Here is a 115,343-nt window from a genome sequence, read left to right as displayed (position 1 = left end):
CCCGTTGCCAGATATTTATTCACGTATCCGATTGATTTTCCGGCTTGTTTCAGATATTCGCTCTGATTTTTCGGATCATCAATAAAGACAATACGATTCTCACTGGTTGCAAAATTAAACTTCGCGTAATAATTAAATTTTCCAATACGGTCATTCCAAGTAACATCCAACTCAAGACCGTGATTTTTAGTCTTACCCAAGTTTACTTGCGGGAAAGCAATACCACTATCGGCCCATGACGGAATCGTGTTACGCGTCATCAGAATGTTATTACGCTTTTCATCGAACAAGTCCACAGTAAAGTTCAGTTTACCCCACAAACCTATTTCGATACCGATATTCTGTTTAACAGACTCTTCCCAAGTAGCATCAGGGTCGGCCAGCTTTCCTTCTTTGTACAGAGGTCCCCAGTTACTGGTCTGATATTTACCAAACTCTGCATTGGCAGATAATTGCTCAAACTTCTGAATATAATTGAAACGTGTGGCACCTTTATCATTACCAACTACCCCATACGAATAACGTACTTTCAAATTAGTCAGTACTCCTTTGGTCAGTTTCTTTACCCAAGGCTCTTCACTGATACGCCAACCGATAGAAGCGGACGGGAAGAAACCAAAACGACGTCCTGGAGCAAACTTCTCCGAACCGGTATAGGCACCGTTAAACTCGGCAAGATAACGCTCTTTGAAGTTGTAAGTGACACGACCTACCCAATCTTCTTCGTAAGCCGGGAAGTTCATCACATTCTGATTTGTCGATTCGTTCATCTTACGGTTAAACACAAACAAGGCACTTACATCGTGATCGCCAAACTGGCGGTTGTAATTCAATGCTAATTCGTAATAAAGTTTACGCCCGTAAGCCTTGAAGCCGTCATAAACACCACCAACAGGCAAATCTCCGGGAGCGTTCTCATCCGGATAGCGTTTCTCGGTATAATTATAAGTAATTGTTCCGTCAGCATTATAAATAGGATTGGCGTAATCATACACACGATTCATACGAATATGCGTACGTTGGGCAACCAAATCGTCTTTACCTAAAATCTTACCCGGCATGATCTGGGTGGTCCATGATGAAGAAGTAGTGTAAGACAACGATGCTTTCAATGATAACCCCTTTGTAATGAAGTCCAGCTTTTGATTCAGGATTACATCGTAAAAACCTTGATGCTGTTTAATATTACGACTACCTCCTTCATTCATCAGACAGGCTATATTCTGATCGGAGCTTAACCCGTCTCCCCATATTCCATTACTATATTTAATCGGAAATTCATTACTTGGAGCCGTGAAAAACGTTTTAAAAAAGCGTTCATCCGGAGAATCGACATTCTCATAATAAGACGGTTGGTTCTGATAACCCATCTTACCGGCCACATTGAACGACAGTTTAGTGGTACTTGTTATATTGAAATCGAAATTACTACGCCAGTTATAGCGACGGTAGGAGAAGGAAGGATCGAAATCCTCTTGTTTGGTAGTATTAAAAATATCTCCGTCATGCAAATAACCCAAGGATACGAAATAACTCATTTTCTTCGTACCACCGCGTACATTAAGATTATAAGCCTGTTCATAACCTACATTCTTTACCAGTTCTTTCCACCAGTCCACTTCGGGAAAGACATCGTTATACGGACCGTAATTTCCGGTAGCATACGCATTTTCCCATGCGGTAATGGTAGATTCGGGAACCATTGCTCCCCAGTTACCATCATTAGCCTGTGCCCTGTTATACTGTTTCATAGAGGTCACATAGTCAGACCATTCAGGAGCGGCAGAAGGTTGTTTAAAACCGAAGTTAGCAGTGAATGAGATTTCCGGTTTCTGTTCGAGTCCGCGTTTGGTTGTCAGCAAGATAACGCCGTTCGCACCTTTCACACCGTAAACCGCAGTTGCCGAAGCGTCTTTCAGTACGGAAATAGATTCAATTTCGTTCACATCGACATCGTTGAAGTCACGTTCGATACCGTCCACCAATACTAACGGAGCAGCTTCTCCCCAAGTGGACTTACCACGAATCAACAAAGAAGCTTTATCGGCTCCCGGCTTTGAAGTGGAATTGATAGCAACCACACCCGGCATCTGACCTTGCAAGGCTTCGGAAACGGAGTTCACGCTACCTATCTTTAATAAATCATCTCCTTTTGCAGTAGCAATGGAACCGACACTGGACACCTTTTTCTGTACACCGTATCCAACCACTACCACTTCTTCCAGGGTCTCCGTATCTTCTCCTAAAGAGATTACGCCTAAAGTCGTTTTATTCTTTAAATCCAGTTCCAGAGTTTTATAACCCACATAAGAAATGACAAGTATGTCTCCTTTTGATGCCTTCACAGTAAAATTACCGTCAAAATCAGTAATCGTACCGCTTCCCGTACCTTTCACGCGAACACTGACGCCAATCATCGGTTCACCGGATACTGCATCCTTCACTTGTCCCTTCCAATAGTCTTGTTGTGCCTGCACGTCCAGCGCACAAAACAAAAAGCAACAAAGACATAAGAAAGAAAAATAAAGTCTGTCTCTTTTCATAAACATTATTTTTAACTGTTAACAAATTCTTTATCTCAAGACACAAATTAAGCGGGAAAATCTTCAAATGAAAGGGAAGAATCTCCTTAAAACCCGTACAAATGTGCAAAATAGATTTCTCTACTACATTTCTGAACAAATCATTTCCACATTGGCTTTATGACGTGCTCTTTGTCTACGGTGATATTGTATATGCCATCGTTTCCTTTCTTCAGGATGAGCGGAACAATACGTGTTTTACGAGGAGACACGGTGGAATCCGAACGATGAACGTGGTAAACATAGTAATATTTTCCATCCAGCCCTTTAAATACATCTCCATGTCCTGATCCGTTTTCTCCTACGAGGCTGCGATGAATGATCGGACTGTTCGGGTGCTTCTTCCACGGACCGAAAGGGGAAGAAGCAGTAGCATAGCCTACCGAATAGTCGATATTCATAAAATGATTGGCAGAATAGAAAAGATAATATACCCCGTCCCACTTCATAACAGTCGGCCCTTCCATCACCGGTGCAGACTTATAGTTCGGAGTCTTTTCCCAAGGCTCCGTACAGTCCATACATTGTTTCAATGTTTCCGGTTTGATACTTCCTTTCTTTATGTCAAACTCGGCTACCCAAAGGTAATTACCTTTATTAAAGCGGACATGATATAGGTAGTACTTCCCATCATCATCCTTAAATAGGAAAGAGTCTATATTCTTAGCGGAAGCGTCTATCGGCTTGACTTCCTTCTGCCGGAAAGGACCGAACACCGATTTTGAGGAAGCAATTACTGTTTGCTCATTAGCGGTATAAGTGAAATAATAAGTTCTTTTATCCTTAAAGTATTGAGGTGCCCAGAAGCCTTTTTCACCATACGTTTGATCTCCTTTCCGCAGAATCAGTTGTAGAGAAGTGTCATCAGGCACCGTCCAATGCTCCAGATCGGTCGATTCGAGGATAGCAAAGCCCTGTGGTTCCTGATTGCGTGTGCCGGTGAGGTAATACTTGCCGTTCTCCACATAAATTGTAGGATCGGCATAAGTAATCTCCTTCTCATTAACCGAATCAGCTCGTACCCCAGTGACAGACAAACCAATGATTCCTAATGCGAGAATAAGTCTTTTTGTCATTTTATGTTTTTTCATACCTATTTTATTCTATATCTGATCTTTATCTCATCTACAAAATTTCAATCTAACATCCAAACCAAACCGGGTTTCTCCCCTGCGAGATTCCATATTGCTTCATCCCAAGAAAGAGCCTTGGCAGCATCTATCGGGGTACTCATCGTAGAAAGACCATTGTAACGGTCGGCACCAAATGTTTGTGCTCCGTAATCGGGTATTTCTTCGTCTACGATAGCGGGCGTATTGGCAGAGAAACGACATTCCATATTTGGATTCGCATAGCAATTATTAGCCTCATTCTTGTTAAAGCGTCCGCAAATTCTTCCCGACTTAGGTGCACCGTTAGAGAATAATTTCTGGTTCCAAGCCACACAATGTGTTACGGTGATTCCTGTCGCCTTGTTAGCAAATCCCATAATACCGCCTACCTGATTTTGAGCGGAAATCTCGCAATCGGAATAACAATAAGAGATCACAGCTGTCGGACTAGGATCTACAAATCCGGCAATACCACCCGCAGGATTCGCCACTTTCATCGGGAAAGCTTGTGCAAGACCTGAAGAATAACACTGCGTAACGATAGAATATAACATACGCCCAACAATGCCTCCTACACATGATTCAGTCACAATATCCCCAGTGGAAGAGCATTGAGAGATCGTTGCTCCGCCTCTCGTTTCCCCACAAATACCGCCGGCGCACCATACGGCAGTAATATCCGTTGCCGATGTACACTGATGAATTTTACTATCTGCACCATGAAGTCTTGCACAGATACCACCAGCCTGACCGTTATCCCAGGCAGCCGCTCCCGTTCCCGAAGTTAAAGAAATCGTACCGGATACCCGAACATTCTCCACGATACCCGGAGAAGTAGCAGCTCCCACCTGTCCGGCAAGGATGCCTGCCATCTTTGTATTGGCTGTAATCTGCGCATTTTCAAAGTTTATATTAGAACACTTACCAACCAACAATCCAAAGAATCCCTGATTAACAGAAGAGGAAGTATTTACTTTCAGATTACGAATCGTATGTCCGCCTCCATCCAATACAAGTTGTTTGGAAACCGAGGTCTCTATCGGTTGCCAGTCTACACCTTGCAAATCAATATCATTCTCTATCTTGGCATAGATCGTCTTACCATCTTTGAGTTTCTCTCCGAGAGTTATCAGGTCGTTCGTTGTCGTCAAGGTATAAGGGTTGTCGATTTCTCCCTGTTTCTGTTGCAGGAAGAAAGTCATTGTACTTTTCTCTTGATTGACTGCAAGATCGTCGGAAACCAGTTTCAAACCGAGAACGTATTTCTTTGATCCGTCAAGCGTACCTAAATCATGGAAGCGCAAATTTACCATACGCAGGACATCGTCCCCCTTAAAATTAAAATTACTTCCATCCAGATCATAATATTCCACAGGTAAGAGGTGATATTCTTCACCAAACTCTTTGGCATCGACAACAGCCAATTCCGCCTTTGCTTCTTTTTCGCAATGGCTTTTCTCCACCATAATGTTATATTGGTATTCCGGCTCATCCAGATATAAATCATATTTGCCTGTCTGATAAAGCGACAAGGTAATATTGGAATAGGTAACTTCAGCCTTTTCCGGCTGTGTCAGATCCATGACTTCACCACATGATATCAACGAAAACGCCATTAATGACGCTACAACAGGAATGTATCTTTTCATAATATCTTTCTTTTAATTATTAAAAAACAGGGATTACCATACCGACGTTATCTCCTGACAACCAAACTTTATCTCCATCTATACGAACTACCTCCATCTCCATCCCTTCTTTGAGGAAAGAAACTCCTTGGAATGAGAATTCAGTCTTTATCTTTTGACCGACAGCCGTAGGCTTCCCGTCAAACTTCACATGAATGTATTTGCTTTGATCCGAATTTTGCAGGCGATAAGTCAACCGTTTAGGATTAATTGCAGCCTGAAGTTGTTCCTGCTCTGTAAAAGTACAAATTCCATCCAAACTATAAAACCCAACTTCGGTATATCCTGTTATATTTTTCTTATCAACCCCGTTTTCGGCATATTCCGTCTCCGCACAAGAGGTGAAAGCCAACAAACATGCCAACACTACATATATTACTTTCATAAGCGAATAAATTTAAGATAATTACTTTCTAATAGTTGTCGACAACATTTCTACCGATCCATCCTTATAAGTCACTTCGGCGGTAAGTATTTGTCCGTTCAGGTTCTTATTCACTATATTGATTTCCTGTCCATCCAGCTTTACTTTATAAGATGAGACATCATCCGGCAAATTTAATAGTTGTACCAACATATATCCATCCACTTGTTGATATTTCAACAAAGGAAACTCTCCTGTTACAGACTTGGTCTTAACATCATCCTTCCACAACACGGCATCATCCGATTTCAGCAATGCTACATGATAAGTCGTTCCGGGAACAAGATTTTCAACCAATGTATAGTCATTCTCCGAATCAAGCGATCGACGCACCACCTCTGTTCCCTCTTCATCTGTTACTGACAATATACCTGTTTTATCGGCTCCATTACCCCAACTTATGAACAATTCCCGTTGTCCTCCGACAAGGCTGGAAACTGCCAATCCATCCCGGGCAGCAATAAAATCAGGATATAACAATGGATTGGGATTGTAGAATCCGTCTGCATCCAGTCCTAAATAACGGGAAAAATAAATTCCTCCAAGTTCCCACATTTCAGTCTTCGCATCGTAAACAGCTCTCGCTCCACCGGGAACCACACTAAAACGTCCGGTAATGGCATACGTATCATATTTCTTGAATACTTCATAAAAAGTCTTATACCAATTCTTCGGATACCAGGAATAACTCTCAAAAAGGCTCTTGAACTCGGTTGCACTCACCGGTGTACCGGCGTTAGCTTTTTCGGCTATCAGATTAAGATATTCGTAAATTTTCATCCCGGCCGTATAACCATGCTTGGTTCCCCATTCTCCCAGCGCATCCGCCACATGAGGATTTAAAGCACGCACCATAGAGAATTCCGTGCAAATCAGCTTTTTTGTTACGCCGTACTTATCACGGATAATCCGAAAATCATCTTCCGCCTGGTTGATTTTCAATGCGTGAACGTGCAAGTCGAGCCCTACAACATTAGGATTGTTATTAACCACAGAGACTACTGCAGGTACCGTTTCGCTCTTCGGCAACTCGGAAACACGGTTCAATGCTCCGGCATAAATATCAAATGTCCAGCCATTAGCCTGTTTCCAAGTAGTCAGCCGATTGGCAAACTCATTCAGAAATGCCCGATAATCTTCACCATCCGCATGACAGAGATCGGTATCCAACGCATTCTCCCATTCCGGCTCGTTACCCATGACAAGTATTTCAATATTCTTCGCCATATCATAGGTTTTCAGTAATATTTCCGTTGCCTGAAATATGTACTCCATCTCCTTAGTTCCTACTTTGGGAACCGTATCGGTATATAATTCAAAAGGTATTTTCAGACTCAAGATGAATTTCACACGGTCGCCCAACGCTTTCTTGGCCTGAATAAATTTCAATGTAGGAATATGTGTCCTGATGGCATTTTCTTTCACACCAACAATCTTCCCGTTTTCATTCTGAAGAAACAGATTGGGGATATTGACAAATCCTCTCACCCAACTCACTTTCGACTGTTTCAACATCTCTATTTCCGTAATCGGGTAATCTATATTTTCATTATAGTTCGCCCCCAAATCCTGCGCCTTTGTTCCCATCGAACATAAGAACAGCAATACAAACATTAAAAAAGCTTTCATTTTCATATACATACTTCAAGGTTAATTGTCCGACATCGAACAGAACAAAGGTAGAGAAATAAATCCCGGTAGAATAGAACGATTGTTTTATCAACGGGATTTATGTTCAGAATAAACATTTGACCTTATTTTAATGGTTCTTCTTCTACTTCGCTGCGATAATAACCATCCACTTCAGCAAAGAAATTCTGCTTCAGGGAGTCCAGAAGTTCGGGCTGTTGTGCCGCCATATTCTGGTATTGAGTTCGGTCGGCTTTTACATTGAATAAACCGTATTCACCCAAGTTACCCAATTCATTTCCGGTCAGGTTGCGTTCGGAACCTTTATAAGGAGGCATCATAATCCAGTCGCCCGAACGATAAGCCATACGTCCTTGCGCTTCCAACACTACATCCTTGCGGGCAGTCTGCTCTTTTCCGAAGAAAGCATCCAGATAGTTCCGACTATCCAAACCTTCCGGCAAATCGGCATGTATCATCGACCCCAGAGAAGCAAGAATATCTACCTGGCAAACCAGTGCATCGGACACAACCGGCTGAATCTTTCCTTTCCAATAAACAAACAAAGGAATATGCGTACCACCGTCGAACAAACTATATTTACCTCCGCGCAGACCTCCTGCAGGAAGGTGATCGCCTGCCAGTTCGGGAGCACCGTCTTTGTAACCGTCATTCAGAACCGGCCCGTTATCACTGGAGAAGATAATCAGTGTCTTTTCCAACAATCCTTCTTTCTTCAAGTGGGCAAGCAGTTCGCCGACACACCAGTCTGCCTCAACGATGGCATCGCCACGAGGCCCCATCGTTGTTTTGCCCACAAATCGCTGGTGGGGAGCACGAGGTACGTGAGGTTCGTGCAAGCCATAATACAGGAAGAAAGGAGCATTTTTGTGTTCAGTCACAAAGTTCTTTACCTTATCTACAAAATAGTCGGCCATATCCTCGTCTTTCCAACGGGCTTTCTGACCGCCTTTCATATATCCGATACGGGGAATTCCGTTTACTATAGAGTTATTGTGTCCGTGTGCCCACTGCATTTTCAGCATCTCCGGATGAGAAATGGCAGTCGGTTCGCCTTCAAAATTATGCTCGTAACTCACTTCGATGGGATCGGCCGGATCGAGTCCTACTACATCGCCGTTTTCCACGTAAACCGTCGGGACACGGTCGTTGGTTGCTGCAATCAGGCAAGAGTAGTCGAAACCAATTTCTTTGGCACCCGGTTTGACGGTTTCGTTCCAGTTGACATTGCCGTCTCCCATCCCCAAATGCCACTTTCCGATAGCTCCGGTCACATACCCGCATTGCTGCATCATCTTCGGCAAGGTAAACTGATTTTCATTAATGATAAGAGGAGCATCTCCCGGCAGGATTTTTGCATCCTTATTTTTCCACGGATACATTCCGGTCATCAAAGCGTAACGACTGGGAGTGGAAGTTGCCGAAGTGGCATATCCGTTCATGAAACAAACTCCGCCATGAGCCAGACTGTCGATATTCGGAGTATGAATCGTAGTAGAGCCGTAAGCGCTGACATCACCAAATCCCAGATCATCGGCAAGAATCACAATCACATTCGGCTTTTCTTCTACGTGCTGTGAGGTACAACCTACTAAAGACAACGTAGGAACTAGATAGATTATCTTTTTCATAATATTATGTAGTTAATAACGATGCAAATTTAGCCACCACTTATTTATTTATGTAGAACAAATGTTTAATAATGGGGAGAAATGTCCATCCTGCAACTATTCCAGAGAAATAAGGTATGAAAATGCGTGTGATGAATTAACTCGAAATAATAGCATAGGCCTGTCAATGTTCTACTTTTAATATTCTACAGGAAAATAGCCAGTTAGAAAGTAGCAAACTAGAAAATAAACTGTATAAATAAACGCATGAGCATACAAAAAACAGTCTAATATTGCATAAAGCCAAACAAGATATACATCTTTCTCTATTCGGGAACCGTTCATTGCCTTAAAACCAACGAAGTGTTCCTCGGTGTGCATCGACTTGTTCCTCACCGAGGAAGCTATCGTTCTCCGGTGAAGAAGATAAAAATGGACTATTAAGAAATATTTTCTCCTTAGTTTATCATAATATATTGGAAAGGAGAAAATAATAAAATGATTGGTTATTCAGGTATCTACTCTCCAAATAACAAAAAGAATCAAGAATCTATCACAATTCGATTAGTATATTCTCAAAACAGCGAAAATAGAGAATCACGTAATTACAAATGCATGGCATTTTCCGGCTTTTCTTTACCAAACTGCGATTTATGTCCTTCTCCGATGATTAAATATTCCTTTTTTAAGAATCATCGTTTTTTAAGGGAGGCTATATAGTTTGGAATAGAGGTTGTGCTTAACAATAAAAACTGTAATAGTATACAGGAACAGCCAAATAAGATATTACCGGATTCTGACAAGATTAGGTAATGTCTTATTTTTATAATGAGGAAAATTGTTACCTTTGTATATATCTTATATTCACAATTAAGATTAAACCTAATTTTTCGCTTATGAAAATAGTTAAGGCTACCTACATCGTTATATTCATTACCGGACTATTAGCCGGAGTGTTCTTCTCATCCTCTGTTTCCGCCCAAGATATTTCGGGAACTTGGCACGGAAAACTTTCCATTCCCACCGGTTCGCTGACTATTGTATTCCACATCAGTCAAACGGAACAAGGCGCTTATGTGACCACACTGGACAGTCCCGACCAAGGAGCCAACGGTATCAAGACACAGACCACTTCTTTCAATGATTCAACTTTAATTATCCAGATACCTATGATTCATGCTTCGTACAAAGGAAAGCTGAACAGTGATAACACAATCAACGGAATATTTACGCAAGGGATGCCCCTTCCGTTGAATTTGAAAAAGGGAGAAGCCAGCCGCCCCAAGCGTCCGCAGGAGCCTCAACCGCCTTTCCCTTACAGAAGTGAAGAAGTCACCGTGAGGAATGAACGCGATGGTATTAACCTTGCCGGAACATTGACTCTTCCCGAAAAAGGAACTAAATTTCCGGCAGTGGTAATGGTGACGGGAAGCGGTGCGCAGAACCGGGATGAGGAAATCATGGGACACAAACCTTTCTTTGTCATCGCCGATTATCTGACCCGAAACGGAATTGCTGTGCTTAGATGTGATGACAGGGGTACTGCCGCTTCACAAGGTACTCACGCAACAGCTACCAATGAGGATTTTGCCACAGATACGGAAGCAATGGTGAATTATCTGCGCAGCAGAAAAGAAATAAATGCAAAGAAAATCGGAATTATCGGACATAGTGCAGGCGGAATCATTGCATTCATCGTTGCCAAAAAGGACCCATCCATTGCATTTGTCGTTTCATTGGCAGGAGCCGGCGTGAGAGGCGACAGTCTGATGCTGAAGCAGGTAGAGTTAATCTCTAAATCCCAGGGAATGCCGGATGCCGTCTGGCAAGGGATGAAGCCTTCGATACGGAACAGATATGCCATACTGCAACAAACAGACAAAACTCCCGAAGAGTTGCAGAAAGAACTGTATGCAGACGTTACAAAAACAATGTCTCCCGAACAATCGAAAGACCTAAATACCATCCAGCAACTATCCGCACAAATCAGTTCGATGACTTCTCCGTGGTATCTTCATTTTATGAGATATGACCCGGCCCAGGATTTGAAGAAACTAAAATGTCCGGTTCTGGCTCTGAACGGAGAAAAGGATATTCAAGTGGATGCCGCCATGAATCTTGCTGCCATTCAGGAAAGAATCACCGGAAATGGAAACAAAAATGTAACAGTCAAAGCCTATCCGAACTTAAATCATCTGTTTCAGACTTGCGAAAAAGGAACATTGGCTGAATACGGGCAGTTGGAAGAAACAATCAATCCGGAAGTATTGAAAGATATCATTGAATGGATAAGGAAACAATAAGTCTATTAATGATATTACTTAGCAAGTACACATTTCTCAATATCACATTCTTTTCTTGCTAATTCTTGCAAATTCTTCAAATATTTGCAAGAATTGGAAAGAAAGTAAATGGCTACAATTTACATATACTACATAAATCTCCCGTCATCAGCTTACACCAACATTGTCTAATTTGATTTAAATCAAAATCCATCTCATCGAACTCACCCTGAAAGATTTTGTTTTACCTTTGCAGCCAAAACAAATAAGCGGCAAATAATAGTAAGGTAAAAAGGTAACAGGTATTAAGGTAAAGTTTTGTATGAAGAAGAGTCTTATTGCATTGGCGTTCGGCACACTGGGATTAGGTATTGCCGAATTTGTAATGATGGGAATTTTGCCCGATGTGGCAAAAGATTTAGGTATTAGTATTCCTACCGCAGGGCATTTCATTTCTGCTTATGCATTAGGCGTCTGTGTCGGTGCACCTGTATTGACACTGGCTCGCAAATATCCGCTAAAACATATTCTGTTAGTATTAGTTACCTTAATTATGATAGGTAATATCTGTGCGGCTATGGCTCCCAATTACTGGGTGTTGCTCGCTGCCCGTTTTATCTCCGGCTTGCCTCATGGTGCATACTTCGGAGTAGGCTCTATTGTTGCAGAGAAACTAGCCGACAAGGGTAAAGGTTCGGAAGCCGTCTCCATCATGATTGCAGGAATGACCATTGCCAACCTGTTTGGTGTACCTTTGGGCACTTCCCTAAGTACCATGCTTTCCTGGCGTGCCACTTTCCTGCTGGTCGGTATCTGGGGAATTGTTATCCTATATTACATCTGGCGATGGGTTCCGCATGTAGAAGGCTTAAAAGATACCGGCTTTAAAGGACAATTCCGCTTTCTTAGAACTCCGACTCCGTGGCTGATTCTCGGTGCTACGGCACTAGGTAATGGCGGTGTATTCTGCTGGTATAGCTACATCAATCCGATGCTTACCAATGTGTCCGGCTTCTCCGCAGAAAGCATTACGCCTTTAATGATCCTTGCCGGCTTCGGTATGGTAGTGGGAAACCTGATTAGCGGACGTCTCTCCGACCGCTACACCCCCGGAAAAATAGGGACTGCCGCTCAAGCACTTATCTGTATTATGTTATTGCTCATTTTCTTCCTTTCTCCCTATAAATGGGCAGCAGCCCTGTTGATGTGTCTTTGTACGGCAGGACTGTTCGCAGTATCCAGTCCGGAGCAGATATTAATTATCCGCGTATCAAAGGGAGGAGAAATGCTGGGAGCAGCCTGCGTGCAGGTTGCATTCAATCTCGGAAATGCCATCGGTGCTTATGCAGGCGGACTGGCTGTTAGTGGTGGATACCGTTATCCGGCTCTGGCGGGTGTACCATTTGCTCTAATTGGATTTACTTTATTCTTGATTTTTTATAAGAAATATCAGGCAAAATACTAAATAACTAGTAAAAGCTGCCCTACTTTCTGCTGCAAGATAAAATTCACTTTAAAGTCTTGTAGAATTATATTTTTACTCATACTTTTGTAAGGTCTGTTAAGTCTTGATAAATGGGAATGAGGAAAGATACACTTATCACAATTATTATGGGAGTAATTAGTATATTTACTTCTTGCAATCCGCATCCCAATCTATCAAAGGCTGACCAACTAATAAATTTTTATCCTGATAGTTCCCTGACATATTTGAAAGCTATCCAGCATCCTGAAAATATGTCCCCAAAGGATTATGCAAAATGGTGCCTATTAGTAGCTCAAGCAAAATATAACAATGCTCAAAGTTTAGTTCCGGACTCATTTGTTTTTAAAGCTTTTGATTATTTTTCCAAAGACACATCTGACCCGATACTAACAGCAAGAACATATTTTTATACTGCACTTATCAGTAAAGAAATAAGAAACATAGAAGAAGCTGCTCAATACTTATTAAAAGCAAGAGATTTTGCGGAAAAAGCAAATGACTACAATCTAGCATTCAAAATTTCCCATGACTTGTGCGACATCTACTCTAAACAAGGATTATTTGATTATAAGTTAACAGAGGCATGGAGAGGATATAATTATGCACAGATTTCTAAAGATAGTCTGTCTATTTATTATGCATTGGCAGATCTGGGACATGCTTATTCTACCAAAGAGCAAATCGATAGCGCACTTTATTTTTTCGAAAAGGCATTCCCTATTGCTCAAAAAGTACATCCCAAAGCCACCTCTTCTGCTTTAAACGATATATGTTATGCATATATAAATAAAAAAGATTATATTTCCGCACTAAAAATCTGCAATGAGGCCATTGCATGTGAAAAGGATTCAATTGACCGATATAACAATTACATTATCAAAGGAGTAATCTTTCAAGATATACAACAATATGATTCTGCTATCCATTATTTTACCCTAAGTAGTAAAAACCAATATATATATGCAAAAGCACTCAGTTATAGCTATCTGGGAGAAATTTATGAAAAAAAAGGGAACATTCTTAAAGCGTTAGAATTTATCAAAACCTATGAACTATTAAGAGATTCGATAGAAGATCAAAACCAAAGCGTGGCAATTATTAAAATGCAGAATCTATTTCAAAACGAAAAACTGCAGAAAAATAACAAAGAACTATCTAAAAAGATGGAAGAAATTAGTTCTCTTGTATATAAAATAAGTGCAATTGCAGCTTTCGCGTTACTAATTACAGGATTATGCTACTTCATAACCTACAAAAAGAAGAGTGAACGTATACGAAAACAAGAAAGAGAAATATCTCAAGCCAAAGATAAACTACAACAGCAAGCTATAGAAAATCTTCAAAAAGAAGAAAAACTATCTTCACTACAAGCAGACTTTTTACGCAGATTAGTGGCTATCAACATTCCATCTCTAAATAATAAAGCAAACGATCTCGTTATCAAACTTTCTAATGAGGATTTTGCTAATCTGGAAAAAGATATTAATGCTACTTTTGATCAATTTACAGTAAGACTAAAGAAAGAATATCCACTACTCGACAAAAATGAAATCCAGTTCTGCTGTTTAATAAAAATACAATTAGATTTAAATACCCTTGCCAATATCTACTGCAGAAGTAAAGCTGCAATTAGCAAAAGAAAACTTAGAATCAAACAAGAAAAACTAAACATTACAGATAAAAACATCTCTTTAGATGATTTTATTCAAAGATTCTGAAATATCCCTTCTTACATTAACATCTATTCATAATAAAAGGATTTAATTGCCATTTGTCCAATGGTAATCTATACCTATTTATATTAATACATTAGTTATTAGCGATTTATATAATATCTATTGTCCAATGCTTTTTTTGTATTCATAAATCATATTCCATAACTTTGCAATATCAAACGTAAGCAAAATCAGATTCTATAATAACATCTTGATTAAACTATTAATATATAATATAAAATGTGATATAGCAAAAAAATCAATATTAATTATTTAAAACTAGAATTATGAAGAACCTAATTTGGCTTAGCGCATATCTTATCATAAGCGCAATTTTCAGTTCTTGTTCAAAAGACGACGAAAACACCTCTATTATTCCGGAAGGAGAAAAAACAAATGTAAATGTATCATTAAATATTGCTCCTATCAACGCAATGGGAACCAATATAAATGATAACAGAACTTCTATTGAAAACTTTTGGTTATTAGAATTCGATCAACAAGGTAAAAATGTCGCAGTTATAAAAGAACTACGATTCAGTATCAACTCTCCAGAAACAGTAGAATTAGTAGCAGGGGTTAATATGAAACTGATAGTAATTGCTAATGTAGATAAAAGCATTGTTTTCCAATTAGGAAAACAAACTTATGAAGCACTAAAGAATACTATTTATACATTACCAGTCAATTCATCTAACGCAATTCCGCTAGTAGGAGAGCAAGTAGTTTCTATTACCAAAGAAAATCAAACATTAGATGCTATCACATTAGAACGAATTGCAGCTGAAGTAAAATTCACTATCAATAATACCTCTTCTGACTTCCAGCTAACTTCCATAGCATTAAAGAATATATATAAAATGTATTACTTTAGTAAGGGAACAATATCTCAAAGTAATATTGCAGACTATAGTGAAACCCCATGTACTATCGGTGAAGAAAATTATACCCATTACATAGCGGAGAACCTGATGGGAACAAATTCTAGTATCCCAACAGACAAAGACAAGGTAACAGATAAACTAGCGACTTTCATTGAAATTGTTGGTGAAAGAATGAGTGAAGGCAATAAAGAAATAGCAACTTTCAAAATGTTCATTGGAGAAAATGAAAAAGATTTCAATGTAACAAGAAATAATGCATATAATTACAATATTAATCTTAATCTGGCAGATGCCAGTGATAAACGCATCACTATTGAAAAGATTCCATTAGAAGGCATTGCAGCTGAAGCTAACTGCTATATACTGAATCCAAATTCAGAACATGAGCTACTGGTTCCTGTGAAACGAGTAAATGCATTTTGGGGAACAGAAGAAGGCGGCTTCAAAACAGATCATATGTTGAATGACGGAAACAACCAAGGAAAAGTAACTAAATGGATTGCCCGTATCATAACAAAAGATAGTTCCAAGGAATTACTGAAATTCACCACCCAACAAGGAAGCTCCGCCAATGATTATATAGGAATCAAACCTACAGGAAACGAAGGTAATGTATTAATAGGTATTTACGACGCAACAGCAGGAGAACCTGCTCAAGACGCTAAACCATTATGGAGCTGGCACATTTGGATTACAGATTATAATCCGGGAGGAGATATTAATGGAATAATTCCTGCAATTTCTCAAAACCCTGGAAAAGCAGATGTTACAGGAGGAGCTATCTACCGTTTTGGGGGAATTGATAACAATCAAACGAAAGATGGGTCCACCCAAGCAATGATGGATCGCAACTTAGGTGCACTAAGTGCAACACCAACTGACGGTGCGAAAACGATCGGTATGTATTATCAATGCGGTCGAAAGGATCCGATAATGACTGATTGGAGCCAAATCACTAAGTTAGGAACCAGCTCTTTAGGGGGAGACGTTTACTCCATTCATATCAAAACAGCAAAAGGTCCCGTATCTAAAGAAACAGCTGTGAAAAACCCAGATACCTATTTCTTGGGAGATGCAGACCATTTTACTTATAAAGACTGGTTAATTGAAGGCAGTGGTAGTACAGAATTATGGTACAAAAAGAGTGATGAAAAAACCAAAACACTATACGATCCATGTCCGGCAGGCTGGAGAGTGCCTTATAAAATGAACACTTATGATGAAATAAACGGAGAAGACATTGACAATGGTATATATCTTTGCCCTAATAATAGTTCCATAAAAATATTTTACCCGTTTGGAGGACATTTAAATGCCATTACCGGTCAATATCCGGGAGGAAGTTTGTTTGAATACAAAACTGCACAAAATGGTTGGCTAGGCAGTTATCCGGACAATCCTAATAATGCCTATAGTTATCATATATTCTCTGCAACATTAGTGGACGAATATGACGGACCATTCTTTCCCATCATGCCTAACAATGCAGACGGCAGATACTTAGGTTATAGCGTACGTTGTGTAAAAGAATAAATCACCAAAGAAAACAGGTACATGAATAAACACATTATTCTATTATTTATCATATTGTGCATTGGCCTTACAAGGGCCAGTGCACAACATAGTATTACCGGCAAGGTGCTAGATGCTACTAACCAGGAGCCTATCCCATTTGCCAGTGTTACTATAAAGAACGTCAAGAGCGGAACAACTACGGACAATAATGGTAATTTTACCTTAAAGGTCAATAATAACGATATCCTTATCGTCAGTTTTATGGGATACGAAACTAAAGAGGTTAACATTGGAACACAAAAGAAAGTAACGATATTATTATCAGAATCTTCTGTTTTATTGGATGCGGTAGTAGTCACCGGGTTTCAGAATCTTAAAAAAACAACCTTTACCGGCTCTTCCGTTAAAATCAAAGCTGATGATATTAATTTGCCCGGTGAAACAGACATAAGCCGTATGCTGGAAGGCAAAGCAGCCGGAGTATCTATTCAGAATGTATCGAGTACCTTTGGTAGTGCCCCCAAAATACGTGTACGTGGTGCCACGTCTATCAATGGAGAAAACAAACCTTTGTGGGTAGTAGATGGAATCGTATTAGAAGATGTGGTAAATGTATCTAACGACCAACTAGCAAGCGGTGACCCTACCACCCTGTTAGGCTCCTCCGTAGCAGGTATCAATACTAACGATATCGAAACAATTGACGTATTAAAAGATGCTGCCGCAACAGCATTATATGGAGCCAGAGCTATGAATGGAGTAGTTGTAATTACGACTAAAAGAGGAAAAGAAGGAAAACCACGTATTCATTATAGCGGAAACTACACAGTACGGACCAAACCACGTTATTCTGAATTCAATATTATGAATTCAGCCGATCAAATGTCTGTGTATGCAGAAATGGAACGAAAAGGCTTATTAACTTCGGACATTGTAAATAACCAGTCTTCCGGTATTTATGGAATCATGTATAATAGAATCAACACATGGGATGAATCAAAGCAACAATACCTTTTAGAGAATTCATATGCAGCCCGTCACAACTTTTTAATGGAACACGCAGCAGCTAATACAGACTGGTTTGATCTGCTATTTACCAATTCCATAATGAATGAACATACATTAAGTGTATCAAGTGGTTCACAAAAGTCGAAATCCTACATTTCATTAGGCTTTTTGAACGATCCGGGATGGACTGTTGCCGACAAAGTGAATCGAATCACAATGAACTTCCGAAATGACTACCAGCTAAATGACAAAATCGGATTTAGTTTTCAAACGGTAGGTTCTGTCAGAATGCAGAACGCTCCCGGTTCATTAAGTCGTTCCAGTGACGTTGTAAGCGGTATTTCTTCACGTAATTTTGATATAAATCCGTTCAATTATGCATTAAACACAAGCCGTGCATTACGAGCATACGACTCAAATGGAGAACGGGAATATTATACACTCAACTTTGCCCCATTCAATATTTTAGAAGAACTCGATAATAACTATATTAAATTGAATGTGATAGATTTAAAAGCCCAAGCCGAATTTAACTGGCAAATTTTTAAAGGATTGAAATACAATTTTACCGGAGCTATCCGCTATGTACGTTCAAAGCAAGAGCATGAAATACACGAAAATTCTAATATGGCAAATGCTTATCGTGCAGCTGGCAATTCTACCATTCGAGAAAACAATCCCTACCTCTACAAGGACCCTAGTGATCCGTCAGCCGAACCGATTGTTGTTCTCCCCAAAGGGGGATTCTATAATACTGCCGAAAACTTATTATTAAATTATGATATAAGAAACTCTGTTAGTTTCAGCAAAATATGGAATGAGAAACATGAGTTCAACGCATTATTAGGACAACAAATCAAATATTCCGATAGACAAACGAACAGTAACACCGGCTACGGATTCCAATATGACATGGGAGGCACTGTTAGTATGAACTATCTTATAATGAAACAAATGATCGAGCAAAATTTTGATTATTATTCAAGAGCTTTGACGTACGATCGTTTTGCCGCTTTTTATGCAAATGTTGATTACACCTATGACAGACGATATTCCATTTCCGGAACAGTACGGTATGACGGCTCCAACACAATGGCAAATTCCAGTTCAGCCCGGTGGCTGCCTACCTGGAATATCAGTGGGAAATGGAATATAGGTAATGAAGCGTTTATGAAAGATTTTGTCTGGCTGGATGCATTAGCGCTACGTGCCGGCGTTGGATTAACAGCCAGTATGCCTCCATTATCAAATGCAACACCCATTTTTATAAATTCCAATACTACGCGACCAAGTACGGACATCGAATCAGGCATTGAAATTTACACATTAGGTAATTCTGATTTGACATGGGAAAAGAGTTATCAATCTAATTTTGGTTTTGATGCCACTTTCCTTAAAGGAAGACTCGACTTTTCTTTTGACTATTTTATCCGAAACAGTTTCGACTTGTTAAGTGTAATAAAAGTCTCCGGAATTGGAGGAGAAAGATATAAATGGGCCAACAGTGCCGACTTAAGCGCCTCCGGTTTCGATATAACATTGTCAGGAAAACCTATTGTAACAAAAGATTTCATGTGGTCAAGTTCTTTCACTATGGGATATTCCAAAAATGAAATCAAGAATTCAATGCAACAACCACAAATCAACACGTTGGTAGGAATCACAGGAGGAAATAAAAACGGGTATCCGGTGAACGGGCTTTTCTCTATACCATTTGCCGGTCTGAATCCGGAAAATGGTGCACCGATGTTCTATGATGAGAATGGTACTATCACCAGTGATATCAATTTCCAAAGTACTTCAACAGATTACTTAAAATACGAAGGACCGACAGATCCCAAATATACAGGAGGGTTTAACAATTCCTTTACTTGGAAAGGTATCTCATTAGATATTTTCTTCACTTTCCAAGCCGGAAATGTAATCCGATTGAATCCTGTATTTAACAGCAGTTATAATGACTCTCAAGCAACCCCCAAAGAGTTCTTTAACAGATGGGAATTCAGAGGAGATGAGAAGCATACTAATATCCCTGCAATAGCTGATAAAGATCTGATATCAGATTTGAGCAGTACTTATCCTTATTCAGCATACAATTATTCAGATATACGGGTAGCGAAAGGAGATTTCATCCGTCTTAAATCATTATCTGTAGGATATACCATTCCGCAGAAGCTTTTCAAATCGTGGAAGTTGTTCTCTGATATTCGTTTACGAGTAACCGGCAAAAACTTATGGTTACTATACTCTGATAAAAAATTGAATGGACAAGACCCTGAATTTGTCAATACCGGTGGTGTAGCCCAACCGATACAAAAACAAGTTATTTTTTCATTAGATGTCAGTTTCTAAATCATCCTTATACAATGAAGAGAATTAAAATATACTTATATATTGGAATCATGTCCTTTTGTACCAGTTGCTCTGACTTTCTGGACAAAGTACCCGACGAACGTACTCAAATAGATTCTCCGGATAAAGTATCCGCATTACTAGTAAATGCGTATCCTAAAGTTTCTTATGCGGCTATTGTCAATACCCGTTGTGATTACATAACCGACTTCGGAAGTGTTTACTCTGGTGCGCAACCAGGAGCATTATTCAGCTTTATGGGTGAAAATTTCTTATGGAAAGACGTGATAGAAGATGGAAATGATTCCTTCGAAAACTTCTGGACAGGATGCTATGCAGCTATTGCAGTATCTAACCAGGCGCTTGTTTCTATCGACGAGTTAGGAACACCTTCAAGCACAATCAATCAAAAGGGAGAAGCACTCATGACCAGAGCCTTCTCACATTTTTGTCTTGCTTCACTCTTTGCCCAACAATATGACGAATCGACTGCATCGTTATATCCGGGTATTCCTTATGTAGAGAAACCAGAAACACAGCCAGTAGAACAATATGACCGGGAAACAGTGGCAGACACTTATAGAAAAATCACACAAGATTTTGAGGACAGTTATCCTCTTATGACGGATGGAAGCATTTATACAGCTCCCAAATATCATTTCAATAAGAAATCAGCTGCCGCCTTTGGTACCCGTCTTTATCTATTAATGAAACAATATGATAAGGTACTTGAATATGCCAATCAACTCATTTCCATACCGTCACAATTTGAAACATTGACGGATAGTAAAGGAGAACCTCTTAAAAATCAAGATGGTACACCGCAACAATATATCTCAAAAGATGATCCTGCATTTTCGTTTGTAAGCAACAACTTTCATCCTTTTGCAACAACTTACATGGATGCAAGCGGATATATTGAAATGCGTTCGTATTTCTGCAGTTCTTCCACCAATGCCAATTTATTGATTACAGAAGCATTGTCTTCAATCGCCTGGGGAGAATTACCCTTCTATTCAAGATATGGTTTATCTTCTACTGACATTGGCAAGACAATCAATGCAGATAATGTTATAAATGGCATGTGGGCTATTCCCTATTACGGTACATCCAATTTCTACTTCATACCTAAATTTACCCAATTTACTAAACAAGAATCTTTAGACGCATCCAACTTTTTGCCGTATGCCAATATTCCTGTTTTGAGAATGGAAGAAGTGTTATTAAACCGTGCAGAAGCCTACCTAATGCTTAACCAATATGACAAAGCTATCGCTGATCTAAATTTATATGCCAGCCAACGTTTTGTTATAGCAAGAAGCCCGGCATCAAGCAGATATTATGATTCTAAAGAATTATGTATTACACGCGATAAGATACTCAATTTCTATAAAACCAAACTTAATAATACTGATCACTTCATCAATAAGTACAATCAGACAGACTCTTGGAGTGATTTGAAAAAAGGTATCCTACTTGCAATACTTGATTTCAGAAGTATAGAGTTTTATAATGAAGGACTTAGATGGTATGATATTGTACGCTGGAATATCCCCGTCACCCATACCCAAGCTAACGGCAGCAAGTCCAGCTTAATGCCGGACGACGACCGAAGGGTACTACAAATTCCGGAAATGGCAACTATTTCGGGAATAAAACTTAATCCAAGAAATAACGTAAATAATACATGGGAATAAAATGAAAACAACAAATCACATTGCCAAATGGATACAAGCATATTTCATGCTACTATTCTGCATTAGTACTGTTATTTTCACTGCCTGTAATGAGGACAAACTCAATCTTGACCAAGAGATTTATGGATTGGGTGGAAATGACGAGCAAAAAAATGAACTGGATAAATGGTTATATGAAAACTATACCCAAGCTTACAATATCGAAGTGAAATATAAATGGAACAGTTATGAACTGAACACTACCGCCCAACTAGTCCCCATTATGGAACGCTTCGTAAAACCTTCTATGGATATGATTCAACGAGTGTGGTTTGAGCCTTATAAACAATTGGCAGGAGATAAATTTCTTAGAGAAATGACACCTAAGAAAATCATTTTGGTAGGTAGCCCGGAATATAATGCAGATGGCAGTCAAGTATTAGGACAGGCTGAAGGCGCTCGTAAAATTACACTATTTGATGGTAATAGCTACAATCCGAGTGATGCAGACTGGATACGTTCTATCATGCATACCATTGAACACGAATTCGCTCATATTCTCCATCAAACCAAAATGTATGATTCCAGTTTCAAAGATATATCCGCCGGAGATTATAATCCGACAGGATGGACTTCTGAAACGGAAGTAAGCGCATTACTTGCCGGATTCTATTCCGCATACGCAATGTCGGGAGTTGATGAAGATTTCGTTGAAGTGGCATCATTAATTATGGTGTATGGAAAAGAATGGCGTGACTATCGAATTAATTTGCTCAAAAGTTTAACAACGTCTCCTCCTTCAGAGGGAGAAACAGCAGAAGAAACAGCACAGCGTATAGCCCTTGCCAATCAGGCACAAACGGCTTTAACCAGATTACTGGCTAAAGAAGAAATTGTGATCAATTACTTTAAAAATGTATGGAACGTACAGTTTTATGACGACGCAATGGGAAATAAAGGATTAGTATCTTTAGTACAAGATGCTATTAATCAAATTGTAAATGAAAACACTCCAGAATAAATAATTATGAAAATAGTTTATACATATTATCTTCTAACCTGTGTAGCATTGTGCAGTATATTTTCATCTTGCAATAATGAAACCGACATTTATATGGAAAACCCGGATAAACGGATTCAAACTAAAATGCAGGAATATACTGATATACTCACAGGAGCTCCCGATGGATGGATTGCAGAAATAAATACCCAATTAGGAGGTATTCACACCTTATGGATGCAATTCACTGCAGACAATCGAGTATCTATGATGTTCGATTATGTAGAATATTACCGCGACTTGAAAGCAAGTCCGTTTGAAAGTAGCTATATACTCAAGCCACTACAAGGACCAACTATATCATTTGATACATACTCTTTCTTATCTATCTTTGCAGATCCCAACCAGCTGATGAATGGTGCAGGACAAGCAGGAACCGGATTAGGAGCAGACTACGAATACGAGATTATATCCTACAAAAACGATCAGTTTCTCCTAAAAGGAAGAAAAAACAAAATGGAAGCTACACTGACTAAAGCTACCAATGAGGAAAGAGAGGCCATCAAAAATGGCGCCTTAATGGAAAATCAGGATCAGGCTCCTATCTATCAAAAAAAATACTTCACTTTCAGTTATAAAGGACAAGCGTATGATTTTGTATCTAATGGTAGAAAAACAGGTTTCTTATCCGCTAACAATGGAAATCCGACCCTACAAATAGAAGGTTCTAAAATAGACCTGAACGGAAATATCGTAATGATGAACCCGTTAATCCTTAATGGTTACGAAATTTATCAGTTCAACAAGACATCCACCGGATACACTACACAAGTAGGCAATGATATACTTGAAATTAAAGGAGGTACTACACCAATTGTTCCTCTATTCAATGTACCTCCAGGAGCAATTCATCAGACAATGGTAGTGTACAACGATATACAAAATCAATGGTCATCCGAATATTTTGATAAACATAAAGCTGCTGTTTCGAATTTATTTGCATTCACTCAAACTCAATTCTATATTGTGTATGTTGCCATACACATGTACACAGACGGAAGTATAGTGGAGATTGGTTATAAAATATATCAAAACGGTTCATTAGGAGCCGATACTTACGGATTCTATTATACATTCAACTATCAGAAGAATTCAGATGGTTCTATCACTTTTGGAGATTATACACCGTTCGATACAAGCAATCCTAATCACGAAGAGTTCGACAAATGTCTGTCACCTATTTTAGATGGTTACTTTAAAAAACACAAATTCTTCATTAAAAGCTGGCCGGCTTTGTACAACAATTCCAGCCAATATGTGATGTCCTCGCTAATTCCTGCAGAAGATAAGACACTTGGTGTCATGGTAGGCGTACCTATGACGTTCTAAAGTTTACTTTACATTTATAGGGATGCCTGAAAACGGCATCCCTCACTCATTAAATAGATATAAGAAAGAAGTATTTGTTTTCCAACCAATGTATATAATCTAAAAATGCCTATCTTTGCAGTCAGATTATCGATAACTAAATAAAAACGAAATAGATAAATGGCATTGCAATGTGGTATTGTAGGACTACCGAACGTGGGTAAGTCGACACTTTTCAACTGTTTGTCGAATGCGAAAGCACAGGCGGCAAATTTCCCTTTTTGTACAATTGAACCCAATGTAGGTGTAATCACTGTTCCTGACGAACGTTTGAACGCACTCGCTGAATTGGTGCACCCCCAACGAATTGTTCCTACAACTGTAGAAATCGTAGATATCGCCGGACTGGTGAAAGGCGCAAGCAAAGGTGAAGGACTAGGAAACAAGTTCCTTGCCAATATCCGTGAAACAGACGCAATTATCCACGTACTCCGTTGCTTCGATGACGACAATGTGACACACGTAGACGGAAGCGTAAATCCCATCCGCGACAAAGAAATCATTGACTACGAACTTCAATTGAAAGACCTGGAAACCATCGAAAGCCGTATCCAGAAAGTACAGAAACAAGCACAGACGGGCGGAGACAAAGCTGCAAAGTTAGCTTACGATGTACTCGTTCAATATAAAGACGCACTGGAACAGGGAAAATCTGCACGTACAGTGACTTTTGAAACAAAAGACGAACAAAAGATAGCTCACGAACTGTTCTTATTGACCAGCAAACCGGTAATGTATGTTTGCAATGTTGATGAAGCAAGCGCAGTAAACGGAAATAAATACGTAGATATGGTACGCGAAGCCGTAAAAGACGAGAATGCTCAAATCCTGATTGTCGCAGCCAAAACAGAAGCGGACATCGCCGAACTGGAAACGTACGAAGACCGTCAAATGTTCCTTGCCGAAGTAGGCTTGGAAGAATCGGGCGTAGCACGTCTTATCAAATCTGCTTATAAACTCCTGAATCTCGAAACATATTTCACTGCCGGTGTACAAGAAGTACGTGCCTGGACATACGAAAAAGGATGGAAAGCTCCTCAATGTGCCGGAGTGATCCACACCGATTTTGAAAAAGGCTTTATCCGTGCCGAAGTTATCAAATACGATGATTATATCAAATACGGCTCGGAAGCAGCTGTGAAAGAAGCCGGAAAACTGGGTGTGGAAGGAAAAGAATATGTGGTGCAGGATGGCGACATCATGCATTTCCGTTTCAACGTGTGATTATCGGTTACCACCGACGACTTATTAATTACTAATTCGCTAACAATATGAAATATCTCATTGCAGGAACGGGAGGTGTAGGCGGCAGTATCGCAGGATTCTTGTCGCTGGCAGGCAAAGATGTAACCTGTATTGCCCGTGGAGCTCATTTGCAGTCGATTCAAACGAACGGTTTGAAACTGAAATCGGATTTGAAGGGCGAACATACGCTCCGGATTCCGGCTACTACCGCTGAAGAATTCAATGGAAAAGCAGATGTGATATTTGTATGCGTAAAAGGTTATTCGGTCGATTCTATCGTAGAACTGATAAAAAGAGCAGCACACAAAGACACGGTTGTCATCCCTATTCTGAATGTATATGGCACAGGGCCGCGCATACAGAAGCTAGTTCCGGAAGTCACCGTTCTCGACGGCTGCATCTATATCGTAGGCTTCGTATCCGGCACCGGAGAAATCACCCAAATGGGAAAGATATTCCGGTTGGTATACGGCGCTCATCGCGGCACAGTTGTAAAACCCGGATTACTGGAAGCTATCCAACAAGACTTGCAGGAAGCAGGCATAAAGGTAGACCTCTCACCGGACATCAACCGGGATACGTTTATCAAATGGTCGTTTATCTCCGCAATGGCTGTGACGGGTGCTTACTACGACGTTCCGATGGGAGAAGTGCAGAAACCGGGAAAGATACGGGATACATTTATCGGACTTTCTACGGAAAGCGCTGCCTTAGGAAAGAAACTGGGCGTCGAATTTCCCGAAGACCCAGTCAGCTACAACCTGAAAGTGATTGACAAGCTCGATCCCGAAAGTACCGCTTCTATGCAAAAAGACCTGGCACGCGGACACGACTCGGAAATACAAGGATTGCTCTTCGACATGATTGCAGCAGCCGAAGAACAGGGAATAGATATACCGACCTACCGGATGGTTGCGGAGAAATTCAAAGAATCTAATCATTAACATTAATCCAATATAGAATGAATACCATGCTATTATCCATCAACTGGAACCCGAATCCCGAACTATTCAACCTGTTCGGCATTTCTATCCGTTATTACGGATTACTGTGGGCAGTAGGAATATTCTTTGCTTATGTGGTTGTTCACTACCAGTACCGGGATAAAAAGATAGAGGAAAAGAAGTTTGACCCTCTTTTCTTTTACTGTTTCTTTGGTATTCTAATCGGTGCCCGCCTAGGACACTGCCTGTTCTATGACCCGGGATACTACCTGTCTCATTTTTGGGAAATGATTCTTCCTATCAAGTTCATGCCGGACGGAAACTGGAAATTTACCGGATATGAAGGACTTGCCAGCCACGGCGGTACATTAGGACTGATAATCGCCCTTTGGCTGTATTGCCGCAAGACGAAGCTCCATTATATGGACGTGCTGGATATGATTGCCGTAGCTACTCCAATCACCGCCTGCTTCATCCGCCTTGCCAACCTGATGAACTCCGAAATCATCGGCAAACCGTCTGATGTGCCCTGGGCATTCGTTTTCGAACGTGTAGATATGCTCCCCCGTCATCCGGGACAGCTCTACGAAGCCATTGCTTATCTTATCCTGTTCTTCATCATGATTTACCTGTATAAGAATTACAGCAAGAAACTGCACCGTGGCTTCTTCTTCGGGCTCTGCCTGACTTACATCTTCACCTTCCGCTTTTTCATCGAATTCCTAAAAGAAAATCAGGAAGATTTTGAAAACAGCATGATGTTCAATATGGGACAATGGTTAAGCGTTCCGTTTATCATAATAGGCGTCTATTTCATGTTCTTCTATGACAAGAAGAAAAATAAAATAGCCTAAATCAAAAAAAGAGGGATTAGCGGTTCAAACATCACTAATCCCTCTTTTTTATCAATAAAACAAATGCCATTTCCCTAATGTCAGGACAACAATCGAAAACATATCCTAAGACATTATATACATTTTCAGCTTATTTCCCCCTGACTATCTTCTTTATATCATTCAGTTTATTCAGCGCTTCAATAGGAGTAAGATTATTCACATCAAGATTCAATATCTCATCGCGAATCTGACAGAGAATCGGATCGTCCAACTGGAAGAAGCTTAACTGCATACCTCCACGATTCTCGCTCACTTCTGCCAACGGTTTACCTGCTATGCCCTGTTGGCGATTATCAGATTCAAGCTGTTTCAATATCTCATTTGCACGTTTCACAATGCTTTTCGGCATACCGGCCATCTTTGCCACATGAATACCGAAAGAGTGTTCACTACCGCCACGTTCCAGTTTACGAAGGAAGATTACTTTATTATCAACTTCTTTCACCGATACATTATAATTCTTGATGCGCTTGAAAGATTTCTCCATCTCATTCAATTCATGATAATGCGTAGCAAATAATGTACGTGCTTTTGCTTTCGGATGTTCATGGATATACTCTACAATTGCCCAGGCAATGGAAATACCATCATAAGTAGAAGTACCACGACCCAATTCGTCAAATAATACCAGACTCCGGGAAGAAACATTATTCAGGATATCAGCCGCTTCATTCATCTCTACCATAAATGTAGATTCACCGACTGATATATTATCGCTCGCTCCTACACGGGTAAATATCTTATCAACTAAACCGATATGCGCACTTTCCGCAGGAACAAACGAGCCGATTTGAGCCAATAGCGTAATCAACGCCGTCTGACGCAAGAGTGCCGACTTACCGGCCATGTTCGGACCTGTAATAATAATAATCTGCTGTGTATCGCTGTCCAGCATTACATCATTGGCAATATACTTCTCACCTATCGGAAGTTGTTTTTCTATTACCGGGTGACGTCCCTGACGAATATCCAATACGTCATTATCCTCAATAATCGGACGGATATAACGATTCTCACGAGCCACATTGGCAAATGACAACAGACAGTCCAGACGTGCAATCTGATTCGCATTAATCTGTATCTGTGGAATAAACTCCATCAATGCCTGTACTAAGTCCGTATATAGCTGCGTTTCCAGAATCAGAATCTTATCTTCCGCTCCCAAAATCTTTTCTTCATATTCCTTTAGTTCCTGCGTGATATAACGTTCCGCATTAACCAGCGTCTGTTTACGAATCCACTCTTTAGGAACTTTATCTTTATGGACATTACGGACTTCGATATAATAACCGAATACGTTATTATAAGCCACTTTCAAACTCGGAATACCCGTCTCCTCGCTCTCCCGCTGCTGTATCTTTAGCAGATAATCTTTTCCTGAATAGGAGATTTGCCGCAATTCATCCAAGTCTGCGTTCACACCATCTTGAATCACTCCACCTTTATTTATCAGTAAAGGAGGATCATTTTTAATCTCTTTGGCAATCCGGTCACGAATAGAAATACAAAGATTCAGCTGTTCGCCAATACGATTCAAACTCGCATTATCAGCTTCCATACATGCCTGTTTTATCGGCTCAATAGCTTGTAAAGCTACCTTCAACTGAACGACTTCACGGGGCGACACACGTCCTACAGCCACTTTGGAAATAATACGTTCCAAATCTCCTATTAAATGCAACTGTTCTTCAATCAGTTCCTTAAAATCAGGTTGGCGGAAGAAATATTCCACTACATTCAAGCGTTCATTGATCGGTTTCTCATCCTTTAAGGGAAAAACCATCCAGCGTTTCAACAGACGAGCTCCCATTGGGCTGATCGTTCTGTCGATCACATTGAGCAGGCTACTTCCGCCATCATTCATATTACCAATCAACTCAAGGCTACGCACCGTAAACTTATCCAGACGGACGTATTTATCTTCTTCAATACGCGCCAATGAAGTGATGTGACCAATTTGCGTATGCTGCGTCATTGTCAAATACTGCAAAATAGCACCGGAAGCAATGATGCCATTCTTCAAATGCTCCACTCCGAAACCTTTCAGATTCTTCGTTTCAAAGTGTTTCAGCAGTTTCTCACGGGCAGTCGTTTCTGTAAATACCCAGTCGTCCAGCTCGAATGTGAAGAACTTGTTACCGAAATTACCTTCAAACATCAGGCGTTTGCCACGTTCAAAAAGAATTTCCTTAGGGGCAAAGTTATTCAACAGCTTGTCTATATAATCAAAAGGCCCTTCTGCAGTAAGGAATTCACCGGTAGAAATATCGAGAAAAGCAACTCCACAGGAAGCCTTTCCGAAATGAACGGCAGCCAGGAAGTTATTTTCTTTATAGTTCAGAACATTATCATTGATAGAAACACCGGGAGTAACCAATTCGGTAATGCCACGCTTCACCAGCTTCTTCGTCATTTTCGGGTCTTCCAGCTGGTCACAGATGGCGACACGTTTTCCGGCACGAACCAGTTTCGGAAGGTAGGTATCAAGGGCATGATGAGGAAAACCTGCCATCTCGATAGTTTTTCCTTTCCCATTGGCACGTTTTGTTAGTGTGATCCCTAAAATTTCGGCTGCAACGATGGCATCCGTAGAATATGTTTCATAAAAGTCACCGCAACGAAACAGCATCACTGCATCCGGATGTTTTGCCTTCAAATCCAGAAACTGTTTCATCATCGGGGTGAGGACAATCTCTTCTTCGTTCACGGGTGTCTCCTTTTCTTTTTTGTTGAGTATATAATGAATTATCCTTGCAAAGATAACGGTTTTTCGGCAGAGAATCAACGGTATGCTCCGATTCAATTTTCAAAATAAATGTTGCATACCTTGAAAAAAGGAGAGTTTATTTCTTAATAAGTAGGGGAAAACTATTAAAACGTGTTATAAAACATGCTATTTTTCTTGGATAATTTGCTAATTTCCCAAGAGTCCGTATCTTTGCAATGTGTTTTTCATAGTATTAGATTTAAGGTTAACAAAGGTTGGAGCAAGGCGTTGCTCTTTTTTTTATGCCTATACGCTTCGTCCCTATTTGATATAAACCAGCAGAACTCTCTCTTTTTCAATCATCAGATTCTTTTGGCCAACCTGAAATCCTAGAGATTCGGTTCAGAGCAGCCCCACCTTTAAAAATAGATTCATTCCGGTGCTCTAATGAACTAAACTAAACAGTAGCTTCCAATAGCCAGTAAGAGATAACCTGTTTTAATACTGTATTTAGTTTTTCATAATACTTAATTATTAAATTAAAAAATACAGTATTGATTAATGCATTAAAGATGAACCAAAGATATTTTATGGTGATTAATATTCTCTTAATGGCGAAACTTTACAAAAAAAAATATTTGTAGAAGATAGATTTTAAGGTTACATTAAGTTTTCATTAATCAAATCATCCTATATTTACAGCAAATCTAATTAAAACCATCGAAAAATAAAAAAATCTGTTTATGTACAAGAGAAAATTCATTCCGTTAGTACTGTTAATGATTTTAATCGTCAATGGATGCAGCAACAAGCAAGAGGTAGTGTTAACTCCGGTTGACTATGTAAATCCCTATATGGGGAATATCAGTCATTTGTTAGTTCCTACTTACCCAACTGTCCATCTTCCCAATAGTATGCTCCGCATCTATCCGGAAAGAGCAGATTACACCTCTGATAAAATAAAAGGCTTACCGGTCATTGTCACCTCGCATCGGGGAAAGTCTGCATTCAGCCTGTCTTTCTATCAGGGAGCAGAGAGCGGATTACAACCGGTATATTACTATTGTTATGATAATGAAGTGATAAAACCCTATTCCTATTCTTCCTATTTTGAAGAAGAAGAGGTTTCCACTAAATTCGCTCCTTCCCACCAGGCAGGAATCTATGAACTAAGTTTCCGGAAAAACAATGCTCCATATTTAATACTTAGTACCACCAATGGTGAGCTTAAAACTACGGAGAATACCATTTCCGGTTATCAGAACATAGATCATCAAACCAAAGTATATGTTTATATGGAGACTTCCGCACTGCCGGAAAAAACGATGACTGTCAGCAAAGAAGAAATAAATCACAGCCACACTGCCATAAAAGGCAAGAACGTGGGTATCGCTCTCTTATATTCAACAGATATAAAAACAATCAAAGTTCGCTACGGTATTTCCTTCATTGATGAAAAGCAAGCAAAAGCCAACCTACAGCGGGAAATAAAAGATTATGATGTGGAAAACCAGATGAACATTGCCAAAAACATCTGGAATCAAACATTAAATAAAATCAAAGTGGAAGGAATAGACGAAAATGCAAAAGCAATATTCTATACTTCCCTCTACCGGACTTACGAACGGATGATTTGCCTTTCGGAAGACAACCGCTATTACAGTGCTTTCGACAATAGTATCCACAAAGATTCTGTCCCATTTTATACCGACGATTGGATTTGGGACACGTATAGAGCAGTCCACCCCTTACGTGTTATCATCGAACCACAAATGGAAGCTGACATGATTCAGTCTTTTATCAGAATGGCACAGCAAATGGAACATAACTGGATGCCTACATTTCCTGAAGTTACGGGAGACAGCCGTAGAATGAATTCCAATCACGGTGTAGCCACTGTTATTGATTCATATATAAAAGGAATCCGTAACTTTGATTTATCAGCTGCTTACGAAGCCTGCAAACTTGGTATTACAGAAAAAACGTTAGCCCCGTGGTCAGGCATAAAGGGAGGTGAAATCACAAAATTCTATTGGGAAAACGGATATTTACCGGCATTGGCACCGGGAGAACAAGAAACAGCTGACGAAGTACACCCATTTGAAAAACGCCAACCGGTAGCCGTCACTCTAGGTACGTCTTACGATGAATGGTGTCTGGCACAAATAGCCAAACAACTTGGGTATGAGAAAGACTATAACTACTTTCTACAAGGGAGTAAAAACTATCGGAATATTTTCAATCCTGAAACAAAATTCTTCCATCCCAAAAATGCAAAAGGCGAATTCATAGAACCCTTTGATTATGCCACTGCCGGTGGATTAGGTGCTCGTGAAGCATACGGCGAGAATAACGGTTGGATATACCGATGGGATGTTCCCCATAATATTGCTGATTTAATTGAACTGATGGGAGGGAAAGAAGCATTCAGAAATAATCTTGAAACGATGTATAACACCCCATTGGGCGAAGCCAAATATGTATTTTATGCACAATTACCGGATCATACGGGTAATGTAGGTCAATTTTCAATGGCTAACGAACCCAGTATGCACATTCCTTATCTGTACAACTATATAGGAGAGCCCTGGAGAACTCAAAAAAGAGTAAGGACATTGCTCGATGAATGGTTTAGAAATGACCTGATGGGACTCCCGGGCGACGAAGATGGCGGAGGAATGTCAGCATTTGTAGTCTTCTCTATGCTAGGTTTCTATCCTATTACTCCTGGTTTGCCTATTTATGTCATCGGAACTCCTATGTTCGAAAGAGCAGTTATTGAAACAGGAGCCGGAAAATCATTCGAGGTCATTGCGCACAACTATTCGCCGACAAATAAATATATCCAATCAGCCAAATTAAATGGCAAAGATTGGACCCAATCCTGGTTCGAACATAAAGAACTGATGAATGGCGGCAAACTGGAATTTACAATGGGAAACACTCCCAATAAGAATTGGGCGGCAGACAGTGTCCCCCCTTCTTTTGAAATGAATAAGTAACAGAATATGAATAAAATATTATTTGTCCTTTTATCGCTTTTGACTTCTCTGCAATCATACTCCCAAGAGCAAAATGAAAAAGAAGTTTCATTTCTCTTGTTAGGAGATATACACTATGATTTACTGGAAGATCACGATATGGAATGGTTATCCACCAAACCGGATGATCTGCGCCAAGTTACCAAAGAATATTCAGTATTCACGAAAAATACATGGCCGGAATTCTCCCGGATAATCAGCAGGCAAGTTCAAAAACACCAGCCGTCAATAAAAGCCCTTCTGCAAATGGGGGACTTGTCAGAAGGATTGGCCGGTTCTCCACAAAAAGCAATACAGATGGCTAACAGTGCCTTTAAAGCTGTCAACAAAATGAATCTGAAAGTACCTTTCATTATGACTAAAGGTAATCATGATATCACAGGGCCAGGGGCTAAAGAAGCTTTTGAAAAAGTATACTTACCCAATATGGCAAGATTGGCAGGACATCCATCCTTACAGTCAGCCAATTACACTACTACTCTTGATGATGTATTATTTGTCTGTTATGATCCATGGGATCGGAATCCGGAAGGGCTACAACAATTAGAAAAGTCACTAGCCGGTTCGAAAGCAACTTACAAGTTTGTCATGTTACACGAGCCTGTGATTCCGGTAAACGAAAGATGCTGGCATGTATTCCGACAAGATAATGCCAAGAGGGAACAATTGCTGCAAATCATCGCCAGTCAACAAGCAATCGTACTCTGTGCACATCTGCATCTATACTCCGTTGTCTGTCGGGACACTCCTTGGGGACCTATCGTTCAGATTCTCGTCAACAGTGTCATCAAAGATAAAAATATGCTGATTCCGAAAAAGGTAGTTACAGACTATAGTCCTGAATTTGTAACGGCACACCCACAATGGCAACCTTCTACTCTACAACAGCGTATGGAATGGATTGATAAAGAAACTCCCCATATCCGTTTTTTCAAACAAATGGATTTACCGGGCTACGGCATCCTTTCTATTGACAAAGAAAACAACAAAATGCAATTAGAATATTATGCCGCATTTGGAGAAAAGCCATACGATACAGTCAACATATCCGAATTACTTACTTCTAATTAAAAACATATTAGCCATGAATGTAAAATTTAAAGCTCATTTATTTATTTTCTCCTTATTCTTTTGCTATAATCTATCAGCACAAGAAATCGTCAAAGGAGATTTTAAGAACGAAAATCCACAAAGTTCGTATGTTCCTTCATTTGACATGGATGCTACCGACAAACCGGTGAAGAATGTCATCTTAATGATAGGAGACGGCATGGGACTGGCACATATTTGTTCAGGAATGTATGCCAATCAAGGACAGCTTACTATCACTAATTTAAAAACATGCGGTTTCGTCAGAACGCAATCCGCCAACAAGTTTACAACAGATTCAGCTGCTTCCGGAACCGCTTACTCAACCGGAAAAAAAACTAAAAACGGAGCACTCGGAATGGATGAAAATAACCAAGTTATTCCAAACTTACCGGAGAAGTTATCCGGCTATGGCTACATTTCAGGAATTGTTACCACTGACAATCTCGACGGAGCTACTCCTGCTGCTTTTTTTGCTCACCAACCGGAGCGTGGAATGTCTAAAGAAATTTGGGCGGATCTTCCTAACAGTAAGCTGACATTCTTTTCTGCCGGTAGTTATGAACTATTTGAAAAACAAGCACCAAACGTTCAAAAGGAAATCAAAAAAGAGTTTACCATCATAGAGGAACCGAATGACAAAGCTATCAAGAAATCTAAAAAACTGGGATACTTACCCACAAAGAGCAAAACAGCTTCTGTAAACGAAAACCGGGGAGATTTCCTTCCGTCTACCACCCAAATGGCTATTGACTATCTTTCGAGCAGGAGTACTAACGGTTTCTTCTTAATGGTAGAAGGTGCCCGAATAGATAAAAGTGCGCACAGTAATGATTATTCGGCAGTTGTCCGTGAAGTATTGGACTTTGACAAGGCGGTAGAAGCTGCTATCAGATTTGCAGAAAAAGATGGAAATACATTAGTGATTATTTCAGCTGATCATGAAACCGGAGCATTAGCTTTACGTGACGGAAACATAAAAGAAGGCAAAATGAAAGCAATGTTTGTATCTAAAGGACATACACCAATCATGGTTCCACTGTTTGCATACGGTCCACAATCCAAGCTTTTTGGTGGTGTTCAGGAAAACAGCGATGTTAGTAATAAAATTCTCCAATTACTCGCTAAATAAGATATAAAACAGATCTGTCATTCAAACTGAAATAAGAAAGAATTTCTTCTATATGAAAATAAGAAATTCTTTCTTATTTTTTCTCTGCCTGATAGACTCCAAAAATAATGCAACCTGCTCCCAATAATGTAATCCATGTGATTTGTTCGTGAAGAATGATTACGGATGCCACCATTGTTACCAACGGATTGAGATAGATATAATTGGAGGCTCTAACGGTTCCCAACTGTTTCAATACCACATTCCAGAGGACATAACAAACCAAGGATGCCAGGACGGCCAAAAATAAGAGATTGGATAATACAACCGGTTTTAAAAGTACATCGAAATCAGGTTGTAACGGATGAAGAAGAAAGGCGGGAAGTATAGTCAATACTCCATAAAAGAATATTTTGCGGGTGATAAATACAGTGGGGTACCGCCCTGTCATTTTCTTTATCACCAAACTATAAAATGCCCACGACAGGGCGGCAAGTAAAGTGAGCAGATCCCCTACCGGAGATAATTTAAGTACAAAACTACCGTTAAAGACCACCAGTCCCACCCCGATTAAAGCTAATATGGAACCATAAATCAAACCTTTGGTGGCTTTTTCACTCTTATAAAAGAGAAGGGAAAGAATGGTAGTAAGCAGGGGAGCTGTGCAAATGATGAAAGCGACATTGGATGCTTGCGTAATTCCCAAAGCTGTATTCTCTGTAAAGAAATAGAGTGAACCACCGAAGAAACCTCCTGCCATCAACCAAAGTTCGTCTTTCCAATTACCCGCAAACAGACGTTTGGGAGAAATCACCCAAATACCCAGATAAGCAATGAGAAAACGATAGAAGAATATCTCCTGTGGGGTCAGTCCGTGATTAATCAATACTTTGGTTGATATGAAAGTCAATCCCCAGATAGCAACTACAAGTATCGCAATCAGATGGTAATATCCATGCTTCAATTCCATAATGGTGGTGATGTTTGTTTAATAGAGTGCAAAGATAGCGAGAAGTTATGGAATGTTTGTTTGGAGAAGTAACAAAAAGCCCGTACCTTTGTTTATGTTCAAAGAAAGCTCCTAAAATAAGGTATAAGTTATGGAAAAATATATAGCACCGGACAGAAAACGTATCCCATACGGCATGATGAACTTTGCAGTAATCCGCCGCGACGACTGTTATTATGTGGACAAAACCCGGTTTATACCCATGATAGAAGAAGCGGACAAGTTTTTCTTCTTTATTCGTCCGCGCCGTTTCGGCAAAAGCCTCACTGTAAATATGTTGCAGCACTATTATGATATACTTGCCAAGGATAAGTTCGAAGCGCTGTTTGGCGACCTTTACATCGGAAAGCACCCTACGCGCGACCGGAACAGCTATCTGGTACTATACCTCAACTTCTCCGGAATAGTAGGCGAACTGCACAACTATCGCAAGGGGCTGGACGCGCATTGCCAAACAATGTTCGACTATTTCTGTGACATTTACGCCGACTATCTCCCCAAAGGCATCAAGGAAGAACTCGACAAAAAAGAAGGAGCTGTCGAACAATTTGAATACCTGTTCACAGAATGTAATAAGACCAACCAACGTATTTACCTCTTTATCGACGAATACGACCATTTCACCAATGCTATCCTCTCGGATATAGAAAGCCTGCACCGCTATACGGACGAAACACATGGCGAAGGTTATCTGCGCGCTTTTTTCAATAAAATCAAAGCCGGAACCTATTCCAGCATCGAGCGTTGTTTCATCACCGGCGTAAGCCCCGTGACAATGGACGACCTCACAAGTGGTTTCAATATCGGAACCAACTACTCGCTCACACCGGAATTCAACGAGATGATAGGTTTCACGGAAGAAGAAGTGCGCCAAATGCTCACTTATTATTCCACCACCAGTCCATTCAACCACAGTGTGGACGAATTGATAGAAATAATGAAACCTTGGTATGACAACTACTGCTTTGCGGAAGAATGTTATGGTGAAACCACTATGTACAACTCTAATATGGTACTCTACTTCGTCAAGAATTATATTCAACGAGGCAAAGCCCCCCGGGATATGGTAGAAGACAATATCCGTATCGACTACGAAAAATTACGTATGCTCATCCGGAAGGACAAAGAGTTTGCCCATGATGCCTCCATCATACAGACATTGGTGAGCGAAGGCTACGTCACCGGAGAACTGAAAAAAGGTTTTCCTGCTGTCAATATCACCAACCCCGACAACTTTGTGAGCCTGCTCTACTATTTCGGTATGCTCACCATTAGCGGCACGTATAAAGGAAAGACCAAACTCACCATCCCTAATCAGGTAGTCCGCGAACAAATCTACACTTATCTGCTAAGTACCTATAACGAAGCCGAACTCAATTTCAGTAGTTACGAAAAAAACGAACTTGCCAGTGCTCTTGCCTACGATGGCGACTGGAAAGCCTATTTCGGTTATATTGCCGACTGCCTGAAACGCTACACTTCCCAGCGAGACAAGCAGAAAGGTGAATTTTTTGTCCACGGCTTTACGCTTGCCATGACGGCACAAAACCGTTTCTACCGTCCCATTTCCGAACAGGACACACAGGCAGGTTATGTCGATATTTTCCTCTGTCCGCTACTGGATATCTATTCAGACATGAAGCACAGCTACATTGTGGAACTGAAGTATGCCAAGTATAAAGATCCCGAAAACCGCGTGGAAGAACTGCGACAGGAAGCTATTGACCAAGCCAATCGCTATGCTGACACTGATACGGTGAAGAGAGCAGTCGGCACTACACAGCTTCATAAGATTGTGGTGGTGTACAAAGGAATGGATATGCCGATATGCGAAGAGGTTTAATACAAAAAAGGCACTCGCATTACAAGCGCATTATGCAAAAAACAGATAGGCTAACAATATGAAAAGATCAATAAAACGTTTGCCCAAACGCACGCAAGAAGAGTTGGCGGTGTTGCAAGAGCTGATATTGTCGAATCTTACGAATGTGCGTATGATTATCTTGTATGGAAGTTATGCGCGGGGAAAATATGTCATCTGGGATGAAACATACGACGAACGTGGAGTAACTACTTACTACCAAAGTGATTTGGATATTCTGGTGATATGTGATACGAGAGACGCAAATAAAGCAGAGAGGCATGCGCGCGAGGTGATCGTTCCTAAATATGATACAAGAATGGAAGGAAAGCGGCATCCGGCACCGCCTAATATTATTGTAGAAACTCCAGTGACCATTAATAGAGCTATAAGAAGAAAGCATTATTTCTTTTATGAAATTATAAAAGACGGAATTCTATTGTATGACAATGGTACGTTTCAGATTGGTAAACCTGAGAAGTTGCCGTATCGGGAGATTAAGCAATATGCAGAGGAAGAATATGAAGAATGTTTCTACATGGGAGAATGTTTTCTAGATTCGGGGCATACTGCTTACGAAAAAGGTAATTTTAAATATGGCTCTTTCTTATTACATCAAGCCTGCGAACGTTACTACAAAACGTTTACTCTTGTGTATAGCGGTATTCGCCCTAAATCTCATGAATTGAAAGTACTGGGAGCGATGGTCAGAAGCTGTTCACGAGGATTTGCTAATGTGTTTCCTACCAATACTCCCGAAGAAAATAAAGCGTTTGATAAATTATGCAGGGCATATATCGAAGCGCGATACAACCGGCTGTTCACCGTTAACAAAGAGGAATACGAGTATATGCTGGCACGAACAGAGGTGCTGCGCGAAGTGACTATCCGGGAATGTGCTGCACGCATGACATATTACGACGAGATGATAGAAAAAGAAGAGAAAGACAAGATATAACCATATATTATAAAAATGAAGAATTACCCTCATCACAGCTATCTGTAATGAGGGTAATCACGTTAAAAGAGAGTTTCGATACATCTCCTTACTATCAAATTCTTATATGAAGAACTATTTGGTCACCTTGTAAGTTCCACTTCCATACTCCTTTGACTTCATCTCTCTGGGAAGGGTTACGGTAGCGGTAACACCCTTAGGAATGGTGAATTCCCAAATCCAGGTATCTCCTTCGTATTTCCAGGCGCTCTTGATGAGTCCGGCAGCGGAACGATATTCGGCAGTTACGTGTCCCAATCGCTTGTCTGGAATGGGCTTCATAATGATATGCTTGAAGCCGGGAGTAGCAGGATCGGCTGCAATGCCGGCAACGGTTTCCCAAATCCATTCACATACGCATCCGTAGGCATAATGATTGAAGCTGTTCATGCCGCGCGGTCCCATTCCTTTGTCTATCATATAGCTGTTCCACCGTTCCCAAATGGTGGTGGCTCCATTGTCCACAGAGTATAGCCAGCTGGGGTTCTTACGTTGGAAGAGGAGTTCATAGGCAATGTCTTCCATGCCATTCTCCGTGAGGGTGGCCATGAGGATGGATGTGCCCAGGAATCCGGTCTGCAAGCAAAGATCGTGCTGTGCGAAGTTTTCGCGCAGGCGGTCTATCATCTTCGCTTTGGCTTCGCCTTCCACAAGCTGGTTCTTTAGGGCGAACAAGGCAGGAGTTTGCATAGTGTTGAGGATGGCGGTTTTGAAGGTGCCGTCCTCGTTGAGGAAGTTCTTTTTGATGTATGCCTTTGCCGAATCGGCCATTTGCTGGTACTTGGCGGCATCGCGACCGGTGGCGGCAGCCATATCCCGCATCATGAAAGCATCTATCACCCAGTAGGAAGCGCTCAAATAGTTCCAATAGCTGACGGCATCAGGAAGCGGGCCTTGGGGAGAGAAAGCGAGTCCGCTACAACTTTCCAGTGGTTCGTAGCTCAACCAGTCAGCCCATTGGTAGTTGCCGTTCTCACCGCAGAGGGTCTCGTGGTTATATTTGGTGTCGTTGATGTGGTTCATAAACAGGTCCATGGCGTTCCAGCTCTCCTCAATAATTTGCGTATCACCGAATTGCTTCCATACCGTCCAAGGCACGATGATTCCGGCATCGGCCCAACCCAAACGCATTTTCTCATCACCGTATTGTGCCAAGGGAGCCACTCCGGGGAATCCGCCCAAACTGTTTTGGGTGTCGCGCATGTCACGCATCCACTTGTGGAAGAACTTCATGGTGTTAGCAAAGAACGTACCGGTTTCGGCAAACACTTGTGTGTCTGCTGTCCAGCCCAGGCGCTCGTCGCGCTGCGGACAGTCGGTAGGTATTGAGAGGTAGTTGGATAGCTGCCCCCAATAGGTGTTGGAAATGAGCTTGTTCACAAGGTCGTTACCTGTGGTGATAGTGCCGGTTTCCATTTTCTTTGTGATGGAAGTAACGGGGATGGACTTCAACGACTTGATAGAGACATTTCCGGTGGCAGTTATGGAGACGTAGCGGTAGCCGAAGAAGGTGCAATGAGGGTAGTAGGTCACATAATTATCTCCGGCAGCAAAGGTGTAATCCAGACGAATACCGGTGTGGGGGATGCGCAGGTTTTCGCGATGGCAACTTCCTTCCGGACCGTCCATGCCACGAATCTTAGCACCGTTGCCGTCATTGAGCAACTCTGCGGGAAGGCAGGTCAACACTGTTCCCTCGGCAGCTTTGAATACGAAAGAGGGTACACCGGCACAGTTTTGCCCGAAGTCCACCACTAACGTCTCTCCCGGACTTACGGTCATCTCCGTACCCGATGCGAACTCACGGGCGATAATTACCTTACCGAACTCGTTCTCTTTCGCTCCTTCTATATTCTTCCAAATATATGCTCTGATAGGAGCAAGAGCAAGATCTGTACGCAGATAGACTTCCGCTCCGTCTGAAGGCAGGATGTCGCCGGAGAATTCTGTATTCTCTTCGGGGGTGGAAAGTTTGTCCACACATTCGTAGCCCATCCGTTCGCGTGCATCGTACTCTTCTCCGTCAAAGATGCCGGCATGTTTCACCGGGCCGGCAATTCCGGCTTTCCAGTTTTTAAGGTCAGTACCGTAACGCTTTTTGGTTCCGTCAGAAAAAGTTAGTTCCAGTACACCACGGAAGGCACATTTCTTGCCTATCATGCCGTCATATCCTCCGGGAGTTATGATTTTGTCACCCCACCATCCTGGCGTCACCTGTACGGAAAGCATGTTCTCGGCGTTTGGCTTGGTACGGATGATGTCTGTAATATCATAGGTGAAAGAACGTTTGGTCTTGGCATAGTGTGTGAAGCCCGGTTTCAGAAATTCCCCGCCTACAGGTTTCCCATTCACATACAACTCGTAAACTCCCAGTCCAGCGGTCATCCACTTGGCGGAGACTATTTTCTGTTCATTTTTCACGGTAGACACGAACCAACTGGCACCATCAGCTGCGCGACCGTTGTTATGTCCTTTCACTACAGGGGCGTCTACTGCTGAAATCCATTTGGATTCGTTCCAGGCTGATGCTTCCAATGGGTCAGTACGTTTTCCGACTTCGGTTGCGTTTATCAGTCCGCTATTCAAGAAAAGCGCGAGAATCATTATCGGGATAAGATTCTCAAAACAATGGAAATTCATTTTCATACTTATATGTATTTTTTAGTATTAAAAGATTAACTTGGAAATGCTGTTTTAGTTTTACAGGGCTTTCACAACAAAATTACAGAATTATATGATATGACAGACGATTTCTGCATTTTTTTTGACTCAATGCTGGTTTCTATTCAATCCGGAACTGACTCATAAGTCCGATCTGATTGAACAGACGACAGGAACTTTGTACATTGAATGATCGATTATCAAGCAAAACAATGATATATTGTAAAATAATATAATCAATACAATCATTCAGCCTATTGTACCTATTATTTACCAAATAAGAAAAGAAGATGCCAGTTATTCATTGCAATCATTCTTTCTTCTTTACACAAAAACCTCGAAATCGAATAAACTCTATTCAAGTTTTTAATAAATAACGAAGGGGTTTATTATAAACGGTATCCAAGTTTATTATAAACTCTTTTTTGACACTTTCAATATTTGAAATAGAATTATTGCAACAAAAATGGGCAAGAACCTTCACAGTTTCTTGCCCATTCGTTATCCTCGTTATGCAATTTTGCACATTAACCTATTGAACTTTATGTAATAAAATTTATATATTTCATTGTTATTTCTTTATTTTATTGACCTCAAATATACAAAATAAAAAGAAGAAAGTCAATAGGGAAAGCGTGGTTATCTGAAAATAAACACGTAAATTTGTGCCTCGAATTAGAAATAACAGTATAAATCACTATAAATAAAAACTTTATCACTATGGAGTACAATTTCAGAGAAATTGAAAAGAAGTGGCAGAAAAGGTGGGTAGAAGAGAAAACCTACCAAGTTACGGAAGATGATTCGAAGCAAAAATTTTATGTACTAAACATGTTTCCTTATCCATCAGGAGCCGGCCTACACGTAGGTCATCCGCTGGGATACATTGCTTCGGATATTTACGCCCGTTACAAACGACTGCAAGGCTTCAATGTACTCAACCCGATGGGATATGACGCTTACGGTCTGCCGGCAGAACAATATGCTATCCAAACCGGACAGCATCCTGCCATCACTACCGTCAACAATATCAACCGCTATCGCGAGCAGTTGGACAAAATAGGTTTCTCTTTCGACTGGAACCGTGAAATCCGTACTTGCGACCCGGAATATTATCACTGGACGCAATGGGCCTTCCAAAAAATGTTCAACAGCTATTATTGTAACGATGAACAGCAAGCCCGTCCTATCGAAGAACTGGAAAAAGCCTTCGCCATCTACGGAAACAAAGGACTGAACGCCGCTTGCAGCGAAGAAATCAGTTTCACTGCCGAAGAATGGAACGCCAAAAGCGAAAAAGAAAAGCAGGAAATCCTGATGAACTATCGTATCGCTTATCTGGGTGAAACAATGGTAAACTGGTGTGCCGAATTAGGAACTGTACTGGCTAACGACGAGGTAGTAGACGGAGTCAGCGAACGTGGCGGTTTTCCTGTTATCCAGAAGAAAATGCGCCAATGGTGTTTGCGTGTATCTGCGTATGCACAACGCTTGCTTGATGGATTGGACACGATCGAATGGACAGATTCTCTGAAAGAAACCCAAAGAAACTGGATCGGACGTTCGGAAGGTGCTGAAGTGCAATTCAAAGTAAAAGACAGTGACCTCGAATTCACAATTTTCACCACTCGTGCAGATACCATGTTCGGTGTTACTTTTATGGTATTAGCTCCGGAAAGTGAATTGGTGGCACAATTAACGACTCCTGAACAAAAAGCAGAAGTAGACGCTTACCTCGACCGTACCAAAAAACGTACGGAACGTGAACGCATTGCCGACCGTAGCGTTACCGGTGTATTCAGTGGTTCGTATGCCATCAATCCGTTCACAGGTGAAGCAGTACCCGTATGGATCAGCGATTACGTACTGGCCGGATACGGAACAGGAGCTATTATGGCTGTACCTGCTCATGATAGCCGCGACTATGCATTTGCCAAACATTTCGGATTAGAAATCCGTCCGTTGGTAGAAGGTTGTGATGTTAGCGAAGAAAGTTTCGATGCAAAAGAAGGTATCGTGTGTAACTCTCCGCGTCCGGATGTCACTCCTTACTGTGATCTTTCACTGAACGGACTGACTATCAAAGAAGCGATAGAAACGACCAAGAAATATGTAAAAGACCACAATCTGGGCCGTGTGAAAGTGAACTACCGTCTGCGTGACGCTATCTTCTCCCGCCAGCGTTACTGGGGTGAGCCGTTCCCTGTTTACTACAAAGACGGAATGCCTTATATGATCGACGAAGCCAGCCTGCCGCTTGAACTTCCGGAAGTCGCTAAATTCCTGCCTACCGAAACAGGTGAACCTCCATTAGGACACGCAACTAAATGGGCTTGGGATACAGTAAACAAATGTGTCGTAGAAAATGAGAAGATTGACCATGTAACCGTCTTCCCGCTGGAACTGAACACCATGCCGGGATTCGCCGGTTCTTCGGCTTATTATCTCCGCTACATGGACCCGCATAATCATCAGGCATTAGTTGATCCGAAAATTGACCAGTACTGGAAAAATGTAGACCTATATGTAGGTGGTACCGAACATGCAACAGGGCACTTGATTTATTCTCGTTTTTGGAATAAATTCCTGTATGACATGGGTGTGTCTGTAATGGAAGAACCCTTCCAAAAGTTAGTAAACCAAGGAATGATTCAAGGCCGCAGCAACTTTGTATATCGTATCAAAGACACCAATACTTTCGTTTCACTGAACCTGAAAGATCAGTACGAAGTTACCCCTATTCACGTAGACGTAAATATCGTATCTAATGATATTTTGGATTTGGAAGCATTCAAAGCATGGCGTCCTGAATATAAAACAGCCGAATTTATCCTCGAAGACGGAAAATATGTCTGCGGATGGGCAGTTGAAAAGATGAGTAAATCTATGTTCAATGTAGTCAATCCGGATATGATTGTTGAGAAATACGGTGCAGATACACTTCGTATGTATGAAATGTTCCTCGGCCCGGTAGAACAGTCTAAACCGTGGGATACAAACGGAATCGACGGTGTACACCGTTTTATCCGTAAATTCTGGTCGTTGTTCTACAGCCGTACGGACGAATATCTGGTAACGGACGAACCTGCAACAAAAGAAGAATTGAAGAGCCTTCATAAATTAATCAAGAAGGTGACTGGTGATATTGAACAGTTCTCTTACAATACATCTATCAGCGCATTCATGATTTGTGTAAACGAACTCTTCAACCTGAAATGCAGCAAAAAAGAGATTCTGGAACAGCTCGTTATCACTCTCGCTCCTTTCGCTCCGCATGTCTGCGAAGAGTTGTGGGATGTATTGGGACACGAAACTTCCGTATGCGACGCCCAATGGCCTGCATACAACGAAGAATATCTGAAAGAAGATACTATCAACTATACCATCTCTTTCAACGGAAAGGCACGTTTCAATATGGAATTTGCAGCAGATGAAGCTTCGGACGCTATCCAAGCCGCAGTATTGGCAGACGAACGTTCACAGAAGTGGATTGATGGCAAGACTCCGAAAAAGATCATTGTCGTTCCGAAAAAGATTGTAAACGTTGTAATTTAAAGTATTAAGTATAAAACAATAAGTATTAAGTAATAAGTATTATCCGTAGTCGTTTTCCAAATATATCCGTCAGGTTAATACTTATTACCTAATACTTGAACTTAAAATCCATGCATAAACTGACAAAAGCGGAAATAATGAGAGAAGTGAAAGATTACATCTATATCACTCTCGGATTGATAAGCTATTCTTTGGGATGGGCTGCATTCCTGTTACCTTATCAGATAACTACCGGAGGAACTACCGGTATCGGAGCTATTATCTATTATGCAACAGGATTTCCAATTCAGTGGTCATACTTTATTATCAATGCAGTTCTGATGACGTTTGCCATCCGGATATTGGGTCCGAAATTCAGTATAAAAACGACTTATGCTATTTTTACGCTGACTTTTCTGCTTTGGTTATTCCAGTTAGTGGTGAACAATTACGTAGAAGCACCGGATATGACGCCGGACGGTAAGCCGCTATTGCTCGGTACAGGACAGGATTTTATGGCCTGTATTATTGGTGCAGCCATGTGCGGTGTAGGCCTCGGTATCACTTTCAACTACAATGGAAGTACGGGTGGAACAGATATTATCGCAGCCATCGTCAATAAATACAAAGATGTATCGCTTGGACGAATGATTATGATTTGTGATGTATTCATTATCAGTTCCTGTTACTTTATATTTCATGATTGGCGCCGGGTTATTTTCGGTTTTGTCACCCTATTTATTATTGGTGTTGTGCTCGACTGGATTATCAACAGTGCCCGTCAATCGGTTCAATTTTTCATCTTCTCCAAGAAATATGATGAAATAGCCGACCGTATCATTAAAGACGCCGACCGGGGAGTAACGGTACTCGACGGTACGGGATGGTACAGTAAAACCAATGTGAAAGTGTTGGTAGTACTTGCCAAGAAACGTCAGTCACTCGAAATTTTCCGTTTGGTAAAACGCATTGATCCGAATGCTTTTATCTCTCAAAGTTCCGTTATCGGTGTGTATGGCGAAGGATTCGATAAGCTGAAAGTGAAATAATAACCGGTTGATAAGTAGTGAACAACCCTGTTAAAACAAAAAATAAGATGATGAAACGCAAACTTGTATTTGCTACCAATAATGCTCATAAACTGGAAGAAGTGGCCGCTATCCTGGGAGATCAAGTAGAATTATTAAGTCTCAATGATATCGGTTGCCAAGCGGATATTCCCGAAACTGCTGAAACACTGGAAGGAAATGCGTTATTAAAATCTTCCTATATCTACAAAAACTATCATCTGGATTGTTTTGCCGATGATACGGGATTGGAAGTGGAAGCCTTGAACGGAGCTCCCGGAGTCTATTCCGCCCGCTATGCAGGAGGTGAAGGACACGACGCCCAGGCAAATATGCTCAAACTTCTTCACGAACTGGACGGAAAAGAAAACCGTAAAGCACAATTCCGCACCGCTATTTCGTTGATATTGGACGGAAAGGAATATTTCTTTGAAGGAGTGATAAAAGGCGAAATAATCAAAGAAAAACGTGGTGATTCCGGATTTGGCTACGACCCTATATTTAAGCCTGAAGGTTACGACCAGACTTTTGCCGAATTGGGAAATGATATCAAGAACCAAATCAGCCATCGTGCACTGGCTGTACAGAAACTTTGTGAGTTTCTGCAAAGCTAATTATACATACCCACTTAAAATATAAAACACAATGAAGAAAATTACTTTATTTACTTTACTTACGTTATTGTTATATACTTCATGTGTAACAAAAAAGAAGTTCATGCAGGCGGAAATGGCAGCTACTATAAGCAAAGATAGCTTGCAAGGATTATTGACCGACTGCCGCAATACAAACGCGCAAATGTCGGCACAAATCAAGAATCTTTTGCGTGATACCACCAAAATGGGAAACAGTATCCGTCAGTATCAAAGTATGCTGAACATGAATATGACCGAACAGGAAAAGCTGAATGCCCTGTTGAGCCAGAAGAAAAACGAGCTTAACGAAAGAGAACGTACCATCAATGAGTTGCAGGATATGATTAAAGCGCAAAACGATAAAGTACAGAATCTTTTGAGCAATGTAAAAGATGCCTTACTTGGTTTCAGTACCGACGAGCTGACCGTTCGTGAGAAAGACGGAAAAGTATATGTAGCTATGTCCGATAAACTATTATTCCAATCAGGAAGTGCCCGCCTGGATAAACGCGGAGAAGAAGCTCTCGGTAAACTGGCTGAAGTACTAAACAAGCAGACGGACATTGATGTATTTATTGAAGGTCATACGGATAACAAACCAATCAATACTGTACAATTCAAAGATAACTGGGATTTAAGTGTGATCCGTGCCACTTCCGTAGTTCGTATCCTCATCAAGAATTACAATGTGAATCCTTTGCAGATTCAGCCTAGTGGTCGCGGTGAATATATGCCTGTGGATGATAACGAAACAGCCGAAGGCAGAAGTAAGAACCGCCGTACGGAGATTATCATGGCTCCGAAACTGGATAAGTTGTTCCAGATGCTTCAAAGTTCGGAAGGACAAAACTAAGAATTTCATATTGAAAAAAGGAAGATGCAGATTCAAAACGCTGTATCTTCCCTTTGCTTTCTACTATTCAACGAAATAATTTTATCCTTATCTCGATATCAACTTTATACGTGTAATCAAAATGAAAAAAAATACATATTTTCTTTTCACCAAGATAGTGGCACTCGTAATGATGTTAGGTATTGCAGTGAATTGTGTCGCTTTTTCTACACTTCCGGAATCAGAGCTTGTCTGGAAGAATGTTTCCGGCATCGGAAAGAAAATGTCTGTATATTGCATTTTTACTGACAGTAGGGGGATAGTATGGTTAGGGACAAATAATGGCTTATTCTTCTACGACGGCGTGACGACTCACGCAGTAAGTGAGACGGAAATAGGAAGAAATCCTATATACTCCATTATTGAAAATGACGGCGTATTATTGTTGGGTACGAATAAGGGGCTTATGACGTTTTCCTTTTACAGAAACACACTCGAATATTATACAACTGATTCTCCCAAAGAAATAAGATGTATGCTGTTGATTGATGACATACTTTGGGTTGGTAGCATATACGGAATGTATACTTTCAATCTAAATACAAAAGAAATCAAAAATGTTTCTGAAGGATTGCCGCACAAGTCAGTATATTCAATTCTAAGAGATTGTAGAGGAATATTATATGCAGGGACGTATGACGGTCTCGCAAGATGGGACTCGAGTGATAAAGTATTCAAGGAAGTGAATATTCCGGAATATGAGAAAACCTCAAACAATCTGTTTGTCAACTGTTTGCTCGAAACGTCTGACCACCAATATATTTATGTAGGAACCGAGGGAACATTGTACTGCTACACTCCTATGACAGGGGCTTGGGAGAAAAATGCCCATGTGAATGGAAACAACATCAAGAGCCTCACACAATCAGACAACGGGCACCTTCTCGTTGGAACCGACAATGGCGTATTTGATCTTTCCGGTAATAACGTCAAACAATACTTCCACGACTCGCGACAAGAACAGACGCTTTCAAACAATGAAATATGGTGTATTCATTCCGATAATACAAATAATGTATGGGTAGGACATGAGGTAGGATTTTCCATAGCTTCAAGTTCTAATGCCATACGTATTGTCAAGTTAAGTACTCTCACTCTTTCAGGCGAAGGAAACGACATACATTCAATTTATAGAGACAGGCAAGGAGTTTTGTGGATCAGTGGAACCAATGGCATTATAAAACTTGCTGAAAACGAACCGGCAAAGTGGTATCGACCTTCGAAAAAGCCACATTCCCTATCCCACAATCACATAAGGGCTATAAAGGAGGATTCTGACGGGAATATCTGGTTTGCCACTGATGGAGGACTAAATCGCTACAACGCCGTGGCAGACAATTTTGATGTATTCCACATAGTCGACAAAGAGGGCAAACATTCTTCAAACTGGGTTTATGCCTTAGAGGAAGACGGTGCCAATTATATGATTGGCAGCTATCTGGGAGGACTCCATTATGTGTCAAAATCCAAGTTCGATTCTTCGGGCGGGGTAATTGTCTCCGACAATTCGATTAATGTCAGCTCACCGATTTTTAAGAATCTGAATTTAAAGTTGAATAATGACCTTATAAATAAGGTTATAAAAGATCCTTCCGGCAATATTTGGATATTGTGCTTCAGCGATAACATATTGACGGAAGTTACGCCCGACGGACGTGTAGAAAGATACAATATAGAAGAGATGACTGGTAATTATCCCACTCTTCTTGCTCTGGATGAACAAGGAAGATTATGGTGTGCCTTTAAAGGCGGTGCAGTTGTCTTCAATAAGGACAATTCCCATCATATTATCAAATTCCCAAAAACCGATGGCGATGAAAGCATATTGGCTATTGGAAAAGTTGGAGAGGGCATGTGGATATCGACTGTGACCAATGTATGGAACATCGATGGCAAAACCTTTGAGGTAAATCTCTTGCCGATACCGCAAAAGTCGTATAAATCCATCTTCGCCGATTCTGTAACCCAAAAAGTTTATTTAGGTGGAATTGATGAGATTACCGAAGTTGACCCCCGTATCATAGATGATGGGACTGATAAGGCAAAGATTAAGATGATTCTGACAAGTGTGAATGACGATATTTTTGATTTGTCCCGGCTGAATCCCGAAGAGAAAGGATTGACTATTCCCTACGGTGGAAATTTGACGCTTGTTGTCAGCAATCTCGACTATTCTCCCGATGCATTGCAACGGTATATATATAAGTTAGCCAAATCTCAGACTGATACCATCGGCAGATGGATTATAATGCCTGAAGATTTCAATACCATTTCGTTGTCCGAACTGAAGATGGGCGACTATTTCATACTGCTGAAAACAGTGGGTACGTTGGGGCCTGCATTTTCATTGCCGTTGAACGTACAAGCGCCCTGGCCTCTGTCCTGGTGGGCTTTCTGCCTGTATTTCTTAATGATTCTCGCCATTATAGCGTGTGTCATATTATATATGCGTAAACGCAATGCCCGACTTATTCAGGAAGAGGACAGACGCAAATCCCTTGAGAATGTAGAACGAAAACTGACTTTCCTTTCCAGCATCTCTCATGACCTGAAGACACCGCTTTCAATGATTATGGGGCCGGTAAGCGTGCTCAAAGAAAAAGTGAAGGACAAAGAAATGCTGAAAAGTCTCGAAACTGTCTATGAAAATGCTGTCAAGCTAAACAATATGATACACCGTACGCTTGAAATCAATCACTTGGAAGACGGGGGAGAAAACTTATTGATACTTTCTACATTCAATGCAGTTGATTTCTGCAAAAGCATTTTTGAAACATTCAAGGAGAATCATCCGCAAAAGAAATTCGTATTCCATTCCTCGGTGCCCCAGCTTTTAATAGAAGCTGATGCAGTTAAGTTTGAATCTATCATCACCAATCTTATGTCAAATGCCTGCAAGTATTCTGAAGATGATTCTACCATCTCATGCGGCATAAGCCGTGTTGACCGGAATATTCATATCGTGGTGTCGGATGACGGCATCGGTATAGCCGAAATAGACCAGCCTCTGATATTCCAACGTATGTTCCGTGCACCTTCTACATCCAAGATGCGTGAGGGTACCGGTATCGGTCTGTACCTTATCAAAAAATACATCGAACTGATGAAAGGCAAGATTGAGCTTTACAGTGAAAAAGGTCAAGGCACATCGTTCATTGTTACCTTACCTTTGTCAGAGAAATCCATAATCGAGCATAATACAGATATGGATAATGCTGATTATAAGAAACCCAAAATTCTGATAGTCGAAGATAACCGGCAAATATCAGAGTTCATATATGATTTGTTAAAGAAGGACTATATATGCTTGTCGGCGGAAAATGGACGCGCCGGACTCTCTATCGCGCAATCTTTCATTCCCGATTTGATTATATCGGACGAATTGATGCCTGTAATGAAAGGATTGGAAATGATACAACGCTTAAAACAAAATACCCGTCTGGCGAATATACCTATTATAATGCTTACCGCAAAAACAGATAATAGTACGGAGAATGAAAGCGTCAAACTAGGTATTGACATCTTTATGTCGAAACCTTTTGAACCTTCAGTGTTATTGGGCAGGGTCAAGCATCTGCTGCAATCGCGCGCCAAGTTGCAAGAGGCCATTCGTATCGAGGCCATTACCGAGGTAAAACCCATTGAGGCGGAGTCTGTGTCGGAAAAACAACTGGCCAGGATTTCAAAAGTCATAGAAGATAACATTTCCGACCCGGATCTGAATGTCAATTTTGTCTGTGAGAAGTGTGAGATGCCCAATAAACAGTTGTATCGTATCATTAAAAAATACATGGGGGTCGGGCCTCTGGATTATATCCGCAATGTAAGACTTCAGAAAGCCGCCATGCTATTAAGCCAGAAAAGATTTACCGTGTCCGAAATCTGCTATATGGTGGGATTTAAAACGCCGTCATATTTTGCCAAATGTTTCCAGGAACGGTTTGGTGTGAAACCGAGCCAGTACCAGTCTGATGACAAATCCGTGATATGATTTCAGACATAAATATCAAATATTTCGTTTAATCGGCGTGATGTCTGAACTGTTGCATCAATTGTCCGATTATTGACCCGAATCCTTTTTTTAATCACATACCTTTGTTCCCAGAAGTAGATATCGAATGGATTATCCCCCGTTTGATAGCCTTAAATTATTTTATTAATTAATATCATGTTGATCTATGGTTAATGCTTATGGAGCTTCCGAGGTAAAGACTTGGTTAATGGGAGTATTATTCTCAATACTACTGTTGCCCGCTTCGGTATACGCTCAAACACAAAGGACGGTTACGGGCACCGTCGTCGATGAAATGGGAGAATCTATTATTGGAGCTTCTGTCAAAGTTGCCAATGCTCCTGTTGGAGTAATCACTGATTTTGATGGCAAATTTACGCTAAAGGTTCCTTCCAAGACCAAACAACTTATCATTTCCTATGTAGGATATATTACGCAGACGGTCGACATCACATCTGATGTGATTCATGTGAAAATGCGAACCGACAACCAGCTTCTCGAAGAAGTGGTCGTAGTTGGTTATGGTGTGACCCGCAAGAGTGACTTGACCGGTTCTGTCAGTACAGTAAAGGCTGATGATTTCAATGGAGGTATCGTCAATTCTGCCGAACAGCTCATTAACGGTAAAGTATCAGGTGTCCAAATTATGAGTTCAGGAGGTTCCCCGTCAGCAGGCAACACAATCCGTATTCGTGGCGGAGCATCTCTGAATGCTTCCAACGACCCTCTTATTGTTGTCGACGGTGTGCCTCTTGAAAGCGGCGGAATCACCGGTAGCGGTAACTTTATGAGTATGATTAATCCTGCGGACATTGAAAGCATGACCGTGCTAAAGGATGCTTCGTCGACAGCCATTTACGGTTCGCGCGCATCAAACGGTGTATTGCTTATCACGACAAAGAAGGGTGGAAAAGACCGCTTAAAGGTCAGCTTCGTAACCAACAATTCACTTTCAACAAAGACCAAAGTCAGCGATGTGCTCGATGCCGACCAGTTTAAATCCGTTATCACGACACAAGGTACCAATACTCAAAAATCACTGCTTGGAGATGCTAGGACTAACTGGACTGATGAAATCTTCCACACCGCCTTTGCTACCGATAATAATGTCAGCGTATCCGGCCGGGTCGGAATGTTGCCTTTCCGTGTGTCAGTTGGTTATTTAAACCAGGAAGGTATCCTTCAATCAGACAGAGTGGAACGTTACACGGGTAGCCTTGTCCTTAATCCTTCATTTTTTGACGACCATCTGAAACTCACGCTTAACGCCAAAGGGTCTGTAAGCGAAACCCGTTTTGCCGATTCCGGTGCGATCTATGGCGCGGCTTCATTCAATCCGACCATGCCTGTCCATTCTGCGAACGGGTCATTCGGTGGTTATTTTGAATCTGTCAGCCCGGGCGGTGTTCCCGACGCGACGCTCAATCCTGTAGGCAGACTTGATTACATCAGTCACAAAGCAGAGGTCAAGCGTATGATCGGCAACTTTGACGTCGACTACAAATTCCACTTCCTGCCCGAGCTGAAAGCTCATGTTTCACTCGGTCTTGACTATGCTGAAGGGTGGGGTGTTTATTACTGTCCGGAAGGTGTAGGCCTGAACTATGAAATTGGAGGTACAAACAACAAATATGGCCCTCAGACCAATACGAATAAACTTTTTACCGCTTATCTCAATTACAATAAGAACATCGAGAGCATCAAGAGCAACTTTGATATCACAGCCGGTTACGACTACCAATATTGGAAGTCCAAAACTGCAGAATATGATGAATATAACGTATATGGAGAAGTACAGAAGTCTGTTGCCCCTACAGATCAGCGTCACTTATTAATATCATGGTATGGCCGCTTGAATTACTCATTTGACAGCCGCTACCTGTTGACGGCGACCATGCGTTCCGATGGTACATCAAGATTTTCTCCTGATAACCGCTGGGGTTATTTTCCATCGGTCGGTCTTGGCTGGAGAGTTGACGAGGAAAAGTTCATGAAAGGAATTTCATGGTTAGACAATCTCAAATTGCGTGTAAGCTATGGTGAGACGGGTCAGCAGGATATTAATAACAATTATGGCTACATGCCGGTATACAACATCAGTAATCCCGGAGCATACTATCTTATGGGGGGCGAATATATCCCCATGTATCGTCCTCAAGGCTATATCGGTGACTTGAAATGGGAGACAACCACCTCATGGAATTATGGTTTTGATTTTTCTGTATTGGACAACCGCCTTAGCGGTAGCTTTGATTACTATACCCGCAAGACCAAAGATTTGCTGGCTGAAGTGCCGGTTCCGGCAGGCGCCAATTTTAACTCGCGCATGACTACCAATGTAGGCAATGTTGATAGCAGGGGAGTGGAATTAAACATAAATGCGACTCCTATTGCCACTAAAGACTTCAACTGGGATGTAAGTTTCAACGCTACATGGCAGACCATGAAGGTTAAGAATCTGTCGCTTGCTCCCGGAACAACGACCGTAAATACACTCACAGGACCTACTTTCGACTCTTATTCCATACAAGTGCTTTCCGAGGGTTATGAACCATATATGTTCTATCTCTACCATCAACTTTATGATGATAACGGCAAGCCTATTGAAGGAATGTATGCTGATATCACCGGTGATGGCGTGATTGACAATAATGACCGCTATCGCTGCAAGTCTCCTACTCCGGATTGGATTCTCGGCTTCAGTACCAACCTGACATGGAAAAAGTGGACTTTGGGCTTCGGTTTACGAGCCAATATCGGCAACTATGTTTATAACGGCAATGCTATGAATATGGGTGCCTGGGAGACTGTAAGTTTCAACACATACCAGATCAATAATCTCAACCGCAGTTATCTTGAAACCGGATTCCAGCATCGGCAGCGGTTATCCGATTATTATTTGGAGAATGCCTCGTTCCTTAAGATGGACAACATTTCACTCCGCTACACATTCGGTAAACTCGCTTCCTGGTGCAGTAACCTATACGTAAGCGCAATGATACAGAATGTATTTACCATAACAAAATACAGCGGCGTTGATCCGGAAGTGCCCAATGGATGCGACAATTCGTTCTATCCACGCCCGCGTACCTATTCAGTTTCTGTCGGTATCGACTTTTAATTATTCACAATCATAGATAAATTGATTATACAATGAAAACTTCAAAATATATCACAGGGTTGCTGATGGCAATAATGATGAGTGTTGTGAGTAGCTGCTTCGATGATCTTGACCAATATCCTCATATTGAGCAGACTCCCAAGGATATCTATACCTCAGTCCCCAATTATAGGCAAGTACTTGCCAAACTTTATGGCTCGTATGTCCTTGCAGGTCAGGATAAGGGCGGTGGTAACACCGATATCAGCGGCAGCCGCGGATTCGACTATATGCGTTGCTATTTCAATTTGCAGGAAATCGGGACTGACGAGACGGCTATGCTTTCGTATGCTTCTGACAATCAGACCGGACTTACATTCCTTTCATGGGATTCCAATGACGTATGGGTTTACGACACTTATTACCGGATCTATTATACCATAGCACTTTGTAATGAGTTTATCCGTTATTCGAGTGACGACGCTTTAGCTAAATTTAGCGAGGATGAACAGGTTGAACTCCGGAAAATGAAAGCAGAAGCACGCTTCCTGCGCTCACTCGCTTATTCCCATGCGCTTGACCTTTTTCGGGATATACCCTTTGTGGATGAGAATTCTCCTGTCGGAACTTTCCTTCCACCCAAATACACCGCACAACAGATATTTGACTTTATAGTTCGGGAGCTTGAAGAAGTATCCCGTCAGCTTCCGGATCATCCCGAATATCCACGCGCCGGCGCAGCTGCCGCCTATGGTATTTTGGCACGGGTTTATCTCAATGCAGAAACTTATGGCTGTGGCAATCACTATGATGACTGTGTGAAAGCCTGCAAGTCGCTGATTGACTTGGGTTATGATACGCTTGAACCGAAATTCACCAGACTTTTCGGTGCCGACAACCACAAATGCACCAATGAAATTCTTTTTGCATTCGCTGTAGACAACGAACAAAGCGTATCATGGGGCGCAAGTACCTATATCGTCTGTGCGCAAACAAGCTCATTGTACGGTGCGGAAATGGGTGTCGGGACACAATCTTGGGGAATGTTCCGTTGTCGTAGCCAGATTCCTCCGCTTTACGAGACAAATGACAAGCGCAATCTTTTCTACACTACCGACCGTGATCCGAAAATCACCGATGTCGGTGACGAAAACGTCGGCTATTTCTATAAGAAATGGAACAACTTGACTGATGAAGGAAAGGCACCTGCCAAGACCACTGACGGTGTTTGTACCGACCTTCCCATCATACGCTTGGCTGATGTATATCTGATGCTTGCCGAGTCGTATCTGCGTGGTGCAACAAACATTACATTAACAGAGGCTTTAGGTTACGTAAACAAAGTAAGAGAACGGGCCTTTGGCAATTCTACCGGCAATATCCAGGCCGTAGACCTTACACTCGACTTCATTCTTGATGAACGAGCACGGGAATTATCGATAGAGATGGTCAGACGCACAGATCTTGTCCGTTTTGACCGCTTTACTACCGACAAATATCTTTGGGACTTTAAAGGCGGCCAGCCTGACGGTACGGCAGTGGATAGCAAATATAACATCTATCCCATACCTTATGCTGAACAAACCGCCAATCCAAACATGAAACAAGATTATTAAAACCATAGTATCCAATGAAAGCATTATATAAATTCTTAACGGCAGCCGTTATGGCCGGAAGTTTTGCTTCCTGTTCAACGGATATCGAGATGCCGAAACTCCAGGGATTTGACAACCTTGATCCTAGGGAACTCATCGCATCGACAAACGAAGTGGTAATGGAAGGAGTGAACGAAAGTAACGAAGCGGTGACACTTACATGGGGAGATTATCAACTATCCGTCGATAACCCTTCTTATGCCGTTCCGGATGGAAGCGTCAAGAACTATCTGGAAATGTCACCAACTTCAGACTTTTCACTCATTGAATTCGTGTCAGTGGAAGGCCTTACGAAAACTTTTACAGAGAAGGAATTAAACCCGATTCTTATCCGTCTCGGCTATCAACCCTGGCAGAAAGCACCTTTACATATCAGAGTGAGATATGTAGTTGCCGAAAATGTCGCATATCAGTATAGTATGCCTATTGAAATCAACGTATCGCCTTATGGCCTACGTATGAATCGAATGGATGTACTCGCTACAGACAAGACAACGGTATTGGCAGCCCTTTATTCACTGTCAGAAAATGGCATCTATACAGGGTATGTAGCTGCTTCCGGTTGGATGAACTTCTACCTCCAAGAACGCGACAATACGATTTGGGGTAGTCAACCCGGCTCAGCATTCACGATGAGTAAAGATGGAGTTACATTCTATAATTTATGGTTCCCCGGAGATGCAGGCTCTTATCGTGTGACTGCCGACACTAACGCAAAAAAATGGACTGCAGAGTATCTCAACAGCATGACGCTCACTTCAGCTGCAGGTACGAATACTGAAATGAAATTCAAGCAGTCTACCAATTCATGGTCGGCCAAGGTAACAACCACCGGAGCTGAAACCTTCTCTGCAAAAGCTACTACCAAGAAATACAACATAGAGAACGAAGGTGGTATTGATAGTGATCCGATTGACTTCGGTCAGCTCCTGTCAATTTCAGAAGCAGGTAACTGGATTGTAACCATTAACATGTCGGGAGAGAATCCAACTGCGACCTATGAAGTAGACGAGACTCCGGTCGTAACATACGATCCTTATCTTGAGATGATAAACATCGAGAATCATAGCGATGTGAAATGCCGCTTGTTCTCTTCGAAAAGCAATGGTGAGTACATGGGCTTCTATTACGCCGGCGAATGGGAGAATTATAAGTTTGCAACAGTGGGTAGAGAAACTGTTTACGGTTCAAACCCGCAGTCTCTTCAAGAACTTGATTCGTCAAATAAGGCATATAATATATATGTGGATGGTGGAAAAGAAGGTCTCTACCTCTACTATGTGAATCTTCCTGAAAACTATTGGAATGCGAAAGAAATCCAGTCTTTGACGGTGTTCGGAGATCATGATTTGAAGAGTGCCATGACCTATGACAAGGAAACGAAAGTCTGGACTGCGGAATTAGATATTCAAGAAGTGGGATGGGGTATGCAGATTCTCATTGATGAAGATTGGAGCAACCATTTCAAGTCTAAGGGCGACGGCGTACTCGGCTATCTTGAAGGTGACAATATTGTACCTCCCGGATCCGGCAAATACCTTCTGACTGTCAACCTCTATGATATGGGTAATATGACTTATACCTTTACAGCTTTATAATCAATTATAAATATACGATCATGAAAAGAATAAATATAGCATTACTTTCTGTGATTTTAGCTATCACCATTACATCTTGTCTGGACGAGCATGAGTTCAAGGAACGTCCAACGGTCGACCCGCCTGCTCCTACCGAGCATTTCGCATCAGGTGCTGACATTAGTGGAGTAACAGAATTTGAAGCCAAAGGAGTGAAATTCTATAACAAAGCCGGGGAAGAACGCGAATGTACGGCCCTGATGAAAGAATTGGGGATGAATACCATCCGTCTTCGTGTATTCGTGGATCATGCTCTTGATTTGTGCGAAAAGGAAGATGTACTTGTGAAGGCTAAACGTGTACAGGCTCTCGGAATGCGCCTGATGATAGATTTCCACTATAGTGATGATTTTGCTGACCCGGGAACTCAAGACATACCTGCAGCCTGGATAGACTACGATTTGAATCAGATGAAACAAGCCGTGGCAGATCATACGGTAGATGTTCTTTCAACACTCAAAGAGAATGGCATTGATGTGGAATGGGTGCAGGTCGGCAACGAGACAACCGGCGGCATGTTATGGCCTATGGGGAATGTGGATAAGAATATGGGCAACTATGCTGTCTTGACACAGGCCGGTTATGATGCTGTCAAGTCAGTTTATCCCGACGCCCAAGTGATTGTTCATCTGGATCGCGGCAATCTGCTCGATATCTATACCCGCATATTCAACGGTTTAAAGCTGAACAATACTAAATGGGACATCATCGGCATGTCGTTCTATCCCGATGCCGGTGACTGGCAGAAGCAAACCGATGCGTTGACAGACAACATCATAACCCTGTCCGAAAAATACGGTACTCCTTGCATGGTCGTAGAGACAGGTATGTTACGTAATGATCCTGGTACGGCACGGGAATACTTTGAATATCTTTTCGATAAAATGATGAACGATACCAAAGGATACTGTAGAGGCATCTTATATTGGGAACCGGAGACTTATAGGGAATCAGGCTATGATAAAGGCGCTTTCAGCGACGATGGCAAGCCCACAGAAGCTCTTGAACCTTTTAACATGAGTCAATATGAATAAGAAGTGTCAGATATGGATGGCTGCTGTACTGGCAGCCATCACACTCCCCGCATCCGCCCAACGTACAGAAACCAAACTTACCGACGGATGGGAATTCCGCCGGGACGGACTTGAATCCGACAAGACATGGAAGGCGGTAACAATCCCGCATGATTGGGCTATTTATGGCCCGTTCTCCCGTGAGAACGACCTGCAACACGTCACAGTCGAACAAAATGGAGAAACGGAAGATACCTGGAAAACAGGACGTACCGGCGGACTCCCTTTCATTGGCAAAGGTGCTTATAAACGTATCATTGAAATACCCGACACAACAGATTGCAGCTATACCCTCGTTTTTGACGGCGCCATGAGCAATGCCAATGTAAGTATTAACGGCAAGCATGCCATTGCCTGGCCCTATGGATATAATTCATTTTATACAGTTATCGATTCATTGATCCGACCGGGAAAAAATGAACTGATTGTAGAACTTGAGAACAAGGTAAAGCAATCGCGCTGGTATCCCGGTGCCGGACTATACCGGAATGTCCACCTTGTCAAGACTGATAAAATCCATATTCCCACGTGGGGTACATACATCACTACTCCCACAATAACTCCCGAATACGCGTCCGTCAAACTTCAGACGGAGATTGACGGAGCCGGAAAAGGAAAGTGGGTGGACGTCATCACCGAGATAAAGAGTCCGGACGGAACAGTGGTCGCTACATCCAAAACTACTTATGTCAGCCATGGTCAGCCCTTGATTCAGAATTTCATTGTAAACAATCCCATTCTCTGGTCGCCCGAAAAGCCTGACCTTTATACAGCATCCATCCGCCTGATTGTTGAAGGAAAAAATGTGGATACCTATGACACTTGTTTTGGAATACGCAAGATAGAATATATTCCGGAGAAAGGTTTCTTTTTAAACGGAAAAGTAACAAAATTCAAGGGAGTCTGCAACCACCACGATCTCGGCCCGCTCGGTGCAGCCGTAAACGAAGCCGCTCTTCGTCATCAGGTTGAACTTTTGAAGGATATGGGAGCCAATGCGATACGTACCGCTCACAATATGCCGGCACCTGAACTCGTTAAAATTTGCGATGAAATGGGTATGATGCTTATGATTGAACCTTTTGATGATTGGGGGTTCCGTCCAAAGTCAGAGAATGGTTATGGAAAAATATTCAATGACTGGGCCGAATGTGATATCACCAACATGATAAAGCAATATCGCTCCAATCCGTCAGTCGTGATGTGGTCTATCGGTAATGAAGTCCCTTCGCAATGGGGGCCTGATGGAATTTCAGAACTGATGATGCTTCAAGATCTGATACATCAGCTTGACCCTACACGCCCTGTCACATGTGGTATGGATCAGATTGGCACTGTCCTTGAAAATGGTTTTGCTGCCGCTCTCGATATTCCGGGCTTCAATTATAAACCTCAACACTACGACAAGGCTTATGAGAAACTTCCGCAAAAAATGATACTTGGCGCCGAGACAGCATCCACTTTCTCTTCACGCGGCATCTATTATTGGCCTGTTATATATCGCGGCCAAGTATTAGTATATCATCCCGAGAATCAGAGCAACAGCTATGACAATGAAAATGCATCATGGTCTAATGTTCCGGATCTTGATTTCATTATGGATGATGATAAAGAATGGATGATAGGGCAGTTTGTATGGACTGGATTCGATTACCTTGGAGAACCGACTCCGTATGATACGGACACCTGGCCTTCACATAGCTCTGTATTTGGAATATTTGACTTGGCCAGTCTTCCGAAAGACCGCTTTTACCTTTATAGAAGCCTTTGGAACAAGGAAGACCATACCCTGCATGTTCTCCCCCATTGGAATCTTGAAGGTCGGGAAGGTAAAAAGGTTCCTGTTTACGTCTATACCGATTATCCGGAAGCTGAATTGTTTGTCAACGGTGTGAGTCAAGGTCGTCAACGCAAGTTAACCCGTACCGAATATGAGTCGTCAACAGATTCTCTTGCTCTTCAGAAACGTTATCGCTTGATGTGGAATGATGTTATATATCAGCCGGGGGAAGTTAAAGTAACAGCATATGACGAGAATGGAAATCCGGCAGACGAAAAGATAATCAAGACAGCCGGTAAACCTCACCATCTCGTACTTTCGTCCAATCGCACTTCTATGAAGGCCGACGATGAAGATTTAGTTTATATAACAGTTCAAGTAGCTGATAAAAATGGAAATCTGGTACCTACAGATACACGAAAAGTAAACTTCAAAGTTTCGGGAGCCGGCAAATTTCGCGCTGCTGCAAACGGTGACCCTACGTGTACCGAACTGTTCCATGAACCGGACATGACATTGTTCAGCGGTGCTTTGACTGCTATTATCCAAAGCTCTGAAGAATCCGGTAAAATAGTTTTTGAGGCTTATGCAAAGGGGGTTAAACCTGCAAAAATAATTTTGAATGTAGAGTAATTAGTGTTTTTTTAATAGGTATTGATAATGAAATATAGTTTTATGCATAAGATATTTTTTGCTCTGATTACTGTTGCTAATGTCGTTTCGGCAGCAGCAACGGTAATCAGTCCCCCTGTTATCCCCGGTGATGAGGATATGGAAGCAGAGATTAAGCGCTGTGTTGCATCAATGACCATTGAAGAAAAAGTGGGTCAGATGTGCGAACTTACGCTTAGTGTTATCAGTTCGGCAGATCCGCGTTGGAATCCTACGCTCACACTTGACAAGACGAAACTCAATCATGTGATTTCCCGGAAGAAAGTCGGTTCTATTCTCAATACGGCCGATATTGCCATTACTCCCGAGCAGTGGTATCGTGTTGTCAAGCAAGTACAGGATGAATCAATGAAAGGTATCGGTATACCATGTATATATGGACTTGATATGAATCACGGCGCAAGCTATACTATGGGGGCGACACTTTTCCCGCAGAATATAAATATGGCTGCCACGTTCAACCCGAATCTTGCATTTAGTGGCGGAGAGATTACGGCATACGAGACTCGTGCCTGCAATGTTCCATGGACATATAATCCCACTGTCGACCTTGCGCGAAATCCCCTCTGGCCGCGTTTCTGGGAGAACTATGGAGAGGATGCCTACCTTTCTTCGGTTATGGCAACTGCTACTGTCAGAGGCATGCAGGGCACCAATCCCAATAAGATAGACCGTTTCCATATTGCTGCCAACATTAAACATTATATGGGCTATGGATCACCTGTCAGTGGCAAAGACCGTACACATTCCTCTATCAGTGAGCAGGAGATGCGAGAAAAACATTTTGCTCCTTATCTCGAAGCTATCGTTAAGGGTGGCGCATTGTCGATAATGGTCAACTCAACGACTAACAATGGTATTCCCTTTCATGCCAATGCCCGTTATCTTAACCAGTGGCTGAAAGAAGAACTTGATTGGGATGGACTTATCGTGACCGACTGGGCCGATATCAACAACCTCTATCAGCGTGAATATGTAGCTGCCAACAAAAAGGAAGCGATAGCCATGGCCATAAATGCCGGCATAGACATGGCAATGGAGCCTTATGACACTGATTTCTGTGATTTGTTGATTGAGTGTGTTAATGAGGGTTTAGTGCCAATGAGCCGTATTGATGATGCTGTTAGTCGTGTGCTTCGCATGAAATACCGGCTCAACCTCTTCAAGGTGCCTGATACCAAGTACACCGATTATCCCAAATTTGCAAGTAAGGAGTTTGCCGATGTATCCCGGCAAGCTGCTGTCGAATCAATGGTACTCTTGAAGAATGATGACAATATACTTCCTATTAAAAAAGATATGAAAATACTGGTCACTGGCCCGAACGCTAATTCCATGCGCTGTCTTAACGGAGGATGGACTTACTTATGGCAAGGCCACATGACTGATGAACTTCCCATATCGAAGAACTACAAGACTATTCTTGCTGCCATGCAGGATCGTTTCGGCAAAGATAATGTTGTCTATGAACCTGGCATGACCTATGGTCTTACCGATCAGTGGGTCGGTAACTGGGGTGTGGAACATGTCGGGGATTTCGACAAGGTTATAGCTGCCACCAAGGATATTGACATTGTCGTAGCTTGTATCGGAGAAACCAGTTACTGCGAGACTCAAGGGAATATCAACGACCTCAACCTGTCTACTAATCAGATAGATTTGGTGAACCGCCTTTATGCTACAGGTAAACCTGTTGTATTGATTCTCAACGAAGGTCGTCCGCGGCTTATTAACTCTATAGTTCCGGGAGCAAAGGCTATTGTCAACATTATGCTTCCTTCCAACTATGGTGGTGAGGCACTTGCAAGCCTGTTGGCAGGCGATGAGAACTTCAGTGGTCGTCTGCCGTTCACCTATCCCAAGCATCATGGAGCTCTTGTCACGTACGATTATAAGAAAGGGGAAGTTTCAGCTACTATGGCCGGTGTCTACAACTACGAAGCGACTATAGATGTACAGTGGCTCTTCGGCTATGGCCTTAGTTATACTACTTTCAAATACTCCAACCTGTGTGTCAACCGTAAAGAATTCACCCATAAGGATACGCTTTCTTTCTCGGTTGATGTCACCAATACCGGTTCTCGTGAAGGTATGGAAAGCGTACTTCTCTTCTCCAGCGATCTTGTGGCTACTACTTCTCCGGATATAAGACGCCTGCGCGCATTTGACAAGATAAGTTTGAAACCTGGCGAAACGAAAACGGTGACATTAGAACTTCCCGCAAGCGACCTTGCTTACGTTGGTTACGATGAACACTGGATTCTTGAAGCCGGCGATTTCCGTATTACAACAGGAGACCAAGCTATAAACATCAAACAAAGCCACCGAAACTTATCGTTGGACTACTCCAAATCGTTAAAATACAGATAGAAAATGATGAAAAATATTATTTTAACAATGGCTGTAGCTGCATTTTCTACAGCATCATTGGCACAAGCGCCCCAGCTTCGTACCGACAATATCGATGAAATTCTCAATGCAATGACACTGCGTGAGAAGGCGACACTGCTGGTTGGTGAGCTAGCTGCCAATCAGAATGCCCAAGGTACCCAAATAGGCAATACGGAGAAATACATCCCCGGTGCGGCAGGAAACACTCATAGCATTCCCCGTCTGGGAATACCGCCTACGGTAATGGCCGACGGGCCTGCCGGTCTGCGTATCTATACCAAGCGTAATTACGATAGTAATACCTACAATTGTACAGGTTTTCCTATCGGGACAAGTCTTGCAGCTTCTTGGAATGAAGACATTGTATATCGTGCCACTAAAGCCATGGGAAACGAAGTACTCGAATATGGCGTGGATGTACTTTTGGCTCCCGGTAACAATATCCAACGAAATCCTCTCTGCGGCCGCAACTTCGAGTATTTCTCCGAAGATCCTGTCCTTAGTGGAAATATAGCAGCCGCTTATATCAATGGTATTCAAAGTAATGGTGTAGGTACTTCACTCAAGCACTACGCTTTTAATAATCAAGAAACACGCCGTTTAGGTAATGATGCCAGAGTGTCACAACGGGCAGCTCGCGAGATTTATCTTAAACCATTTGAAATTGCAGTGAAAAAATCACAGCCATGGACAGTGATGAGTTCTTACAACAAGGTTAACGGTGAGTATACCAACTCACGTCGTGACCTGCTCACCGACATTCTTCGTAACGACTGGGGATACAACGGCATAGTGGTAACTGACTGGGGTGGATACTTTGACGCGGTTAAATGTATTACTGCCGGTAATGACCTTGTAGAACCAGGCTCACCTAAATTTATCAATGAGATAGTGGAAGCTGTGGAAAATGGCAAACTCGACCAAAAGTATGTTGACGCCTGTGTGCGTCGCATGTTAGCGTATGTCGTTAAGACTCCACGCTTCAATAAATATAAATTCAGCAGTAATCCCAATCTAAAGGCTCATGCTCAGATAGTGCGTGAAGCTGCTGCCGAAGGTACAGTCTTACTGAAGAACAACGAAAACCTGTTACCTCTTACTCATACGAAAAATGTAGCTCTCTTCGGTTGCGGCTCTTATAGACCCATTGCCGGAGGTACTGGTTCTGGTGATGTAAATAAGGCTTATATCGTGTCGCTTGTCGAGGGGATGCGCAATGCCGGTTTTAATGTTGACAATAATCTGGTGTCTGAATATACCAAATATCTATGGGCTTACGATGAAAAGATGGCAAAGCTGGAGTGGTGGCAAAGAAATCCTGTAGCCCCGGAATTTATTCCGGATGCTTTGGCAGATGCTGTCAAGAATAACGATATTGCCATCGTCACCATCCAACGTCAATCAGGTGAAGGCCGTGACCGTCCGGCAGCTGACTTCGAGCTTGATGCCGATGATAAAGCACTGCTTACTCAGGTGGCTGATACGTTCCACAAGGCAGGAAAGAAGATTGTGGTAGTGCTCAATGTAGGAGGAGCTATAGAGACCGCTTCATGGAAAGATATTCCCGATGCTATCCTGTTGCCATGGCAGTGTGGACAGGAAATTGGACACAGCATCGCCGATATGCTGACAGGCAAGGTAGCACCGTCAGGACATTTGCCCATGACATTACCCGAGAAATTAAGTGACCATGCTTCTACGAAAAATTTCCCGCTTGATTCTCCCGACATAAGTGGATGGGGCGATGAAAATAAGAATGACCGTAAAAACATAGATTATACAGAATATGAGGAAGACATATATGTAGGCTACCGTTGGTTTGACAAGCAGAGACTGAACGTATCTTATCCATTCGGATACGGGCTTACATATACCACATTTGAGTTTGAGGGACTAAAGTTAAACGTAAGGAATGGGGATACACATTCTGACGATACCATAGAGGTTAGTGTCAACGTTAAAAACATAGGTGCCACCACTGGCAAACAAGTTGTTCAAGTCTATGTGGTTGCCCCTAAAGGAAATCAGGACAAACCGGAACAGGAACTGAAAGGCTTTGCCAAAACGCGTTTATTGAAACCGGGCGAGAGTCAGTTGCTCACTATCTGTATTCCAAAGATAAACCTGGCATCCTTCTATGCCAAGAAATCAGCCTGGATTGTTGATGGCGGCACATACGTTTTCCGTATCGGCGATAATAGTCGCAACATCCTTTGTGAAGGCAAAATAAAGATTAAAAAACAACAGGAGAAAGTCAGTGTCAGCTTATAAGGGATTTTAGTATATGTTCTCTATTATCCACTAAGAAATAGACAACAATGTTTAAAACTACAATAAAAAAGGATTATGGCTTTTTATCAGCTATAATCCTTTTTTATTGTAATATCTCCAGATAAACTAAAATTTATAATCCCAACTTAGCCGAAATCTCCAACATTCGTTGAATCGGCTTCACTGCCTTCTTAGCCACCTCCGGATCTACTGTAATCTCCGGTGACTCATTCTTCAGACACTCATAGAGCTTCTCTAACGTATTCAATCGCATGAAGCTACACTCGTTACATCCACACGTACTATCGTTCGGTGGAGCAGGGATAAACGTCGTCTGCGGACACTTCTTCTGCATCTCATGCAAGATACCCGATTCGGTAGCCACAATATAGGTGTTTTCCGGATGATTCACTGCATACTTCAACAATGCTGCCGTAGACCCTACCACATCCGCCAGTTTCAAAACCGTACTCTTACATTCGGGATGTGCCAGCACCAATGCTTCGGGATGCTGCGTCTTCAATTCCACAATCTTTTCAACAGAGAACTGTTCATGCACATGACAGGCACCGTCCCAAAGCAACATATTCCGGTTCGTAACTGAGTTGATATAATTCCCCAGATTTCGGTCCGGACCAAAGATTATTTTCTCATCTTTGGGGAAGCTTTCCACAATCTGCTTCGCATTGGTGGAAGTCACCACCACATCCGTTACCGCTTTCACTGCAGCCGTCGTATTGACGTAAGAAATAACGGTGTATCCCGGATGCTCTTTGACAAACTGCGCAAACTGATCCGCCGGACAACTGTCCGCCAACGAACAACCTGCCGCCATGTCGGGCACCAGCACTTTCTTGTCCGGACAAAGCACTTTTGCCGTTTCCCCCATAAAGTGAACGCCACACATCACAATAATATCCGCTTCCGTTTTGGCTGCCCATTGAGCCAATGCCAAACTGTCGCCAACATAATCAGCGATGTCTTGTATTTCCCCCTTCTGGTAGTAGTGTCCCAAAATGATTGCATTCTTTTCTTTCTTTAGCTCGTTAATAGCCTTTATGAGTTCATTCATAATAATATTCTTATTTCTTTCCTTTTAAAAAAATCCTTTGTTAGTGATGATAGCCTGTTAATAATGTTAGCAAATAAATACGATTTTTCTTGCCGGATAAGTTATTAGTCCATACTTCTGTTTTATGAGTTGGTTATGAACTGATGTAAAGGACAAGATATTCTATTCTACTTGCTTCATTATCAATGAAAGCATCGTTAAATGCCGTCAAATAGGAGTTTGCTATTAACTCCCTGTTGATAAAGTGCAAAGTTAAAAACTTTATGGATATAAACAGGCAGATAAGTGCTGAAAAATATGTTTATGTCTGTGTAGAAAGTTTTGGGTTAGTTTTTTGGAATGTTCATAACGAAGGCCTCTTATACCTTCTTTTGAATAATGCAAGAATTATTTTTCAAAATCTTTGCCGATAGTTTTGACAGGTTTTAAACCGTTATCAACATCTTGTTAACTGAAAAGAATTACCTTTGTGGACAAGAACATAATAAAAGAAAAGACGTATGCGTAAACTGAAAATAACAGAACTGAACCGTATCAGTGCCGAAGAGTTTAAACAGGTTGAAAAACTGCCTCTAGTAGTAGTGCTGGACGATATTCGTAGTTTGCACAATATAGGTTCTGTGTTCCGTACTTCGGATGCTTTCCGTATTGAATGTATCTATCTGTGTGGTATAACAGCTACCCCGCCACACCCTGAAATGCATAAGACTGCATTGGGTGCGGAGTTCACTGTCGACTGGAAGTATGTTAATAACGCTGTTGATGCTGTTGATAACCTCAAAAACGAAGGGTATATCGTTTATTCTGTAGAACAGGTGGAAGGAAGCATCATGCTTGATGAACTTCAGCTGGATAAAACCAAGAAGTACGCTATCGTAATGGGAAACGAAGTGAAAGGGGTACAGCAGGAGGTTATTAACCATTCGGATGGCTGTATAGAGATTCCTCAATACGGAACGAAACACTCTTTGAATGTTTCCGTAACTACCGGTATTGTGATTTGGGATTTGTTCAAAAAGTTACGTTAATAGCTATAATACAGGATTGGTTAATAAGTTGTTTATAACGAGTTAATAGCTTAGTTAATTCATTTATAATCAATAACTATGTATTGTTTATAACTATATGGAGCCATGTTGATTCTATGGGTATTGGGTAGTTATTATTATAGTTGTTGATAGTGCGTTTTCAGGCTGTTAATACTTGAGTTGTCAGGTATTAACAGCCTATATGATAAGTATTAATAGCTGGGAACTCAAGTATTAACTTCTGAGAAAACAGAAATTAATACCTTGCAGGAAGCTTGTTAATTCTTGAAATGATAACTAGTAGGGTTGAGTAGTTGATAAATTGGCTTATAAGGTTGATAAACTTATAAGCCGATTGATTTTAGATCTGTCCGTTCTCTACCATCAACACCACACGTTCCGTTAGTTTGTCTTCACCTTGCGGATCATATTCTTTTTTTAAACTGGCTCCGAACAATGCAGCAAAAGTCTGATAGAATCCCGCTTTGAAAGGTCCCATAAATGCTTTCACCAGTTCATAGCTGGTAGAATTGCTTTGGCGGTCTATTAATTTAATCAACAGTTTTCCCTGTGCAAAAGAAAGTTTCTTCATTCGGGGAGTATATTGCTCTTTCAATCCTTTTTCAACCCGTTTGATATGTTTTTGACGGGCTTTCTCATTGGGTAATGTCTGAAGATATTCGTAAGTTTCGATGATGGCTTGGTTAATTTCTCTGGAGATAGGATATACCTTTTTCACATTGCGGATCAGGCGATAATATTCCTGGCGTTCTTTTTCATTCTTGAATTTCAACGGACGGAAAATATACACAGTTCTTAACTGGACACATGGAATGGTATCTCCATTGTAGATACACATCGGAACCAAATATCCATTGATGCTTTGTTTTTCTTGAGCTTGCAGGCGCAACGAACAACAAACAATAGCAAACAGCGTCATTACTACTATGTTAAGCCTCCTTTTCACGATACAAAAATAGAATTAAAATTTTTATTATTCAGACATTTCTCTTCGATGTTAACCTATTTAAAGTATCTTTGCGGCCTTATCTGTTAAAAAGCAGGAAGAATAAACCATTTTATTGATGAAAACTATTCAACTTTTACGGTTGATAAGTATTATAAACAGCCTGTTAATAATTCCTGCTTGTAGTGCTCAAAACCCTTCTGAAAGTCTTTTAGAAGATGTTCTTGAAGATTTATCTGTTAATAACGGAACTGATAACTCTGTTAATACTCCTAATTGGGAAAATGAATTGGAAGAACTTTCCAATCGTATGCAAGAACCAGTAAATTTGAATGTTGCTACCCGTGAACAACTCGAACAGTTTCCTTTCCTTAGTGATATTCAGATTGAACATCTGTTGGCCTACATCTATATACATGGACAGATGAAAACCATCTATGAACTTCAACTGGTAGAAGAGATGGATAAGCAAACAATCCAGTATTTACTGCCTTTCGTCTGTATAAAAGCTATTAACAATAAACCTGCTTTCCGGTGGAAAAGCCTGTTGAAAAACGCAGCGAAGTATGGAAAGAATGAACTGTTAACTCGCTTTGATATACCATTTTATAAGCGAAAAGGTTATGAACATACCTATTTAGGACCTTCTGTTTATAACTCTGTGAAATACAGTTTCCGATACAGTGACCGGCTCTATGCAGGAGTCGTTGCTGAAAAAGATGCTGGAGAACCTTTTGGAGCTTTACATAATCGCTACGGCTATGATTATTATTCCTTTTATCTGTTATTAAAAGATTGTGGACGATTAAAAGCATTAGCTGTTGGTAACTATCGGCTTAGTTTCGGACAAGGTCTGGTGATTAGTACTGATTATTTGATGGGAAAAACAGTTTACGCTTCTTCTTTCAATAACCGTAATAGCGGGATAAAGAAACATTCTTCTGCTGACGAATACAACTATTTTCGAGGAGTAGCTGCCACTGTTTCTTTGACAAAAGATTGGGATATTTCTGGTTTCTATTCACACCGTTCTCTGGATGGAGTAATCACTGATGGAACAATCACTTCTATCTACAAAACCGGGCTGCATCGAAGTCAAAAGGAAGCGGATAAAAAGAACCTGTTCACCATGCAATTAACAGGTGGACACGCGAGTTATCAACACAACCGTATCCGATTGGGTATCACCGGTATTTACTACCTTTTCAACCGACCATACGAACCGGAATTAACAGGTTATTCCAAATACAATCTTCATGGAAATAACTTCTATAATCTGGGAATAGATTATGCTTACCGATGGCATCGTTTTTCTTTTCAGGGAGAGACGGCAATCGGAAAACAAGGTTGGGCTTCTTTGAATCGTTTGCAATATTCACCGGTTCAAAACACTCAAATCATGTTGATACATCGGTTTTATTCTTATAACTATTGGGCTATGTTTGCCCATTCATTCGGTGAAGGAAGTACGACACAAAATGAACAGGGATATTATATCGGCTTGGAAACTTCTCCTTTTGCTTATTGGAAGTTTTTCGCCTCATTCGATTTGTTTTCCTTTCCGTGGAAAAAATACAGAGTGAATAAACCCTCCCGCGGAACAGATGCTCTGTTCCAAAGCACTTTTACTCCATACAGCAATTTATCCATGTATCTAAGGTATCGTTATAAACAAAAAGAGCGTGACTGGACAGGTAGTAAAGGAACACTAACACTTCCTATTTTTCACCATCAACTTCGCTATCGTTTGAACTATTCTTTAGGAGATGTGTTAAGCAGTCGTACAACTTTAGATTATAATCATTTTCATTCTCAGGACAGAGCTGCTAATAAAGGATATCAGGTTACACAAATGATATCCTCCCAACTGCCTTGGGCCAGGCTGTTTGCTGACGTTCAGGGCAGTTACTTTTTTACAGACGATTATGACTCGCGTGTATATGCTTCGGAAAGCGGATTGCTTTATACGTTTTATACTCCGTCTTTTCAAGGTCGTGGATTCCGGTGTAGTATCCGTTTCAAATATGAACTGAACAAACACTTTCTATTGATAACCAAGTTCGGCGAAACTGTCTATCTGGACCGTAACGAGATAGGTTCCGGCAACGATTTGATCTGTGGAAATAAAAAAGCAGATATACAAATGCAACTGCGTATTAAGTTTTAGGCTATCTTTGTACGCAACTAATTGGAGAAATTAGTAGACAAAGTGAGCAGTTTAATTTTGCGGTATTGACTATGGATTATTAGTTGATAAAGTATGTAAATTGTAAATGATAAAATTAGAATAAGATGACTATTATTTTTTCTTCACCCATCTTCGGCCCTATCCATTCCCGCCGTTTGGGCGTTTCTTTGGGAATCAATTTGTTGCCGGATGACGGTAAGGTTTGTTCATTCGACTGCATTTATTGTGAGTGCGGTTTCAATGCCGAACATCGTACGAAGAAACTTCTGCCTACCCGTGAAGAAGTCCGCACAGCTCTCGAAGAGAAATTGAAAGATATGCAGGCAAACGGTCCTGCTCCCGATGTATTGACATTTGCCGGAAACGGTGAACCGACTGCGCATCCTCACTTCCCGGAAATCATAGAAGATACGCTTGCACTTCGTGACAAGTATTTTCCAAAAGCGAAAGTAAGCGTATTAAGTAACTCTACGTTTATTGATCGTCCTGCCGTATTCGAAGCACTGAATAAAATAGATAATAATATCTTGAAACTGGATACGGTGGATGAAGAATATATTCATTTATTGGATCGTCCTAACGGAAAATACTCTGTTAAGAAGACTATCGAAAAGATGAAAGAATTCAAAGGAAATTGCATCATACAAACGATGTTCCTGAAAGGAAGTTATCAGGGAAGAGATGTAGATAATACATCCGACAAGTATGTGCATCCCTGGATAGAAGCAGTGAAAGAAATTGCTCCCTGTCAAGTGATGATTTATACAATTGACCGGGAAACTCCCGATCACGATTTGCAGAAAGCTACGCATGAAGAGTTAGACCGTATTGTGGCTTTATTGGAGAAAGAAGGCATTTCGGCAACAGCTTCTTATTGAAAATATAATTCGAATAGGAATCATCTTTCTAATCTGACAATAAATGAAAGATTAAACATCAAACATAAGAGAGCGAACTCTAGAATTCAGCAGTTTTACACTCTTACTCTATTGTTCGCTTTCTTCTATTATTTTATTTAAAAAGAGCTGTTTTATTAGTTATCGTATCAATAATTGATTATCGCGCTGCTATCAGATACTAAGTATATAGGATGTCAGACTACTATCCTGATCAAGATTAAGTTTCCGTTTGAGCCTGTACTTCTTCAATTCGACAGAACGAATTGCAATCCCCATAATAACAGAAATTTCTTTGGTAGATAAGTTGGCGCGTATCAGACAACAGAATTTCAATTCCGAAGGTGATAAGTCCGGATAAACCTTTTGTATGCGTAGCATAAATTCATAGTGCACTTCTACAAAGTAGTTTTCAAAAGATAATAACTTATCTTTTTCCGTAGCGCCCTGCTGAATAATTTTCATTAATCGGAGGTAGAGCTTGTTAGGATACCGGTCGCCCAGTTCATTCTTTTGTGTTTCCACTTCTGTAGAAATAGCGTCCAGCAATTCTTGTTTTTGAGTTAAGAAACGCATCCGGTTTTTAAGTTCACTTTCTTGGTTCCTTACTTTCTCCTGCAGTTGTTCGTAGGCTTGGTGTTGCAGTTCTTCCACATGTTTCTTCTGTTCCTCTTCGTATTGTTTGAGTAATCTTTTCCGTTTTCGTTCGCTGAAGAGAGTCACTATTCCGACGGTGATTATTACCAATAACAATATATATAGCGCAATCATCCATGTTCGTTTGTAGAGAGGCGGAGATACGAGTATCGGGACTATTAATGTGTTTTGATTGCTATCTTTTATTTCGAGTTGATAAGCACCGGACGGCAGGTTGGTGAAGTAAATAGTACCTGACGTCTGCCATGGACTCCATTCATTCGTTACCCCAGGAAGGCGGTAAGAGATGGAAGTGGCATGACTCCCCAGTCCCGTAGTGACTTGAATAGTGATATTGGTGGCGGTATTAGGTAATTCTATTTCCTGCTGGTGGAAATCTACATAAAAAGTATTGTTATCATAATCGTTGAAACAGAAAGTCTCTATCTGTAACGGGCACGGATTGGAGACATGGTGGTTTACCATTCTATTGTTGATAACAACAGTTCCTTCACAGGTAGAAACAAACGTAATTGAATCATTAATCGATTTCAGATTATAATGTTTGTCGTAAAGCATAAGTTCATTATCAACAAATGGCCAGTGCATTATTAATTCGGCAGATAAATCCGCAATGTGATAGAGGAACAACTCTTCATCCGTAGCTACCCAGATATTGTTCTTGTAGGCTGGTTTTATAGATTGCAACTTGTTCAGATATACTATTTCCCTGCTTATTTGTTCTTGTTTTCTGAAACTCTTCCCGGTAATATCGAACATGTATATTCCTTTAGGCGTCGCAAACAGAATTTTATCTTCCACTTTTACCAGACTGATTCTGTTATAATTGGCATATCCGTCTATTTCGGCGAAGTTCTCGAAATCCGTTATCTGATTTAGGTCTTTGTTGATACGTAGGCGGAAGATTCCTTTTTCCGGATGGATAGCCCATACCGTATGAAGATTTTCTGGCATGATGTTGGCGTAATCTTCCGTATTCATAAGTAAAGACTTGTATTTCCAGGTGTTGTTTTTATATTCGAGCAGGGCAATACCAGAATAAGAACGTAAGAAGATATATTCATCGCCACGATCAGCCATATATTCAAACTGTCTGACACCGTTTATGTTGTAGAACGGTTCGAAATTGGCTTGACCGGCTTTCATTTTAAATAGCTGGGTAGTAGTACCGCATAACAATTCATTTTTTAAGTTGCAAAACTGGAGAGGGTACATGGAAGTTTGCATTTTCCTGCCATCTTCCTCATAAAGATAAATACCTTGATTGGAGCCGATATAAGTCTTTCCATCGAAATAGGCTGCGTCGAAGAAAGTACCTATATCAGTGTTTGTCTTCCAGAGATAAGTTGCCGGTTGGAGGATAACCGATGAAATTCCGTTGTCGAGCGAAAGCCATAGAAAGTTTTCGTTGGCGAAACACAAACCGTGAATATTGAGATCTTGCAATTGCGAAGAATGATAATGTGTCTGTTGTCCGTTTTTCAGGTTAATCAGGAATAAGCCGTCGCCAATGGTTCCGACAGCAAGTATCTCGTCTTTCCAGATACTTCCACAATCAATTCGGACGGGAATCTGATTTTTATTCTCCAATTGGATGAATGGGGTTACCTTATTTTCTTTCAGGGTGAATATTTTTCCACTGGTCTGTCCTATGATATACTCGTCATTAGCGATTTGATACATGAATTTAGTTTCTCCGTTCAGAAAGGTGGTATCCTCACAAAAGCTCTTCAGTTGGCTACCGCGAATCTGCATAAGAGGACCGCCGCACTTTTGAGTAAACAGCCTTTTCCCTATCGGATAGAGAGAAACACAACAATCATTTCTGACTAGGTAATCCATCTCCTTACCGTCATACCAGATAATGTTGCCGAAGGAATGGAAATAAACTTTGCCTTCAGTTTCTCCTATGCTCCAGAAAGTTTCTCCTTTGATTCCCAGTTTATTTACCAACGGTAGAAGGGAGATATAGTTTATTTTTCCGTTTGCGTCATATTTCCAGTAGCCGATATTATTATCGCCTGCTGTATAAATTCGGTCACCGATACAACGCACTGTACGTACGGTACTACGTTCACCCGGTTCGAGAAGAGTCCAGTCGTTGCCGTTGTATCTTAATAGTCCGTTATTGTTGCTGCTATATAGAATCTGTTCGGGAGAAATCGTAATGCCCCAGTTCTGAATTCCGCCTTTATAGTTCTTATAATTATAGTTGGTGATTTGCACAGGTGTCTGTGCTATACCTGGAGAGAGGCAGGTAAAGGATAATAAAATAGATAGTCCAAAAAGAATCCAATTGTATCTCATTCGTATTGTATTAGCATGGAATGTACTTATTACAAAGATAAAGAGAAAAATCGAAGATACAATAAAGCAGTTTAATTTGCTAGCAGTTAGCAAATATTTGGTGGAATCACGAGTAAAGGCTTGTTGTTGAATGATAGATATATGCCGGACCATCAATTGTTAGTCCGGCATATATGCTAAAAACACAGTTACCTTGTTACCTGAAAAGTTCCGCAGACGCTGTTTGCGCCATTCCATAATCCGTCTGTTCCTGCATAGACATAAGCTCCGTTGTCTATCCGGTAGCGGAAAGTATAATAATAAGTTCCTGCTTCTGAAACAGCCGGAGTAAAGCCTTGATAATAATACTCATTTCCCCAGTCACTATTCCAGGGACAAGTGGTCCATGTCCAGCCAGCACCAGAAGGGTTCGGATCTGTTGCAGAGTAACCAATTTCACACGTCACATGTTTGTTTCCGGAAGTTGCCGGTTCTGCCAAATTGGTCAGTCCGCTAATGAATACTTTCGAGCCGGCATTGAATTTTTCTCCCACACTGATGTTTTCTCCATCCCATTGGAGATTTGCCCAAGTGACGGAGAGCTTACTATAGTCTATACCATCGTCTTCTTCTTCCTCTCCTTTCACTTCGAAGGTTTTAAACGTACTGGTTGTCCCGTTCCACAATCCGCTTGTTCCTGCGTAAGCATAAGCTCCTTCGTCTATTCGGAAACGGAAAGTGTAATAGTACGTTCCTGATGTGGATATTGCAGGTGTTTTTCCCTGGTAATAATGATTGTTATCCCATTGTCCGTTCCAGTGGCAAGATGTCCATGTCCAGCTCTCATTTGACGGATCGGTATCTGTTGTGGAGTAACCTATTTCACATGTTACGTGTTTATTGGCCGTACCAGTTTGAAGATTCGTCAGTCCTTCAATATAAATCTGTGCACCGGTTTCAAACTGCTCTTCTTTTTCGATGGGATTTTTAGCCACCCAGCTGCCAAGTTCTGCCCAGCTGACAGATAATTTACTGTAATCTTCTATGCTTGCGTATTCATCTTCTTCCTCTCCTTTCACTTCAAACTTTCCGTTGACGTTTACTTCTCCATCCCATAATCCGCCTGTTCCTGCATATTTGTAAGGTCCCGAACCGTTACGGAAACGGAATGTATAAAAGTAAGTGCCGACAGTGAGATTTTTAATACGTCCCTGATAATAGAAGTTGTTGCCCCAGTCTTGATTAAATGGACAGGAAGTCCATATCCAATCTTCTCCGGACGGATCTGTATCAGTAAGAGAATAACCGATATCGCAGGTAATTTCTTCTCCTGTTTCGCTGTCAACAGAATTGGTGATGCCGTCGGCAAACACACACGAACCAGCTTCAAAATCGTCTCCCTCATTGATTACGCTAGCGGCACACCATTGCAAATTGGCCCATGTGATAGGAAACTCTTCATCCGGTCTTTCTCCTTCATCCTGAATACTTTGCTTGACGGTCAGGGTGATTACCTCTTCGTCTTGTAGGAAAAAAGTGACATGTCCTTCGCGGGGCTGACCTGTTGCATTGTCGGAAACAGTGACAGCTACATTCGCTATGAAACTCTCATTTACTCCGGGATAGTTGTCCGGGCTTATGGTAATCCAGTATTCGGAAGCAACGGCACTCCAACGACGGGTGGCATTTACTTTGACGGCAAGAGTGCTTTTATATCCGGTGAATGACAATTCATTCTTGTTGATAGTCAGAGATGCCGGGGCTATCTCTTCGGAATCTTTACAACTCCAAGTGAATAGACTCATGCAAAGAGAGATAAATATATAATATATGTGTTTCATACTGTTTAATTATTGGTTATTAGTTTTATACTTATTCATATCTGAATAGGACTGATCTATTTTATATCTGATTTTACCTATTCACATATGAATGAACAGGTTTTACCGTAAATAGGTTGTCACACGATATATACCCGGACTCCAGACTGCCTGATAGGAAGTAGGTGAGTAAACAAATATCTCGTTGCTGTGGTCGGCATTGTAATTGTTACTCTTTTCCGATGTAAACGTACGACGTCCTTTGGCAATCAGTACAGCGTTGTGGTAAGTTTCGTCACCATTGAGCAAACGGGTGGCTTTCCATTCACCGTCTGTATCATAACCGCCTTCCCATACTTGCTTGATATAGCCCGTTTTCTTTTTGTTGGTAGAAGTAAAATAAACCTTAAGGTTGATTCCGGCAACGACGAACTCATTCTTTCCGGTTTGGATAATCAATCCGTAAGCATCTTCGGCATCGTATTTAATACATAGTTGATAATCGCCCATCGTCACTATACGTTCCGATTCACCCGGCATTTTCATTACGCCAATCATGCGGCTGCTGCCTTGGTATTCGGAAATAAGCGGCATCAATTCATTCAGCACTTTATAGGATTGGGCAAAGACGAAATTATCCGCTCCATCTTCGATACCGAAAGGTGAATAACAAAGTGCACTGTGTTCGCCGAATGCCCAAAAAGCATTAGCCGGTTTCATCACTGCTTCGGGAATCAGCAACGGATTGTCTGCCCGGTGATAGTCTGCCACAATATTCTTGAAGTCAGACAGATAAATATCCGGAGCAAGCACATCGATATGCGGTGCGGCTGCTTTCCAGATGTCCATTACACGGGATACCGGTCCGCCGTTGGGATAAACTCCGGGCATGTCATCAGGCTTTTGCACCAGCCAACAGTTGCAGAAGGTAGGTAGCGGATAAATCTCTTTCGCACCGGCAGAGATAAAATCTATGTAAGTGGCATACTGCCAAGTAGTGTAGAAACTCTTGCTCCAGACATTATCTCCGAATATCGTTTTCCATGTGCCGGAAGTCTTGGCTCCATTCTCCTCCCATACGGAAAGCAGCTCTTTACGCAGGTTTTTGCGGTTCTTTTTCATATATTGGATAAGTGTCTGCGGAACCTCCTGTCCATATGCCGCAAGTGAGGCTTTCGAGTAGTCCATATCCTGAAAGATACCCACTTCGTTTTCCGGTTGCAGGGCGATGATTGTTCCCGTTGTCTGATCCACCTTTTTGATGTATTCCACCAATGTTCTGAATGCTTTGGCATCCGCTTTCATGGTATTTTCGCAGAAAGGGGAAAGCGTTTCGATTTCTTTGCCTTCCACGCTTTTTACGCGGAAAAAACGCTTGGTATCCTCTTTCACCCAAGTAGGCGCATAGCTCGATTCTCCGTTTTTCCAGCTGCCGAACCACAGGATAGACAGTTTGAGTCCGTTTTTCCGGGCTCCATCTATCATATTGTCTATCAATGTATAATCAAATATACCCTCTTGCGGTTCAAACTGTTCCCAAGCGATTGGGGCGAGCACCGTATTCAGGTTCAGTGTTTTCAAGGGAGTCCACAGATTGTTCAGATATTCGGTGGTTGAGGCCGAAGAGTTGTGCAATTCGCCTGCCAGCATGATGAAAGGTTTTCCGTTCACTATCAGTTGCCAGCTTCCGTGTTCGTTTTTTACGAGTTTGGAGGGAACTTCAGTATTTGTTGAAGTCTGGGCCTTCATTGTGGAAATTCCCGTTATTAAAATCAGGCACATTATGGTAGTCAATAATTTCTTCATCGTTGTTATTTATCTTAAAGTTACAGGAATAGAATAAGACTGGTTTGCACCATCGGTCACTGTGAGCGTGTATTTCTTTCCTCTAAGGATGGAGTTGTCGAAGAAAGAAATGATATTGGTTCCTGCTGTCAGTTCGATATTGGTGCGATAAATCTCTTCGTTTTTCGTATTAGCCAGTACAAGCAGTCCGTTACCCGAATTCTTCGTATAGAAATCTATTTCATACTTTTCACGATCGGGATGACGCATCATATCATATACATGGGTTGCGGTGTTGACTGTTGCCAGATAAAATCCCGGGGTATATTCGGGACTCGTTCTGATTTCTGCCAGTTGGAGGCCTTTTTGCACATATTCGTTTTTCATCAGGAGTTTCCAGATAAGTCCTGTACGGTAGTTTTCCATCATGATGGCCATTGGTGCATGTTCCATTGCCAGATATTCCGTTCCTACCGATTTATCAGAAGGGCAGTAGGATATGTTAAGTCCGTAAGTACCGTTTAGTTTTGGATAATTTCTTATCAGGTTCATCAATACTTGTGTAGAGTAGAACGGGGTATATGGAAAAGCGCTGATTGCTGCCGTAGGTGCAATGATACCGTCGTCTTTGAATGGTTCACGCGATTTGTATTCAGGATTTTTGCCGCACCCTCCACAGGCGGTTAGTCCCCAGTCGGATTCTGAATATTTATACTCTTCTGGAGCTTCGTATATGCAGTAATGGCGGTTGATCATTGTATGGCTTACGTTCTGTGTCCAGTAGTAGGTATATTTGTCTTCCATGGCTCTGGGATCCAGTCCAAGGAAAGAATATTGAGACAGGAAAAGTGCGTTGCCATATTCAGTGCCTAATGGCATCAGGTAACCATATGTTTTTCTGCCGGGAGTGGCAAAGTTGCGGCCTTGCCAACAATTCTTGTAGATATCTGTCGATACTTTATGGTTGTCCGGTGCTGCCATAGCCAATATGTATACCAACAGAGTTTCGTTCCAGCCTATCAAAGGTAGTTCGTAGGTATTAGTATCTTTGTGCCATATCCAGTATAAGCGGCCGTTGTTTACGAAATGGTTCCATTCGATGGTCTCCCAAAAATAGTTTGTCGTTTCGCGGATTTCCTTTTCAGCTTCGCTGTTACCGGTGAAATATTCGCAGGCAGTTAGTAATCCGCCCATCATGAAAGCTGTTTCCACAATTTCTCCGGCCTCATTCTGGTTTCCGAAGGGGAGGATTTTGCCGTCGGGTCTGTACCAATGTGCCCAGGCTCCGGCAAAACGGTCGGCTGTTTTCAGGAAGCGGACTATCTTTACGATATGTTCGGCAGCATCTTCACGACTGATCCATCCACGTTCCACTCCTATCACAAGATTCATAATGCCCATTCCTGTGGCACCTGTGGTAAGGGTTGTTTTACTTGTAGATCCGTTGTAAGCCATTCCGGTTGTCTGATTAGCGCCTTCATAGAAATAACTGATAACCTTCTGCTGCTGGTCGTTCATGGCAGCTTTCACGGTAAGCGGCGAATAGGTGTTGTCGTTGTTCACGGTTGATTCGCCTACTGTCGATTCATCTTCCACGCAGTTCCACAGCATGAGTGCCGAGAACAGGGTAGCGGTTATATTTAATATCATCTTTGACATATTTATAATTGTTATTTGGTTTCGATTAATATTTAGGATTTTGTTGCAACTTACCATTCGACTTGTCGATTTCCGTTTGCGGGAGAGGGAATACCTCGTGCTTGCCGACAACGAAGTTGGCTACTTTGTCTTCGGCAATTCCCCAACGTACCAGGTCGAAGTAACGTTCAAATTCCAGCGCCAGTTCGATGCGGCGTTCGTGACGGATTTTCTCTCTTAATTCGTCTTTGTCGGTAGTCTTTATTTCGGGTAATACCGACTGACCGTTACGGGCACGGGCTCTTACCATTTCCAGCTTTCTCTTTGCTTCATCAAGGTCATTGGTTTCGCAGGCAGCTTCGGCGTGCATCAGTACGATGTCGGCATAACGGATGATGCGGAGATTGCTCCAGTAACCATAACACCAGTCGGCACGTCCGTAGAGCGAACGTTCGCTTTTCCGACAATAGGCTTTCCTGTTGAAGTATTTGTAGTTGCTTGCCACCACTTCTTCACCATCCACTTTTTCACCGTGTTCCAGTATAGTAGCACCGAAACGCGGGTCGTTACTTTCGTAATCGTTCATCAGATTTTCACTGGGTGCATTATGTCCCCAACCTAAGTTCGGGAATCCGCGGACACCGTTCATCAGGCACCATTGGTTGTTTTCGCCGATGATAGAGATGTTTTGGTCCGGTTTGTAGTCGGCGTTGATTTCCCAGACAGATTCGGGACCGAATTCGTTCTCTTCCCAAAATATTTCCGCATAAGGAGTAGAGAGGTCATTATCTTCGGAACTGATGATTTGTCCGGTGTAGGTCAGACAGTTGTCGTAATCCTTTTCATATAGGTAAGTTTTGGCGATGATGGCACGGGCGGCGTTTTGGGTGGCACGTCCGATGTTTCCCGAGTTAACTGCTTCTTTGCGGGTAGGCAGGTCGTTTATCACTCCGATCAGTTCGGACAGATACTTGTTGCGGATAACCGTTGCACTAAGCTGGTCGGCCATTGCTTCATCCTTTCCCATTACTCTGTCTACGTAGGGTACTGCACCAAATGCCTGTGTCAGTCGGAAGTATGCTGCTGCACGGATAAAATAGGCTTCGGCCCTGTACTGTCTGGTTGCTGCTGTTTCCCCATTGGCTTCTTCTATGTCTTTCAACATTTGCAAGGCTTCGTTGGCTTTGGTGATGGCAGTGAATTGAAGAGAATAATAGGTATTAAACATACTGTTGGCCGGCGTGAATGACATGGTAGGAAACTGGCTGAAGTCTACCCCACCGTCGCCCGAAGGTCCTCCGGGGTGACTGTTATCCGTTGTATGACATTGCATGGCGGTTATAGGCCAGGTCTGTTGGGCGAATACGTTGTATCCGTCCATTAACGTGGCAAGGACGAGAAGTTCCTGTGCGGTACCCATATCATAATTGCCTTCGTGATATTTACCTTTCGGTGCATTATCGAGGAAGGTATCGCTGCAAGAGGTACAGGCGAACAATATTGCTATTATATAAGTAATTCGTTTCATAATTCGTTGATATTTCTAATGACTTAATTTTTAATTCAACAGTTGATTGGGTGAGCCACTTACTCAACTGGTATTTCTTTTTAGGTCAACGGTGGATGGGATGAGTCATTTCGCTCAATCGATGTTGACTTAGAAATTAATGGATAAACCTACGGTATACACCGATGGTAATGGATAAGTATCTCCCTGGTCCATCCCTCCTTGCAGAGCACTTCCTCCTATTTCGGGTGTGTATCCGGTGTTATGTTTGAAAGTCAGCAGATTTTGTCCGCTTACGTAGACACGTAAACCGGATATACCCAACTTACTGATAGCCGATGATGGCAGTGTATATCCCAGCTGCACATTGCGCAGTCGGAGATAGGAGCCATTTTCCAGCAGATTGGTCGAAGAAAGATAATTGTGTCCACGTGATTTGTCAAGAATTGGTTCTTTGTTGGACGTTCCTTCGCCGTGCCATCTTTGCAGACTTTTCTCGTAAAAGTTGGTTGTCGTCCACGATACGGTTTTCTTCAAATCTAAAATCTTATTACCGCTTACACCATTAAAGTCTACGTTCAAATCAAAATTCTTATAGCCGAGCATAAAGCCGAATCCATAGGTAAAAGTTGGCATCGGGCTACCGAGATAAGTACGGTCGGCATCTGTGATCTTTTTGTCACCGTTTAAATCCTTATAGCGGATATCGCCTGGTTTCGCTGTCCATGTCATCGGGTAATAGTTGTCGATCTCTTCTTGTGTCTGGAAGATTCCGTCTTGTACGTAGCCGTAATAAGAACCGATAGGATGACCTACGGAGGTACGATGATAATCTCCTGAAATAATGTCCGAGTTGTTATCACCCAGTTTGGTTACTTTATTCTTTAAGGTGGCGCCGTTGACATTGATACCATAGTCCACATCTCCTATCCGGTCTTTCCATGAAAGGCTAAATTCGAATCCTTTGTTGTTGATGGATCCGGCATTGGTAATGGCATAGCCTGCACCTATCGAGGAAGAAGGTGATACATAAGCCAATAAGTCATCGGTCGTTTTGCTATAATAACCGAGTTCCATGCCTAGGCGGTTGTTGAAAAGCTGTGCGGAGATACCCACATCGATACCTGTCATGACCTCCCAATGAATGTTTTTGTCGATATCATAACTAAGAGTAGGAATAAACTGCGTCACTCCGTTGATGATGACTTGTTTCCCTTTCGGGTTGATGGTTGGGTAGTAAAGATAGTTTCCTATCTTGTCATTTCCTAGTTTACCCCAACTGACTCTTAACTTAGCGAAGTCTACCACTTTTTTCAGCGGCTCCATGAAGGCTTCTTCACTAATTACCCAACCCAATCCCACAGACGGGAAATATCCCCAACGATGAGACGGTGAAAACTTGGAAGAACCGTCGGCACGGAAAGTAGCGGTAAGTAAATAACGATCTTTGTATGCATAGTTCACACGTGCCAGATAAGAGATAAAAGATTCCTCGTTCCACCAGTCACCTGCGGAAACACGGTTGACGGACCCCATGCTAAGCATCCAAAGATCATTGGGTACGATATTCATTCCGTTAGCCAGACTGTCTACTTTGGCGTTGAAGCCTTCACTAATAGCTTTTCGTGCCGTATATCCCACTGTTGCATCAATACGATGATTGGTTATCATCTTTTTATAACTTAAAAGGAAATCTGCCTGGAAGGTGCGAGCCTCATCGCTTTTGCGATAGAAATTGGTAATATCGTTCTTATGTGCCGAATGGCTGGTAGAGTTATTCACGTCATAGCGTGGTGTATACTGTTCGCCCCGATAGAGTCCGAGGTCCATATATCCGGTTGCTTTCAACGTAAAATCTTTCAGGAAGTTCCACTCACCATAAATGTTACCGATGATGCGGTAATCACGATACTTCTCCGTATCCTTGTAAAGCTCCATTTGTGCTACTGGATTGTTCACGTTAGATTGTATATCGGCAGACGGATGATAGAGCGAACCTAGGTTTTCCGGGTCGTAATCTTCTTCCGGAGCATAAGGTACATAGGTAGGGAGTGCCATAACAGCATTTTGGATTTTGGCGGAAGCAGGTTTGCTATCCATCTGTGAGAGGTTGATGTTTCCTCCTGCTTTCAGATTCTTGGTAATGTCATAATCCTGTGAGAAACGTACGTTGAAACGTTGATAAGTATTATATTTCAGTACACCGTCCTGCTTGTAATAGCCGACTGATAATAGAGACTTGCTGTTCTTCCCGGATTTGGATACCGTCAGGTTATGATTGGTAATCATCGCTCTTTCTCTTAATACTTTGCTTTGCCAGTCGGTTCCCGTACCCAGCATGTCGGGTACCCATGAAGCAGCGTTTGGGTCCTGATTCTGCAACATCTCATTGTAGAGCATGGTGAATTCAGTTGCGTTAGTCAGCTTTACCCGGTCGCGTTTCCAAACGGTTTGTGCACCGAAATACCCGTCGTAGGTAACCGATGTCTTGTTTCCTTCGGCACGTTTGGTTGTGATAATAATTACTCCGTTCGCTCCCTGTACTCCGAAGATAGCAAGAGAGGAAGGATCTTTCAGAATTTCCATGCTGGCAATGTCGCTGTTGCTCAAAAACTTGATGTCCGACATCAACATACCGTCCACTACATACAAAGGATTACTGCTGGCATTCAACGTACCGATACCACGAATTTTAATATCCGGTTCCGCACCTGCCGATCCGGAATTGGTCACCATCAGTCCTGGTATTTTTCCTTGCAGGGAAGACATTACATTATTAGTAGGCGAATTTTTAAGTTCCTCACCGGATACAGAGACAATCGCTCCGGTTAAATCCCTTTTGCGGGCCGTACCGTAACCGGTTACTACTACCTGTTCTAACTGGTAATTATCATTCTTCAGATAAACATTGATTCCGCTTGAACGGTTTTGATAAGTGATAGGAATAATTTCCGTTTTCATACCGATAAAACTGACCACCAGTTTATCTCCTATTTTCACGCCTGACAGTGAGAAGGAACCGCTCATATCTGTTTGAGCTCCGTTGGTCGTTCCTTCAATTAATACTGCGGCTCCCATTAATCCCATTCCGGTTTCTTCTTCGAAAACTGTCCCCCGGATATTGAAATCCTGCGCTTGTACTAGGCAGGTACAAGATAGAAAGAATAGATACAATACTACATGTTTTATCATTCTCTTAAGATTTTAAAGTTAATGAATCTGCTATCGTCAACAAAAATAGATTCAGATAACGGGAGTTCCTAAAATTCTTCCCCTACAAAACTTTCAGTTCTTTTATCTGATACCCGACAGCGGCACATCAAATATACATCATATTTCGAATTTGAAATATAATGGTTTGTATATTAACAATTTACATCCTGTGTTAATCTACAAATCCGTCATATACTTTTTAGCGGTAACGATTAATCAACATGTTCTTTATGAGTATTTTTCTGCCTTATTTATCTTATAATTGATAGGATATTTTTATTTGTTCATCAGGTAATATTAGTCGTTTTGTCTGCATGGGACTAATCACTTCTTCCCATCCTTTAGCCAACTCTATTGCATTTATTCATTAAATGCACTTGAACAACCGTTGTACATCCGTCTGGTTGCTCAAGTCTATCCTGGTGGTTGCTTAAGTGCAAACAGGTACTGAATTGAAAGGAAAGTTTTGGAAGGATACTATGATGAAAATGTAGAATCTATATGCTGATAAATAGGATATTATATGAAAAATGCAGTTTTCTTGCAGAAAAACGTAAAAACACCCTATTGTTTCTTGTAAACTTCCCTTAAAATAGGGTTCTTTTGAGGGTTAAACGATTGATTATTAACCTTGCCACATTTTTGTTTTTCCCCGTATAATACGTAAGATAAGAATTAAAATGTGGCAAGTCTAGCTTCCTTTCTTCACATAATCTTTCGGCAATATCCCGAACTGCTTCTGAAAGCAACGGGCAAAGTATGAAGGATTATTGAATCCTACAATGAAACAAACCTCATTGATCCGGTATTCTCCTTCACGCAGAAGTTCTCCGGCGGTCTTGAGACGTATCAACCGGATATAATCATTGGGCGGCATTCCGGTCAGCCCTTTCAACTTGCGCTGTAAGTTGGAACGGCTGATAGCCATCTCTTCTGCCATCTTATCGATGGTAAATTCTTCATTGGTGAAATTTCGGGTAATGATTTCATTAATCGTGTTCAGCCATTTTACGTCTGTTTTGTTCATTAATGTCTGGTCGTATGACATATTCGGAACGGTTGTAAAGTGGTTGAACAGCATACGCCGGTTTTCCAGCAGATTATTGATGGTGGCTTTCATGTGACTTAGTGAGAAAGGCTTTTCTATATAAGCGTCCGCGCCATAGTCAAGACCCGCAATTTTTGAATCGATGCTGTCGAGTGCCGAAAGCAGGATAAACGGGATATGGCAAAGCATATTGTCGGAACGGATGGATTTTAGTAGTTCAAATCCGTCCATGTGAGGCATGACGATGTCACTGATAATCAAATCCACCGTTGTTGTTTCCAGACATTCCAATGCTTCCTTACCATTGGTAGCGGTATGAATCGTATAGGCGTTTCCCAGATTCTTAGCCAGAAATTCCAACATATCCGTCGTGTCTTCCACTACCAGAAGAGAGTAACCGGCGGGTTCGCCCTCTTCTTCCAAAGCGGGAACCTTGTCGGGCATGGAAATGACGGCGTGGGCCGTCGGAATTCTTTTCTCCAAATAAGGAATTTCGACGCACACTTCGCAACCATCGGTATAATTAGGGTTGATATAAACTCTCCCATTATGCTTTTCGACCAATAATTTAACCAAGCTTAGTCCGATACCTACTCCCGATCCGTTATTACCGGCATTTCCCACTTGATAAAACGGTTCGAACACCTTACCGCATTCCTCTTGCGGAATCCCCGGACCGTCATCACGTACACAAATAGAAAGAATACGTCCTTCGGAAGACAAATGTTCGTCCATAATCACCCTGATACAGGTACGGGCATATTTCATGGCATTGGTCAGCAGATTACTGACGATTTTTGTTAAAGCCTCTTGATCTACATTATATTGCAGATGTTCCTCGGGCAGAGAAACACTGAAAGATATTCCGGTCAGGGAGATGGCACGGAAACGGTCGATGATATCCTCAATCATCCGGTTAATATCTACTTCATTGAATGAAAGCGTATCCCCTTCCTTATCCACTTTGCGGAAGTCGAGCAGTTGCTTGATAAGCTCCATCAGCCGGTTGGTGTTCTTCTGTATCACAGACCGGTTGCTTTCTACTTCACTGTTCCATTCACGGGTTTCCAAAATAGCTTCTAGCGGAGCTTTGATAAGGCTTACCGGAGTCTTGATTTCATGTGCCACTTGAGTGAAGAATGTAATTTTCGACTGGAACAACTCCTGATTCTTGATTTGTTCCATCTCTTTCATCTTTCTTACTTTCACTGCCTGTTGCTTACGCAGATAAAGCCTAACCAGAAAATATGCGAGACCACATGCAATTAGTAAATAGAAAATTTTGGCATAGATCGTTTTCCAGGGTGGAGGAAGAATTTCAATATGCAGGCAACAGTCGTCATTGCTCCAATCTTCATCGTTGTTACTGGCTTTTACACGGAAAGTATATTCGCCCGGAAGCAGGTTGAGAAAAGATACATTATGTTTGTCCGTGTATATCCATTCTTTGTGAATACCGTCCAGTTTGTAGGCATATAAATTCTTGCTGGGAGCCACATAACTAAGGCTTTCGAATGTGATGTCGAACGATACCACCTGGTAAGGAACAGTTACCTGTCCGCTAAGAGCAGGAATACGTTTGCTAAGGCTCACCTTGTCATCGGGACTGTGCATATATACCGCTGAGATAGACGCCGTAGGTCTTACCTTATTAATAGATAACTTGAACGGATAGAAACTATTAAACCCGTTCACCCCACCGAAATAGAATTTCCTGTCACTGGCTTGCAGGGAAGAACGGAAATTGAACTGGTTGCTTTGCAATCCGTCCTCGATGGTATAGAGTTGTGCCCGTTTGTTTTGCAGTTCATACCGGATCAGTCCCCTGTTGGAAGAAAGCCAATAGTTACCCGATTGATCATCCAGTATGCCATAGATGATATTGTTTGGCAGATTCTCTTTGGTGGAGAAGTTTTCAAAGCGGTCTTCCTGATAGTGATAACGACAGATGCCACCGCCTTCGGTGCAGAACCATAGGTGCTGTTTGTGATCGATATACACACGGATTACCCAGTTGCTACAGGTAGAAGCTGGGTTAGCCGGATCGTTACGGTAGTTGTGCAGCTTACCGGTCTGGCGGTTGTAACGCCAGATACCGTCTCTTTTACTTGCCAGCCATAAGTCCCCATACTGGTCTTCCACCATATCGTAGATAAAGATATGGCTTAAAGGCTCCAATGTCCGGAAAGAATCACTTTCCGGGTCATACTGACAGAATCCGGAAAGCGTACCCAAATAAATGCTGCCATCCTTCGTTTGATAGATGGAGTAGATATGATCGTTAGGAATAGAGTGTGGGTTTGCGCGGTTATGGCGGTAGTTTTTCGTTTTTCCCGTTTGAATATCCAGGATATATAATCCCCGGGAAAAACTGCCAATCCACAATTTTCCTTCATTGTAGAGCAGTGCATGGATATTGTGATAACCGATATTAGGGTTACTGCTTCTCAACAGATGGTTTTTAAACTTCTTCGTCCGGGGATCAAAGAGATTCAGCCCCCGTCTTCGGTAACAATCCAAATGTTACCGTCGGGATCTTCGCAGAATTGGCTGATAACATTTCCCGAAAGAGAATTTTCCGTACCATTGGGATAATACCACTCGATATCCTTATGCTTGGGAGACAGGTAACTCACTCCACTGAAATAAGTCCCGATCCAGATTCCCCCCTCCCTGTCCTGATAACAGGCATAGATACTTTCTTTATTTTGTTCGTCGTCGGTAGGCAGACATTCTCCTGTTGTGGTGTTGAATGTATAAAGTCCGTCGTCGGAACCGAGATAGAAAGAGTTGGCCGTCCGTTGAAACAAGGTGCGGATGCGCGGAATGGTAAGCGTGTCCCCTTCTCCGAAGTAATAGCGGAATTGCCCCGTTTCCTTATTGAAACGTGCCAGTCCTCCGTATCATGTACCCGCCCATAATACTCCCTGCGAACTTTCCATCAAAGAGATAATCTCGTTGCAGGCAGGGCGTCCGAAAGAAGTGTCCTCGGATATATACCCTGTGAAGTTGTCCGTCCGTTGGTTGTATTTCGCCAGACCGTTCCGAGTGCCTATCCAGATCGTCCCGAACGAATCATTATAAATCACCCACACATGATTGTCCGGCAATGAATGAGGATCGGAAAGAGAATGTAGATACTGCCTCAACGTACCTTTTTTTTCGTTGTAGACAAACAGTCCGTTAGCTGTTCCGATCCATAACTGCCCGTTGTTGTCATAAGCCATTCCGAAAGCACTGTTGACTGTCACCCCGTCTTCCGTCTGTGCATCGAATACGGAGAACTTTTCCTCCCGCGAGTCGAATAAATACAGCTTCTCTGTACTGGCCACCCAAATCTGATTGTTATCCTGATGGCGGCAGATCGTTACTATATTCATATAACTGTTTCCACTGTTTTCTGACGAATGTCCGTAGTTGGTAAATTCGATACCGTTGAAACGATTCAACCCATCCTGTGTTGCAAACCACATATATCCGATGCTATCTTGGAGGATGCTCCGGACGCAATTGCCCGATAACCCTGATCTAACGTCATATTTCTTGTAGATATTGGCGAAGACCAGAGAAACCGATGCCAGCAGTATACATATAGATAAGATGGATCGTTTCATAATTTCCTTTCTTTAGTTATCAGGTTCGGTTTAATCCTGTTCAGTTCTGTTTTTCAGTTTAATTTAATCCCGTTCAGTTTAGCCCCGTTCATTCCGGTTTAATTTCGTTTAGTTTTCCTAGGCAGTTATCTGCTCCACAAGCTATGATAGCCTGTTTTATTGGCGATATATCTTCTGTTTGCAGGAACTATATACCCTGCATGTTGAATCTATATACCCAACACGCAGGACATATATTGCCAACAGATTGGATCTATATCTCCTGTAACCCGGGTAACTATCCCCTCTATAGAGCTCTTTATTTCACGTCATCCCACGTATCCGTGCGGAACGGGAAAGCACTCAATCCGAAAGTGTTGCGCAGCGTGATATTTCCTACGTAATTACGGAAAGCATAGCGCACGGCAACCGGTTGGGCAACCTCTTCGCTTGATACTTCTACCGTGTTGGTACGTCCTATAATCTTCGCTTTCGCTGGATAGAACTTCTTGTCGGCTCCTGCAATCTCGAATCCCTCCAGTTGGGCGAAAGTAGGGAACAGTCCCGCAGGTGCGTTATTGAATGTTACTATGGCCTTGTTGTCCTCATAGTCTACTTTAGTCATCATCGGACCGTTGGACGGCAATCGGCCGATGCCGTATGTTTTAGTCAATGCAAGCGTAGCCAACCGAAGCCCTACTACATCTTTCTGTGGCGGATGGATGCAGAATTCATCACCAATATCCGTAGTGGGTACGATGCCCGAATTAGGAATCGTTTTCAGGGCTTCCATCTGTGCTTCACGCAATAAAGCGGCACCCGTATCCCGGCTGTCCTTATATTTATGAGGAGCAATCTGCACATAATAGAAAGGCATAGCGGGATCTTCCCATACATTTCTCCATAGCTGCACCATAGCAGTCATCATCGGAGCATAGAATTGATAGTTGGATATGTTCGATTCTCCCTGATACCAGAAGAAACCACGTGCCGTGAAGTTCTTAACAGGCCATAACATCGAGTTGTACAGACATTCCAAACGTTGATGAACTCCCCTCTTGGGATTTTTGGCAGCTTCAATATCCATACCTTCAACGATTTTCAATGTCGGTTCATCCATCCATGCTTCGATAGCCGAACCTCCCCAACTGTTGATAACCAGTCCTACCGGGAGATGGAGACTTTCAGTCAGTTGTCTGGCAAAGAAATAGGCGGCAGCACTGCAATCAATGGTCGTTTCAGGTGACGATACTTCCCATTTTCTTTTCTCAAAATCCATGCGACGTTCTGTTTCATTAGTTCTCGGAACAGTGATAAAACGAATACGGTCGCGGTAATTTCCCGAGTTCAGTAGCGTTTCAAGCGAGTTGTCAATGGGTTGCGCTGCATTTCCCATCATACGCATTTCCATATTCGACTGTCCGGAGCATATCCACACTTCCCCTATCAGTATATCCGAAAGAGTGACCGGAGTGCCGTCACTGATGGTAATAGAATAAGGTGTATAACCCCCTTCAGGAGTGTCTACTTTCACCATCCAAGCCCCGTCTTTATCCGTAGACGCCTGATAAGTCCGGTTGTTCCACGAAGTAGTGACGGTTACTTTTTTGCCGTCCGCCCAACCCCATAATTTAACGGAACTATTCTGTTGAAGTACCATGTGATCCCCCATCATTGCAGGGAGTTTTATCTTACCTTGTGTGACAGGGAAGAATAAAAGTGATAAAACGAGAATTAAAAGATGTCTTTTCATACCATTATTTATTATAAGATATTTAATAAAATGTGTATGAAACAAAATTACAACCTATTTTTTTAATAGTATAAAATTATTTGTTCATTTTCTGATAAAAATAGATTGTAATTCATTGAAGCTAATAATATCGATCCGATAAAGGGTTCTTTTATTCTTGTTTTTCGAGATTGTTCATTCTTATTAATGCTTCGATAAAATAATAATCAGCATAAGTAAGCGGAACGTCTACTTCTCCTTTCATCGGCTTATGTCCGACACTGTGTTTGAGAATAAAATTTCCATTAGTGTTGGGAGCTGCCAGATATTCAGGGGAAGATAATGTGCGGAGTTGGCGCTTTGCTATACTCCGATACTGGATCTTCTTTTCCGGTAGATATTCACTTAATTCTGTCAGTGCTGAAGCCATGATGGCTCCTGCAGATGCGTCTCTCAAATCATTGGGGATATCCGGAGAATCAAAATCCCAGTATGGAATGCCATCTGAAGGTAGAAGCGGAATGAACATATCTGCAATGGATTGCGCTTGTTTGAGATAACGTGATGAATGAGTCGTTCGGTACATCATTGTGAATCCATAAAGTGCCCATGCTTGTCCGCGTGCCCATCTGGAGTGATCATTATGTCCTTGCACAGTTTGCTTCTTTATTATTTTCCCGTTTTCAGGATCATAGTTGACAAGATGGTAAGTGCTGTAATCCGGTCGGAAATGATTCCTCATTGTTGTGTTTGCATGTGTAATGGCAACAGTTTTTAAATAAGGGTCGTTATACTGATTACCTACCCACATGAGCAGTTCAAGGTTCATCATATTGTCTATGATAACCGGGAATTTCCATTTATCGCGGGAGGAGTCCCAGCTACGGATGGAACCAATGATAGGATTGAATCTTGTTGCTAATGACATAGCGCCATTATGGAGAATATTCAAATACTCTTTGTTGCCTGTCAATCTATATCCATTACCATAACTGCAAAATAGCTGGAAACCGATGTCATGATCTGTTTTGAGGAATTGCAGTGGAGCAAGTTTTTGTGTATAGGTGTGGGCTAGCTTTTTTATATTTTCAGAACCGGTATATTCATAAAGGTACCACAATGTGCCTGGATAAAAACCGCTACACCACCAATAGATATCTGAAGTGATGAGTCTGTTTTTTGAGAAACTGCGTGGGACTCTATCTTTTTCCAGGGTGGAAGCCATGTTGGTATATTGGATAGAAGCTCGTTCCATGACTTCCTGTGTTATTTGTTGGATGCTCTTTTCTGTCTGGGCATTCGTATATATGACTGTTAATGACAGAGTCAGCAAGATGATTATTTTTCTCATTATTTTTTTGATTGAATTTTTAATTAATATTCTTTGGCTCTTTAGCAAATGTAGTGGTAAATACCCTTGTATCTTTCGCACTCATTTGTGCTTCAAATCCTACCATTGTCACCCCTGGATTGGCTTCATCATATTTATTGTCTGTAGAGGCCGGCCATGTTTTCAGAGTAAACGGGTGATTGTTTTGTTCTTGTACGGTCAGATACAGGATTTTTCCATTCTGTGATAACTTGATACAGTGGTTTGAGATTATTTCTGCTGTTGCAGGTGTAGCCATGGCCCAACGCACCAGAGGAGTTTTGTTTGCACGGCTTTTGATTTCATCTTTTATAACCAGTTCCAGATCACCTCCGTTATCAATGAATTCGGCGGTGCGTACAGGGGCATCGACATCGTAATCATTTCCATTTCTGTTTACTCCAAAGCACTCGAATTTGGCGCCAAGTTTAGTCCCGATAGCCTTCATATAATCTGTTCGTACAAAAGCTTTTCCTTGATAATGATATTGATTGTTATTAATGGTAATAACATTGTGACTGAAGTTATTGAGACGGAATATGCTCCATCTTGTAGAACTTTGGCTGCTGTTCCAAAGATCTATACCCGCAGCTTCGAGAGGAGCATATTCCTGCATACCTAAATCCATTGCCCAACGTTCTCCATAGGCATCGTATACGAATGTTGCGCCATCCATGTGACCATGACTTGTGTTTGAACGTCCTCCTTTCATTCCGAAATATTTATCAGTGTCTGAGTAAGTCCAGTCTGTATGAATGAGTACTACCGGAGTATCTCCATCTCCCCACCATAACTTTTTTTGTGGGGCGGAAATAGTTTCTTTTACTTGCTCGGAATCGATGAATCCCATGATAATAGGCAATAAGCGGCGTTCTTCGAATTTGCTGGCATATGCTCCTTTTTTTAGCAGCCTGAGTTCATTAAACAATAACGAGCTGTGTCCCTGTTTTTTAGCAAACCACCACATAGGTAGTTTAGGTTCTTCGGGTTCGGTGCAATCCGAGTAGTTAAAACATTTTCCAGTTGTTCCGGCCATGAATAACATATATTCTGCGGTTTTCAAAAAACCGGCACTTGTTTGGGATAATCCGTTATCTGTATTGAACACCTTTTCCAGTGCAGCGATTAATATTACTTGATAAGTAGTTCCATATCCCCAATACATATATCCTTCGGGGTAATTCCCGTCAGTGCCGTAGGTAGTCATGCCTTTGGTTTTGTTACTGTTAAAGCTTTGTTCTATGATTTCAACAGCACGGCTTTTGTCCTTCTCGTAAGTAACGAGTGCAGCGGCCAGTAACCCTCCATTGCATACTTGGTTCCAATTTGTAGTTGTTTCAATAAACTGTTTCGAATAAGTGGGGTCAGTAGCAGTTTTAAATGCGTAGTTTTCAAGTGCCGTTTGAGCCATCTTTCTGGTTTCAGGCTGCAGATCATTATATAGCCAGTCTAATCCGATTGCAACGGCTAAAGCCATTTCTCCTATATCCAGATAATGGGTTGGATTCCAGTCGGGGAAGGAACATACCGAACGAATATCCTTCTCTGCCTGATTCAGATAAGTATAATCATTGTTCATTCTATATCCGTATGCCAGATGGCAAATTCGTTCCAGTGCTTTACGTGAAACAGTCAGAAGTCGTTTGCCACTTTTTTGATAAGTGAGAGTGGAGGCTCCGACAAATTCTTTGTTGCATCTGTTTATGATGATCTCATGAATGATTTTAAGTGTGGAGTTATTTGTAATTTCCTGTTTCAAGTGATCAAAATCTTGGGCGTTTAGGAATAATCGTGGATGCTCTCCTATTTTGGAATAGTCGAATATGCCATTGGGATCAGCTGAAGGATCATCCTCATCATCCGGTTGCGAAGAAGAGTCTTTCTCTGGTAAAACAGGCTTTTCAATTTCTGGAATATCTACATCGCAACTTCCGAAAGTGAATATAGCTCCCCATAATAGAAGTGTATATAATAATATTTTTTTCATGTGTCTATTCATTTTTAATAAGGTTGAACTTTACTTTGATTGTAATTTTTTCTTTGGGATTTAGGGCAATGTCATATCCCACTCTACACGTACCCGGATTTTCATAATCGTAGTCGTGAGGTGGAGTATTATCCCAAATATGCAGATTCACCTTTCGCGGAGAGTCAACTTGTAGTGAAAGCTGTTTGTTTCCTTGGGTTAACATGATAGTTTGGTTATCCGCTATTTTAGGAATAGTAGGAGTACACATTGTCCATCGAATTAGAGAGACAGTATCTTTGTTCTCAAGATAATCTGTTATTTCCAATGAATTGTCGGGAGTGAGAATCACAGTACGTGTTGCCTGATTGATAGCTTGTCCTAATGTTGAAGTCAAATTAACCTTTGCTCCCTTGTTCCCTTGATTATCAGTGAAACTTTTTAACTCGGCAAAGCCATTCACCTGATGGCTTTTTCCATCGATAGTAAGTGTGTTATGTGCACTGCTTCCTATTCGAAATACTTGCCATCTTTGAGAATACTGTTTTGTATTCCACAAGTCTACCCCTTTACTTTCAAGACTGTAATAATCCTGCATTCCCAAATCCATGGCCCATCGGACCCCTGCTTGTTCATAAATGAATGATCCGGCATCCATATGGGCATGTGAGGTAGAAGCTGTTCCGCCTTTTACTCCCAGATAGGTATCCGTTTTATAGTTCCATCCGCTTCGATAAATATAAACGGGGGTTGTCCCTATACTATGCCACGTGTTGCCTTTAGGACTGATTACTTCGTCTAAGTCGATGCGTGAAGCAAAGATGAGTAGGCATGGCAAGAACCTTTCTTCGAGGTATTCACCAAATTCCAGGTTTGCATCATTCAGATACTTCTTCTCAAGCCAAAGCAGCGACGGATTTTTAGTTTTATGGGCAAACCAGAACATCATGATATTTCCATACGCTTTTGGACTAGCATCAGAGAAGTTGAAACAATCTCCTGTTGGAGCTGTCATATATTGAATGTATTGGGCTGATTGTAGAAAACCGGGATAATCACTTAGTCCGGCATCATGACCCAAGGAACTTTCTAATGCATCATTAAGCATCACTTGGTATGAGGTACCATAAGACCAATAGCCAAAGCCTTCGGGGTAACCGCCATCGGGAGCATAACATTCTAAAGCTAGAGGTACTGTTTGAAGTGCCTTGTTAATGATCTCTTTTGTTTTTTCTGGTTCATCTTCATAGATAGCAAGTGCACTACATACAAGTCCTCCATTACAAACCTGATTCCAGTTTGTTCTTGATTGGTAGAAACTGGCATGTTTTGTTTTAGAGGCTTCTATTGCTTTTTCTACAATAGCCTGCCGGATTTTTTTCCGGCTGTCCGGTAACAGTTCATTGAATAGCCAGTCGTAACCAATGGCCAGTCCCATACTCATTTCGCTTACATCCAGGAAGTGACTGGGATTCCAATCGATGAAAGAAGCTGCTGCCAGCATTTCTTTTTCGGCTCGCCGGAGGTATTCCTTTTCACCTGTCATACGATAAGCGTATGACAGGTAGAAGACTCTTTTGAGAACAATGCGCGAAACTCCCAGAAGCCGTTTGCCTTCTTTGATTCTTTTAACCGGAGCCTCTTTAAGAGTTTCATCACAGTAGTCTAATATTCGCTTGTGGAATGCTTGTAAAACGGTGCTTTTTTGCAAAGCTATATGAATATTTCTCTCTTCACCTTCCTTGAGTAACAGGCGGGGATGTGGAGCAATATGGCTATAGTCGAAATCTTTCGTATAGCCTTTTGCTCCTCCCGCAATAAGTATGAATATAATTATTAATAGTTGCTTCATTTTGCTTTTATTTAATACGTCCATCCTTCTGTAGGTTTGAGATTCGGATTTCTTTGGGTTTCTACTAGTGGAATAGGCCATACCGTCATATAATCTTTCCAATACCATTTACTTCCAACGATGTTTCCCCACCATGCTTTCAAACCGCTATAATCACCTTGAAACTTGGTCTCTTTATAGGTACCCCATCTGATTTCATCGAAATAATTGATACTCTCGAGACATAATTCTACCCGTCGCTCATAACGAATTCTGTCTCTCATATCTTCCTTACCGGAGACAGAATTATATCCTGTACCCCTTTTTTCTAAATCTCCCATACCTGCACGTTTACGGATTTTATTGACTGCTATAATTGCTTCATCCAATCTATCTTTTTCATTAAGCGCTTCAGCATAAAGCAGCCATACATCGGTAAAACGAATTAGTGGATAATCGCAATGACAACGCAGTCGTTCTATATAACGGCCTTTCTCTGTTTCATTGTACTTTTTATAAATGTAGTACCCTGCATTCCTTTGATTATGCCACATATCTCCATTATTTCCTCCACGATTCAGATAAGGCCATCTAAGAACTTTATTTTGCATGGGTTCTCCACTATTCCAGTATGGGCTGTAGCAATTAGTGCTTGAATAAGGAGTGATGATGGTCTGTTGTAATCGTGGGTCACGTGATTCATATGCTTTTTTGATACGTGCTTCATTTCCGGAGTCGAGATAATATTTATTCATCACTTCGGCTCCTATTCGTGATTTGGCATCATTATAAGCACTTTGATTGGAAGTTAGATTATTGCGTAGGAAAAAAACTTCTCTTTGAGCCGGGGTAAGGTCATCCCATCCGGTTAGATAGGCACTCCATTTGAATTCGGATCCATCAGCATTACGATAGTAATCTACAAAATCGGCTGATGGGATTAATTCCGTCCAGCAATCATAGTGGTCGCGTGAGCCGACCATCAGTTGAATATTGTCGCAATATCCACTAGCTTCATCATATTGTAACGGGAGTATCATTTCTTTATCTTTTTCATTCTCATACTTAAAGAAGTCGATATATTTTCCCTCCCATAAGTCATAACCACACTTTTTAACTTCTTCAAAATCTTTAATAGCTGAATCATATTCTTTCTTCCACATATATATCATCCCTCTTAAAGCATAAGCCGCTCCTTTGGAAGGTCTTCCATAATTTTCTTTCAGCGTGTTATTACCTAAATGCGGGCTTTGAATACATGCAGTGAGGTCATCTAAACAAATTTTCCAGACATCATCGGCGGAAGACTTTCCCCGTGTGGCTTCACTACTGTTAATGGGTTCCAGATAGATGGGGACTCCTTGAAAGAACATATTAAGCCGGTAATAAAAGAAAGCTCGCATAAATTTGGATTCACACATTAGGCGTTCCAGCTTTTCCTCTGAAAGTCCGGCTTTATGTAAGTTGGCAATAGCATCGTTGCATCGATGGATTCCTTCATAGCCAAATTGCCACTCACGTGAAATATAGGCATATCCGGCGCTTGGGGCGGTTGAAGTTAGCAGGGCGATGCTTGAATAGTATCCGGAGCAGAATCCCATTGATTCTATTCCCAGTTTATTGATACCTGTTACTTCCGACTTTTCAGGGTTAAGGACTAGGAGGCTTCTGTTGTATAGTACGTCATAAATACCGGCAACTCCTTTGTCTGCCAGCTCTTCACTTGTCCACATGTTACCCGTGGCTATTTGATCGTACGGAGTTGTGTCGAGCATATAAGTACATCCCTGAAGGATGCTACAGATTGTCAGGCAGAATATTATTACTTTTTTCATAATTCATTTATTTGTTATATGAGTAATCGATGAATTAAAATGATAGTTGTGCACCGAATGCAAACTGTCTGGTTAATGGATAAGTTATTGAAGTACCCATTTCTGGATCGAGTCCCGGATAGCTTGTTATGGTTAACAGATTTTCTCCGGAAAAATAAAAACGTAGTTTCTCTACCATGAATTTTCTGGTCCATTTCACGGGAATTGTATATCCTATCTGAATGTTCTTTAGTTTGACATAATCACCTTTATACTTCCAAAAAACACTGCTGGTACCATTATCACGTTGTGTCTGGTCTGTGATTCGTGGATACTTTGCAGTTATATTTGTTCTGGAGTCAGATGGATTTTCCGGGTTATAAAAGTAATGATTGTCCGCTACACGCTGGCTGATTCCAAATCCATTTTCAGTTCGAGTACCATTGTAGGAAGAATGGTTCCAATAAAGATCGAATCCTGCACTACCAGCCCATAGCATATAGAAATCAAAACCTTTGTAGGCCACTGAAAGATTGAGACCAAAGTTATAACGGGGCTGGGTAGAGGTTCCGGTAAAGTTCATATCATTGGTATCACCATAATTGCCGTCTCCGTTAGCATCTGCATAAATCAAGTCGCCATACCATAATTGATCTTTTGCCACCTTGGTTACTCCATTAAACTTATATCCATCAGCTATCATGGCTTTTACCCAGGCCATATCAGATTCTGTACGAATCATACCGTCGACTGGTCCAGCATTGATGTCAGGTTTTCCTTCGGAGTATGAACCATTACCACGATAAGGTTGTCTCAAATACATTTCTCCTAACATCCTATTTTCAACGATGACACCTCCAAAACCGCTTTGTGCTACATCCCCGTAATTACTGACGAATCTCGTAGGGTTTCCGGCATTATCATATTCCCAGTATCTGGCAAGTTCTCCTTTATATTTCATTACCTTGTTTTGATTGTAAGAGAAGTTACCTTCTATACGGTATGTAAAATCTTTGATATTATCTTGCCATCCTAAAGTCAATTCTACACCGCGGTTACGTACTTCTGCTATATTTTCTGTAGAACCGGTGACTTTACCCATGGATAGGGGAATGGATGGAGTGAATAGTATTCCCGTGGTCATTTTATTATACCAGTCGAATTCTCCTGTCAGTCTGTTGTTGAAGAAACCTAAGTCGATTCCAACATTGGTGGTGGTTGTAGATTCCCACTCAAGAAAACTGTTTCCAAGTTTACTGATAGCCAGTCCTGTGGTAGGTGAAGAGTTGATAACTACTTTATTAGTACTATAATTGGCTTGCCAGTCATAGTTTCCTGATGCGTTATTTCCAAGTTTTCCCCAAGAGGCACGAATTTTTAAATTAGAAAGATAATCTTGTGCAAAACTCATGAATTTTTCTTCATTTATTCTCCAACCAGCAGAGAAAGATGGGAAAACTCCCCAACGACTTTCCGGGGCGAACCGCGACGAACCATCATAACGGACATTTGCTTCAAATAGATAGCGCCCTTTGAAGGCGTAATTAAGACGTCCGAAATAAGAAATCAGAGCCCAGTCTGTTTCATTACTGTCGCTGGAAACGAGTTCTGTTGCTGTTTTAAGTTGAGTTAGGCTCCAGTCTGACATACCTTTTCGTGTTACGTCGAAATAATTTTCATTATAGTAGGAAGTCGTGAATCCACCCAATGCGCTTATTTCATGATCGTGGGAAAGGGTTGTGTTATAGCGTATCAGAATTTCGGAGTTTTCTCTACGTCTTTTAAATGATTTGTTATTAATGCTTGCATTTTCTAAGGCACTTTCATTGGCACGTATGTTTTTTACGTAATCCCATGTACCGTTTGGAGCTCCCCATGTGGCATAATCTCCCCAATCAGGAGCATAGTTATAGCTTGCTTCGATGGATAATCCTTTCATCGGGCGAATACTGCCGAAGAGTGTGAAATTTCCGCGAAACATTTTATCATATCCACAGCGTCTCATTTTTTCGAATATGTTATTGGCATTAGTGGATTCTTCTGTTGCCGCTGGTAGCCCCCATTTATCATTTTCTCCCGGATAGACTCCGGGAGTTGTTTTATAAAGATATTCAAATCCGCGGCTGATATTGGCAAGGCCTATATCTTGTTTTAATCCATTGAGACGGGTACCAACGGAAAACCATTTATTAATTTTTATTTCGATGTTCGTTCGGAATTGGAACTGCTGGAATCCGGAGTCTGTTCCTTTTTGGTTCATGACTCCATCTATATCTTGATATCCTAAAGATAAAAAGTAGTTTACCTTGTCATTACTTCCTGAAATAGATAGATTATGTTTTTGTGAGAATCCCGATCCCATGATTTCATTAAACCAGTCTGTATTAGGATAGGCCATGTAATTAGGTATCCCGAATTCATTAGTCCCATTGGGATTATTTTGGGCTTCACGCCATTTATCTATGGTTGATTGTTCAAAAATATGAGCTTTTCCTACATTTTCTGCACCCTCGTTGATAAGTTCCATGTGTCTGGCATAGTCACTGACTAATGAGAGTTTGTTTTGAGGAGTCTCTATAGAGCCATAGAACGAATAGTTTACTCTGGTTTTTCCCTGTCCTTTCTTGGTAGTTACAAGAATCACTCCATTGGCTGCACGTGAGCCATAGATTGCTGCCGAAGCTGCATCTTTCAGTACAGTGATACTGGCAATATCTTCCGTATTCACATTGTTCATGTCCCATTCGATACCATCTACAAGTACTAATGGATTATTAGAGTTCAATGTTCCGGTACCACGAATCCTGATAGTTGCTCCATTTGAACCGGGCTTTCCGGAACTTTGTTGCACTTGGACACCTGCCGAAAGTCCTGCCATTGCACTAGAAGCGTTGGCTATAGGGCGGCTTGACATTTCCTGATTAAAGTTTACTGTTGATACTGAACCTGTTAGATTTGCCTTTTTCTGAACGCCGTATCCTACTACGACTACTTCTTCAAGTGATTCTGATTTAGGAAGTAGAGTCACATTTAGTATCGTTTTATTATCCACGAGTATTGTTTGGGATACATAACCGATATAACTGAATTGAAGTTTGGTTCCCGGCATGACTTGAATGGAATACTCTCCTTCCAGATTTGTAGAGGTTCCATTGCCCGATTCCAAAATGGAAACGGTAGCTCCGGGCAAAGGATAGTTACTTTCGTCGGTGACTTTTCCCGAGATTTTTATTTGCTGGGCAGACATTGTCAGGCAATGTAAAGCGAATATAGCCATAAATAGAATGTGTTTTTTCATATAATACATATAGAACAAATGGTTTTTAATTAGAAATATTCCTTTCAATAATGCTCTAAATATTTTCAGTTCAATCGCTATACGTCAAATAACTTGTCCGGACATATAATTAAGAAGTATAGCTGGTATATTAGAAAATATCAGAGAACTAAATGATGGTTACTGCAAAAATAGATGGTATATTGCAATATCAATAGTCCGGATGAGGAAAATAATACCAATTTTAGTAATGAAGTGAAAAGGCTAAAACATAAAATAGCTCAAGTTAGTCAAATAAGGCTCCGAATTAGTCATATTTTTGTGACGGGGGGGGTGATGAATGAAAATAAATTCTATATTTGCGTATATCATAAATGTTGCACAATGAATCATTTATTTCGTATATTAGTGCTGGTCATTACGATTGCACAAGCTGATTTTCTTTGTGGCCAGACTTTTTCTGTTATGAGAAAATATGATGTTAAGACCGGATTGTCTGATAATACGGTGAGGACCATCATGCAAGATTCAACCGGATATATATGGCTGGGAACGAAAGATGGAATAAACCGTTGTAATGGGACTGAATTTACTAAATTTGCTGATTCTGTAGATTCATCAAATAATACATTAATTAATGTCTTGAAGCTTTATCCGCATATCGACCGAGTCAATATTTGGACAGCTACTACAGACGGGCTCTATCTTTTCAATACTCAATCTAAAGATTTCACACTATTTGGTGAGAAAACAGACCTGGGAGTTAGTGTTGTGGGTACTGTGAACGATTTGTGCTATGATGATGACGGACGATTATGGATTGGTACTTCGAGAGGATTATTTGTATATAATGAAAAGAAAGGGCAGCTACGAAGATATGTGAAATCGCAGGTAGAACCGACTTCTATCCCTGATAATCAGGTAATCTCAGTGTTTAAAGATTCTTCGGGAACTTTATGGTTCGGGACTCGTCAGGGATTGGCGAGATATAAAAAAGCTTCGGATAATTTTGCAGTATATCGCCTGCCTCGTCTTACAAAGGTTTCTCACCCATTTGAAATAAGCACTTTGATGGAAACAGCTGATGGTGAAATTTGGATAGGCACCAGATATGATGGATTGTTACATCTGGACAGATCGGATGGTTCTTTTAGCGCTTATCCTGTAGTAGCGACCTATCAAAACAATACTTGGATTCGGGCTCTTTTCCAATATAGCTCGAATGTGTTTTTTATAGGAACAGAAGATGGGTTATTTCTATTTCGTCAGAAAGAGAAAACTATTCACAAATTGGAGGCGTTCGGTTCAAAGTGTATTTATTCATTCAGTCGTGATCGCGAAGGTGGAGTATGGGTGGGTACTTATTTTGATGGGGTATATTATATATCACCGCAAAGTAATTATATCAAATGGTATTATGAAAAACATAAACAAAACTCATTATCCGGAAATGCGGTTAGCCAGTTTAGTGAAGACTCTGAGGGAAATTTATGGATTGCTACAGAGAATGGTGGTTTGAACTATTTTAATCCGCGTACTGAAGAGTTTACACGTTATATGGCAAATGGTTCTTCTACAAATGTCAGCCATAATAATATACATGCTTTATTACTGGACGATCATCAGCTATGGATAGGAACTTTTTCCCGGGGTATTGATATCATGAATCTGAAAACGCGTTCTGTAGTGAAAAACTATCTATATAATATGAATGATTCTAATTCCATTCCTCATAATCATATTTATTCGTTATATAAAAACAGACGCGGAGAAATCTTTGTTGGTACAATGGGAGGGTTTTGTCAGTTTTTACCGGAAATAAACAAGTTTCATCGTTTTGAAAAGTTGAAGGATGTGTTTGTATATGATATGTTGGAGGACAGTGCGGGTATACTATGGATTGCCACCAAAGGAGATGGGATATGGCGTTATGATCGGAGAACAGGAGGATTCAAGAATTACAAGCATTCAGTGTCCGATTCAGGCTCTTTGAGTAATAATCGTGTAGTTCGGGTTTATATAGACCGTATCGGGCAACTGTGGTTTTGTACGGAAGGAGGTGGAATATCCCGTTATGATTATGATTCCGATTCTTTTGTGAATTATAATTATCGAAAGAAGTTGTATAGCCACGTTATATATGGGATACTGGATGATAAGGATGGTAATTTATGGTTGTCATCCAACTATGGAATCATAAAGTATAACCCACTCACGGAAGGGTCGAAGCTATATACTCATGAAGATGGTTTGCAGAGTAATTTATTTAATTTTCGTTCATCTCTAAAGGCCAGTAATGGACTGTTTTATTTTGGAGGAGTGGAAGGATTTAATTGTTTTTATCCGGATAAGTTATATACAAACACGGTCAAGCCCACTGCAGTAATTTCTTCTATTAATTTGCATGATAGTAGTGGGAGTGCAGGAACGCATAAAATAAATATCAGTAGGCAGAGTGAATTTACCGTTGATTATCATATTTCTTCTTTTGAGATAGAATATGAATGCCTGAGTTTTGTAGCTCCTTCTAAAAATCGTTATGCCTATAAAATAGATCAGGTGCATGATGACTGGGTTTATACGGATAAACACTCGGTGACTTTCATGGATCTACCTTCAGGCACATATAAATTTATGGTGAAGGCAGCAAATAATGATGGGGTGTGGAGTGATAATCCTTGTTTCATAAACCTACATATAGAGGCTCCCTTTTGGAAAACTATATCAGCTAAAATCGTTTATGTCTTTTTACTTTTATTTTCTGCTTATTTACTTCTACTTAGGTACTCTAAAAAGCAAAGTGAAAAGCGTGAACGTGAGAAAAAGGATATGGAGCTGATGATGGAGCAGGAGATGTATCGATCTAAAATTCAGTTTTTTACTCATGTTGCACATGAGATAAAAACTCCGGTCAGCTTGATAAAGGCTCCGTTGGAGGCCATTTTTGAATCTGGCACATGGAGTGAGGAGACTGAAGCTAATCTTTCTATCATCCGGCAAAATACAAACCGATTACTCGAATTGATCAAGCAGTTGTTGAATTTCCGTAAAGTGGATCAAGAAGGCTATAAATTGTCATATAGCGAGGTGGATATTAATTCTTTTATGAAAGATATCATCAGGAGATTTACTTCATTTTCATCATCTGTTACTATTCAGACGAAGTTTGCACAAGAGCATCTGATATATAATGTAGATGCTGAGGCTCTGACAAAAATAGTCAGCAATTTGCTGACCAATGCTTTCAAATATGCGCGTAATGAAATTTGGGTTTCTGCTGGTGAAGCTGTTGTGGAAGATGCTGTAATGCTTGAAATTTCTGTCGGTGATGATGGCCCGGGAGTGACGGAAACCGAAGCTGCTAAGATTTTTGAACCATTCTATCGTTCTGGAAATAACAACTCGGCAGAGACAGGTTTTGGAATAGGGTTGAGTCTTGTAAAATTGCTGGTAGATAAGCTTGGAGGTAAAATATCTGTTGGTAAAAGTAGTCAAGGCGGGTTTCTGCTTACGATACATTTACCTAAAGCGGAGGTTAGCGTAACCAAGTTGGCCGATAATCGGAATGAACATGAATTTTATGGGCATTTTGAAATATACGAATGTAATCTTCTTATTGTAGAGGATACACATGATATGCTGGAATTTTTATTGAAAAATCTAGGGTATAATTACAATGTTTTGGGAGCAACAAATGGAAAAGAAGCATTAAAAATATTACATAACAACACTATTGATATTATTATTAGCGATATTGTAATGCCCGAGATGGATGGTTTTGAATTGTTGAATGCAGTTCGTGCGGATAAGATGTTGTGTCATATTCCATTTATATTGTTATCAGCACAAAGCTCGGTTAATTCAAAGATAACAGGATTGGATTACGGAGCAGACGCCTATATTGATAAACCTTTTTCTTTAAGTCATATCAAGGCAACAATAGATAATCTTCTGAAAAACAGAAAGGTTCTGTTTGAGCGTTTTGCCAGTATGTCTAATTTGGAGTATGGTCAAGGAGAAATTAAACGTTCTGATCTTGAGTGGCTTGAACAAGTTAATGAGATTATTATCCGCAATTTTACGAATGAAAGTTTTACGGTTGACATACTTGCTTCAGAAATGGCTTTGAGTCGTTCTAATTTGCAACGTAAATTGAAGGGAGTTACGGGACTTCCTCCTATTGATTACATACGGCTTGTCCGATTGAAGTCGGCCGCACAGTTCTTGAAAGAGGGGAAATATCGAGTGAATGAAGTCTGTTATCTGGTAGGTTTCAGCAATCATTCTTATTTTGCTCGTTGTTTTCAGAAACAATTTGGAGTATTACCGAAAGATTATATGAAAGGTAGTTGAATTAAATCTGTTCTGTTTTTAAGATATTCACGGAAAAAGGAAAGAAAGAAAAGGGCCAAACAGAAAATAAACTGCATGAACAATTGCAAGAATATGCGTTTTTTCTTTTTATATTGTATTTATTTCCTTGAAATATGCAATATATGGCGTCACTAAACCATCGGTTTGGTGTAATCAAAGCTTCGGTTTGTTTAAAACAAACGCTCTCTTTGGTATAAACAAACCGTTGGTTCCTTTTAAAGGAAGCGGAACTAGGCTTTTGAAGAGGGTATTTAGCGCTATTTTGTCTTTTTCTATTGCTTATTTATAAATAGCAATCTGCTGCATTTCTTGTGAGATGATAGCTATTTGTACTTTTGATTGGCTACTTTTATTGCAACTTGTTTGCTAATAGTACCTATCTTATGTTATTTGCGAAATCTGTAACTCTAAATGGCGGGCGTTTTTCATGAAGTGCAAGGAAACGGCTCGAATGATGAAGAGCAGGACAAGTAAAATATGCAATTCTTCATGTTGGCACTTTTTTCAGCGATCAATGTCATTCTTCTTTTCTGTTCCGATAATTGGCCGGTGATGTTCCCAAATGCGCTTTTACGTATTTCCCGAAAAAGGACTGATTGGGGAAGTTGAACTCTTCGGCAATTTCCTTGATAGACTTTTCCGAACGTTTTAATCGGTATTTGATATGCTCCACGGTAGTTTCGTTAATCAAATCCAACGGAGTCCTGCCACACGCCTGCTTGATGACTTTCGAGAAATGCTTCGGAGTGTAGCAAAGCTCGTTGGCAAAATAGCTCACCGAACGGTGCATCCCCTTGTCCTTCGATAACAGTTCCATGAACTTCCGCAAAATGTAATTCACCTGTTTGATACCTTCTTTCGAACCCTCCGTATTGCCGGTAGCTTCCATTTCCTTGTGAAGCTGTCCCAGCATTTCGCAAAAGATAGCGGAAAAGAGATATTGCATCACTTCTTTGTGGTAGCAATGAGGCTCATCGTTTATCTTGGCTATAATTAAATCCCGGTAGAATCCGAAGAAAGTTTTATCCTCCCCGTTGCCAACCGACTTCACCGGATTGTTGTGGATATGAATGGCAGTATTCCACGTTTCCTTTTCCATTTTAATAATACGTTGCAGGAAACGGGTAGAGAATCCGGCAAGCCTGACTTTATATTTAGGACTAAGCATCGTATGGCTGATAATCGTATTGGGCAGACCGAGCAGCAGCTCGCCCGCCTGCAACTTATAGGTCCGGTAGTTGACGTCTAATTGGATGCACCCTTCTATACAAACCGCGATGAGAAAACAATTCAGTTTGATTGTATCATTACTATAAGGAGTCCCCTCCAGACTGTTGACTATCGCAAAGTCATCATCGATATAATCAAGGACGTGCTGACTGTCCTTAAAATCCTCTATATCCACCGTAATAATGTTCTCTTTTTCCATGTTCTTTCCTTTTTTACTTTTTGCAAAGTTGGCGAATAATCGGGAAAACAGAATGTCCCATACTTCTTCAGATTTGTTTGATATGTCGTTTATTGCCAAATAGTTAGCTATAATAAACGTAAATGGCGAAAATAGGACATTTATGGAGGGAAATTGGTCACTCTTGCCTTGTTCTTTTCTCCTACTTTTGTCCAGGATTTAACAAAAGACCAAAAGAGAAAGTATGATTACAGTAAGCAAAAAATGGATACGGCTGATAGGGATTGTCGGTTGTACAGTGTGGATGGCATCTTGCAAGCAAGCATCGGATGCGGGAGTGAAATCTTCTTCTTATGCAGTAATGCAGATAGAAGCGGTGGATAAGGAATTTTCTTCTTCCTATTCGGCGAGCATACGTGGGCGGCAGGATATTGATATCTATCCGCAGGTGTCGGGAACGATTGAGAAACTCTGTGTGACCGAAGGACAGAAAGTGCGCCGCGGGCAATCGCTTTTCATTATCGACCAAGTTCCTTACAAGGCCGCACTCAAAACCGCCATTGCCAATATGGAAGCAGCACGTGCCGCACTGGGTACTGCCGAACTGACCTACAAGAGCAACAAAGAACTGTATGCGCAGAAAGTAGTTTCGGAATTCAGCCTGAAAACGGCCGAGAATTCTTATCTCACCGCCAAAGCTCAACTGTCGCAGGCCGAAGCACAAGAGATCAGTGCCCGCAACAATCTCTCTTATACCGAAGTGAAAAGTCCCAGTGACGGAGTTGTCGGTGCATTGCCTTATCGTGCAGGCGCATTGGTAAGTGCCAATATGCCCTATCCGCTTACTACGGTCAGCGACAATTCGGATATGTATGTCTATTTCTCCATGACCGAGAATCAGTTGCTTTCCCTCACCCGCCAGTATGGCGACATGGACGAAGCGTTGAAGAACATGCCGGAAGTGGAACTGCGCCTCAATGATAATTCGGTTTATGATAAGAAAGGTATCATCGAATCCATCAGCGGCGTCATCGACCGGCAAACGGGTACTGTGGTGGCGCGCGTGGTGTTTCCCAACGAATCGCGGTTGCTTCATAGCGGAGCATCGGGCACGGTGGTAGTGCCGAGCATTTATAAAGACTGTATTGCTATTCCGCAGACGGCCACCGTGCGGATGCAGGATAAGACGATTGTATATAAGGTAGTGGACGGAAAGGCTGTATCTACCCTGATAACAGTGGCCGCAAACAATGACGGACGCGAATATGTGGTGCTGGACGGACTGAAAGCAGGTGATGAAATTGTATCGGAAGGCGCCGGACTGGTGCGCGAAGGCATGCAAGTTAAATAAGAAGGAGACTGATTATGAAAGGAAATATATTTATAAAACGGCCGGTGATGGCTATCTCCATCTCCGTACTGATTCTGGCTATAGGGCTTATTTCGCTCTTCACGCTGCCGGTGGAGCAATATCCTGACATTGCACCTCCGACGGTATACGTAACTGCCAGTTATACGGGGGCCGATGCCGAGGCAGTGATGAACAGTGTCATCATGCCACTGGAGGAGAGTATCAACGGTGTGGAAGACATGATGTATATCAGTTCCAGTGCTTCCAATGCAGGTTTGGCTATTATACAGGTTTATTTCAAGCAGGGCACAGACCCCGATATGGCGGCAGTCAACGTGCAGAACCGTGTGGCGAAAGCGCAGGGATTGCTTCCGGCTGAAGTAACGAAAGTCGGCGTCAGCACGATGAAGCGGCAGACCAGCTTCTTGCAGATTGGCGCTTTGGTCTGCACGGACGGTCGATACGATCAGACGTTCCTCGCCAATTATCTGGACATCAACGTTATTCCGCAGATTAAACGTATCGAGGGAGTGGGAGACGTGATGGAGTTGGGCGATACATACAGTATGCGTATCTGGCTGAAACCGGAACGGATGGCGCAATACGGACTGGTTCCGTCGGACATTACCGCCATATTGGGTGAGCAGAACATTGAAGCTCCTACCGGTTCACTGGGCGAAAGCTCGAAGAATGTTTTCCAGTTTACGATGAAATATCGCGGACGCCTCAAAAGCGTGGAAGAATTCCGGAACACGGTTGTCCGTTCGCGGGAAGACGGTTCGATACTTCGCCTGCAAGATGTGGCAGAGGTGGAACTGGGTACGATGACGTATAGTTTCCGCAGTGAGATGGACAGTCAGCCTGCCGTTCTTTATATGATATTCCAGACAGCCGGTTCCAATGCCACCGCTGTCAACAAAGAAATCACTACGCAGATAGAACGGATGGAGAAGAATCTGCCGGAAGGAACGGAGTTCGTCACGATGATGAGTTCGAATGACTTCCTTTTCGCTTCCATACACAATGTGGTGGAGACGCTGATTATTGCCATCATTCTGGTCATCCTCGTGGTCTATTTCTTCTTGCAGGATCTGAAGAGTACGCTGATTCCCTCCATCTCTATCATTGTGTCGTTGGTGGGTACGTTTGCCTGTCTGGTGGCTGCGGGTTTCAGTCTGAACATCCTGACGCTGTTTGCACTGGTGCTTGCCATCGGTACGGTGGTGGATGATGCCATTGTGGTGGTGGAGGCCGTGCAATCCAAGTTCGATGCCGGATATAAGTCTGCCTATCTTGCCACGAAAGATGCAATGGGCGACGTGACGATGGCTATTGTCTCCTGTACCTGTGTATTTATGGCTGTGTTTATTCCTGTAACCTTCATGGGAGGTACTTCGGGCGTGTTCTATACACAATTCGGTATCACGATGGCAACTGCCGTAGGTATTTCGATGATTTCGGCTTTGACGCTCTGTCCCGCTTTGTGCGCCATCATGATGCGTCCGTCGGACGGAACCAAGAGCGCCAAGAGCATCAACGGACGGGTACGTGCAGCTTACAATGCTTCGTTCAATGCCGTATTGGGTAAATATAAGAGAGGTGTGATGTTCTTCATCCGCCATCGCTGGATGGTGTGGACTTCACTGGCTGTTGCCGTTGCTTTGCTGGTTTACCTGATGAGTACCACTAAAACGGGACTTGTGCCGCAGGAAGACCAGGGTGTCATTATGGTGAATGTCAGCATTTCACCGGGAAGCACGCTCGAAGAAACCACGAAAGTGATGGACCGCCTGGAAAATATCCTGAAAGATACGCCCGAAATAGAACACTACGCCCGCGTAGCAGGATATGGACTGATATCCGGTCAGGGAACTTCGTACGGTACGATCATTATCCGCCTGAAAGACTGGAGCGAACGAAAGGGCAAGGAGCATAGCTCGGATGCTGTGGTGTCACGCCTCAACGGACAATTCCAGGCGATAAAGGAAGCGCAGGTATTCAGCTTCCAGCCTGCCATGATTCCGGGTTACGGTATGGGTAATTCCCTCGAACTGAACCTTCAGGACATGACGGGTGGAGAATTGGCTACGTTCTATGAAGCGGCTATACAGTTCCTTGGTGCTCTGAACGAGCGTCCGGAGGTAGCGATGGCTTATACATCGTATGCTATCAACTTCCCGCAGATATCGGTGGAAGTGGACGCTGCCAAATGTAAGCGTGCAGGAATTTCGCCGAGTGCGGTGCTCGATGCGGTGGGCAGTTATTGCGGTGGCGCGTATATTTCCAACTATAACCAGTATGGTAAAGTATATCGTGTGATGATGCAGGCTTCGCCTGAATACCGCCTCGACGAGCAGGCACTGAATAATATGTTTGTACGCAATGGTACGCAGATGGCTCCGGTGAGCCAGTTCGTGACGCTGAAACAAGTGCTGGGACCGGAAACGGCCAACCGTTTCAATCTTTACAGCACCATCACCGCCAATGTGAATCCTGCCGACGGTTACTCCTCCGGCGAGGTGCAGAAAGTGATTGAAGAAGTGGCTGCACAGTCTTTGCCGGCAGGCTACGGATATGAATATGGTGGTATGGCACGCGAAGAAGCAAGTAGCGGTGGTGCGCAGACGGTTTTCATTTACGCCATCTGTATCTTCCTTATCTATCTGATTCTGGCCTGTCTTTATGAGAGTTTCCTCATACCGTTTGCTGTTATCTTCTCCGTGCCGTTCGGGCTGATGGGATCGTTCCTTTTCGCCAAAATACTCGGGTTGGAGAATAATATCTATCTGCAGACGGGTGTGATTATGTTGATCGGTTTGCTGGCTAAGACGGACATTCTGATTACGGAGTACGCCATAGAACGTCGCCGCAAGGGAATGGGTATCGTGGAGTCTGCCTACTCTGCCGCACAAGTCCGCTTGCGTCCTATCCTGATGACGGTGTTGACGATGATCTTCGGTATGCTTCCGCTGATGTTTTCCTCCGGTGCAGGTGCCAATGGCAACAGTTCGCTGGGTACGGGTGTTGTGGGCGGTATGGCTGTCGGGACACTGGCATTGCTCTTTGTCGTTCCGGTTTTCTACATCATCTTTGAGTTTTTGCAGGAGAAAATCCGCAAACCGATGGAAGAGGAACCAGATGTGCAGGTGCTTTTAGAGAAAGAAAAGAGTGAAGTTGAACGCGAACGTAAATAAATGAAAGAAAGAATGAAGAAGAATATCATCACATTAGTTGCCATCAGTCTGTCGTTGAGCGGTTGTGGCATCTATACCAAATATGAACCCGCCACTGTCGTTCCCGACGATCTTTACGGCGGGGAAGTGGTGACCGAAGACACTGCCGGTCTGGGTAATATGGACTGGCGGGAACTCTTCACCGACCCTTATTTGCAATCCCTCATTGAAGTGGGATTGCAGACCAATACCGATTATCAGTCTGCCCAGCTCCGTGTGGAAGAAGCACAGGCCGTACTGATGTCCGCCAAACTTGCTTTTCTGCCTGCTTTTGCCCTTTCCCCGCAGGGAACGGTGAACAGTTTTGATACACACAAGGCTACGCAGGCTTATTCATTGCCCGTTACTGCCAGTTGGGAGCTGGACGTATTCGGTCGTATGCGCAATGCCAAAAAACAGGCGAAAGCACTTTATGCTCAAAGCGAGGATTATCGTCAGGCTGTCCGTACCCAGTTGATAACAGGCATAGCCAATACTTACTATACCCTGCTGATGCTGGATGAGCAACTCGACCTTTCCCGTCAGACGGAGACGGCATGGAAAGAAACCGTGGCCTCCACCCGCGCTCTGATGAATGCCGGACTGGCGAACGAATCCGCTGTGTCGCAGATGGAGGCGGCCTATTATCAGGTGCAGGGTTCGGTTCTCGATTTGCAGCAGCAGATCAATCAGGTGGAGAACAGTCTTGCCTTATTATTGGCGGAGACGCCACGCAACTATGAGCGTGGTGTATTGGCAAAGCAACAGTTTCCTGCCGACTTCTCGATAGGGATTCCTGTACGGATGCTTTCTTCCCGTCCGGATGTCCGCTCGGCAGAGCGGACGCTGGAAGCGGCGTTCTATGGCACCAATGCGGCACGTTCGGCTTTCTATCCTTCCATCACTTTGAGCGGGAGTGCCGGATGGACAAACTCCGCCGGGGCGATGATTATCAATCCGGGCAAGTTTCTCGCGTCGGCGGTAGGTTCGCTTACGCAGCCGCTCTTTAACAGAGGACAGGTGGTGGCACAATACCGCATTGCCCGTGCGCAACAGGAAGAAGCGGCGCTTGGTTTTCAGCAAACGTTGCTCAATGCCGGTAGTGAGGTGAATGATGCGTTGATTGCCTATCAAACCAGTCAGGGAAAAAGAATCTTGCTGGATAAACAGATCACTTCCCTGCAAACGGCTCTGCGAAGCACTACTCTGTTGATGGAGCATGGTAATACAACCTATCTGGAAGTGCTTACCTCCCGGCAGTCGTTGCTTAGTGCACAACTGTCGCAGACGGCCAATCATTTTACTGAAATACAAAGTTTAATTAACCTATACCGTGCTTTAGGAGGAGGTCAGGAATAAACTGTATCATACTCTCTGTTTTCTAATTTAATGAAAGAAGGGCTGCCGGAGAAGTGATTCTGTGGCAGCCCGTTTGTTAATCGGTCAATATCGGTCAATATGCGGCGAATTGGCTTGCAGCCGGAAACTTCAGCCAGCATAAAGAATAATGATGGTATTATTTACCAGCCAGACCTTTCTTTTTTCTTTCTTTATATTGACTGGGTGTTTCCCCGGTATATTGCTTGAAAGCCGTACTGAAATAACTCGGAGTGGTAAACCCGGTTTTCTCTGCAATTTCAGAGAAGGGCATATCCGTGCCGGATATCAATGTAATAGCTTTTTCTATACGGAGCTTACTGATATACTCGTTCGCTCCCATGCCTGTAAGTGCTTTCAGTTTGTTATAAAGCGAAGAACGGCCCAATCCTACTTCCTGGCAAATAAACTGAATGCCCAGATTGGAATTTTCTATATTTTCCTGGATGATACTATTCAGTTTAATCAGGAATGTTTCGTCTGTCAGGCTGATGGTGCTTTCTTCCGGTGTGGGGATTAATCCTGCATTCAGATACCTTTTCTTGGTATATTCCCGGTTTTTCAACCGGTTGCGGATAAGTTCCATTAGCATTTCCACTTCGAAAGGTTTGCTTAAATAGCCGTCCGCTCCATTCTTGTAACCGCTTATTTGGCTTTGCCTGTCATCTCTGGCAGTTAGCAGAATGACTGGGATGTGACTGATATTGATATCCTCTTTAATCGTTTTACAAAGTTTATACCCGTTCATCCGAGGCATCATCACGTCACTGACTATAATATCAGGGACATGGCTTCTGACCAGTTGAAGGGCTTCCACCCCGTCTCCGGCGATAATTATCCGTTTGAAGTATCCTTCGAACGTTCTTTTCAGAAAGTCTGTCATATCCGGATTGTCATCCACTACGAGAATAGTGTATGGAGTGGTGTCGAATACCTCTTTCGCGGACGGCTGCCCGCTGTTATCATCCATCATCAACTCGTTCAGATAAGCTTTTGGCTCGCAGATGATTTCTTCCGGTTCCTGCCTCAACGGCAACTCAAAGAAAAAGCTGGCTCCGGTTTCTTCATTATCCTGTGCGCCGATAGAGCCGCCGTGCAGTTCCACCAGAATCTTGGAGTAAGACAAGCCGATTCCTGTTCCGCTCTGTTCTCCCGTTCCCTGGTAGAAGCGGGTAAAGAGCTTGTGCGTATCCACTTGTTTCAGTCCGCATCCCTGGTCGATGATGGAGATACGCACCCGGT

The 115,343-nt window shown here is 41.8% G+C and carries 58 protein-coding genes and 3 pseudogenes (2 of these 61 cut by a window edge); 35 read left to right on the top strand and 26 right to left on the bottom strand.

All coding sequences use genetic code 11. The annotated features are described in order from the left end of the window. The 6 genes from AB5217_RS02755 to AB5217_RS02730 form a co-directional block, all read right to left on the bottom strand. Window positions 1-2,543, bottom strand: the 5' portion of a protein-coding gene (locus tag AB5217_RS02755; RefSeq protein ID WP_032846976.1) for a SusC/RagA family TonB-linked outer membrane protein. It extends 637 nt beyond the left edge of the window; only the first 2,543 of its 3,180 coding nucleotides appear in the window; it begins with the start codon at window positions 2,541-2,543; its stop codon lies beyond the left edge, outside the window. Between the two features lie 140 nt (window positions 2,544-2,683). Further along, on the bottom strand, window positions 2,684-3,673 hold the full coding sequence (locus tag AB5217_RS02750; protein WP_032846959.1) for a glycoside hydrolase family 43 protein: 990 nt from the start codon (window positions 3,671-3,673) through the stop codon (window positions 2,684-2,686). Between the two features lie 44 nt (window positions 3,674-3,717). Further along, complete coding sequence (locus AB5217_RS02745) at window positions 3,718-5,343, bottom strand: DUF1735 domain-containing protein (protein WP_032846961.1); 1,626 nt, start codon at window positions 5,341-5,343, stop codon at window positions 3,718-3,720. Between the two features lie 19 nt (window positions 5,344-5,362). Then, complete coding sequence (locus AB5217_RS02740) at window positions 5,363-5,767, bottom strand: hypothetical protein (RefSeq protein WP_032846964.1); 405 nt, start codon at window positions 5,765-5,767, stop codon at window positions 5,363-5,365. A 21-nt stretch (window positions 5,768-5,788) separates the two neighbouring features. Further along, a complete protein-coding gene (locus tag AB5217_RS02735) occupies window positions 5,789-7,447 on the bottom strand; it encodes a hypothetical protein (protein ID WP_032846966.1) in 1,659 nt (552 codons plus the stop codon). A gap of 113 nt (window positions 7,448-7,560) precedes the next feature. After that, window positions 7,561-9,087, bottom strand: a complete 1,527-nt coding sequence (locus AB5217_RS02730; protein WP_032846968.1) for a sulfatase-like hydrolase/transferase — start codon at window positions 9,085-9,087, stop codon at window positions 7,561-7,563. 875 nt (window positions 9,088-9,962) lie between these two features. Here AB5217_RS02730 and AB5217_RS02725 point away from each other — a divergent pair. The 11 genes from AB5217_RS02725 (at window position 9,963) to lgt (ending at window position 27,455) form a co-directional block, all read left to right on the top strand. Next, complete coding sequence (locus AB5217_RS02725; RefSeq protein WP_070782593.1) at window positions 9,963-11,369, top strand: alpha/beta hydrolase family protein; 1,407 nt, start codon at window positions 9,963-9,965, stop codon at window positions 11,367-11,369. 301 nt (window positions 11,370-11,670) lie between these two features. Next, window positions 11,671-12,813 (top strand): MFS transporter AraJ, encoded by a 1,143-nt coding sequence (gene araJ / locus AB5217_RS02720; protein ID WP_032846493.1) that lies wholly within the window; start codon window positions 11,671-11,673, stop codon window positions 12,811-12,813. 110 nt (window positions 12,814-12,923) lie between these two features. Further along, complete coding sequence (locus tag AB5217_RS02715) at window positions 12,924-14,552, top strand: hypothetical protein (protein ID WP_004298660.1); 1,629 nt, start codon at window positions 12,924-12,926, stop codon at window positions 14,550-14,552. A 284-nt stretch (window positions 14,553-14,836) separates the two neighbouring features. Continuing rightward, window positions 14,837-16,966 (top strand): DUF4906 domain-containing protein, encoded by a 2,130-nt coding sequence (locus tag AB5217_RS02710; RefSeq protein WP_032854512.1) that lies wholly within the window; start codon window positions 14,837-14,839, stop codon window positions 16,964-16,966. Window positions 16,967-16,987: 21 nt separating this feature from the next. After that, complete coding sequence (locus AB5217_RS02705; protein WP_032854513.1) at window positions 16,988-20,308, top strand: SusC/RagA family TonB-linked outer membrane protein; 3,321 nt, start codon at window positions 16,988-16,990, stop codon at window positions 20,306-20,308. A 14-nt stretch (window positions 20,309-20,322) separates the two neighbouring features. Then, a complete protein-coding gene (locus AB5217_RS02700; protein ID WP_032846720.1) occupies window positions 20,323-22,005 on the top strand; it encodes a RagB/SusD family nutrient uptake outer membrane protein in 1,683 nt (560 codons plus the stop codon). A gap of 1 nt (window position 22,006) precedes the next feature. After that, window positions 22,007-23,005 (top strand): putative zinc-binding metallopeptidase, encoded by a 999-nt coding sequence (locus AB5217_RS02695; protein WP_004317346.1) that lies wholly within the window; start codon window positions 22,007-22,009, stop codon window positions 23,003-23,005. Between the two features lie 6 nt (window positions 23,006-23,011). Further along, on the top strand, window positions 23,012-24,373 hold the full coding sequence (locus AB5217_RS02690) for a DUF4302 domain-containing protein (protein ID WP_256387947.1): 1,362 nt from the start codon (window positions 23,012-23,014) through the stop codon (window positions 24,371-24,373). 159 nt (window positions 24,374-24,532) lie between these two features. Further along, complete coding sequence (gene ychF / locus AB5217_RS02685; protein WP_004317341.1) at window positions 24,533-25,636, top strand: redox-regulated ATPase YchF; 1,104 nt, start codon at window positions 24,533-24,535, stop codon at window positions 25,634-25,636. Between the two features lie 47 nt (window positions 25,637-25,683). After that, window positions 25,684-26,601 (top strand): ketopantoate reductase family protein, encoded by a 918-nt coding sequence (locus tag AB5217_RS02680; protein WP_004317339.1) that lies wholly within the window; start codon window positions 25,684-25,686, stop codon window positions 26,599-26,601. 17 nt (window positions 26,602-26,618) lie between these two features. After that, window positions 26,619-27,455 carry a prolipoprotein diacylglyceryl transferase gene (gene lgt / locus AB5217_RS02675; protein WP_004317337.1) on the top strand — a complete coding sequence of 279 codons (837 nt, stop codon included), beginning with the start codon at window positions 26,619-26,621 and terminating at the stop codon, window positions 27,453-27,455. Window positions 27,456-27,585: 130 nt separating this feature from the next. On the opposite strand, the gene mutS is transcribed toward lgt, so the two are convergent. Continuing rightward, entirely contained in the window at window positions 27,586-30,174 is a 2,589-nt protein-coding gene (gene mutS, locus AB5217_RS02670; RefSeq protein ID WP_032846723.1) for a DNA mismatch repair protein MutS, read from the bottom strand. 773 nt (window positions 30,175-30,947) lie between these two features. Between mutS and AB5217_RS02665 the strand changes: the two genes are divergently transcribed. The 3 genes from AB5217_RS02665 to AB5217_RS02655 are packed head-to-tail and all read left to right on the top strand — an operon-like array spanning window position 30,948 to window position 35,466. Then, complete coding sequence (locus AB5217_RS02665) at window positions 30,948-33,206, top strand: GH92 family glycosyl hydrolase (protein ID WP_032854514.1); 2,259 nt, start codon at window positions 30,948-30,950, stop codon at window positions 33,204-33,206. Between the two features lie 6 nt (window positions 33,207-33,212). After that, a complete protein-coding gene (locus AB5217_RS02660; protein WP_032844984.1) occupies window positions 33,213-34,316 on the top strand; it encodes a metallophosphoesterase family protein in 1,104 nt (367 codons plus the stop codon). Between the two features lie 13 nt (window positions 34,317-34,329). Then, the gene (locus tag AB5217_RS02655; protein WP_004298690.1) at window positions 34,330-35,466 is read left to right on the top strand and encodes an alkaline phosphatase; all 1,137 of its coding nucleotides are present in this window, start codon (window positions 34,330-34,332) and stop codon (window positions 35,464-35,466) included. Between the two features lie 73 nt (window positions 35,467-35,539). On the opposite strand, the gene AB5217_RS02650 is transcribed toward AB5217_RS02655, so the two are convergent. Continuing rightward, window positions 35,540-36,415, bottom strand: coding sequence for a DMT family transporter (locus tag AB5217_RS02650; protein WP_007757676.1), 876 nt, complete (start codon window positions 36,413-36,415; stop codon window positions 35,540-35,542). A gap of 130 nt (window positions 36,416-36,545) precedes the next feature. Here AB5217_RS02650 and AB5217_RS02645 point away from each other — a divergent pair, with 130 nt between their 5' ends. After that, window positions 36,546-38,297: an AAA family ATPase gene (locus AB5217_RS02645; RefSeq protein WP_004324127.1), complete on the top strand. Its 1,752-nt coding sequence runs from the start codon at window positions 36,546-36,548 to the stop codon at window positions 38,295-38,297. Between the two features lie 58 nt (window positions 38,298-38,355). After that, window positions 38,356-39,273: a HEPN domain-containing protein gene (locus AB5217_RS02640; protein WP_008646918.1), complete on the top strand. Its 918-nt coding sequence runs from the start codon at window positions 38,356-38,358 to the stop codon at window positions 39,271-39,273. A 114-nt stretch (window positions 39,274-39,387) separates the two neighbouring features. Here AB5217_RS02640 and AB5217_RS02635 read toward each other — a convergent pair whose 3' ends face one another. Then, window positions 39,388-41,958, bottom strand: coding sequence for a family 78 glycoside hydrolase catalytic domain (locus tag AB5217_RS02635; RefSeq protein ID WP_004324129.1), 2,571 nt, complete (start codon window positions 41,956-41,958; stop codon window positions 39,388-39,390). 735 nt (window positions 41,959-42,693) lie between these two features. Between AB5217_RS02635 and leuS the strand changes: the two genes are divergently transcribed. From leuS to AB5217_RS02575, 12 genes and pseudogenes are all read left to right on the top strand, one after another. Further along, on the top strand, window positions 42,694-45,528 hold the full coding sequence (gene leuS / locus AB5217_RS02630) for a leucine--tRNA ligase (RefSeq protein WP_032845824.1): 2,835 nt from the start codon (window positions 42,694-42,696) through the stop codon (window positions 45,526-45,528). Window positions 45,529-45,638: 110 nt separating this feature from the next. Beyond that, window positions 45,639-46,556, top strand: coding sequence for a YitT family protein (locus AB5217_RS02625; RefSeq protein ID WP_008775348.1), 918 nt, complete (start codon window positions 45,639-45,641; stop codon window positions 46,554-46,556). Between the two features lie 50 nt (window positions 46,557-46,606). Beyond that, window positions 46,607-47,188, top strand: coding sequence for a non-canonical purine NTP diphosphatase (locus AB5217_RS02620; RefSeq protein WP_032845864.1), 582 nt, complete (start codon window positions 46,607-46,609; stop codon window positions 47,186-47,188). Window positions 47,189-47,219: 31 nt separating this feature from the next. Continuing rightward, window positions 47,220-48,062 (top strand): flagellar motor protein MotB, encoded by an 843-nt coding sequence (locus AB5217_RS02615; RefSeq protein ID WP_032845826.1) that lies wholly within the window; start codon window positions 47,220-47,222, stop codon window positions 48,060-48,062. 121 nt (window positions 48,063-48,183) lie between these two features. Next, a complete protein-coding gene (locus tag AB5217_RS02610) occupies window positions 48,184-52,092 on the top strand; it encodes a two-component regulator propeller domain-containing protein (RefSeq protein WP_032854515.1) in 3,909 nt (1,302 codons plus the stop codon). Between the two features lie 229 nt (window positions 52,093-52,321). Next, window positions 52,322-55,234, top strand: coding sequence for a SusC/RagA family TonB-linked outer membrane protein (locus AB5217_RS02605; RefSeq protein ID WP_229115758.1), 2,913 nt, complete (start codon window positions 52,322-52,324; stop codon window positions 55,232-55,234). Between the two features lie 32 nt (window positions 55,235-55,266). Continuing rightward, the gene (locus AB5217_RS02600; protein ID WP_050486418.1) at window positions 55,267-56,829 is read left to right on the top strand and encodes a RagB/SusD family nutrient uptake outer membrane protein; all 1,563 of its coding nucleotides are present in this window, start codon (window positions 55,267-55,269) and stop codon (window positions 56,827-56,829) included. Window positions 56,830-56,843: 14 nt separating this feature from the next. Beyond that, complete coding sequence (locus AB5217_RS02595; protein WP_070782595.1) at window positions 56,844-58,466, top strand: DUF5111 domain-containing protein; 1,623 nt, start codon at window positions 56,844-56,846, stop codon at window positions 58,464-58,466. 20 nt (window positions 58,467-58,486) lie between these two features. Beyond that, window positions 58,487-59,539: a glycosyl hydrolase 53 family protein gene (locus AB5217_RS02590; RefSeq protein WP_032845835.1), complete on the top strand. Its 1,053-nt coding sequence runs from the start codon at window positions 58,487-58,489 to the stop codon at window positions 59,537-59,539. Beyond that, window positions 59,532-61,991, top strand: a complete 2,460-nt coding sequence (locus AB5217_RS02585; protein WP_032845836.1) for a glycoside hydrolase family 2 TIM barrel-domain containing protein — start codon at window positions 59,532-59,534, stop codon at window positions 61,989-61,991. The genes AB5217_RS02590 and AB5217_RS02585 overlap by 8 nt, the downstream gene beginning before the upstream one ends. Before the next feature lie 27 nt (window positions 61,992-62,018). Continuing rightward, window positions 62,019-64,389: pseudogene (locus AB5217_RS02580) on the top strand (glycoside hydrolase family 3 N-terminal domain-containing protein). Window positions 64,390-64,403: 14 nt separating this feature from the next. Further along, window positions 64,404-66,692, top strand: a complete 2,289-nt coding sequence (locus AB5217_RS02575; RefSeq protein ID WP_234122785.1) for a beta-glucosidase — start codon at window positions 64,404-64,406, stop codon at window positions 66,690-66,692. Window positions 66,693-66,825: 133 nt separating this feature from the next. Here the strand turns inward: AB5217_RS02575 and nadA are convergent, their stop codons facing one another. Next, the gene (gene nadA / locus AB5217_RS02570; RefSeq protein WP_032845840.1) at window positions 66,826-67,764 is read right to left on the bottom strand and encodes a quinolinate synthase NadA; all 939 of its coding nucleotides are present in this window, start codon (window positions 67,762-67,764) and stop codon (window positions 66,826-66,828) included. Window positions 67,765-68,264: 500 nt separating this feature from the next. Between nadA and AB5217_RS02565 the strand changes: the two genes are divergently transcribed. Further along, window positions 68,265-68,792 carry an RNA methyltransferase gene (locus AB5217_RS02565; RefSeq protein WP_032845842.1) on the top strand — a complete coding sequence of 176 codons (528 nt, stop codon included), beginning with the start codon at window positions 68,265-68,267 and terminating at the stop codon, window positions 68,790-68,792. Window positions 68,793-69,153: 361 nt separating this feature from the next. On the opposite strand, the gene AB5217_RS02560 is transcribed toward AB5217_RS02565, so the two are convergent. Next, a complete protein-coding gene (locus tag AB5217_RS02560) occupies window positions 69,154-69,732 on the bottom strand; it encodes a DUF4294 domain-containing protein (protein WP_004302817.1) in 579 nt (192 codons plus the stop codon). 145 nt (window positions 69,733-69,877) lie between these two features. Between AB5217_RS02560 and AB5217_RS02555 the strand changes: the two genes are divergently transcribed. Both AB5217_RS02555 and AB5217_RS02550 read left to right on the top strand, forming a co-directional pair. Then, entirely contained in the window at window positions 69,878-71,926 is a 2,049-nt protein-coding gene (locus AB5217_RS02555; RefSeq protein WP_032854516.1) for a helix-hairpin-helix domain-containing protein, read from the top strand. Between the two features lie 125 nt (window positions 71,927-72,051). Further along, window positions 72,052-72,825 carry a radical SAM protein gene (locus AB5217_RS02550; protein ID WP_032845846.1) on the top strand — a complete coding sequence of 258 codons (774 nt, stop codon included), beginning with the start codon at window positions 72,052-72,054 and terminating at the stop codon, window positions 72,823-72,825. Window positions 72,826-73,017: 192 nt separating this feature from the next. Here the strand turns inward: AB5217_RS02550 and AB5217_RS02545 are convergent, their stop codons facing one another. The 13 genes and pseudogenes from AB5217_RS02545 to AB5217_RS02485 all read right to left on the bottom strand — a co-directional run bounded on the left by AB5217_RS02545 (window position 73,018) and on the right by AB5217_RS02485 (window position 102,379). Further along, on the bottom strand, window positions 73,018-75,807 hold the full coding sequence (locus tag AB5217_RS02545; RefSeq protein WP_032854517.1) for a triple tyrosine motif-containing protein: 2,790 nt from the start codon (window positions 75,805-75,807) through the stop codon (window positions 73,018-73,020). A 188-nt stretch (window positions 75,808-75,995) separates the two neighbouring features. Continuing rightward, the gene (locus AB5217_RS02540) at window positions 75,996-77,627 is read right to left on the bottom strand and encodes a BACON domain-containing protein (RefSeq protein WP_229115754.1); all 1,632 of its coding nucleotides are present in this window, start codon (window positions 77,625-77,627) and stop codon (window positions 75,996-75,998) included. Window positions 77,628-77,729: 102 nt separating this feature from the next. After that, the gene (locus AB5217_RS02535; RefSeq protein WP_368112625.1) at window positions 77,730-79,412 is read right to left on the bottom strand and encodes a DUF5597 domain-containing protein; all 1,683 of its coding nucleotides are present in this window, start codon (window positions 79,410-79,412) and stop codon (window positions 77,730-77,732) included. 9 nt (window positions 79,413-79,421) lie between these two features. Further along, window positions 79,422-81,041, bottom strand: coding sequence for a glucoamylase family protein (locus AB5217_RS02530; protein WP_229115755.1), 1,620 nt, complete (start codon window positions 81,039-81,041; stop codon window positions 79,422-79,424). 34 nt (window positions 81,042-81,075) lie between these two features. After that, window positions 81,076-82,557: a RagB/SusD family nutrient uptake outer membrane protein gene (locus AB5217_RS02525; RefSeq protein ID WP_032845854.1), complete on the bottom strand. Its 1,482-nt coding sequence runs from the start codon at window positions 82,555-82,557 to the stop codon at window positions 81,076-81,078. Window positions 82,558-82,686: 129 nt separating this feature from the next. Further along, window positions 82,687-85,728, bottom strand: coding sequence for a SusC/RagA family TonB-linked outer membrane protein (locus AB5217_RS02520; RefSeq protein ID WP_032845856.1), 3,042 nt, complete (start codon window positions 85,726-85,728; stop codon window positions 82,687-82,689). 712 nt (window positions 85,729-86,440) lie between these two features. After that, a pseudogene (locus tag AB5217_RS02515) lies at window positions 86,441-90,411 on the bottom strand (two-component regulator propeller domain-containing protein). A gap of 298 nt (window positions 90,412-90,709) precedes the next feature. After that, complete coding sequence (locus AB5217_RS02510; RefSeq protein WP_032845858.1) at window positions 90,710-92,143, bottom strand: sialate O-acetylesterase; 1,434 nt, start codon at window positions 92,141-92,143, stop codon at window positions 90,710-90,712. Between the two features lie 151 nt (window positions 92,144-92,294). Continuing rightward, on the bottom strand, window positions 92,295-93,473 hold the full coding sequence (locus AB5217_RS02505; RefSeq protein ID WP_032845860.1) for a glycoside hydrolase family 88 protein: 1,179 nt from the start codon (window positions 93,471-93,473) through the stop codon (window positions 92,295-92,297). Between the two features lie 19 nt (window positions 93,474-93,492). Then, window positions 93,493-95,478 (bottom strand): heparinase II/III family protein, encoded by a 1,986-nt coding sequence (locus AB5217_RS02500; protein WP_032845870.1) that lies wholly within the window; start codon window positions 95,476-95,478, stop codon window positions 93,493-93,495. Window positions 95,479-95,482: 4 nt separating this feature from the next. Continuing rightward, window positions 95,483-97,309 carry a heparinase II/III family protein gene (locus tag AB5217_RS02495; RefSeq protein ID WP_032845872.1) on the bottom strand — a complete coding sequence of 609 codons (1,827 nt, stop codon included), beginning with the start codon at window positions 97,307-97,309 and terminating at the stop codon, window positions 95,483-95,485. 11 nt (window positions 97,310-97,320) lie between these two features. Further along, a complete protein-coding gene (locus AB5217_RS02490) occupies window positions 97,321-99,123 on the bottom strand; it encodes a RagB/SusD family nutrient uptake outer membrane protein (RefSeq protein ID WP_032845862.1) in 1,803 nt (600 codons plus the stop codon). A gap of 34 nt (window positions 99,124-99,157) precedes the next feature. After that, on the bottom strand, window positions 99,158-102,379 hold the full coding sequence (locus tag AB5217_RS02485) for a SusC/RagA family TonB-linked outer membrane protein (protein WP_168169385.1): 3,222 nt from the start codon (window positions 102,377-102,379) through the stop codon (window positions 99,158-99,160). 384 nt (window positions 102,380-102,763) lie between these two features. On the opposite strand from AB5217_RS02485, the gene AB5217_RS02480 reads away from it, so the two are divergent. After that, window positions 102,764-106,732, top strand: coding sequence for a hybrid sensor histidine kinase/response regulator transcription factor (locus AB5217_RS02480; protein ID WP_032847024.1), 3,969 nt, complete (start codon window positions 102,764-102,766; stop codon window positions 106,730-106,732). Between the two features lie 538 nt (window positions 106,733-107,270). Here the strand turns inward: AB5217_RS02480 and AB5217_RS02475 are convergent. Then, window positions 107,271-108,182 carry a helix-turn-helix domain-containing protein gene (locus AB5217_RS02475; protein WP_032847005.1) on the bottom strand — a complete coding sequence of 304 codons (912 nt, stop codon included), beginning with the start codon at window positions 108,180-108,182 and terminating at the stop codon, window positions 107,271-107,273. Between the two features lie 223 nt (window positions 108,183-108,405). Between AB5217_RS02475 and AB5217_RS02470 the strand changes: the two genes are divergently transcribed. Genes AB5217_RS02470 through AB5217_RS02460 form a run of 3 tightly spaced genes read left to right on the top strand, consistent with a single transcriptional unit; the run spans window position 108,406 to window position 114,083 of the window. After that, the gene (locus AB5217_RS02470; RefSeq protein ID WP_032847006.1) at window positions 108,406-109,512 is read left to right on the top strand and encodes an efflux RND transporter periplasmic adaptor subunit; all 1,107 of its coding nucleotides are present in this window, start codon (window positions 108,406-108,408) and stop codon (window positions 109,510-109,512) included. A gap of 14 nt (window positions 109,513-109,526) precedes the next feature. Further along, the gene (locus AB5217_RS02465) at window positions 109,527-112,706 is read left to right on the top strand and encodes an efflux RND transporter permease subunit (RefSeq protein WP_032847007.1); all 3,180 of its coding nucleotides are present in this window, start codon (window positions 109,527-109,529) and stop codon (window positions 112,704-112,706) included. A gap of 12 nt (window positions 112,707-112,718) precedes the next feature. Continuing rightward, window positions 112,719-114,083 carry an efflux transporter outer membrane subunit gene (locus AB5217_RS02460; RefSeq protein ID WP_032847025.1) on the top strand — a complete coding sequence of 455 codons (1,365 nt, stop codon included), beginning with the start codon at window positions 112,719-112,721 and terminating at the stop codon, window positions 114,081-114,083. Between the two features lie 157 nt (window positions 114,084-114,240). On the opposite strand, the pseudogene AB5217_RS02455 reads toward AB5217_RS02460, so the two are convergent. Then, window positions 114,241-115,343: pseudogene (locus tag AB5217_RS02455) on the bottom strand (two-component regulator propeller domain-containing protein) (it continues 2,843 nt past the right edge of the window).

Origin of the sequence: Bacteroides sp. MSSM.1001136sp1_RTP21357st2_D2_RTP21359_211015 (assembly GCF_040913205.1) — a bacterium.
Taxonomy (GTDB): domain Bacteria; phylum Bacteroidota; class Bacteroidia; order Bacteroidales; family Bacteroidaceae; genus Bacteroides; species Bacteroides ovatus.
Note: the sequence above shows the minus strand (reverse complement) of the source record. Positions and strands in the feature narration are given on the sequence as shown.

Bases quoted from the DNA above. Each gene is read 5' to 3' on its own strand.
- AB5217_RS02730 (WP_032846968.1), bottom strand. From the start codon at position 9,087: ATGAAAAAGATAATCTATCTAGTTCCTACGTTGTCTTTAGTAGGTTGT.
- AB5217_RS02690 (WP_256387947.1), top strand. From the start codon at position 23,012: ATGAAAATAGTTTATACATATTATCTTCTAACCTGTGTAGCATTGTGC.
- lgt (WP_004317337.1), top strand. From the start codon at position 26,619: ATGAATACCATGCTATTATCCATCAACTGGAACCCGAATCCCGAACTA.
- AB5217_RS02650 (WP_007757676.1), bottom strand. From the start codon at position 36,415: ATGGAATTGAAGCATGGATATTACCATCTGATTGCGATACTTGTAGTT.
- AB5217_RS02665 (WP_032854514.1), top strand. From the start codon at position 30,948: ATGTACAAGAGAAAATTCATTCCGTTAGTACTGTTAATGATTTTAATC.
- AB5217_RS02565 (WP_032845842.1), top strand. From the start codon at position 68,265: ATGCGTAAACTGAAAATAACAGAACTGAACCGTATCAGTGCCGAAGAG.
- AB5217_RS02605 (WP_229115758.1), top strand. From the start codon at position 52,322: ATGGGAGTATTATTCTCAATACTACTGTTGCCCGCTTCGGTATACGCT.
- ychF (WP_004317341.1), top strand. From the start codon at position 24,533: ATGGCATTGCAATGTGGTATTGTAGGACTACCGAACGTGGGTAAGTCG.
- AB5217_RS02680 (WP_004317339.1), top strand. From the start codon at position 25,684: ATGAAATATCTCATTGCAGGAACGGGAGGTGTAGGCGGCAGTATCGCA.
- AB5217_RS02725 (WP_070782593.1), top strand. From the start codon at position 9,963: ATGAAAATAGTTAAGGCTACCTACATCGTTATATTCATTACCGGACTA.
- AB5217_RS02470 (WP_032847006.1), top strand. From the start codon at position 108,406: ATGATTACAGTAAGCAAAAAATGGATACGGCTGATAGGGATTGTCGGT.
- araJ (WP_032846493.1), top strand. From the start codon at position 11,671: ATGAAGAAGAGTCTTATTGCATTGGCGTTCGGCACACTGGGATTAGGT.
- AB5217_RS02615 (WP_032845826.1), top strand. From the start codon at position 47,220: ATGAAGAAAATTACTTTATTTACTTTACTTACGTTATTGTTATATACT.
- AB5217_RS02525 (WP_032845854.1), bottom strand. From the start codon at position 82,557: ATGAAACGAATTACTTATATAATAGCAATATTGTTCGCCTGTACCTCT.
- AB5217_RS02740 (WP_032846964.1), bottom strand. From the start codon at position 5,767: ATGAAAGTAATATATGTAGTGTTGGCATGTTTGTTGGCTTTCACCTCT.
- AB5217_RS02575 (WP_234122785.1), top strand. From the start codon at position 64,404: ATGATGAAAAATATTATTTTAACAATGGCTGTAGCTGCATTTTCTACA.
- AB5217_RS02610 (WP_032854515.1), top strand. From the start codon at position 48,184: ATGAAAAAAAATACATATTTTCTTTTCACCAAGATAGTGGCACTCGTA.
- AB5217_RS02705 (WP_032854513.1), top strand. From the start codon at position 16,988: ATGAATAAACACATTATTCTATTATTTATCATATTGTGCATTGGCCTT.
- AB5217_RS02660 (WP_032844984.1), top strand. From the start codon at position 33,213: ATGAATAAAATATTATTTGTCCTTTTATCGCTTTTGACTTCTCTGCAA.
- AB5217_RS02530 (WP_229115755.1), bottom strand. From the start codon at position 81,041: ATGATATTAAATATAACCGCTACCCTGTTCTCGGCACTCATGCTGTGG.
- AB5217_RS02635 (WP_004324129.1), bottom strand. From the start codon at position 41,958: ATGAAAATGAATTTCCATTGTTTTGAGAATCTTATCCCGATAATGATT.
- AB5217_RS02655 (WP_004298690.1), top strand. From the start codon at position 34,330: ATGAATGTAAAATTTAAAGCTCATTTATTTATTTTCTCCTTATTCTTT.
- AB5217_RS02645 (WP_004324127.1), top strand. From the start codon at position 36,546: ATGGAAAAATATATAGCACCGGACAGAAAACGTATCCCATACGGCATG.
- AB5217_RS02505 (WP_032845860.1), bottom strand. From the start codon at position 93,473: ATGAGAAAAATAATCATCTTGCTGACTCTGTCATTAACAGTCATATAT.
- AB5217_RS02625 (WP_008775348.1), top strand. From the start codon at position 45,639: ATGCATAAACTGACAAAAGCGGAAATAATGAGAGAAGTGAAAGATTAC.
- AB5217_RS02585 (WP_032845836.1), top strand. From the start codon at position 59,532: ATGAATAAGAAGTGTCAGATATGGATGGCTGCTGTACTGGCAGCCATC.
- AB5217_RS02510 (WP_032845858.1), bottom strand. From the start codon at position 92,143: ATGAAAAGACATCTTTTAATTCTCGTTTTATCACTTTTATTCTTCCCT.
- AB5217_RS02600 (WP_050486418.1), top strand. From the start codon at position 55,267: ATGAAAACTTCAAAATATATCACAGGGTTGCTGATGGCAATAATGATG.
- AB5217_RS02640 (WP_008646918.1), top strand. From the start codon at position 38,356: ATGAAAAGATCAATAAAACGTTTGCCCAAACGCACGCAAGAAGAGTTG.
- AB5217_RS02550 (WP_032845846.1), top strand. From the start codon at position 72,052: ATGACTATTATTTTTTCTTCACCCATCTTCGGCCCTATCCATTCCCGC.
- AB5217_RS02715 (WP_004298660.1), top strand. From the start codon at position 12,924: ATGGGAATGAGGAAAGATACACTTATCACAATTATTATGGGAGTAATT.
- AB5217_RS02735 (WP_032846966.1), bottom strand. From the start codon at position 7,447: ATGTATATGAAAATGAAAGCTTTTTTAATGTTTGTATTGCTGTTCTTA.
- AB5217_RS02555 (WP_032854516.1), top strand. From the start codon at position 69,878: ATGAAAACTATTCAACTTTTACGGTTGATAAGTATTATAAACAGCCTG.
- AB5217_RS02540 (WP_229115754.1), bottom strand. From the start codon at position 77,627: ATGAAACACATATATTATATATTTATCTCTCTTTGCATGAGTCTATTC.
- AB5217_RS02495 (WP_032845872.1), bottom strand. From the start codon at position 97,309: ATGAAGCAACTATTAATAATTATATTCATACTTATTGCGGGAGGAGCA.
- AB5217_RS02545 (WP_032854517.1), bottom strand. From the start codon at position 75,807: ATGAGATACAATTGGATTCTTTTTGGACTATCTATTTTATTATCCTTT.
- AB5217_RS02465 (WP_032847007.1), top strand. From the start codon at position 109,527: ATGAAAGGAAATATATTTATAAAACGGCCGGTGATGGCTATCTCCATC.
- nadA (WP_032845840.1), bottom strand. From the start codon at position 67,764: ATGAATGAACTCATAAAGGCTATTAACGAGCTAAAGAAAGAAAAGAAT.
- leuS (WP_032845824.1), top strand. From the start codon at position 42,694: ATGGAGTACAATTTCAGAGAAATTGAAAAGAAGTGGCAGAAAAGGTGG.
- AB5217_RS02710 (WP_032854512.1), top strand. From the start codon at position 14,837: ATGAAGAACCTAATTTGGCTTAGCGCATATCTTATCATAAGCGCAATT.
- AB5217_RS02560 (WP_004302817.1), bottom strand. From the start codon at position 69,732: ATGACGCTGTTTGCTATTGTTTGTTGTTCGTTGCGCCTGCAAGCTCAA.
- AB5217_RS02535 (WP_368112625.1), bottom strand. From the start codon at position 79,412: ATGAAGAAATTATTGACTACCATAATGTGCCTGATTTTAATAACGGGA.
- AB5217_RS02485 (WP_168169385.1), bottom strand. From the start codon at position 102,379: ATGGCTATATTCGCTTTACATTGCCTGACAATGTCTGCCCAGCAAATA.
- AB5217_RS02620 (WP_032845864.1), top strand. From the start codon at position 46,607: ATGAAACGCAAACTTGTATTTGCTACCAATAATGCTCATAAACTGGAA.
- AB5217_RS02520 (WP_032845856.1), bottom strand. From the start codon at position 85,728: ATGATAAAACATGTAGTATTGTATCTATTCTTTCTATCTTGTACCTGC.
- AB5217_RS02595 (WP_070782595.1), top strand. From the start codon at position 56,844: ATGAAAGCATTATATAAATTCTTAACGGCAGCCGTTATGGCCGGAAGT.
- AB5217_RS02480 (WP_032847024.1), top strand. From the start codon at position 102,764: ATGAATCATTTATTTCGTATATTAGTGCTGGTCATTACGATTGCACAA.
- AB5217_RS02475 (WP_032847005.1), bottom strand. From the start codon at position 108,182: ATGGAAAAAGAGAACATTATTACGGTGGATATAGAGGATTTTAAGGAC.
- AB5217_RS02460 (WP_032847025.1), top strand. From the start codon at position 112,719: ATGAAGAAGAATATCATCACATTAGTTGCCATCAGTCTGTCGTTGAGC.
- AB5217_RS02500 (WP_032845870.1), bottom strand. From the start codon at position 95,478: ATGAAAAAAATATTATTATATACACTTCTATTATGGGGAGCTATATTC.
- AB5217_RS02695 (WP_004317346.1), top strand. From the start codon at position 22,007: ATGAAAACAACAAATCACATTGCCAAATGGATACAAGCATATTTCATG.
- AB5217_RS02590 (WP_032845835.1), top strand. From the start codon at position 58,487: ATGAAAAGAATAAATATAGCATTACTTTCTGTGATTTTAGCTATCACC.
- mutS (WP_032846723.1), bottom strand. From the start codon at position 30,174: ATGATGAAACAGTTTCTGGATTTGAAGGCAAAACATCCGGATGCAGTG.
- AB5217_RS02750 (WP_032846959.1), bottom strand. From the start codon at position 3,673: ATGAAAAAACATAAAATGACAAAAAGACTTATTCTCGCATTAGGAATC.
- AB5217_RS02700 (WP_032846720.1), top strand. From the start codon at position 20,323: ATGAAGAGAATTAAAATATACTTATATATTGGAATCATGTCCTTTTGT.
- AB5217_RS02745 (WP_032846961.1), bottom strand. From the start codon at position 5,343: ATGAAAAGATACATTCCTGTTGTAGCGTCATTAATGGCGTTTTCGTTG.
- AB5217_RS02490 (WP_032845862.1), bottom strand. From the start codon at position 99,123: ATGAAAAAAGTAATAATATTCTGCCTGACAATCTGTAGCATCCTTCAG.